This window comes from Cytophaga sp. FL35, from assembly GCF_014349235.1.
In the GTDB taxonomy this organism is placed as follows: domain Bacteria; phylum Bacteroidota; class Bacteroidia; order Flavobacteriales; family Flavobacteriaceae; genus Euzebyella.
This window is the reverse complement of the sequence record NZ_JACSOH010000020.1, coordinates 1-82,415: the sequence shown is the minus strand read 5'-3', so window position 1 is coordinate 82,415 and position 82,415 is coordinate 1. Positions and strand designations below refer to the sequence as shown.

General features: G+C 39.4%; 53 protein-coding genes. 10 read left to right on the top strand and 43 right to left on the bottom strand.

Going from position 1 to position 82,415, the window contains the following annotated elements; all coding sequences use genetic code 11:
* The coding region (locus BIZ36_RS15325) for a YqcI/YcgG family protein (protein ID WP_187458766.1) at positions 1-274 on the top strand (274 nt) is incomplete at its 5' end.
* Complete coding sequence (locus BIZ36_RS15320) at positions 264-857, top strand: DUF1989 domain-containing protein (RefSeq protein ID WP_187458765.1); 594 nt, start codon at positions 264-266, stop codon at positions 855-857. The genes BIZ36_RS15325 and BIZ36_RS15320, both read left to right, overlap by 11 nt.
* A 118-nt stretch (positions 858-975) precedes the next feature.
* On the opposite strand, the gene BIZ36_RS15315 is transcribed toward BIZ36_RS15320, so the two are convergent.
* The 3 genes from BIZ36_RS15315 to BIZ36_RS15305 form a co-directional block, all read right to left on the bottom strand.
* On the bottom strand, positions 976-1,494 hold the full coding sequence (locus BIZ36_RS15315; RefSeq protein WP_187458764.1) for a hypothetical protein: 519 nt from the start codon (positions 1,492-1,494) through the stop codon (positions 976-978).
* Between the two features lie 128 nt (positions 1,495-1,622).
* A complete protein-coding gene (locus BIZ36_RS15310) occupies positions 1,623-2,108 on the bottom strand; it encodes a YciE/YciF ferroxidase family protein (RefSeq protein WP_187458763.1) in 486 nt (161 codons plus the stop codon).
* Positions 2,109-2,193: 85 nt separating this feature from the next.
* Entirely contained in the window at positions 2,194-2,637 is a 444-nt protein-coding gene (locus BIZ36_RS15305; protein WP_187458762.1) for a hypothetical protein, read from the bottom strand.
* 251 nt (positions 2,638-2,888) lie between these two features.
* Between BIZ36_RS15305 and BIZ36_RS15300 the strand changes: the two genes are divergently transcribed.
* Positions 2,889-3,413, top strand: a complete 525-nt coding sequence (locus BIZ36_RS15300) for a DUF421 domain-containing protein (protein WP_187458761.1) — start codon at positions 2,889-2,891, stop codon at positions 3,411-3,413.
* 132 nt (positions 3,414-3,545) lie between these two features.
* Here BIZ36_RS15300 and BIZ36_RS21175 read toward each other — a convergent pair whose 3' ends face one another.
* Together BIZ36_RS21175 and BIZ36_RS15295 are read right to left on the bottom strand one after the other, a co-directional pair.
* Positions 3,546-3,680: a hypothetical protein gene (locus tag BIZ36_RS21175; protein ID WP_286174839.1), complete on the bottom strand. Its 135-nt coding sequence runs from the start codon at positions 3,678-3,680 to the stop codon at positions 3,546-3,548.
* A gap of 20 nt (positions 3,681-3,700) precedes the next feature.
* Complete coding sequence (locus tag BIZ36_RS15295) at positions 3,701-4,111, bottom strand: hypothetical protein (RefSeq protein WP_187458760.1); 411 nt, start codon at positions 4,109-4,111, stop codon at positions 3,701-3,703.
* Positions 4,112-4,270: 159 nt separating this feature from the next.
* Between BIZ36_RS15295 and BIZ36_RS15290 the strand changes: the two genes are divergently transcribed.
* The gene (locus tag BIZ36_RS15290) at positions 4,271-4,705 is read left to right on the top strand and encodes a BLUF domain-containing protein (RefSeq protein WP_187458759.1); all 435 of its coding nucleotides are present in this window, start codon (positions 4,271-4,273) and stop codon (positions 4,703-4,705) included.
* Positions 4,706-4,768: 63 nt separating this feature from the next.
* On the opposite strand, the gene BIZ36_RS15285 is transcribed toward BIZ36_RS15290, so the two are convergent.
* Both BIZ36_RS15285 and BIZ36_RS15280 read right to left on the bottom strand, forming a co-directional pair.
* Positions 4,769-6,931, bottom strand: a complete 2,163-nt coding sequence (locus BIZ36_RS15285) for a catalase (RefSeq protein WP_286174836.1) — start codon at positions 6,929-6,931, stop codon at positions 4,769-4,771.
* Between the two features lie 445 nt (positions 6,932-7,376).
* Positions 7,377-8,825 carry a BLUF domain-containing protein gene (locus tag BIZ36_RS15280; RefSeq protein WP_187458758.1) on the bottom strand — a complete coding sequence of 483 codons (1,449 nt, stop codon included), beginning with the start codon at positions 8,823-8,825 and terminating at the stop codon, positions 7,377-7,379.
* A 276-nt stretch (positions 8,826-9,101) separates the two neighbouring features.
* On the opposite strand from BIZ36_RS15280, the gene BIZ36_RS15275 reads away from it, so the two are divergent.
* The gene (locus BIZ36_RS15275; RefSeq protein WP_187458757.1) at positions 9,102-10,151 is read left to right on the top strand and encodes a helix-turn-helix domain-containing protein; all 1,050 of its coding nucleotides are present in this window, start codon (positions 9,102-9,104) and stop codon (positions 10,149-10,151) included.
* Positions 10,152-10,608: 457 nt separating this feature from the next.
* Here BIZ36_RS15275 and BIZ36_RS15270 read toward each other — a convergent pair whose 3' ends face one another.
* The gene (locus BIZ36_RS15270) at positions 10,609-13,134 is read right to left on the bottom strand and encodes a PAS domain-containing protein (protein ID WP_187458756.1); all 2,526 of its coding nucleotides are present in this window, start codon (positions 13,132-13,134) and stop codon (positions 10,609-10,611) included.
* Between the two features lie 677 nt (positions 13,135-13,811).
* Between BIZ36_RS15270 and BIZ36_RS15265 the strand changes: the two genes are divergently transcribed.
* Positions 13,812-17,327 carry a VCBS repeat-containing protein gene (locus BIZ36_RS15265; protein WP_187458755.1) on the top strand — a complete coding sequence of 1,172 codons (3,516 nt, stop codon included), beginning with the start codon at positions 13,812-13,814 and terminating at the stop codon, positions 17,325-17,327.
* A gap of 73 nt (positions 17,328-17,400) precedes the next feature.
* Entirely contained in the window at positions 17,401-18,726 is a 1,326-nt protein-coding gene (locus BIZ36_RS15260; protein ID WP_187458754.1) for a vanadium-dependent haloperoxidase, read from the top strand.
* A gap of 217 nt (positions 18,727-18,943) precedes the next feature.
* Here BIZ36_RS15260 and BIZ36_RS15255 read toward each other — a convergent pair whose 3' ends face one another.
* The 15 genes from BIZ36_RS15255 to BIZ36_RS15185 all read right to left on the bottom strand — a co-directional run bounded on the left by BIZ36_RS15255 (position 18,944) and on the right by BIZ36_RS15185 (position 42,749).
* Complete coding sequence (locus BIZ36_RS15255; RefSeq protein ID WP_286174833.1) at positions 18,944-21,631, bottom strand: PQQ-dependent sugar dehydrogenase; 2,688 nt, start codon at positions 21,629-21,631, stop codon at positions 18,944-18,946.
* Between the two features lie 336 nt (positions 21,632-21,967).
* Positions 21,968-22,723 (bottom strand): ThuA domain-containing protein, encoded by a 756-nt coding sequence (locus BIZ36_RS15250; protein WP_187458753.1) that lies wholly within the window; start codon positions 22,721-22,723, stop codon positions 21,968-21,970.
* A 39-nt stretch (positions 22,724-22,762) separates the two neighbouring features.
* On the bottom strand, positions 22,763-25,474 hold the full coding sequence (locus BIZ36_RS15245) for a PVC-type heme-binding CxxCH protein (RefSeq protein WP_187458752.1): 2,712 nt from the start codon (positions 25,472-25,474) through the stop codon (positions 22,763-22,765).
* A gap of 49 nt (positions 25,475-25,523) precedes the next feature.
* Positions 25,524-25,931, bottom strand: coding sequence for a cupin domain-containing protein (locus tag BIZ36_RS15240; RefSeq protein ID WP_121847683.1), 408 nt, complete (start codon positions 25,929-25,931; stop codon positions 25,524-25,526).
* 10 nt (positions 25,932-25,941) lie between these two features.
* Entirely contained in the window at positions 25,942-26,802 is an 861-nt protein-coding gene (locus BIZ36_RS15235) for a phosphoenolpyruvate hydrolase family protein (RefSeq protein ID WP_187458751.1), read from the bottom strand.
* A gap of 54 nt (positions 26,803-26,856) precedes the next feature.
* Positions 26,857-28,077 carry a Tm-1-like ATP-binding domain-containing protein gene (locus BIZ36_RS15230; protein WP_286174832.1) on the bottom strand — a complete coding sequence of 407 codons (1,221 nt, stop codon included), beginning with the start codon at positions 28,075-28,077 and terminating at the stop codon, positions 26,857-26,859.
* Between the two features lie 11 nt (positions 28,078-28,088).
* A complete protein-coding gene (locus tag BIZ36_RS15225) occupies positions 28,089-29,072 on the bottom strand; it encodes a glycoside hydrolase family 43 protein (protein WP_187458749.1) in 984 nt (327 codons plus the stop codon).
* An 11-nt stretch (positions 29,073-29,083) separates the two neighbouring features.
* Positions 29,084-30,256, bottom strand: a complete 1,173-nt coding sequence (locus tag BIZ36_RS15220) for an aldose epimerase family protein (protein ID WP_187458748.1) — start codon at positions 30,254-30,256, stop codon at positions 29,084-29,086.
* 12 nt (positions 30,257-30,268) lie between these two features.
* Positions 30,269-31,975 carry an arylsulfatase gene (locus tag BIZ36_RS15215; protein WP_502709169.1) on the bottom strand — a complete coding sequence of 569 codons (1,707 nt, stop codon included), beginning with the start codon at positions 31,973-31,975 and terminating at the stop codon, positions 30,269-30,271.
* 28 nt (positions 31,976-32,003) lie between these two features.
* Positions 32,004-33,161 (bottom strand): glycoside hydrolase family 43 protein, encoded by a 1,158-nt coding sequence (locus BIZ36_RS15210; protein WP_286174831.1) that lies wholly within the window; start codon positions 33,159-33,161, stop codon positions 32,004-32,006.
* A gap of 198 nt (positions 33,162-33,359) precedes the next feature.
* Positions 33,360-34,049, bottom strand: coding sequence for a DUF3823 domain-containing protein (locus BIZ36_RS15205; protein ID WP_187458747.1), 690 nt, complete (start codon positions 34,047-34,049; stop codon positions 33,360-33,362).
* Positions 34,050-34,068: 19 nt separating this feature from the next.
* Positions 34,069-35,958, bottom strand: coding sequence for a RagB/SusD family nutrient uptake outer membrane protein (locus tag BIZ36_RS15200; RefSeq protein WP_187458746.1), 1,890 nt, complete (start codon positions 35,956-35,958; stop codon positions 34,069-34,071).
* Positions 35,959-35,971: 13 nt separating this feature from the next.
* Positions 35,972-39,118, bottom strand: a complete 3,147-nt coding sequence (locus tag BIZ36_RS15195; protein WP_187458745.1) for a SusC/RagA family TonB-linked outer membrane protein — start codon at positions 39,116-39,118, stop codon at positions 35,972-35,974.
* Between the two features lie 648 nt (positions 39,119-39,766).
* Positions 39,767-40,873 (bottom strand): glycoside hydrolase family 43 protein, encoded by a 1,107-nt coding sequence (locus BIZ36_RS15190; RefSeq protein ID WP_187458744.1) that lies wholly within the window; start codon positions 40,871-40,873, stop codon positions 39,767-39,769.
* Between the two features lie 43 nt (positions 40,874-40,916).
* A complete protein-coding gene (locus tag BIZ36_RS15185; protein WP_187458743.1) occupies positions 40,917-42,749 on the bottom strand; it encodes a glycoside hydrolase family 2 protein in 1,833 nt (610 codons plus the stop codon).
* 218 nt (positions 42,750-42,967) lie between these two features.
* Here BIZ36_RS15185 and BIZ36_RS15180 point away from each other — a divergent pair, with 218 nt between their 5' ends.
* Positions 42,968-46,918: a hybrid sensor histidine kinase/response regulator gene (locus tag BIZ36_RS15180; RefSeq protein WP_222937418.1), complete on the top strand. Its 3,951-nt coding sequence runs from the start codon at positions 42,968-42,970 to the stop codon at positions 46,916-46,918.
* 472 nt (positions 46,919-47,390) lie between these two features.
* Here the strand turns inward: BIZ36_RS15180 and BIZ36_RS15175 are convergent, their stop codons facing one another.
* The 20 genes from BIZ36_RS15175 to BIZ36_RS15080 form a co-directional block, all read right to left on the bottom strand.
* Complete coding sequence (locus tag BIZ36_RS15175) at positions 47,391-49,052, bottom strand: beta-N-acetylhexosaminidase (protein WP_187458742.1); 1,662 nt, start codon at positions 49,050-49,052, stop codon at positions 47,391-47,393.
* A gap of 79 nt (positions 49,053-49,131) precedes the next feature.
* Positions 49,132-50,304, bottom strand: a complete 1,173-nt coding sequence (locus BIZ36_RS15170) for an alpha-hydroxy acid oxidase (protein WP_187458741.1) — start codon at positions 50,302-50,304, stop codon at positions 49,132-49,134.
* A 130-nt stretch (positions 50,305-50,434) separates the two neighbouring features.
* Positions 50,435-52,033 (bottom strand): MFS transporter, encoded by a 1,599-nt coding sequence (locus BIZ36_RS15165; protein WP_187458740.1) that lies wholly within the window; start codon positions 52,031-52,033, stop codon positions 50,435-50,437.
* A gap of 23 nt (positions 52,034-52,056) precedes the next feature.
* Entirely contained in the window at positions 52,057-52,914 is an 858-nt protein-coding gene (locus tag BIZ36_RS15160) for a phosphoenolpyruvate hydrolase family protein (RefSeq protein ID WP_187458739.1), read from the bottom strand.
* A 10-nt stretch (positions 52,915-52,924) separates the two neighbouring features.
* Positions 52,925-54,148, bottom strand: a complete 1,224-nt coding sequence (locus BIZ36_RS15155; protein WP_187458738.1) for a Tm-1-like ATP-binding domain-containing protein — start codon at positions 54,146-54,148, stop codon at positions 52,925-52,927.
* Positions 54,149-54,159: 11 nt separating this feature from the next.
* A complete protein-coding gene (locus tag BIZ36_RS15150; protein WP_187458737.1) occupies positions 54,160-54,456 on the bottom strand; it encodes a Dabb family protein in 297 nt (98 codons plus the stop codon).
* A gap of 37 nt (positions 54,457-54,493) precedes the next feature.
* On the bottom strand, positions 54,494-55,750 hold the full coding sequence (locus BIZ36_RS15145; RefSeq protein WP_187458736.1) for an FG-GAP repeat domain-containing protein: 1,257 nt from the start codon (positions 55,748-55,750) through the stop codon (positions 54,494-54,496).
* 9 nt (positions 55,751-55,759) lie between these two features.
* Complete coding sequence (locus tag BIZ36_RS15140; protein ID WP_187458735.1) at positions 55,760-58,945, bottom strand: PVC-type heme-binding CxxCH protein; 3,186 nt, start codon at positions 58,943-58,945, stop codon at positions 55,760-55,762.
* A 24-nt stretch (positions 58,946-58,969) separates the two neighbouring features.
* Positions 58,970-59,671 carry a 3-keto-disaccharide hydrolase gene (locus BIZ36_RS15135; protein ID WP_286174828.1) on the bottom strand — a complete coding sequence of 234 codons (702 nt, stop codon included), beginning with the start codon at positions 59,669-59,671 and terminating at the stop codon, positions 58,970-58,972.
* A 293-nt stretch (positions 59,672-59,964) separates the two neighbouring features.
* Positions 59,965-61,761 (bottom strand): RagB/SusD family nutrient uptake outer membrane protein, encoded by a 1,797-nt coding sequence (locus BIZ36_RS15130; protein WP_187458734.1) that lies wholly within the window; start codon positions 61,759-61,761, stop codon positions 59,965-59,967.
* A 10-nt stretch (positions 61,762-61,771) separates the two neighbouring features.
* Entirely contained in the window at positions 61,772-65,065 is a 3,294-nt protein-coding gene (locus BIZ36_RS15125) for a SusC/RagA family TonB-linked outer membrane protein (RefSeq protein WP_187458733.1), read from the bottom strand.
* Positions 65,066-65,568: 503 nt separating this feature from the next.
* A complete protein-coding gene (locus tag BIZ36_RS15120) occupies positions 65,569-67,002 on the bottom strand; it encodes a helix-turn-helix domain-containing protein (RefSeq protein WP_187458732.1) in 1,434 nt (477 codons plus the stop codon).
* Between the two features lie 341 nt (positions 67,003-67,343).
* Positions 67,344-68,417, bottom strand: a complete 1,074-nt coding sequence (locus tag BIZ36_RS15115; RefSeq protein ID WP_187458731.1) for an SMP-30/gluconolactonase/LRE family protein — start codon at positions 68,415-68,417, stop codon at positions 67,344-67,346.
* A 118-nt stretch (positions 68,418-68,535) separates the two neighbouring features.
* The gene (locus BIZ36_RS15110; RefSeq protein ID WP_286174840.1) at positions 68,536-69,501 is read right to left on the bottom strand and encodes an alpha/beta hydrolase; all 966 of its coding nucleotides are present in this window, start codon (positions 69,499-69,501) and stop codon (positions 68,536-68,538) included.
* A gap of 57 nt (positions 69,502-69,558) precedes the next feature.
* Positions 69,559-69,915 carry a nuclear transport factor 2 family protein gene (locus tag BIZ36_RS15105; RefSeq protein ID WP_187458729.1) on the bottom strand — a complete coding sequence of 119 codons (357 nt, stop codon included), beginning with the start codon at positions 69,913-69,915 and terminating at the stop codon, positions 69,559-69,561.
* A complete protein-coding gene (locus BIZ36_RS15100) occupies positions 69,915-70,850 on the bottom strand; it encodes a nuclear transport factor 2 family protein (RefSeq protein WP_187458728.1) in 936 nt (311 codons plus the stop codon). Before BIZ36_RS15100 ends, BIZ36_RS15105 begins: the two co-directional genes overlap by 1 nt.
* 77 nt (positions 70,851-70,927) lie before the next feature.
* Positions 70,928-71,848, bottom strand: a complete 921-nt coding sequence (locus tag BIZ36_RS15095) for a helix-turn-helix domain-containing protein (RefSeq protein ID WP_187458727.1) — start codon at positions 71,846-71,848, stop codon at positions 70,928-70,930.
* A gap of 213 nt (positions 71,849-72,061) precedes the next feature.
* Positions 72,062-73,921, bottom strand: a complete 1,860-nt coding sequence (locus BIZ36_RS15090) for a SusD/RagB family nutrient-binding outer membrane lipoprotein (protein WP_187458726.1) — start codon at positions 73,919-73,921, stop codon at positions 72,062-72,064.
* An 18-nt stretch (positions 73,922-73,939) separates the two neighbouring features.
* Complete coding sequence (locus BIZ36_RS15085) at positions 73,940-77,680, bottom strand: SusC/RagA family TonB-linked outer membrane protein (protein WP_187458725.1); 3,741 nt, start codon at positions 77,678-77,680, stop codon at positions 73,940-73,942.
* Positions 77,681-77,766: 86 nt separating this feature from the next.
* Positions 77,767-78,957 carry a FecR family protein gene (locus BIZ36_RS15080; RefSeq protein ID WP_187458724.1) on the bottom strand — a complete coding sequence of 397 codons (1,191 nt, stop codon included), beginning with the start codon at positions 78,955-78,957 and terminating at the stop codon, positions 77,767-77,769.
* Between the two features lie 107 nt (positions 78,958-79,064).
* Here BIZ36_RS15080 and BIZ36_RS15075 point away from each other — a divergent pair, with 107 nt between their 5' ends.
* Together BIZ36_RS15075 and BIZ36_RS15070 are read left to right on the top strand one after the other, a co-directional pair.
* Entirely contained in the window at positions 79,065-79,673 is a 609-nt protein-coding gene (locus tag BIZ36_RS15075; protein ID WP_222937417.1) for an RNA polymerase sigma factor, read from the top strand.
* Between the two features lie 284 nt (positions 79,674-79,957).
* A complete protein-coding gene (locus BIZ36_RS15070) occupies positions 79,958-81,895 on the top strand; it encodes a peptide-N-glycosidase F-related protein (RefSeq protein WP_187458723.1) in 1,938 nt (645 codons plus the stop codon).
* The last annotated feature ends 520 nt before the right edge of the window (positions 81,896-82,415 follow it).

Here is an 82,415-nt window from a genome sequence, read left to right as displayed (position 1 = left end):
CAAGAGCAGTCGTAGGGCTAGAAGATTCAAATATCCCGTTATTGCATTTAACCTGCAAGCGCAGTTTGATGAGCTTAGGAAAAAAGGTCGGTACGAGATTATGAAAAAGGCTACCAGGGACCGAGAAATAAATTTCGATGGGTCTATTAACCCTATGCTGGCAGATTTTGGCCAAGGTTCTCAAGCCGCCCAATATTCGGGAAGAAAGGTTGAATCCGATTGGAAATGTCCATTTTTGGCTAAACAGGTGAAAAAATATGCATATGAACATTAAAACCATACCCCCTAAAAGCGGGGCCTCCTTCAAAATCAATAATGGAGAGTATCTAAAGGTAATCTGTCCCGATGGTGAGCAAGTGTCCGACATGGTAGCCTTTAATGCCGATAATATTTCGGAGTATATGTTCAACGGAAAAACATTCGACTATGAGGAAAGTATTTTTTTGACCAAGGGCAATTCTTTGTACAGTAATGAAAGTAATAAAATGTTCGAGATTATCGAGGACACCTGTGGCACGCACGATTATTTACTTGCCCCCTGCTGTAGTCGTACCATGGAACATTTTTATCAAGATTTCAGTGATGGCCCCTCTTGCAGAAAAAACTTACATGTGAATCTTAAGCGATACGATATTTCCAACAATCATATACCCGTGGCGTTCAACATTTTTATGAACGTACCCGTCTCAAAAAATGGAGCTATCAGCGTAGAGCCCCCGTTGGCAAAACCGGGAGATTATATAATCTTGCAGGCGCATATGGATTGCATAGTTGCGCTTACCGCATGTTCGGCGGCCTCTTCCAACAACGGCTCTTTTAAACCGATTCAATTTCAAATAATGTCCAATTTGAAATAACTTAATAAAAAACATAGACCTGATTCCGATTTTGGAATCAGGTCTTTAAATCATTAAGTTTTATAGGCTACCATTTAAAATTAGAAGAGTCCTTTAAAAACGCTTCAATTATTGTACACTAATGTTCTAAATGAAATTCGAGATAAGGATAATTTACCTCTAGGTTTTTATACGAATTGTTTAACCGCACTATAATCTTCCTTCCCCATAATCTTAGGTTGACGGCATTGCCTCTTTCCGCATCAAAAGAATCTACTTTTTGTCCTCCAACCTTTTCTTCCAAATCATATAACTTCTCCAGCATAGTTTTTGCGGTATCGCCCTGACTTGAAGAATCTGACATTTCTTCATATTTGAAAAAGGCAAAATACTTACTGCAGTTATAGTCCTTACAAGAATTATGTGCAAATTCATAGAGTGCATAGTATAGTTCGTAAGGTGTTCTCCAAATTTCCATTTTATCAAAAATTCCTATGGAATAGGAACAAGTTTGCCTTTGACTATCACAAAAGGCTATAAAATTTTCTTTTAAATTTTCTGGAACGTTCAAGGAATCCGTATGGTTCTTAAGTTTCCCAAAAGGTATATGGGACCTCTCCAGCCCGTATAGCTCCAAAGGATTATTATCTTGTGTCATATTTCTTCTTTTTTATAAAATTCAGGATTTTAGGTCATTGGAAGTGACTGAAAAAACCAAACTTTTAGTGCAAATTGCAATAAAAAAAAGGGCACCCAAAGGTGCCCCAAAACTCAGTGGAAATGGTTTTACGATAGTGCGGCCTTGTTTAACCTTGTTTCTGCCAATTTATCCAATTTATTGTCGGCCGCATATTCTTCATCAAGCGTTTCTTGAAGTTTTTTGGCCACATCTTTATGACCTAACTCTTTGGCATATCTAACCGCCGTTCCATAACCTGAAATTTCATAATGTTCAACTCTTTGTGCCTCTGCAATGAGTCCGGCATCCATTACGTTTTCATCCTGTACTTCCTCCATAAAATGCTCTGCTTCCTTGATCAATCCTTCCATGGCCTTACACTTTTCGCCACTTGGAGAAACATTGAACTCCTTGCAAATTTCCTCTATCCTCTTCTTCTGCACCTTTGTTTCCTCCAAGTGATCCTCAAAGGCCTTCTTCAATTTACCATCCGTAGCTTTCTTTGCCATTTTAGGTAAAGCATCCAACAGTTGACTTTCCGCGCTGAACAAATCTTTTAATTGATGTATAAATAATTGCTCCAAATTTTTCATAACAGTGTATTTAAGGGTTAAATTCTTAGTTGAAATTATTCTTATTTCCCACCATTTATTAATTCAAAAAATAGATTAATTATTCTTAATGAAAGAATTTGAAAACTGCAAAGCAGACAAGGGTAAAAAGGATATGTGCAAAGACCAATTGTACAAAAAAAGGTTTCAGTGAAGTTTTTTCCGGCTTACCGTACACATTAAAGAGTAACATCCACCCAATGATACCCAATCCGCCGGCTAAAATTCCCCATGCGATAGCTTTTAATAGATTATTCATTAATGATGCAGTTAGAAACGCAAAATACAGACCAATGGCCATTCCTAAACCAATCGCAATATGAACCAACCAACCATTGATATGATTTATGTTTTTCCTTCTTTTAATTGATTCCTTAGCATTATCGAACAGTAGGTTTAAAAGGTGAGCTTCGTTAAATACGTAATCTGTGTACCATGATAATATATGGCTAAAAATAGTCATGACCATAGTGGCCGAACCAGTGGCCAGAAGAACAATCAATAAATCCATTTGTAAAAGGTTAAGTCATCGAAAAATTAAAAATCTATGACCATTCTCATTAACCTGATTGCGATTATAGTTCGCTCTATTTAAATTTTGCCTACCATCTTTTAGTGTTCACACGTTAATTGCATTATTTTATTGAGCGATAGGGAGTGTCCTAAAATCAAAACATAAGTATTTTAACTAAATAAGATACTTAAACCTGATAGACTTAAGTTGAATCTATAAGTAGTTGATGGTTTTCTAAAAAATAACAAATGACTGAATTATTACAACTCAACATCCCTACCACTTATCGAATTATCCTAAGTGCTGTGGGAATTTATATAATGGTAATCCTGTTTACGAGAATAGCAGGGAAAAGGAGTTTCTCTAAAATGTCAAGTTTTGATTTTGCGATGACCGTGGCCATAGGTTCCGTAATAGCCTCTACCATTCTTTCCCCCTCGGTAAACTTAATTGACGGAATTGTTGGGATGGCAAGTATCTATTGTCTGCAGATTACAATAGCTATTGGCCGAAGGTTGAACTTCATAAAAAGAATCGTGGATAATTCTCCCCTCCTTTTAATGGATGGGAAGAAAATTCTACATGAAAACCTGAAAAAGGCCCGTGTGACGGAAAGCGACCTACGTTCCAAATTAAGAGAGGCCAACGTGGCTTCTACCGAAGAAGTACTTGCGGTTGTTTTCGAAAGTACAGGCGACATAAGCGTACTTCATAAAACTAAGGAAGATACCTATTTAGATGATTGGCTATTGGAAGGTGTCAACAGGTCATAAATTTATTCTTACACTTAAGAAAACAAACTTAACAATGCTTTTAATTTAGGGCACGTACAATTCCTAAGCGGAATTTACCTAGACCTTCGTGGCCATTATATAACTACCTAAAGGGCAATTCCATCAAATAGTTTATTTGCCCAAAATCTCCTCCAATGACCAGACTTTTCCTATTCTTGCCGTACTAACAGGAAGGATATTTTCTTCAGGCTTATCACTTTCCTGCGAAGTAATACTTGGAATGACGTTTTTTAATACATTTTTCATAACGATGATTTATTTGTTTATTAAAGATGTTCCGTTGACTCCCCAACATCATTTCTTAGTGTAGTGAGCTGATTTGTTAGGATGGTAGATACCGCAAAAGGTAAGTCTGCATGTGTTAATGCCATGGCGCACTGATCTGCCGTAAGCCGATCATACTCTACCCCCTTCTTTATAAGATCCCCATTAACTTCTATAACTTCCGGCTTATGATATTCCAGGTCATCTCCTATAGTGGCGTTTATTCCGGCGAATTCTAAACTTGTCTTTAGTTCCATTGAAAATATTTCCCGTGCCCTATATTTTTGATAGGTCAATTCAGCATCCGTTTCATCCGAAAGTTGGTCATGTATCAACTTATATATTTCGATAGACTTATCATTGTATTTTAAAATCAGCCCCAAGTGAAGGGCCAAGTTATCTTGTGATTCCATACCCCAATAATTAATAAAAGCCTAAATTAAGCCCGGTCTGTTAACAGGTGTATCCCAAAAGAAATGAGTTGTAATCCTTTCAGAAAAAAAATGCACAAATTATGCCTCTCAAAATTTAAAAAAAGATTTAATTTTACAAGAATATAAATAGCTCCAAGGATGTACACCCTCACATACGAATCACAGGCAAATCCTGATTTGAAAAATTCGGATATTGAAGAAATTCTTAAAACCGCCAGGGCATTTAATTCCGATAATGGCATTACCGGATGTCTTATTTACTATTTGGGCAAATTCATACAAATTTTGGAAGGGCCCGAAGAAAAGGTGAAAGCGCTTTACTCAAACATTGAAAAAGATAAAAGGCACAAGAAAGTAAACCTTTTTAGTGAGGATACGATTACCGAGAGGAATTTCCCGGATTGGGGGATGGCCTATTACCCTATTGATGAAGACCACATGGGCATTCCGGAATTTGAACAGTTCAAAAGGAACCTTATGCTCTTGGCAGATTTAAGCAAGCCCACGAATGTGACCGCCGTTCTATTCTGGAAACGCATGAAATTTTTATTGGCTATACCGCCTAAAAAATGATATAAATTAAAAAAGCCCCGATGAGCTAATGCATCGGAGCTTTTGTTTAAAGAAGTTTTGGTTTTATACGGGAATTTTTTGGGCAACTTTCCTTCGTTCCCAATTTCTATGATTTGAAATTGCCTTTATAAAACTCTTCGGTTCCGCATTGATAAAGAGGGCTTTATCATCCTTATAATCCTTTATCGCCGACGCATCTAGTAATTCTTCGCCCTCGCCATCAACGGCTATAGCTTTGCAATGCGAAAAGGCCTCATTTAAAAATTTGATGAATTTTGATTGTTCTTTTAATTTACCAATCGATTTTTCCCCTCCGGGAACATAAATAGCATCGAACAATACACTTTCTGTCGTACTTATAGCTGCATCTACCTTATGCTCCATTCCTTCATCACAAGTAACCTTGCCTCCATGCGGTGCAACCAACTTAATTACCGCCTGCTCTTTCTCCAAAGCCTTTTGCATGGCTTCAAAGGACTTCATATGGAATCCATCAGCAACCAATACAGCTATTTGCCGTGTAGCAATGGTATCGAACTTGGTGTTCGATTGGCTCAGAACGGGAGATTTTTCCAGATATATTTTCTTTTCTCCCGGCTGATGATCTTCCACTACTGCGTCTGCTCCTATGGATCGATTCAAAGGCCTTTCAATGTCTTTGGGAACTTTCATTCCTAGATTATCCGCCACTTTATCCGCCAAATCTGTATCAATTTGAGCGATAATGTAAAGCATACGACTTTTAATTTCCTCATGATTGCACTTGCCCAATTCAAAGGAATATGCAGCAATAACATGCTCTTTTTCCCAATCTGCAAGGCTTCTGTAAAATAGTGCCGGCTGCGAAAAATGGTCATTAAAACTTTCACTTCTTCCTCTTATTTTCTTGGCATCAATTCGTTCTTGATAGGACTCAAAACCTCCTTCGGCAACTTTGCTCAAATAAGGGCATCCTCCACTGAGGGCATTTGGGAAGTAGGCTGTTTGACCCTTTGGTATATCCATTTGCATGTGACCGTCACGTTGGTTGACATGCACATCCGTAACAGGTCTATTAATAGGAATCTGGTGAAAATTAGGACTTCCCAAGCGAGAAAGCTGGGTATCCCTATATGAAAAGAGCCTTCCCTGCAGTAGCGGGTCATTGGTAAAATCAATTCCTGGGACGATATTTCCGGGTAAAAAGGCCACTTGTTCTGTTTCCGCAAAGAAGTTCTCAGGATTTTTGTTAAGAACCATGCGCCCAATTATCTCTACAGGCACCATTTCTTCTGGGATCAGTTTAGTAGGGTCCAATAAATCAAAGTCGAATTTATGTTCGTCCTTTTCTGCAACCACCTGTATACCTAATTCCCACTCAGGATAGTTACCGGATTCTATGGCATCCCAGAGGTCCCTTCTATGGAAATCACTGTCCGCACCGCTTATTTTTACCGCCTCGTCCCAAGTAACGGAATGCACGCCCAATTTGGGCTTCCAGTGAAATTTTACGAAATGCGCTTCGCCTTTAGCATTAATCAACCGGAAGGTGTGAATACCAAACCCTTCCATCATTCTATAACTTCTGGGAATACCTCGGTCACTCATGACCCAAATATGATTGTGAAGGGTTTCCGTGGCACGAGAAACAAAATCGTAAAAAGTATCATGTGCAGATGCCGCTTGAGGGATTTCGTTATTGGGTTCAGGTTTTACGGAATGAATTAAATCTGGGAATTTCATGGCATCCTGTATGAAGAAAATGGGCATATTGTTTCCCACTAGGTCCCAAGTTCCCTCCTTGGTATAGAATTTTACCGCAAAACCCCGTACGTCACGGGCCAAATCAGTTGAGCCCTTAGACCCTGCTACCGTGGAAAACCGAACAAAAACCGGTGTTCTTCTGGAAGTATCAGTAAAAATTCCCGCTTTTGAATATTTTTCAATACTTTTTGTCAATTCAAAATAGCCATGTGCCGCACTACCGCGGGCATGCACTATCCTTTCTGGAATTCGTTCATGATCAAAGCTGTGGATTTTTTCGCGCAGGAGAAAATCTTCTAACAACGTAGCCCCTCTTACACCTGCCTTTAGGGAGTTATTGGTATCATTTACTTTTAGACCTTGTCTTGTGGTCAACGGCTTATCGGTATAATCTACAGCGTAGTTTTCCAACTGCTTAATTTTATCCGAACTAGCATTTTTAGATTTATTCTTTTCAGACATAATGTACTTTTCTAGGTTCATTGAATTAGGTTCTGAATAAAGCGTTGTTTATTCACAATGAAATTAGAATGGTACGGGCGGTTGAATTAGCTTGAAAAGATTGGTATTTAACTTGAATGCTCCCTATTTTCAATTATCTGCCAGTACTTGAAAATGTAATTAAAAATAGGTTTGTTTTACACCATTATGCTCTTGAAATTTGAAGCAGATTTGTTAATTGTTTCTGCAAATTAAAATTCTAACCCGTATGGTTGTAGTAATTTTATTTTTCCTAAAGTGAAAAAACGATTGGTACTATGAACCCTTTGAAAAAGACCTTACATGAAAAAAATACTAGATCAACTATTAAACAAAGCGACACCGAAGTTCAATGGTGAACTAAGGACGCAATATTGGTTTATTTCCCTTTTATTGTTTCTACTAGGGTTTCTAATCTTGGGATATTATCTCAATACCTACTTATAATTTAGGATGCATTCATCAAATGGATCCTATTCCTCACGTGTTGCCAGAATTGCAAATCTTTTATGGTTGAAGGCGATGTATTGCTTAAGATGGTCTGCATATCAAGACCTAAGTCCCCTACGGATTGATCGTCCGTAAATTTCTTTCTATCACTGATTAATATTAAACCTATATTATCGAAGATTCTTCTTTTTCTAGGTCCTTTCCAGAGTAATTCTACCTCTTCGTGCCTTTCATCAGCGGTAATTTTTTCAAATAATTCCAAGACCCGTGCCTTTGGACCTTCTAGCAATTGAAAAAAATCGTCCTCATAATGAACGAGACAACCGGTTATTGAATTTATTTTATTGACCCGATCTGCCTCCTTGACCAAATCTGAAACTTCAGCGTCGGATAAATAGAGTTTGGCTTTTGATTTGTAAGACAACTCAAAGACCCATTCCGCACTTTCCAAGGATTCACGGTACTCTTGTGGTGCCAAACCATATTTCTCATAGAATATTTTAGAAAAATAACTGTGACTGTTGATTCCAATTTCATCACAGATATTCGCAATTTTAATATTTGAAGTCTCTAAAAGCTCTTTCCCTTTTTCGAGCCTCATGTTTTTAATACATTCTGCCACACTTTGATTGAATAAAAAATTAAAGGCCTCCTGTAGCTTCTTTTCATAAATACCGCTCTTGAATGCCAATTCTTTAACGGTGTGTGGTTTGTGTATATTACTGGAGATATAGGAGCACAACTTGATTACCCTTTCTAATTCAACATCCCTAATACCTGTTTTTTCTTCCGTAGAAAAAGAATTGTCATGATCATCCAACTGGGCGGCCAAGGTACCATAGGTAGCAGATTCCGTTATCAATTTTCCAGCAAGATCAGTACGCTTATTTTCTATCAGTATTTTAGCATGTCTGCCTATGGGATTTTTTAAGCCCCCAATGAACCTGTATGAGTCGCCATGCTCCATTTTTAGAACTATATCCCTCATTACAGTCCTAATATTACCCTTTAATTTTAGTTTGTTGGAATTGATGTCTTCCCTTAAAAGAACGATCACGGATATTTTTAAACGTACACTAGCGGGTAGTTTTAAAAGATGTTCTTCATGCTCCGCAGTCAAGCTAATGAGATTTCTACCTTCGGATATCGTTTTCAAATTATCCTCTCCATTATAACTGTGCTCGTAACTACCTTCCAGGCAATATATCAGGTATAGTGGGGAGTATTCGTTTTTGGTAAGGGACAAAACCAGCTCATTTGCTAATTCTAGATTATAGGTTCTTACCAAAAGGCCAGGAAAAAGTTCATATAAATTTATATAGCCTTTTCCGTTCTCATTATTTAGAATTAAGGAAGATGCCCCAACCCCTTCTTTAAATGTAGCGCCCAATTCTACGGACAATCTCCTTAAGTGATCCGTAGGGCTCTCTTCATTTACTCTTAACATTTAAATCAAATTAATGATGTAAAATAAACACAAATGTCAAAATTGGAATAACAAAAATCGCTTAAATCTTAACAAATATGCCATAACTGACGGTGCGATTCTAGCCCAAAATGGTGTTTGTATCATTATTTTGCTTTAATTTTCGCAAATCCAACTTCCGTTTGATAGGTTTATACATCCAAGCCATTAAAATCTGGATATTTATTACAACTTTTCTATAAAACGGAAATTTATATTTGTTAAAAGACTTTAAGATCAGACTACCAACTAAATAACATGAAAAGTATAAGCGTGCAATCATTACCTTTAAAACAGGTAATACAAAACCTCTCTAAACAACTGGGAACGCCCTATATAGAACGATGTGAAGAATATATATTAAAATTGCCCCAAGAATTTGGCAAAGGAGAAATTAGAGGCATTAATTTTAATGGTGGACTGGGAATACTTCTTTATGATTGTTTATTCTATGAAGATTTGGAGGTTAAATTTGTTGTAAATGAAATACACCCTTTAAAGTTTCTCTATTGCCTTGAAGGCAAACTATTCCATAGGTTTGAAAACGAAAATACACAACACGAGATTGAACAGTACCAAGAAGCTATAGTAGCGAGTGAAAGAAACAATGGACATGTTTTACGTTTTAAAAAGAATATTAAAACTAAAATCTATAGTTTGGAAATTGCCCGGCAATCGTTTTTAAGAAAAATAGATTGTGATTTAAAAAACATGGGGAGTAATCTTAATAATCTCTTTAATGACGTAAAGGCGATAAATGCATTCTATCATGATGGCTTTTACAGCCTTCAACTAGCAAGTATCTTCAACGAAATGGAAAATTTCAAGGAAGAAAATTTTATTAGGAAGTTGTTTCTCGAAGGAAAAGCATATGAGGTATTGACCAAACAAATACAGCTATACCTAGATGACCAAAAAGGAAAAACCAATACTATTTTGCTTAGACGATCAGAGGTAAAACAGATTGAAATGACCGCCAAACATATAGAACAAAATTTATCAAATTTAAGGTCCATTCAAGAAATAGCGACAGAAGTAGGGCTAAATGTCAACAAACTGCAAGAAGGGTTTAGGTATCTTTTTGGTACAACGGTGAAAGAGTTCATTAAGGAAAAACGGTATTCAAAAATCCAAGAACTTTTGGTAAATACGGACTTGCAAATTTCTGAAATTTCTGATTTGGTAGGTATTTCAAGTAAAAGCTACATCTCTAAAATTTTTAAGGAACGAACAGGAATGACTCCTCAAGAATTTAGAGCAGACTACAGAGATTCCATTTCCCGTAAATTAAAGACTATAAGAAATTAGTTTCCAATGACGAAGAAACAATTTGTCAGTTAAAACCAATGGATAGAAATGTGCCGTTAATAGTTTATATACAACGCAAAACATAGCACACCGGTAAGAAGTGCTAGAATCAATAAGTTGTACGATTTTCTTTTTTGAACAATTTTCTTGAATTTAGACATGATAAATGAGTTTTTTTAAATTCATCTGCGTCTAATCTATTATAGTAAAGTAAAAGATGGTTGTTTAATTGTGAATTCTTTTAACTCTATTTAAATCCCATTTGCTGAAAGATGCCATATAATTTGCTTAAGAAGCAACTGAGGTTTCATTAAAGATTAATTGAGAAAAAACTCCAAGAAAAAGTAACCATTTGAGTAAAATAAAATGGATTATCTATTATTTACTTGTTCAACTTTATACCGAAACCCTTGGGAAGCTTATTATTTAACTCATTGATTTTCTTAAATACCATCTTCTACAAAGTGCCTAAAGGCAGATATAAGGTAAATACCGATCCATGTCCTTCTACAGAGGTAGCGTTTATAATACCATGGTGAGCGTGAACAATCTTCTTTACAATTGCTAATCCTATTCCCGTGCCACCGTATTTTGTTCTATCATGGGTTCTTTGAAAAACCTCGAAAATCTTTGTCTCCATTCCTTTTGGAAAGCCAATACCATTATCCTCAATTTTGATTTTTACGTACCGAGTGCCATTTTTAAGTCCCCCCAAACTATTGGCCTCACCCAACAAATCCTCTGAAGTAATGCTTATGAAGGGAGCTTGACCTTCCTTGGAAAACTTAAGTGAATTTCCTATTAAATTGTCAAAGACTTGTCTTAATTGAAATGGTATCCCCACAATACTGGGTAGTTTTTCTTTTTGAATAGATGCTCCTACATTTTCAATATACTCGGAACGGTCTTCCAAAATAGTATTGATCATACTATCCAAATCTACATTTTCAAGTTTGTAGTCCTCATTATCGGCTTTAGAGAAAGCTAAGAGATCATTGATCAAATTACGCATCCTCTTTGCAGATTCTGTAATTTTATGAAAATATGTCCTTCCTTTTGATGATAGATTATTACCATCATGGTCTAAAATCCTAGAGGTGAACATCTGTATTTTTCGTAAAGGTTCCTGCAAATCATGACTGGATACATAAGCGAATGATTCTAGCTCATCATTGGCTTTTTCTAGTTGTTCAATTGAATTTTTTAAATCTATATTGGCCTTATTGAGCAGACTGGTTCGTTGCTCCACTTGTTTTTCCAATTCCTTGGAAAAGTTGATCAGTTTTTCCTTAGCTAGAAATTCATTGGTCACATCTGTTACGGTTATCATTACCCCAAAGACCGTTCCATCCATTTCTCGTAACGGTAGGTACACATAATTAACGTAGAAGACATTTTCAACACCATTTTTTACGACCACTGCCCTGGAATCATAATCTTTAATGGTCTCACCCGTACTTATTACCTCTTTTAAAATATTGATATATTTTTGACCCTCCAACTCAGGAAAGACCTCAACTAACTTTTTGCCCGCAACTTCTTCCCACGATTTGGCCCAAAAATGCTTCAGCATTTTATGGTTAGCCATTTCAATTACCAAGTCTTGACCCCTGAATATCGCTTTTGCCACCGGAGACTGTAAGACAAGGTTCTTGAATTGATTTTCCTTTTCGTTCAATATTCTTTGTGAGACCACGTAATCGGTAATCTCATTGGCAATCAGCATGACCTCAAAATCCTTCTTGGAGCTCATTTTGGTAGGATGCAGAATAAAATTAAAATAGGCATGAACGATACTTCCCTGTCTTTTAAGAGGTAAATAGAATTCCTTTCCCACCACCGCTTTTCCATTTTTGAAAACATCATCAAACAGCGGTTTTATTCGTTCCTTCAAGTCTGGAAAAACCTCGTAAATTTTTCTTCCTATTAACTCCTCGGAAGGTTTATCTACGATATTTAAAAAAGTGGGATTCGCCATTTCAACCAGAACTGCATCCCCCTTGAACATAGCGATTCCTACCGGTGCATTGCGAACAATATTCTCAAATCTTTCCTTTTCAAATTTTATCTGGAGGTTGGCCGTTCTAAGTTGTTCGGCAGATTTCTCTTGTTCGGTCACATCTTGTAGGGTTCCGTTAAAACGATAGGCTTCCCCTTCACTATCAAACCAAGCACGACCTAACGCCCTTACAATTTTTATTTCATTGTTTTTTTTGTTTTTAATCCTATAGATAATATCATATTTTCCATTGTTATTGCCATCCAAGGCATTCTGAATACCTTTCTCTACGCGTTTACGGTCCGTTGGGAGTATTGCATTTAAAGCAACGGTAAGGTCTATTTCGCTATCTATTGAAATGCCAAACCAATTCTTAAGTCTTTGATTGCCATGAAATTTACCGGTCTTTGGATTATAATCCCAAGTTCCTAATTCGGCAGCATCCACCGCAAACTTTAACAGATCTTCACTTTCCTCTAACCTTTGTAAGCTCAAAACCGCTTGGGTAGTCTCTGTACAGGTGACCAAGACACCGGAAATCTGTTCATCATCTCCCATTAGCGCACTGTAGCTAAATGTCCAATAGACATTTTCCAACCGGCCGTTTCTATGGATTGGTATAAGCTGATTCTCTCTCCAGATAGGCTTTCCGGAGGACATGACCTGCATCAACATAGGTTTTATAGTTTCCCAAATTTCGGGATAGGCCAATTCAGCCCTTTTACCCAAAATTCTGGGATGTTTACCATCTATTCCAAGACTAGGTTTATAGGCGTCATTGTAAAAGCAAAACAAGTCATCTCCCCAGAATATTAATGAAGGGAAAGCCGTTTTGAGCATATTATTCAATGAAACCTTGAAGGCCATTGGCCAAATTTCCGGTATCCCTAATGGATGTTCATTCCAATCCTTATCACAAATGAGCCCACTCATTTCACCTCCATCCCTTAAAAATGATGGGGTCATTCCATCTTTGTTATGCATTCATGAATTGCTTTAGAAAATAATCGAAAGTTTGTTAAACTATGTACCTGTTATTATAGAATCCTACTTAATAAAATTCTAAGATATATTTTAATTCTTTAGGAGAATAGTCCAAAAAAAATTACCATCAATAATCAGGAAAAATAATTTGATATTCTCCGTTGTAACCTACATGTAATCCCATGTACATCGTAAAATGTTATGATTAAGCGACTATTGAAAAATCCATTTAATTTTTTCTACTTAAAACGAGTAGTAGGCAATACAGTTTTATTAAATCTATCTAAAGGATTGTTGAAATCAATAGAATAAGAAATTGAATTCTTAAACCCAACAATGCTATAATCTTTAAAATTCTTTATTATTTCTCCCATTTATGTTTTTCTATAGTACTAAGAGAGAGTAAATCACCTTGCACCTAAAATCTCTTAAACTGCACCAATAAGATTAATACAAGTAGTTAGTAATTCCATAAAAACTTCATAGCTACAAGAATCAAAAAACATCATTCCTACCGGTGACACTACCATTTTGATTCAAATTGTTGAGGAATAGAATCAATTTGTAAAGTTCTTATTGATGCCAAAAGCTATTTTTATTTGTCTCAATTTAACAACCAATTTTTGCCAATTCAGGATTTTTATATCTGCCTGTTATTGACAAGAAAACTCAGACTAATGAAAACTAACTATCAACTCAGACTACTAATGGTCTTGATGTTGGGGCCCTCTTTTATTTGGAGCCAAGACAGCAACACACTTTTCAAACTGCATCCGGCAAATCGTACCGGAATTGAATTCAATAATTTATTGACAGAAAGCGATACCCTCAATATTCTCAACCAGGCCAATATTTATAATGGAGGGGGAATCGGTATGGGCGATTTTAATAATGACGGACTTATTGATGCCTATTTTGCCGGCAACATGGTCTCAAACAAACTCTACCTCAACCAAGGGAATTTTAATTTCAAAGATGTTACTAAAGAGGCACTCGTTGATGGGCAAGGGCATTGGAGTACGGGAATTTCAGTAGTCGATATTAATGCCGATGGCTGGCTAGACATCTATGTCGCGGCTTCATTTAGAAATGACCCCGAACGCAGAACCAACCTCTTGTACATCAATCAAGGAACCAACAAAAAGGGAATTCCCATTTTTGAAGAGTCGGCCAAATCTTATGGATTGGCCGATGATGGATATAGTACACAAGGCTATTTTTTTGACTACGATCAAGATGGTGATCTGGATATGTATCTCGTCACCAATGAAATTTATGATCCTCGCACCCCCATTCGCTATCGGGCGAAATTGACCGACGGTTCTGCAAAAAATACAGATCGCCTTTACCGAAACAACGGAGACCATACGTTTACCAATGTCTCGGAAAATGCCGGAATCACTATAGAAGGATGGGGACATGCCGCTAACATCAGTGATTTTAACGGAGACGGGTGGCCCGATATTTATGTCGCTAACGATTTTGTATCGAACGACCTACTTTATATCAATAATCAAGATGGCACTTTTACCAATCAGTTAGACAACTATTTCAAGCACACGGCATGGAACGCCATGGGTACGGACGTAGTCGATTTCAACAATGACGGTTTTCCCGATGTTATTTCGTTGGAGATGCTTCCTGAGAACAATCTTCGTAAAAAACGAATGCTGAGCGGTAATGAGTATTACAATTACATCAACAACCAACAGTACAGCTACAACCACCAATATGTTCGTAATGTGCTTCAGTTGAGCAGTGGGCCTACCCCTAACGGCCACCCTGTATTTACCGATCAAGCATTTATGTCAAGTATTTACCAAACCGATTGGAGCTGGTGCCCGCTTGCTGCGGATTTTGATAATGACGGTTATAAAGACCTCATCATTACCAATGGTTTGCCTAAAGATGTTACTGATCTTGATTACATAGCATATGAAAGTGGGCAAACAGCAGGGGCACAGAGTTACACTCTTGAAATGACCGACCGCTTACCCGTAGTTAAATTGGCTAATTACTCCTTTAAAAATATTGATGGTTCCAGATTTGAAAATACTTCTAAAAAATGGGGGCTAGACCAAAAGTCATTTTCTAACGGCGGGGTCTATGCCGACCTTGACAATGATGGTGATCTTGACGTTTTAGTAAACAATATAAATGACACCGCATTAGTCTATGAAAATACCCTGAACGTTTCAGACGGGCATGTATCGGTATCCATTAAAGGCCCAGCCAACAATCCTGATGGTTATGGGGCATCCATAAAGGTATACTCCAACGGTAAAATGCAATATTTTGAGCATTACCCCATCAGAGGTTACCTTTCCACCAATGATTCCAGAATTCATCTAGGTATCGGCGGTGCGACCCAGGTTGATTCTTTGCGGATACGTTGGCCCGATGGAAAATCGCAAGTTTTAAGTAACCTCGTTGAAAACCAGATTTCAGTTAATTATTCGAATGCGACATCCACTAAAGAAAGTAAGCCTTCTTTTAACAACTCCATTTTCTCCGACGCTTCTTCCCAACATCAATTGGTTTACACCCCAAAAGAAACAGACTTTTCAGACTTCAATATTCAGCCAACCATTCCGCATAAATTAAGTCAATATGGGCCGGGCATTGCCGTGGGCGATATTGATGGTAATGGTCATGAAGACCTATATATTGGTGGCTCTTCCGATAACCCAGGAGTGTTCTTTATGCAAAATAGTAACGGTACATTTTTAAAAGATGTCAATCGTTTCTCGCAAAAAGAAGACATTCTTTATGAAGATATGGGCGTACTTTTTTTCGACGCTGACAACGACAACGACCTAGACCTTTACCTAGTTAGTGGCAGCTATGAAATACCTGCAAGGCACGAAATCAGCAATGACCGCTTTTTTCTTAATGATGGTAAAGGTTACTTTACACGGGCCAACAACCTTCCTAAAGATTTCACCAATGGGTCTTGTGTAAAAGCCGCAGATTTTGATGGGGATGGCGACCTTGACCTTTTTGTAGGTGGTAGAGTAGTTTCAGCAGCCTATCCGCAGGCACCGGAAAGCTTTTTATTCCGTAACGACAACGGTCAATTTATTGATGTTACCGAGACTTATAGCCCTAAATTGAAACGCATCGGAATGGTTACGGATGCTCTTTGGAGCGATTTTGATATGGATGGAAAACCAGACCTTATCTTGGCCGGTGAGTGGATGCCCATTACCTTTTTCAAAAACACAGGAGACTCGCTGGTCGAAATAAAAACGGACATCGAAGACCGCAAAGGCTGGTGGAACAGCTTAGTGGCCGGCGATTTTGATAATGACGGTGACATGGATTATGTAGCCGGAAACTTAGGGCTCAACACAAATTACGAAGCTACCCAAAAAGAACCGATGACCATCATTGCCAAAGACATGGATAAAAATGGATCTTTTGATGGAACCGTTTTTTGCTATATGATGGGCAACGATGGAATACGCAAACCTTATCCGATACCATCACGTGACGATTTGGTAGGCCAGGTAGTCAGCATGAGAAAAAAATTTCCTACCTATACCTCATACGGTATGGCCGACATGGATCAACTTTGGACGGAAGCCCAAAAAGAAGGAGCCATCATTTTAGAGGCCAACGAAATGAGAACCTCCTTTATTGAAAACAAGGGCAATGGTCAATTCGCCATGTCTCCCTTGCCCAATGAAGCACAAGCGGCCCCAATTTATGGTATGATGGCCGAAGATATCAATGAAGATGGTTATTTAGATATACTTGTGGTCGGCAACGATTACGGAATGGATCCCTACAGCGGTCGCCACGATGCCTTTAATGGGCTTTGCTTATTGGGTTCTAAAAATTCAGGATTTCAACCCATGCAGTTACAAAACTCCGGATTTTATGTAAAGGGTGATGCCAAAGGGTTGGCCAGGGTACACATAGCCGACCAGAAAGACCTTTATATTGCCACCCAAAACCAAGATGAACTTATTGTACTGCAAAAAAATTCAAATAAAACCAAGAAGTGGGTACATATTCAACCCGGCGATTTTTCTGCCGATATTTGGTTTAAAGATGGCCGTCGCAGAAGGGTAGAATTTCAGTATGGCTCTAGCTACCTTTCGCAGTCTTCAAGAACGCTTCCTTTAGAAGAAGGTGCTATCAAAATTACCATCACCAATTTTAAAGGAGAAAAAAGAGGGGCTCTATAGTCGGAATTCCTACTAACCCAATTTTAAAGAACTAGTTTCACCGCTTAGGCGGTATTAAACCAAAACCCCACAAATGAAAAGATTAAGTTTATTGGCAATTTTAATGATGCTGACCGTTTCTTCTAAACCTCCGGTCAATTACAAGAAACTTTCTGCCAGTGAAGAAGCCGATTATTTGCATCGGGCCGTTAAGCAGGTTACTGATGTAATGGTGTACGATATATATTCGCCCCCCGTGACCAGCAGAACGTATGCTTATGTTTCAGTAGCTGCCTACGAAACCCTTATTCAGGGTAATAAAAAATATGTATCAATGGCCGGCCAGCTTCATGGTCTTGAAGCCTTCCCTTCTTTGGATAAGGATAAAAAATATGACCTGACCTTAGCAGCCGTTCACGCCGTTCTTACCACAGGTAAGGCCTTTGTTATTTCCGAAGAACGTATAGATACTTTTGAAAAGGAATTGTTAGCTGAAATCAAAGAAAATGGTATTCCGAAGAAAATATTCGACAATTCAATTGCCTACGGAGACATGGTTGCAAAACACGTTCTTCAATGGTCCGCAAAAGATAAATATTCCCAGATTAGGTCAATGCCCGATTATAGTGTCAAAAGTGGCGAAGGCTACTGGAAACCTACGCCTCCAGCTTACATGAAGGCCATTGAACCCAACTGGAACAAACTTAGAACCTTTATGATCGACTCTGCAGAGCAATTTAAGCCTGTAGCTCCCCCAGCCTTTTCACGCGACAGTACCAGTTTGTTTTACAAAGATGTCATTGATGTTTATGAGCAAGTGAAAAACAATACGCCCGAAGAGAATGAGATTGCTAATTTTTGGGACTGTAACCCTTTCAAAATGAACGTGAGAGGGCATGTTATGTTCGCTACCAAAAAGATATCGCCTAACGGACATTGGATGAACATCACCTCTTTGGTCTGCAAAAAAGCCAAAGCCTCTGCCATAGAATCAGCGGAAGCCTATGCTTCATTGGCGGTCACCCTAGCCGATTGCTTCATCAGTTGTTGGGATGAAAAATACCGCAGTTCGGTCATCAGGCCAGAAACTTATATCAATCAATATATCGACCCGAACTGGTTACCGGTTCTCCAAACCCCTCCATTTCCTGAATATACTAGCGGTCACAGTGTAGTGTCTTCTGGAGCGGCTATTATTTTGACCAAACTTTTCGGGGAGAATTTTGAATTTGCAGATTCTACAGAAGAAGAGTTCGGCCTGCCTACTCGCCATTTTAAATCGTTTAGGGATGCCGCTAACGAGGCGGCCATCAGCCGTTTTTATGGCGGAATCCATTACATGCCAGCTATCGCCAACGGTCAAGATGAAGGTTTTGCGATTGGCGAGTATTACGCTACTAAACTTAAGACGAGAAGATAAGTTCAATTGCCGTTAAAACCAATCGCTTGATCAAACCTACCGGATAAGTTGATAACTGCATCGAATTGGATATGGAGTGAGCAAGACAGTATTAAACGTTGGGAAAGAACAGGGTGCTTTGTGGATAAAAATGGATTAAGGATTTTCGGTCATATTTGTCATAATAAAAATGGTGGGGCATGCCCCACCATTTTTATCTCTATTGACACTGCCCTTTCTATTTTTGTTTTTCTAGAAATGATATTAAAGAAGCCAATTCTTCATAACTTAAGGCATTGGCGAGTCCGGTGGGCATCATGGAATTTTCCAATTCCTTTCGACTTGTAATCTCCGTCTTTTTTAACTGGGTGGCAATACCCGCTATATTGGTCAAGGTAAGGTCATCAGCGGATTCTTGGGTTACAAAACCTATGTACATTTTTCCTTCTTTGGTCTTAACCTGCACGGTAGCAAAACCTTGGGAGATAGAAGCATTGGGCTTTAATATGGACTCCGTAATCTGTTCCCGGTTCATAATCGAACCTATTTGCCCCATAAACGGCCCCTTCATTACCTCACTGGTTTTTAGGCTGTGACAAGTGTTGCACGCTTGTGAACGAAACAGTTCCGATCCCTTTTCCGGGTCTCCGGGAATTTGCTTCATTGCGATCATAACATCTTCAATGGAAGCTTCCCCCACTTGGCCCTTCTTATTTTTTATTTTTTCCAAATCGGCTACCGGTTGTGGCTCCTCCGCCTGTACGGAAGTATCCACCACCCCAAAATCCTCTATATCCAAACGGTATTTTGTATTTAAAAGTGCGTAAAGCTCCTTATCGTCCGCTTGTGTCGCCATCCATTCTTCCTTTAAAAAATCTTGGATTCTTTCGGTTTCTGCCCATGGTTGGGTTTTGTAGTACGGACCTCTGGTATCCGGTCTGGTACCCCACCACCAAGAAGTATCATAGGGGGCCTCCTTATAGTAAATCCTGGCCAAGGAATGCAACAATTTTTCCTTCTTACCAGCATCGGAACTACGTTTATAAGCCTCCATCAGGGCCGTAACCACCTTGGGCTGGTGCATATACCTCATGGCCCATAAGGCTAGTTCTTCATTAGGACTGCCAAGAGCTTTGATACATTCATCCACCGCTTTCAACTGCACCAAGGCCTTTACCGCCAAATGTGGTAGAATCATTTCTGAATTTGGAGTAGCATGAGGCCCCTCCGCACCAAATTTGGGCGCTTTAAAGGAACTGGGTACATTAACTGCCAGCAAGTGCTCCGCTGCTTCCTTTTTCCCCAATCTTCCCAAACCTATTACGGCGGCCGCTTTTACACGATCGCTTCCTTCTTTTAAACCTTTTACAAAGGGCGCTACCGAAACTTGCTCCGCATAGGGCTTTCTGTCGGCCAAGGCGCGTAGGGCAAACTCCTGAACGGATGCATCATTGGTAAGTTTCTCCAATGCCGGGATCGCTTCGCCCCCCTTCAACTGGGCATATGTAAAAATGGCTGCCACCCTTGTTTCCAAACTCTGGCCCTGATCCTTGGCCATATCCAACAAATCGCTAGCTCCATCACCTCTTTTAAGGAGTTCCAACTGTGCACTTTGACGAACTTTGGCGCTTCCGGACTCTAAAAGATCCACTACACTGCCGGTCCAATAATACTTACTGATATCCGGAAAGGGTTCCGATTTTAACCCTTCGGGTACCAAGCGAACAATAAAACCTTTGTCCGGACTCCCGGAATAACCTGCCCCGTCCCAAGCGGAGAGGTACATTTTCCCCGAAGCATCGATATCCACATCCGTAATTTGGGGCAGCTTTAAAAACTTTTCTTCCTGTTGCGTAAAACTGGCACCGTCTTTCGTTACCCTATGTACAAACAGGTGGTTCCTACCCCAGTCCCCCATTAAAGGGACCTTGTTATAAGCGGTAGGCCATCGATCATCATCCAAATAAAGGGCGCCAACGCCGGATCCTCCACCAACATCCACAAGGGCCGGTAAAATTTCTTCGGTAAAATTTTTAAAGAGAACGGGATAGCCATATTCACCACTTTGTATCTGATGGATAAACCTTATGTTCCACCCACCACCATCATTAGTATTCCCCCGGGTATAGATATTCATAAAAGGATCGATGGCCACATCGTAAATGTTACGAAGACCATGGGTGTACATTTCCATTTCCGTGCCATCTGGGCGTACTCTTAGCACGCCGCCACCCAAGCTGGTAAGCTGTCTGCCATCCGTTCCCGTAGCGTTGTAAAAACCAAAATCGCCAACAGCTATATAGATCCAACCATCAATACCCATTTGAATGCCATTGGTTGCGTGGTCCGTACCTCTTTCTCTTAAATATTTTGGATTACTAAGATTCTTGATTAGCACTTTGGCAGGCCCATCAGCAATACCATCATTATCCGTATCATTAAATACGATCAAATCCATATTCTCGGCCTTACCGGTGGTTTCCGAAAAACGGGTGTGGAGCACAAAAACCTGTTCGCCTACGGGCAAGACACCCCTAGGGTTATCTACCTGGGCAAATTCCGTAACGGCATCCATGATCCCATCATTGTTACAATCTACCAGCCTTTTAATATAGCCCTTGCCTTTTTCCTTTCCCAAAGAACCCATCATATCCACTCCCACAAAGACCTCTCCGGTAGCCGATACGGCCATACTGGCCGGGCTTGGGGTAATATCCGGACCCGCAAAGGCCCTTATTTCCAATCCTTCCGGAACATTCAAGGAAGTTAACAAAGAGTCGGTTGGGTAAATGGGAACCTCGCTGCTGGCAGTACAATCTTCCTTTGGATCTTGACAGCCAACAACGGCCAAAGATGCCATTAAAATTGCATATCTATTTCGATTTTGAAAATATGTTTTGGCAACAAATTGTAGTTTCTTGAGCATTAAGATTGGTTGTTTTGGTAATGGAATATATTGGATTCGATATCTTTTTAATAATCGTTCCAATGAAAATATTCCTAGCTGGCGTTAAAAAAATAATTTCGTGAAGGTATCAAAAATACTATTTTACGCGGAAGTATTTAATAATTCGCCATTAAACATATACCCATAACTGAAAACCAAAGCAATAAAGTCTATACTAACTTATTTTCATCACCTATTAATCCATTATGAGGAACAAACCAGCCATAAAATTATCCTTATCGAGAAGGATTAAACAATCAAGCTTGTTCACATCCATCATAAAACTATTGCTTAGAAAGGTTATAAGGTTTAATCTTATTTAACCCAATCAAGGCTATTCCTTAATAAAGTTTGATACGCCTGTAAATCGTGGGCTCTTTCATCATGCCCCAACGTATTGCCCACAATTTTCGCCTTTGGATGTTTCACTACCCAAACCACAGGAAATTCTTCACCCGACTCTAAACCTCTACCAATGGCCAAGACCTCGACATCAGTTCCGGCAGGATCTTTTTCCCAACGATAAAGTTCATCTACAATTCTAAAAGTAGCTGGAACGTCTTTCATAATAGGATGTTCCGGTTTGGTAACGATCACCTCAAACTCTTGCAGTTCTTCGTGTGAGCGTGATCCACCACCTACCAACTCTTTATTGTATTTGGGCCAATCTTCCCAATTGTACCATGTGCTCGGGTGGTAAATAAGCATATCAAGCTTACCATTTTCTACATTGGAAAAAATGGATTCCTTAACCTCCGCACTTAACGGTTTATTGTTGGTCAACATAAGCACGTCAACAACTGGAACCAAAGAAGCTATTTCTTCCATTTCTTCTGAATAGACCACCGTATTGCTACCATTGTCACTCAAGATTTTTCCATCAGCTTTTCCGAAGAACTTTAAAAAATCATGGGATCCGCCTCCTCCGGTAATAGCAATTTTACTGGCCTTCTTATTATTGGCTATGTAATGCCCCTTTGCAGCATCAGTAGCATATTCTTTTGGCAGTTCTTGCGTCTTACAACCGACGGCCATCGTCAATGTAGCAAGACCTAATAGTATGTTTCTCATTTTCTGTTTTATTTCTGTTTATATATCGCTCTCACATGGTTATGCCCCTGTAACCTGAACCTCTTTTTCGCCATTGGGTGTTACAATAATGACCCCTTGCATAAACCTCCAGTGCCCAGGAAATGTACACACAAAAGGATATCGGCCCGGCTTGTTCGGCAAGTTGATGATTATGGAATCACTTTCATTCGGGGCAAGCATAGTGGTCGCACCCAAGACATAACGTGAATTAGGAACGTAACCCATTTTTTCCGCTTCCGGCGTAGCCACAAACTCGTCTACTAGAGGTCCAAAAGCATCAATGCTTTCAGGTCTTACAACCACCAAGTTATGCGGCATCTGATCCATGTTCTTCAATTTGATTTCTATGGTTTGACCGGCCTTGGCAAATAGTTCGGTTTGGTCAAAAGCCATCTCTTGAGGAACCGTTTTAAGATCAAAGACCACATCGGCCTTGGTCTCACCTACTTTACCGATACCCATATCGATGTATTGATCACCTCCCGTATTTATACAGTGCAGCGCTATTACATTCTTGCCTTTCTTGAACAATTTGCTTTTGGCCTCATCAAGTTTGATGAACTTATAGGCCTGACCACTGGCGCCCGATTCAGCCATTAACTTCTCCCCATTGATGAAAACTTCGTAGTCATCGTCATGGGCAATCTTCAAGACCGGCTCTTCAATTGCTTCATTCAATTGAAACTCTTTTCTTAACCAGATGTCATTTGAATCCCAAAGTGATTTAGCTTTTTCAATGGCCTTACCCCCAAAGAAGGCATCTCCCTTTTTCCAGCTAGAGGTATCGAACTGCTCCGATGCCCAATCACCTCCAGGATCAGAAGTGGTATACAACCATTTTGAAGCACGGTCTTCTGCAGAAGGAACTATCATTTCTACCACGGCAGGATCAACAGCTTCATAATTCAGTTCTCTAAAGTATACCTTGGTAGCTGCATTCAACCACTTATCAGAACTATTGGAAGCATCACCTGCCAACTTTTCCATGGCAGCATAAAGTCCTGATGATTCAGGAAGTTCAGATGCCCTAACTATCGCCGCCAACCTTACTTGGGCATTCGAATCGGTCAATAATTTGGACCCGGCAAGTAATTCACTACCTGCGGTATCGTTTGGCAACAAGGCCATAGCTGCTCTCTTCACCGCAAAGCTTCCGTTTTCAAGTGCCTTTTTTAAAAGATCTTGCGTTTTGGCATCTTCCCCATCAAAAGCTCCCAAACCATCCAAGGTCCACAAGGCATGCAGAACAGGAGCATTGATTTCATCATTCTGCCCTAAACCTTCTTCGGCCATTGCAATTAATTCACCTACGAGCTCTTTTTTACCTTCTTCAACAATCAAGCGTTGCGCAGTAATTCGCCAGAAAAGATTATCACTTTTTAAAGCGGCCAGAAGAGCTTCGTTATCACCTGCATCTAAAGATGTAATGGAATCATCTGTCTTATCATCGTATTTTACAATGTAGATACGACCATGACCATAATCTCTTAATTTATTGATGTGGGCATTACCCTCACCCTTGTCGGCATTCCATATTTGATTGTCCATTCCCCTTTTATCGGGGTTGTGCTGAATAACCGGATTGTACCAATCTGCAACCCAAAGGTTACCATCGGGTCCGGTTTCAGCAAATACAGGGGCTGTCCAAGCATCGGTACTGGCAAAGATATTTCCGCCATCGACCTCTTTATAACCCGCCCCATCTTTTACAATTTTAGCAATGTGAACCAAATGTCCGGTAGGCTCTGCTACATACATTTGATTTCTATATTCTTTTGGATAGTTGCCTGCCGTATAAAAGTTAGCCCCGGAAGCCGCGGTAAACCCTCCACGAACATCGACCTGTTGCAGGGGTATATCTGTAACGGGAGAAATTTCGTAGTGACCTTGAATAAAATCGGCATTTAAAGCCCAAGAGGGAAGTTTCTCCAAATATTCATAGTGCTTTAAAGGAATGCCCACATAACATGCATGGTTATTATTGGCCGTAGAACCGAAAATTTCGAAATTCTCGTTATAGCCCATTCCCCAAGTATTATTATCAAACTGACCCACTGGTTCTAGAAAAGAACCATCTTGACCAAAGCGATAAACACCTCTTTCAAACTTGACATTCTTATCACCGAAGGTATTTTCAAATCCTGAATATCCAACAGCACCCCATAATTTATTATCAAGACCATATCTTAAACTTGACGGGCCTGCATGCGTATCGAACGTACCGAAACCACCAAAAAGCACGGTGCGCTTGTCCATTTTATCATCCCCATCTGTATCTTCTAAAAAGACCATTTCAGGAGCTTGGGAAACAATAGCTCCCCCCTTAACCAAAACGATTCCGGTGGTCAAACTTTGTTCGGTAGCAAAGTCGATAAACTTATCCGCCTTGCCGTCACCATCGGTATCCTCACATATGGTAATGCGGTCACCGCCCACATCATTCGCCAAGTCGTGGGGATAATCTTTTGACTGCACTACCCATAGCCTTCCTTTCTCATCCCAAGTAAAGGCTATTGGGTTGATAATATTCGGTTCGGCCGCAAAAAGATGTGCGCTAAAGCCTTCCGGTAACTGAATGTGCTTTTGTGAATCTTCAGGACTCAGTGGATCTTGTACCTTAGGGTTTTCCCCCGTGTAGGTAAGAGGCGGTGGCGGTTCTTTCGTTTCCGTACAGGAATAGAGCCCCATACCCAAAATGGCCAAAAAAAGGCCAGATTTAAATTTTATCATTCTTCTATATTCTTGATTAGTAAGTAGGCCATTCAGGTAGGCCCTTGGTCTATTTTTTTCGGTAACTGGCGTAGGGTTCTTGTTGGCTCACATCAAGTGTACCAGCTTCCCAGCCCTCTGGTGGCGATAATACGGCCAAAAACTCAAGATCACCCTTACCTGCATTAAAAGTGCCATGCACCACATCTTTATCTATATAGATAGAATCACCCACCTCTAGATATTGCATTTCATCTTCGATCCATTGTTCGGCCCTACCCTTAAGTATGTACAGTATTTCGTGCATATTGGGGTGCCTGTGAAAATCGTGGCCCATGCCCTCGGGCACTACCACCTTGACCATATAAGACTGTGCGCCTGCCATGGTTTCAGGGTGGTAATGCCAATAATGGAGCCTGCCAACGGTTTCCTCGAACATTAAATCTTCTTCCTTAACAAATTTCCATTGATCGGACATGTTCTATTTTCTAAAGGGTTAACGATTTGAACTCTTTTGTCAAATTGGTCAATGAAGCTTCAACCCCCATTCTTTCCAAAGAAGAAGCGCCCACAAAACCGTGTAAACCGTCAACGTGATCTAAGGCATATCTAACATCAGAAGGAGTGTTAATTGGGCCACCGTGTGCTAAAAAGAAGGTATCGTGATTAGCTTTTTTAACAGCATCTACTATTTCTTGGGTACGTTCAAGAGCAGCATCCATAGAAACGGTTGCATCGGTTACACCAATCGAACCACCGACAGTAGTACCTACGTGGGCAATAATGGCATCTGCACCTGCGTCGGCCATTTGAACCGCTTCTTCAGGTTTGGCCACATAGACCACAGAGAACATATCCATTCTAGTAGCCAAGTCGACCATGGCCACCTCCTTTTTAAAACTCATTCCTGTTTCTTCCAGAACGTTTCTAAAATGGCCATCGATAATTGAATGCGTAGGAAAGTTATTGACTCCGGAAAAGCCCATGTCTTTCACTTGACCAAGAAAATGCCACATTCTTCTTCTTGGATCACTACCGTGAACCCCACAGATAACCGGCACTTCTTCGACTACCGGTAATACCTCGAACTCACCGATTTCCATAGCTACGGCATTGGCGTCGCCGTAGGCCATCATACCTGCGGTAGAACCATGCCCGCTCATTCTAAATCGACCAGAATTGTAAATAATGATAAGGTCGGCGCCACCTTTTTCAATGAATTTGGCACTGATACCAGTTCCCGCTCCTGCACCGATAATAGCTTTGTTTTGATCTAAAACCTTTTTTAAACGGTCTCTTACTTCTTGTTTGGTATAAGGGTTACCTATTCCCGTCCATTTGTTAGGCATACTTCAATATTTAATTTTGGTTATACTTATATTTTGTTTGAATTACTTTCAATTTTATTTATCCAATAACAGCAACAACTCTTCGGTTATCACTTCGGCAAATTCCGGAGTGTTTACGTTTACATCTACCTCAACTACTTTTATCTTCGGGTCTAGATGCTCGCATATAGACTTAAAAAGTTGCTTATCGGCCTCCGCGTCATAAAACACCTCGCCTTTAGCCCCTATTTTAGATAATCCGTTCAAGGGAAGAACAACGGTAACGGCGTTCTTTGAACTGTTCAACCTTTCAGCAATTTGCCTGCCCAGTATATCGTTCTCTTCTTTATTCGTTCTCATAAGGGTTACATCGGGGGCCCATGAGAACAAATGCCTGTCTTGGTATTTTTCAGGAACCGTACTTTTCGCGGCAAAATTCACCATATCAATACACCCAGGAACCACCACTTGTGGAAGGCCCATTTTTGAGGCAGATTTTAATCTATGGGGACCAGCGCTACAGATTCCCCCGCACAGCTCATCAGCCAATTCAGTGGTCGTAAGGTCAAGTACGGCGTCAAAAACACCTTCCTCCATTAAAGACTCCATCGTTTTGCCTCCAGTACCTACGGCATGAAAAGCCAGAACATCGTATCCTTTCGACTTTAAGATTTCAGAAGCCCTATTCGCACATACCGTTGTGTTACCAAATACACTAAGGGCTATACTGCCTTTGGTATCGCTATCTTTCAAAGGCGCCATATTGGCCATTCCTAAAATGGCACCTGCGGCTTGATTGATCAACACCCTACTTATGCGATTAAGACCCGCTACATCAACAATTGAAGGCATCAGAACAATATCTTTATCCTCAATCTTTTCCGATAAATCTTTAGTGGCCAAGGTACTCAAACACAGTTTTGGCACACCGAATGGTAGGGTTTTCATAGCTTCTATAGCAACAAAAGTACCGCCACCACCGCCCATTCCGATAACTCCATTTATCTCATTCTTTTGGAAAAGATTTCCCAGAATTTGTCCTGCACCTTTACCCATGACAATAAGCGCTTCTCCTCTATCGTTCGCCTCCCTCAATGCTGCGATGTTCAATTCTGCAGCCTCAGCAACCTTATCAGCCTCAAAATTTACAGGAAACTGGTCGGTACTACCTAAAACACCCGTATTAATGGAAACTACCTCAGCACCTCCTTTTGTCAAACAACTATGTAGGTAGGCGAAATCTTCTGCTTTGGTATCAAAACAGCCCACCATCGCCACCTTAGTTTTTTCACTCATATTCTTATTAATCATTTTTTGCCCTCAAGTTGCAAAAACCTAAATGTATCTTTATCAATGCTTATTTCTTCGTACCCCTCGTCACCGTCGCTAAATACTAATTTGACAATTGCAGTGCGTCTCGGCTGTACTTTTGAATCATCAAAATGGGTATGAAAGACATAATACAAAGAACCGTCTTCATGCTCTAGAACATCGCCGTGGCCCGTTCCATTGATTCCTAAAATCTCTTTGGTAATGAAAGGTCCGTTTTTAGATTTGGTCCAAGGGCCTAAAGGATGATCGCTAGTGGCATAACCAACGGCATAATCAGGGTTACGAAAATCATTCGCCGAATAAATCATGTAATAAATTCCTTTTCTCTTCAAAATAGTAGGCCCTTCGGTTACAGGCCATTCGCTATCCCACGTATTTTCCCAAGGCAATTCGCCAGAAATACATTCTTTTAAGGTCTCAGGTTTAATGGCCTCTAACGAGTCTTCAAGTTCAGCCACAAAAATTCGATTACCCTCTGTCAACCTTACATGGTAAAGGTATTTTTTACCGTCATCATCAAAATAAATAAAGGGATCTATTTGCCTTACGGGAGCCTGCAAGTCTTTCTTTTCTTTATTTTTAAAAGGACCGGAAGGATGGCTCGAAGTAGCTAATGCGATGTGCTCATCGGCAGTATAGGCCATATAATATTTAGAGTCGTACTTAAATATTTGTGGAGCCCAAAAGCCCTTTATACCAAATGCATCTCCCTTTCTCATGGCCAACCCTTTTGACGGGCCAGAGGGACCTTGCCAGTCAACTAAATCTTTGGAAGCGTAGACCAAGAAACCTTTATCCTTTCCCATTTTTGGATCTCCGGTGGTTCCATATAAATAATATGTACCATCTTCCTGAAAAATAGTCGGATCGGCCAACAAAGGATTTGCCGAGGAATCTTGACCATAACCGCTAAGAAGAATGCCAATAAAAATGGATAGAAAAGAAATGCTATATCTCATTGGTAGGTACTTTATTTTGTGGAAAAACGGTATTCAGTCATCGTATGATACTCTTCTCCCGGGTTTAATATAATGGTCGGAAAATTCTTTTGGTTGGGCGAATCTGGGTAATGCTGGGTTTCAAGACAGAAAGCGGATCGATGTTCATCGCGTGCGCCCGACTTTAACTTATTCTCTGCATTCATGAAATTACCACTATAGAATTGCACGCCGGGTTCGGTCGTGAAGACTTCCATAACCACACCTGATTTATCACCTACTACCGTGGCGGCCTGCTTTAAAGAATTGTTCGTTTCATCGCTAAGAACGAAATTATGATCGTAGCCACCTCCATATTTAATTTGAGTATCTTCCGCTTCAATTCGCTCCCCTATTCTATGAGGTTCTGTAAAATCAAAAGGAGTGTTTTTTACCGCTTTTAACTCTCCCGTAGGAATCAAGGTTTCATCGACCGGAGTAAACTTATCGGCATACAATATCATTTCATGGTCTAAAATGTTACCACTGCCCTCTCCATTTAAATTGAAATAAGCGTGATTGGTAAGGTTAACAATGGTCGGCTTGTCGGTTACCGCATCGTATTCAATTCTTAGGGTGTTCGGTTTTATCAAGTGGTAAGTTACCTTCGCATCTAGAGCCCCAGGAAATCCTTCTTCCATATCTTGCGACAAATAATTCAATACCAACGTAGTATCATTACTAGACTCTACTTTCCAAACTTTATCTTGAAAACCGTTCGGACCCCCATGCAAGGCATTTTCACCATTATTGGTCTCTACCGAATAGTTCTTGCCATCTATGCTGAATTTACCTCCTGCGATTCGATTGCCCACTCTTCCTATCAAAGCTCCGAAATAAGATTCCGGACCATCGATATATTCTTTGACACTGCCACGCCCAATAACCACATCTACCCATTCGCCTTTGGTATCTGGCGTAAACAGGCCCACTATTCTTCCACCATAATTGGTGATGGCTACTTCAATATCATCATTTTTAAGCCAATAGAGTTTTACTTGGTCACCATCGACAATCGTGTCAAAAGCCCCGGTATCAAGATTTCCGGCTCTGGTCTCCATAACCTCAGTGCCCTTTTCTTGTCCCGGTTGATCCTGCTTCTTTTCTTGTTTGCATGAAAAAACTACCGTTAGCAAAATGCCTAAAGCAAATAATTTCAGTTTCATAATTATCCTTTTTTAATTTGGAGCAGGGTAAACTTGGTATTTGTTAGCCAGTTCTTCCCATTCTTTCGCTAATTCTTTTACTTCTTTATGATGGGTAGCGGCCAAATTGACCTGTTCCGTTTTATCGTTCGATAGGTTATAGAGTTCCCAAGGCTGTCCAGCATCTAACCTTACCAATTTTAAATCTCCTTTACGTAGTGCTTGAGAACCGAAATGTTCCCAAAAAAAAGTTTCTTGTGTGGGTCGACTGGAACTGCCTTTTAATAAAGGAATCAAACTGCTACCAGGAGTTGGGGTTATTGACCTTCCATCAAATTCTGTAGGATAAGTACCGCCAGAGACTTCTACACAGGTTGCCATAATATCACTCACATGGGCCGGCACTGTTCTAACCTCCCCATTCTTCCTTAATTCTTTTGGCCACGACGCTATAAACGGAGTATTGATACCACCTTCGAGAACTTTGGCCTTCCAAAACCGAAAGGGGGTATTTACGGTATGGGCCCACTGCGGACCGATACCTGAAAGAACCGTTTGAGGCCCGGGAAGCACTTCTTTATTAACAGGAAATTGAACCTGTTCGCCATTTCGTGTACTTCCTGCCCTGTCGAAACCAGGGCCATAGTTAGAGGGTCTTTCTGAACTCGCCCCATTATCGGAGAGAAAGAGCACCAATGTATTCTCTAGTTGGCCTGTTTCTTCGAGTTTTTTTATCAATTCGCCAATGGTTCTATCCATCACATCGACCATGGCAGCATGTACGGCCATAGCGCGTACATCCCATTCTTTATCGGAATTGTTTTCCCAATTTAATTCGGGAAACATAAATTCTGGCAATTGGGCATCTTCAGGTATCAATTCCTTTTCTACCAAATTCTTATAACGCTCTTCCCTAATAGCTTGCCAGCCCTTCTCGTATTTATCAACATACTTTTGAATTATACTGTCAGGGGCTTGAAGGGGCCAATGGGGGGCACAATGGGCCACGTACAAGAAAAATGGATTTTCTTTTTTAGAAAACTCGTTTACATAGGCAACAGCCGAATCTCCGATAGCTTGCGTATGATAATAATCTTCGGGCACTTTTTCTACCTGCTGGTTGCCGTTGACCAAACTAAATGGATCAAAATAATCGACCACACCCCAGATATTGCCATAGAATTTATCGAATCCTCTTGCGGTTGGGTATGATTTTAAATCGGAAAATGGGCCGTAATTTTCTTGATGAGCCAACCATTTGAGTTGTTTGTCACCCCCTAGATCATTCGTTTCAGAAACATGCCATTTACCTACCATACCCGTTTGATACCCTTCTCTTTTGAGTACCTCGGCAATGGTAACCGTATTTTCGTTCAATGTACCTTGATAACCCGGCAGACCTGCATCCATCGTCATTCTACCCAGACCCGCTTGGTGCGGATATAGCCCCGTGAGCAAAGAAGCCCTGGTAGGGCAACAGCGGGAAGTATTATAAAATGAAGTAGACCTTATACCTGTCGCAGCCAGACGGTCTAGGTTCGGTGTATTTATTTCTCCTCCATAACAACCTAAATCTGAAAAACCGAGATCATCGGCCATTATGATTATAATATTTGGTCTATCGTCTTTCTTAGGATGAACTTTGTATGTTTGCGACTTAGCATCACTACCAACCGAGAAAAAGGTAATGATCAAAAGGCTTGATAAAACTATCGATATGTAGGTTGCAATTTTTAACACTAGTTTTTTGCCTTTCGGATTGTATTTTTTAATTCTGCAATGGTTTTGGAATCGGTTCCGTGGTTGGGCCATCGACCACCAAAGTGCCGTCTTCTTCAATATTCATCTGGTCAATAAAAACAACTCTATTTTCTCCTGTTGCCTGTGTACGACCATGGTAAACAGTGTACATTTTTTTTCCACCATCTAGAAATAAGACCATGTTATGACCGGTTCCGGTAACATTGCCGCCCTTATCTATATTCTTCTGTAAAACAGGGTTGTTATCTGCCTTTTGATAAGGACCTAATGGCGAATTAGATGTGGCATAACCCACCGCATAATTTGGGCCTGCGTAGTGGTTTGCCGAATACATCATGTAATAAGTGCCTTTATTTTTAAAAGTAAAAGAACCTTCTGTCCATCTTCTATTTACTTCTTTCGAAGTAACCGAACGACTTTCCCATTCGGCATTACGGTCGTTCATTTCAAGCGGTGGCCTAAGTAGTAATTGGGGTTCACCGATAACACTTTTAAAATCAGCTGCCAATTCTACCCCATAGACCCAACTTTCTTCAATTTCGTCATACAGACCTTCTTTTTTGGCCCATTCAGAAATCTCACTCTCTACGGGATGTTTGTAGCAAACCCTCGAATAATAAAGGTAAAATTTACCGTCGTCATCTTTAAAGACATTCGCGTCTATAATAGGATACCCGGGATCAAATAAAGGTTGGTCGGTCAAATCTGTAAAAGGACCTTTAGGACTATCGGAAACAGCCACCCCAATCTTGAAATTTTCAAGTTCATTGTTGGGATTATCCTTATCATCGGCGCTGAAAAACAAGAAATAGTGATTTTCAAATTTGTACACTTCGGGCGCCCAAAAGTTTTTTTGAGTCCAAGATGCTTCGGTATTTCCTTCATAAATACGACCCTCGAACTTCCAGTTCACCAAATCATTCGATGAATAGGTAGCAAAGCCATTTTCAACTTGGCCCGTTCCATACATATAAAAAGTGCCATCGCCATTATCCAACACAAATGGATCCCCAAATTCAACATCTATCGGGTTAGAAAACGTTTCAACGGCTACTTCTTTATCTTGTTTCTTTTCAACCTTCTCCTTACACGAATAGAATAAGACGGTTGACATACAAATGCCCCAAAAGAAAGTTCTATATGTGGAAGCTCTAAAATCTATCATTATATTTTTGCCTTTAAGTTAGGCATTCATTGTTTATAGCCTAGTCTTTTATTGAAATACCGGGCTCCGTACCACGGAAGCCCGGTAAAACCTCAAGATAAGTAACTACTAACAACTCAACATTAGCCAATCATTAAGATACTCTTCCCTTTATTCATTTGCACCATCTCTCGCTTCATCACAGGGAAAAGCAATGTATTACAAGTTTAACTTTTCAACAGGTGTATAAATCATATCTTCAATACCCTCTACCTTTACCCCGATACGGGCAAAGATGTAGTCTTGATCCGGTTTTTTGGCATCCTCGGGTATATCTACCGACATTGAAAGGTTGTTCAAATCACTTAAATCGGCATCGACCTGGGCAATGCTTCCTTCACCCCCACTGTTGGTATCGACAAACTGGGTTCTGTTGATTACCAAGGTAACACGTTCAACGGCCCTGCCATTTGTACCAGTAATTATTTGATCAACACCGCAAGTGCCGCTTACCGTTCCGGAAGATTGCGAAAACTGAGCCCCACGGATCATATAATAAGGAGTAACATTGAGGTCCATAGTTTTGTTTCCGCTTAGATTAAAATACAGAGTATCGGAGGAAGCTCTAAATGGACCTTCACCCGGTAGAAAAATCAATTTATAGTCTCCGGAAAAAAGTCTGCTGCTAAAGCTCCCGTCTTGAGCTATAGCTACGTCAATAGGCGCTGGGCTACCATAGCCAGATTGCCATAATTCAAACCTTACCTGGTTTCTCGCAACTGGTATCGCTTGACCCTCATATACAATATTTCCGGTAAAGTCGGCATCAGGCTCATTGAAGTTATCCAATTCACATGAGGCAGAAACCGCTAGTACAAGTAAGGCCAGTATATAGAATTTTACTTTCATGTTCTTTAGTTTTCTAGTTTTATTGATTAGGATTTCTGACCAGCTTTGGATTATTGTTAATCAATCCCTGACCGATTTCAGAGTAATAGTTTCCTAAACGGAACCTATCGGATCCAGTAATTCGGGAAAGTCTATTGATTCTGTACAACCATTTGCCATCATTAGCGTCACCTGGATTATAGTACTTGTAAGGCCAGATGTTGTACGGTTGTGTTTCTCTTTTGGTGGCAACACCGATGTTCTCGGTAACCTCTTCGGGGGAAATCGGGTTACCATCCAAAATGACATGAGCAAGTCTCCATCTTTTCAAATCAAAGAAATGAAGACCCTCAAAAGCTAATTCAACATATCTCTCATGTACTATTTTATCGAAGGTAACATCAGCAGCGGTCAATGGCACAGTAAGACCTGCCCTTTCGCGAACATCGTTCAAATAATCGGCAGCCAATTCTGGTTGGTTAAGCTCAAAAGCAGCTTCAGCAGCGTTCAATAACACCTCTGCATAACGATACCTGATGAACCAAACATCACTTTGAGTACCCCTTCTACCTGATCCAGTTGCCGGGTCTTGGTATTTTCTAATGTAAAAACCTGTCTGGGCCGTGAACTCGAGTCCATCGATTGGCCCATCGAAACCTACCACCTGCACTTGTCCGGTCATTCCAGGAAGTTCTTTTTGTTGACCTCTTGAATCACCGCTAACAACAGAACCATCTGCCAAAACTACACCGGCCCATATATCAACATCGGTAGACTTGAACTTGCTTCCTGGAAGGATAACCGTTCCTGCCAGGCGGGCATCCCTACCTTGAAAGATATCTCCGATATTATCAAAATATACCGGAGCATCGCCGACTTCATTTTCAAGTGGTGCGTAAGTACCATCCAACAATTCAAATGATTGAACAAACTGTAGACTTGGATTGATACGCCCACCTTCTTCTTCTTCGGCTCCGAATCTTGGTTGGTTCACAATGGTATAACCATGGGTTTTACCTCCACCTACAAGATAATCTTCAACAAAAATAGCTTCTGGGTTGTTCGCCTTATCGTAAAAGATGCTGGAGAAGTTTTCAGAAAGATCAGGCTTCTTGGTATAAAGACCGTAGCCACCTGCTTCGCCATTGATGATTGCTTCGGAAGCTTCCAAGGCTTTTGTGTAATATTCGTTGGCTCTTGAGGCCGGTATACCCACCTCACCGCCAGGCAATGAAACTTGTGGTGTTGTAGCACCGTACTTGGCAATCGAAGCGGCATATAGTGCAGCTCTGGCCTGCATGGCCAGAACGGCACCTTTGGTAGCCCTTGATTTGGTATTGGCGTCGTTTGGCAATATATCTTTCAATGCTTCAGCTTCACTGATCACAAAATCATAAATAGCGGCCTCTGTTTCACGTGGATGCTGCAAATAAGAAGCATCACCGCTGAAATCGTACGTTTCCGATTCAAGAATAAGCGGAACCCCACCCATTCTTTTTACCATTTCAAAATAATAGGAAGCCCTCAAGAATCTAGCCTCTGCCAAGAATCTGGTCTTATCTTCCTCGGTCAGTTCGGTAGCCTCGGAGCAACGTTCAAGAAACAAATTGATTTCCCTTATATACGCATAGTCCCAAGTGCCCCAAGCTCCGTAGCCCCAACCATCGTTCTGAAATTCAGGATATCTACCCGCTTCAGACCAATAGGCGACATTAAAACCGGCTAGAGACGCCCAGTCTTCAACCGTACCAAAATCATAATACCTATTATACAGGTCTGCCAATACCGAAAGGGTCGTTTTTGGATCAGAGAATATCTGTTCTTGTGTTAAAATCGAGGTAGACGGCCGATCTAAAAACTCTTCGTCATTCTTAGAGCAACTCCATATTGCTACACTCGCAATTAGTAGTAAATAAATATGCTTTTTCATTTTTCGATCAATTTTAGATAGAAAGGTTAACCCCTACGTTAACAAATTTGTTCTGCGGATACTGCAATCCGTTCTCTTCATTTACCTCTGGGTCTATTCCGAATTTCTTAAGATTGTCAAACGAGAAGAGATTGTACCCGTTTACATAAAATCTAGCCTTTTGAAAACCGACTTTATCCAACCAAGGTTTTGGTAAAGAATAGCCCAGTTCTAAAGTACGTGCACGCAAATAAGTTACATTATGCATCCAATAGGTAGAAACCCTATAATTGCTATGATAACCTGCATTGTATCTAAGTGCTGGATACTTTCCTGGAACCCAAGTACTGTTGGGGTTTGCAGGATCCTGCCTTGACCAACTATCCAAGAATATCTTATTAAGTGCCCCTTGGTTTTGGAAAGCCCAACGGGTTTCCCAGTTCTGAATCCAAGAATAGCCAGAACCTCCAGAAAAATCTGCTGTCATATCGACACCTTTATAAGAAAGTCTAATGTTCAAGCCGAAGTTGATATTCGGTTGTTTACCGAACGAATACCCAATAGGCTTCTCGTCATAACCATTAATACGGCCGTCACCATTGATATCTTCATAAATCAAATCACCTGGAAGAAGCGTGCGGTTACCTTGGCCATCAATATCTACGGTGTAGTTATTGATTTCCTCTTGTGTTTGAAACTCTCCAATTACATTATAACCCCAACGCATATCATTATACCTGCCTTCACTTGAAGCTCGGTATTCTTGCCATGAATTAGAAAATCTTGGTTTATAGGATTCGATAAATTTTCCTCTTGAATAGGATCCGTTGGCGGAAACCGAAACATTGAAATCACCAAAACTATCATTGTAGGTCAATGCGCCTTCGAAACCAGCCTGCGAATCACTATTTACGTTCTCGTCAGGAAGGGTGTAACCCAATTCACTTGGTATAAGTATATCATACTTAAAACCTCTAAGACCGGTACGTAAACGGTAGAACCAATCATAAGAACCTGTTACCTTGCCATCAAATAGAGCGAAATCAATACCGATATCGGTTATCTTACTTTTGAACCAAGTAAGGTTATCTACAATCTGACCTTTATCTCTGGCACTTACTACAGGTTCTCCGTTTAAAATGGCAGTACCAACGTTGTAGTTATAACCTGGCAAATAATCATAAGCACCGATTCCGATATCATCATCACCTAAAATACCGTAAGAAGCCCTTAACTTAAATTCTGTCAACCAAGCATCTTCTCCAGCGATAGTCTCATACCAATCTTCTTCGGTCATCCTCCAACCGATGGAACCAGAAGGGAAGAAACCGGTTCTTTTTGATGGGGCAAACTTCCAAGACTTATCTTGACGACCGGAAATCTCCAAGAAATATTTCTGCTTGTAGTTATAATTGAACTTACCTATATAACCGATTCGGGCTAATTCACCATCGAAATCATTGAATTCGACCAAGTTGGCAAAGTACATTAACGGAAGAATATTGTTTTCAGGAACTGAACGCATCCATTGGTTTTGATCGCGCTCCTCTTGTCTTTCTACTAAGAAAAGGCCTTCTACATTGTGCTCTTGCTCACGACCAAAAGCCTTTTTATACTGAGCCTGCCCTTGATAGACATTTTTAACAATTTTGCGATTTCTTCTTTCACGCCATGGGTTGGTACTACCACCCGTCACGTTGTAAGCGTCATTTTCAGCATCATAGGTATATGCTTCATAGGTATATTCGTGACCGTTCAATACTTGATCTTGAATATAGTACGAGTACATACCTCTCACCGATAGACCTTCTAACACCCCGCCAAATTGGTATTCACCGTTAAAGTTCGATTGCATAGTTCTTAAGATGTTGGTTGAATAACCTCCAATTTCTTTATTGTGCAGCGCCCAGTTGGTTTCGTTATGCCCTATATCATTCAGATAATCAGGGTTATCGTTAGCATAAGGACGCTCAAATGGGCGGTTACGCAAAATGGCGAACCTTGGCAACCAATAATCATCGGCCCCTGGAATACCGGGGTTATCGGTAGTTTCTATACGACCGCTGATTTGCATGCCAACCTTTAAACGATCGGTAATATTTGCGTCGAGGTTGTTTTGAATATTTGTTCTTTCAAAATTAAATTCAGGACCCAAGACCGCCTCCTGTTTAAGATGGGTTCCAGATATGTAGTAGTTGATTTTTTCAGAACCCCCTGTTGTACTTACGTTTACACTGTACAATGGTGCATTTTTCTTAATGATAAAATCCTTCCAATTGAACGACTGATAGCCTGGTTCTGTACCAACTCTATAGCGCTCCAATTCTTCGGGAGTAATTTGTGTCTCACCAAACTCGTTCAAATCCGCTTCGGCCTTTTTGCTCATATAGGTATAAGAGTCGTTCACAACATCAGGGAAACGCGACCAATTCTGACCACCGTAATAGGCATTGACATTCACAACGTTTTTAGAGTTCTTCTTACCTCTTTTGGTTGTTACAACCACAACCCCGTTGGCGGCCCTTACCCCGTAAATAGCAGCAGCAGCATCTTTCAATACCGAAATGCTTTCGATATCGCCTGGAGAAATATTATTAAATTGCCCTACGTCAGATTGAATACCATCTATAATGTAAAGAGGGTTACCCATATTACGTATTTGAACGGTTGCAGTAGCACCAGGTCTACCATCGGGCATTTTAAACGTTACACCAGAAATTTTACCGGCCAGACCAGAGCTTACCGATGCACCTGCGTGCACATTCTCTAAATCTTCACTGGTAACAGTAGATATTGCAGCCGTAATAGACTTTTTGTCTTGGGTAGAGTAACCCGTTACTACCACTTCGTCAAGGGCGGCAACATCTTCGTTCATTTGAACATCGACCGTTGCCTGACCATTAACAGGCACTTCCAATCTTTGAAAACCGATATAGCTGAAAATCAAAGTTGCATCAGCCGGGGCATTGACAGTATAATTACCATCAAAATCAGTGGTCACCCCTGTAGTTGTATTTTTAATAATAATCGAAACCCCTGGTAACGGAGCGCCATCACTGGCAGCTGTAACCGTACCCGTCACCGAAGGTGCATCTTGTCCGTATCCTTGGTACATAACTGCACACACCAGAAAAACAGACACAAGAATCTTCTCGATAATGTTAGTCTTTGGTTTTTTCATTGTTTCTCATTTTTGAATGATTGCTTAGAGATTAGTTTGCTAGTTGAGTAAATTGATAGATTCTTAAATTGAGAAAGGTGTTTGTGTCATAATTTCATTTTAAGTTGTTTTAGTTGAGTATTTATTTGAGATAGAGCTTTAAAATTGACAAATTGCCAATGACCAAATAAAATGAATTCAGAATCCTATTACTCTGTGGATTGTATCATTCTATCATACAAATCGTTCAAATTTTAAGAGAAGGTTAAGAGAAGAGTCTTTATTGATACAAATTGTTGCGGTTTGAGACAGATTGTATACCAATCAATTAACAAAGATTTAAATAATTGATTTTCAAATGGTTTAATAACCATATGGAACAAGTCAAATCGTATCAATAAAAGTGAAATCAGAACAATCTGTGCTGAAGTTGCCATTTCAGGTTGGTTTAAAACGTCTCGCGAGATGACTAAAGAAGTCTCCTATCCTGAAAGGATGACAAGAATCAAATCCATCCAAGTAATTACCTGACTTGAAGTATTGTTTAAATTGAGAAAGTTCAAAGAAGGAGATGTTAGAACTGGTACATAAAAAATGCCACCCCAATCCAAGGGTGGCATCGTGCTTAAACTCTAAACAATCCAAATTTGACTCTTACTATTTTCTTATTTATAATCCTGAAGGTTTGACCAATTTCTCAGAGGTTTCAATAGGCTCGCCAAGAATAGGCATATTATCTGAAGACCAAGAAATTTTCTGGGCCCTAGGAGACCTTTTGTTCCCGCAACCATCGACAGGAGTGTCATTTGCATGGTACAATATCCAGTCTTCGGTACCATCCGGGCTTTTGAAAAAGGAGTTATGTCCAGTTCCGAACACAGATTTCTCTTTCGCCTGTTGAAAAATAGGGTCTTCCGATTTAGACCATGATGATTTTTCCATAGGATCATCATTCTTATTCATCGTCAAAAGGCCAAGTGCATAATAGGGAGTCCAGCATCCGCTTGCGGAATAAACAATATGTACCTTATCTCCATGAGCTAACATTTGAGGTCCTTCATTAACGTAAACAGGGGCATCCGGTTTCCAAACCCCTGGGTAATGCCAATTTCTTTCCCACTCATGTTCTGGAGTACTTATCAATACACGATCAGAACTTATCGTATAGGGGTTAGACATTTTAGCTATATAAATATTCTGCATCTCCTCACCTCCATCGACCTTGGGATTTTCCCACCCAGACCAAATAAAGTAGAGTTGGTTTTGGTGCTCAAAAATACTTCCATCAATGGCCCAATTATCATTTTTGTCCGTCTTAAGTTTAGACTTTACTTTAAACTCACCTTTGAACGGGTCAGGAGAGCTATTATCTATAACGAACATGCGGTGATTTCGATTATCGCCATCATCTGCCGCCACATAAATGTACCAGTGCCCATTAATATTATGAATTTCAGGGGCCCAGATATTTCTTGAATGATCGCCGGTTTCAGGTGCGCGCCAAATTACCTTCGACTCTGCATTTCTTAAATCAGTAATATCTGCGGTTCGCATCAAAGTAATAGCGTTAGCACCAGATTTTATATAATAAAAATTTCCTTCGTGATAGATGGTCCAAGGATCCGCACCACTATCTAATAGCGGGTTTGTGAAATAGCTGAGTGATTGTTCATCTTCTTGAACAAGATCAGTATTTGAATTTTCAGCAGTTTCCTTTTCGGTTTCCTTACAAGAGAAAAACAATAACAGCAACACTAAGGGCAAAACCTCTCTCATAAGATTCTAGTTGTAAAAAATGATTGTTACGTTTAACAAAGGATTAATTTAAGGTATCGATGATTTCTTGATTAATTTTCTTGACTTCTTTGATGTTCATTTTGTCTACCTTTCTATCATAGGTCATAAAACCATTAACTTCACCTTCTACATCGGTCGTTTGTGTATATACCGCTCCTGAGAAACCTGCTTTGACCAAGTTCTTGAGCTCTTTCGCATACTTGATGTATTCATCGGTAGTTTCTTTTGAGTTCTTGAACTTTATGTATCCCCAATTATTATCCGGTTTCCATAAATGGCCTTTTAAGGGCAAGCCGATTCCTCCATACTCACCTAAGACATTTACCCTTTGCGCATCATACAAGTACATCGCCGGCCCAGGATAATTATGTAAGTCGACAATATCACCTGTACGATAAAAATTACCCCCACTGGCTGAGTTGACAAGTCTACTTTGGTCGTAAGCCTTTGTCCATTCTGTTATCTCTTCTGTTTTGAACTGACCCCAAGCCTCATTAAAAGGAACCCAAACCACGATACTAGGTTGGGAATAGAGATAATCCATAACACCCTTCCATTCCTTACGATAGATTTCTTCAGATTCTGCAGATCTTTTTAATTCTGTACCGGTGAAATAGTTGTGATTTTGCCACTGCGGACTTTTATCTCCGCTGGGCATATCTTGCCAAACCAATATACCGAGTCTATCGCAATGGGTATACCACCTAGCAGGCTCTACCTTAACGTGCTTTCTAATCATATTAAAGCCCAGTTCTTTGGTCTTGACAATGTCATATTTCAGGGCTTCATCGGTAGGTGCCGTATACAAACCATCAGGCCACCAACCTTGATCCAAGGGGCCAAATTGAAAGTAATCTTTATTGTTCAGCTGCATGCGCACAATACCGTAGTCATCTTTTTTCATGGATATTTTTCGCATTCCGAAATAGCTTTTGACCTCGTCTACCTGATTATTTTGGCTATGCAATCTCACCTGTATATCATAGAGAAAGGGAGATTCCGGCGACCACAGTTTAGCATTTGGAATACTTAAAACAGTTTCTTGATCCACATTTGCCTTTGCGGTCGCAATTTCAGTTTCACCATCAAAAGCTAAAATCTCAACTATATCGCCGTAAGAGGTACCTTCTGTTTCAACCTTTATGCTTACCGTATTATTATCAATGTCAGGAACTGTCTTTAAACTAACAATAATCTTTACATTCACAGGTTCTATCCACACGGTTTGCCAAATACCTGTTACGGGAGTATACCAGATACCTTCTGGCTTTTTCACCTGTTTGCCGCGAGGTTGAGGACCTTCGTCAGTCGGATCCCAAACTTTCACGGTCAAAACCTGCTCTGAACTTTGTATGAATGGAGTTATATCAAACGAAAAAGGAGTATAACCGCCCGTATGCGAACCTACTTTTACGTCATTAATCCAGATATCAGCTTTCCAATCGACCGCCCCAAAGTGTAACAGGATATTCTGTCCGCTCCACCCATCCGGAATATTGAATTTTGTTCGGTACCAAAGCTCATTTGATGACCCTACTTCTTTCATCACGCCTGACAAGCTAGATTCGGCCGCAAAGGGAACTAAAATTTTTCCATCAAAACTTTCAGGAAGTGGAGCACCCTTTTTCAAGATACTATAATCCCACAAACCGTTTAAGTTTTTCCATTCTGAACGCTCCATTATCGGTCTGGGATATTCAGGAAGAACATTTTCTGCATCTAAACTTTCGGCCCATTTGGTTTTAATTTTATCGCCGGCCGGCTTCCATTGCGCATTGGTCGTTAGAAAAGCCAAAGTAAAAATGGCAAGAATAAGTTTTTTCACATTTTGAAAGGCAAGAATAGAGTGTCTCATGGCGGTTATCAAATGAATTATTTTACAACAATTCTCTAAAGAAACCAATTTGAAAGAAAAGATGCAATACACGCCCGTTTCTTTATTTCGTACAAATTGTTCAAAATCACCGATGTTGATACCTATAATTAAATTTGAACTGTTTCGTATGGTGTATGAAACATTTTGTTGTGAATTTTTCATTAACTTTTAACGATATTCGGCCGATTTTGATGAGAATGAAGACCTTATTACCCCTACTTTTACTTCACGCCTCAATACTTTGCGGGCAAGAATTTTATTTCGAGCACTATAAAGTTGAAGATGGCCTTTCTCACAATACGGTTCTCAGCTCTATTCAAGATGAAAAAGGATTTTTGTGGTTCGGTACTAAAAGTGGCCTAAATCGTTTTGACGGATATAATTTTAGGCTATTTCAAAAAAATGAAGACGACCCAAAAAGCTTACGAAGCAACTATGTAGAAAGTCTTTTTGAATTAAACGGTACTATTTGGGTAGGTACCGATAACGGGCTTCTTTCCTATAACGAAAAACTGGAAAATTTTGATTTTGTAGAAGGTACCGAGAACAACCAGATCATTGATATGAGTGGCGACTCAGATGGTAATCTCTGGTACATCGCAGAAAGTAGTCTTATTAAATATGACCCCAACAAAAAGGAGAGTACTAAGTTCGAGGCAAGCGAAAATTTCTACGCCTCCGATGTTATCAACACCAAAGATGGGTTATGGGCCTGTTCAACAAATACCTTATATAAATACGATAAGATTACCAACAAATTTACCAGACATGCCCTAGATGTCGAAGCAAGCCCCAGTAGCCCTTTTGGCATTAACGAACTTTTCTCGCTTGATGACCGAACCATTTTGTTGGGCACTCAAAATCATGGCGTGCTTGCATTTGATATTATTTCGGAAAGACTACAGGAAATCGGCTTTCTTACTTCTGGCAAGCAATATGTTCGCGACTTTGCCCTGCGTAGCAATGACGAACTTTGGGTAGCTACTGAATCCGGATTGCATATTTTCAACCTGATAACCAAGAAATACAGTAATCTTAAGAAGAATTACGACGACCCTTATGCCCTTTCCGATAATGCCGTCTATAGTTTGACCGTAGATAAAGAGGGAGGTGTTTGGGCCGGAACCTATTTTGGGGGCATCAACTACCAATCAAAACAATATTCGCCATTCAAAAAATACTTTCCAAAGTCAGCCCAGAACTCACTTAACGGAAACGCCATTCGTGAAATCACTGCCGATAAATATGGAAACCTTTGGATTGGCACAGAAGATGGCGGGCTCAATAAATACAACCCAAAAAAAGATAGTTTCACAAATTTTACATCTATTGAAAAACAGAAAGATGGTATTCTAGCGCATTACAACGTTCACGGTCTGCTTCCTATTGACAATAAACTTTGGATCGGTATGTTCGACAATGGTATTGATATTATGGACATCAATACGAATAAGATTATCAAGCACTACGGCACCGATATGGCTCATGGATTGCGGAGTAATTTTGTATTCGCAATCAACCAGACACGGTTAGGCGAAATCTTCTTTCTATCGACCTTTGGGGTACAGACCTTTAACCCGACCACAGACAAATTTGAATTATTTGAAGGGTTTCCTGACAATTTACACTACACCAGTTTTTTAGAAGACAAATCAGGCATTTTATGGGCAGGCACCACGTTCGATGGCCTTTATTCATATAATCCAGCAACCGGAGAAAAAGAAGCTTATAGATATAATAGTTCTACACAGAACAGTATCTCGAACAACCACATCAACTCAATATTTCAAGATAGTCGAAACAACATTTGGGTGAATACCGAAAATGGACTTAACCTCTTTCTTGAAGAAACCAAAGCGTTTAAACGCTACGGACTCAAAGATGGTTTTCCCACTAATGTGTTTTATGCCACATTAGAAGATGACAGTGGCAATCTTTGGATGAGTACCTCTAACGGGTTGGTCGAATTCAATGCCATAACCGGCAATAAAAAGATATATTCAAAGGCGGATGGGCTACAGAGTGATCAATTTAATTATATGGCCGCCCATAAAGCCGATGATGGCACCATGTATTTCGGAAGTGTCAACGGCATGGTCAGTTTTAACCCTAAAAATTTCAAAAAGAACAATTACAGTGCACCAACTTATATCACCGCCTTACAGATAGACAACCAAGACGTTTTTGTAAACCAAGAAGATTCACCAATTGAAGAATCGATTACATCGCTAAAAAAACTAACGCTAAAACCGTCGCAATCTTCATTCAGTCTCGAATTCGCCGCTTTAAGTTTCAATGCACCAGAGAATACAGAATATTGGTACAAGATGGATGGGCTTAACAATGACTGGGTGCATCTACAGAAAGACCATAAGGTCTATTTTACCGAGTTGGCACCGGGCAATTATAATTTCTTCGTAAAATCAATGAACAGTAGTGGTGTATGGGGAATGGAAACATCCGGTCTTCAAATAAAAGTGTTACCTCCCTTTTACAAAAGCAATCTAGCCTACTTACTTTATACCTTGCTGACACTATTGCTAATTTTTCTAAGCTTTAGAACCTATCACCAGCGCATCAAGTTCAAGAACGACCGAAAAATACGGCAATTGAATAGCAGAAAAGAGAAAGAAATTTATGAGGCCAAAATTGAGTTCTTCACTAATATCTCACATGAGATCAGAACACCATTGACACTCATCAAAAGTCCTCTAGAAAAAGCTCTTAGAAGGTCTCATGAGATACCTGGGGTAAAAGAGAATCTCGCGATAGTCAAAAGAAACACCAATCGCCTTCTTGATTTGGTCAATCAGCTGTTGGATTTTAGAAAAACGGAAATCGAAAGGGTCGATTTAACTTTCGTGAGAACTAATATTACCAAACTCATACAGTCAACCTATGAGAGGTTCAGCGAGGCCATTCGCGATAAGGAAGTCGATTTCCGATTGAATTCGGAAGATGAGGATATTTACGCCTCGGTCGATAGCGAAGCTCTCAAGAAGATTTTAAGCAACCTTTATGGCAATGCCATTAAATATGCCGATTCAAAAGTATTGGTTGATTTAAAGAGGAATGAATCGACGATTGAACTGACCATTAAAAATGATGGAGATTTAATTCCCGGTCATTTAAAGGAAAAGATTTTCGAGCCATTTTATCGGGTTTCGGGTTCAGAAAACCAAACCGGAACCGGTATCGGTCTGGCCTTGGCACAATCGCTTACCGAAATGCACGGCGGTAGCTTGAGCCTAGACACCTCCGATGGTTCTTTGAACAGCTTTGTGCTAAAACTGCCCATCAACCAAGAGAAAGAGTTCATGCTTAGGCCTAAGGCTGTTGAACAAGAAGATGTAGAAGAACCTATCGCAGACCAACCGGCAACACAAAGCAATGAAAATACGGTATTATTAGTCGAAGACAGTATTGAACTTCTCGATTTTGTGGCAAAAGAACTTCGGGAAGACTATTACGTTTTAAAGGCTACGGATGGTGAAAAAGCATTAAAACTTCTTCATGAAGAAAACATTCAGCTAATTATTAGCGATGTGATGATGCCTGGCATGAATGGATTTACCTTATGTAAAAAAATAAAGACCAATCTTGAAACAAGCCATATTCCGGTCATTCTTCTTACCTCTAAAAGTGCCATGTCTGCCAAAATGGAAGGACTTGAATCCGGTGCGGACGCCTATATAGAAAAGCCATTTTCAGTCAAGCACTTAAAAGTACATATAGCCAATCTTATAGAGAACAGAAGGCACGTAATGGAGCATTACGCAAGTTCGCCTTTAGCTCATATTAGAAGCATTGCCAGCACTAAGACCGATGATACCTTTATCAAGAAACTAGATGAAGTGATCATTCAGAATATGGCCGATCCTGACTTAAATGTTGAAACTTTGGCGGAAATCATGCATATGAGCCGCTCTACACTCTATCGAAAAATAAAAGATATATCAAACCTAAGCCCCAACGAACTCATAAATATTGCTCGCTTAAAAAAGTCGGCAGAACTATTAAAAACAGGCAATTATAGGGTATTTGAGGTAGCTGAGATAGTAGGTTATAATTCTGCAACGAGCTTCGGGCGTAATTTCCAGAAACAGTTTGAGATGAGTCCGACAGAGTATATGAATTCGGTGGACTAAATTAGAGGGACTCAAACAATCTCTAGTTTTATCCATGACCAAACAAAAGATATTCGAAAAATTAAGTTATAAAATTAAGTTGTAGAATAGAATTTAACTACTACTCTATCTCTCAAGCCATTTTTACTTTAAAAATTAAAACTAAAAGAGCCACTAATTTCTCAATGGCTCTTGTTCGTCGGGATGACTGGACTATCAGACACCCCATATGTCGTTACAAATCAATAAGTTACTTTAATTTTTTCAAAACAGGTAACCGAATAGGTAACTTTTGAACACTCCGATTTGTCCTTTTTACAAATTTAATAAAATTTGACATTAGATGGTGTAGCCTTTGGGCATTGGCTACTACTTCTAGGATGCGCAACCTACAATATGTCAATGGCATCGTTTATGAAAAGTTGTTCTTTAAGTTTTGTAAAAAAAATGCTATATATCAGATGATGTCTTCCGAATGGGTATAGTTATCACCTTAATTAGTATTTAGGTACTCAACGGGTGGTCTAAAAAAAACACCATTTTCACTAAGCAATAGCATTTGCTTTTCCAGTTTACTTAGGAACGAATTCCATGAGCGATTTTTATCTGCAGACCAAGCAGCTTCAGAGAATGCCAATGCCCTGGGGTAGGTCATATAGAATGCTCTTTCTAAATTTGGTACGTATTCGCCCCAAACATACGCTTCAACTCCTTTGATAAAGCCACTTTCTTCATCAGTCAAACCCCTAACAGGATCAAAATGATACGTGTCTTTTAGAGTAAGTAGAGGCATCCAATCTGCGTTTGGCAAATCTCCTTTCCATTGTGGATAATCAAAATAAGCACTTCTTCCATGCGAGTTAATCATTTTTAATCCCCTTGTTTGAATTTCCCTGAGCATTTTATCTGGATGTTCATTTCGCCATAATATTAAAGAACTATTAGCAGGATAGTGCCTTACATTACTTTCGTACCAAAAAATTGGTTCTTTTTTATATTTTATCAATATATCATTTATCCGACCAAAGAAATAGGCCATTAGTCCTTCTTCGTCTCCCAAACGATTATTGTGTATCATTGCTTGGCAATGCGGACTTCTTTTCCATTGATCCAAGGGTGCTTCATCTCCTCCCAAATGCAAAATATTATATGGAAATATTTTCACTACTTCTGCTAAAACGTCTTCATAAAATTGATAAACTTCTTCCTTACCTGCGCATAGCAGCTCTTTAGAAACACCGGGGGTGGTACTCAATTCAAACTTTTTTGGAAAACATGCCAGTTCTGGATATGCCGCCAAAATGGAAATTCCGTGACCAGGCATATCTATTTCGGGAATAATTTCAATATGTCTTTCCTTTGCATACGCCACTAACTCTTTAAGCGCCTTCTGGGTATAAAAACCTCCATGAGGTTTACCGTCTCCCATTGTTTCCTTCCGTACCGACCCTATTTCTGTTAGTTTTGGGTATTTCTTAATTTCTATACGCCATCCATGATCGTCCGTTAAATGTAGGTGAAGCCGGTTAAATTTATACATTGCCATAACATCTACATACCTTTTCATATCTTCAATAGGTAAAAAATACCTTGCCGGATCCAGCATTAAAGCACGAAAACTAAAGCGGGGGGTGTCTTTTATGATTACAAATGGTAAGCTTCCAGAATTTTCACCCTCTATGCTTAAAGGAAACAATTGTCTTAAAGTTTGAATTCCATAAAAAAGTCCTTTTTTATGGGAAGCCTCAAACCTGATTCCAGTTTGGCTTATTTCTAAAAGGTATCCTTCAGAATTTTTAATAGAATCATTAAACTTAATAGCTACACCTTCCTTTGCAGGATTTTTTGATGGTAATAACTCAATCCCCGTTTTTAGTTTCAAAAGTTGCTGCAGATTCACAATCTCATTACTATTGAAAAATTCTTTAGCCACGATAAAACCGTGAGTCTCATTTAAAGTAAAATAACCTTTAGCAGACCTTACTTCAAATGGTTCTGGAACCACGTTGTTTGCCAACACTTGAGTTTGCGCCCCTGATTTATGACATACCAATGATGCCAAAAACAGTAAAGAACCCAGAATTTGAATATTAGGAATTTGGGGCCAAAGGGTCTTAGAAATAAATGAAATAAGTTGGAATACAACTCTTCTCATAGGTATCGAAATTTTAATAATTTTTTAATTCACTTTTAATCACGTAGGATAAGATTTATGGTTATAATTTTTTTAGTGCTTATTGCATTGGCTGCGTATCTGCCAAGAATTCCGGTAGTGCACTTATCTTTTCACAACCTACCTGTTCCATAATCTGTTTGAGTTCTGTTTTAAGGAGAGAAATAGTATGATCGCCCCCCTTTTTTCCTAAAGCACCAACACCGTACATAAAAGAACGGCCCATAAAAGTAAACTTGGCACCTCTGGCCAACGTTCTGGCCACATCTGGCCCAGAACGTAGACCGCTGTCCATCATAACCTCAGTTTTATGCCCATAGTTTTGCACAATGCGAGCCAATGAGCGGATGGTAGATTCTCCCGCATCTAACTGTCTACCACCATGATTGGAAACTATGATTCCGTCAAGACCTAACTGCACTGCCTTTTCCGCATCTGCTTCACTTGCTACCCCTTTTAGCACCAGCTTGCCTTTCCACTTGTCTCGTATAGGCTTTATCCTTTCTTCATTCAATCTTCCTGTAAAGGTTTTGTCCATAAATTGGGCCAATTGGTTTAAATCAAGATTCTTTGGCATGTATGGCCGTAAGGTTTCAAAATTGGGCTGCCCATACTTAAGCGTATTCCAAGCCCACTCTGGTCTACTTAATACCTGTAAGATGTTCTGTAAAGATATTTTTGGGGGCATGGCCAAACCATTGCGTATATCCCGTGGTCTATAGCCAAATGTGGGCACATCACAAAGTATTACCAATACCGGGTATCCAGAAATGTCCAGTCTATGTAATATATCGTTCCTTAAGCGTTCTTCTGCCGGATGGTATAATTGAAACCAGGCCGTACCTTCTGAAACTTTGGCTATACGTTCTATACTACTTGTAGTAACCGTACTTAGAACAAATGGAATGTTGTGGGCTTTGGCCGCCCGAGCCAAAATCTCTGGAGAATTGGGCCACATTAAACCTTGAAGACCTACAGGAGAAATCCCAAATGGGGCATCATAAGTATGACCAAAAAGATTTGTCCTTAAATTTATCTTTCCATGCTCCCCTAGATAATCAGGTATAAGCTCAACCTTTCTTATGTCATCCGTGTTTTTTCGAAGGTTCACATCTTCATTACACCCTCCATCCAAATACTCGAATGCAAACTTGGGCATTTTCCTTTTTGCCCTATTCCTTAAATCATCCATAGAGGGATACCTGGAATCTACTTTCCACTTTTTTATAGACATAAGTTTCTCGTTAAATTTTTTAATAGAATTATTGACCACTGTGAATTTAGAAAAGGGGACTTGATGCCTGCCAAGCCCCCAATCCTCAAACTAACTAACAACTTATTTTTAAGGCATTCTTGCTTTTGTCCTATTCTAAAAGAATTGGTCTATACCCTCCCTTGGAACGGAAGTACACTAAGAGAATGAGATAGCAGATGAGCATGATAATTGGAAAGACAATCACCTTTATTAAAGCTCTTTGGGTTCCCTTGTTCTTTAATTGCCTCACCAAATTTCTGACTTCTTCGGGGTTATTCGTTTTATCAATTATCCCGGTAAGCTGCTCTGCATGGAGCGTTTGGTAATCAATGATTGAATAAATAGTTTTTTCTTTCAAGGGTAACTGTACTCCTTCCGTATCTACCAGCTGGCTGGGCATTACCTCTGCTAATTCCTGTGAGGCCCGCAACTGCTCTATTTGGGAGTTGGATTGAAAAGCACCGATAATAGGGGCGCCCAGCATACCTACCGTTAGCATACCTATACCACTCACAGCATTTAACGTAAGGGCACCGCCCTTGGGCGTTTGTTCCGCAACAACCCCCAAAGTAGTAGGCCAAAAAAATGTTTTTCCCAGTCCGTATAACGTTGCCGCTAAAAATATATACCACCCTGTTGAAACGGACAGAAAATAAAGTCCGAAAATAGCGAACACGCAGCTAACGATAAGTAAATTCAAAGGACTTACCCTATCCAGTACCGATCCTGCAAAAAGCCTTAAAACCAGCATAATTGCCGAAGTGTAGATGAGTACCCAACCAGCATCAAAACCCTTGGACCTAGCGATATCGTCCATGATGGATTGTATCCATGAATCCGTTCCCAATTCCGTGGTAGACAATGGCATAATTATAAAGCAAAGAAAAAGCAAAATTGGCCTTCCCAATGTTTTAACATACCAACCAAAAGCCAACACCATAAATACCCCTATACCTATAAAACTATATTTTAGTACGTAGTCATCCGCTGCCGGTTCAAAGAAATCGTTCAACTGAAGTACTACCAGGAATGCTACCAGCGAAGCTCCTCCCACCCCGAACTCCTGTAACATTTCCTTATAACTTACACCGGCTGCAACCCTTTCATTAGTAGGAAATTCCTGCCTGATCAAAAGCACATAATACATGATAGCGGGAACCATGGTAATAGCTATTTTGATCCACCAAGCAACGTTACCCATTGCAATTAAGATAATACCTGCCAAAACAAGACCCCCGGGCCATGCGGCATGTAGGATATTAAGCCATTTGGATTTGTTACGCGAAAACATCGTGGCAACTACCGGGTTAATAAATGCCTCTACAGTGCCATTGCCCAATGCAAATATTAAACTTCCCCAGTACAATAAGGCGTAAGCAGAATCTGTATCTCCCACTTGTAGGTACTGATAAGCAAAATATCCTAAAATACCCCACGACAAATGACCTATAAAAGCAACTACCATGGCAACTTTATAACCTATTTTATCAATCAAAAGACTAAAAAAAATGATTGCTACAAAAAACGGCCAAATTCCGATGCCCATTAATTTTCCCGCTTCCGCTGGATTTAGGTCAAAGGCCTCGCTCCATGTGTCCACCAGAAAAACCCTTGTAATAAACCCAAATGCGGTTGTAAGTAGGGCAATAAAACACCCTACAAAGAGCAGGTTATTGTTTTGTGTTGCCTCCTTGTTTTTACCGTTCATTTCTTAAGTTTTCGATTGTTACTTTAAAGAGTAAGCGCTTTGAATTTCTTGGTGAGCTTTGTCAAGGAAGATTCCACGGCCATACGTTCCAATGAAGAAGCACCAACAAAACCATGAACATCCGTTTTTTCAAGGATGACCTTCACATCATCTGGAGTATTTATGGGGCCGCCATGTGCCAAAAAGATAATATTCTTATTTACACTTTTCCCTGCTTCTATAATTTCTTGGGTTCTTTTAATGGCAAAATCCATGTTTACCGTGGCTCCCACCACCCCAATGGACCCGCCTACGGTAGTACCCACATGCGCTATAATGGCATCTGCCCCTACTTCTGCCATTTGCTTGGCCTCTTCTGCAGTTGCCACATAAACACAGCTAAACAGGTCCATTTTAGAGGCCAACCTTACCATTTCAACTTCCTTGCTAAAGCTCATTCCGGTTTCCTCTAGAATTTCCCTAAAATTTCCGTCTATGATAGAATGCGTAGGAAAGTTATTTACACCGGAAAAACCCATAGCCTTTACTTGTTGTAGAAAATGCCACATTCTCCTTCTTGGGTCCGATCCATGTACCCCGCAGAAAACAGGAATTTCCTCCACTACTGGCAAAACCTCAAACTCTCCAATTTCCATAGCTACGGCATTGGCATCACCGTAAGCCATTAAACCAGCGGTTGATCCGTGGCCGGACATCCTAAAACGTCCGGAATTATATACTATTAGGAAATCCGCACCGCCTTTTTCTATGAATTTGGCACTTATTCCCGTACCGGCACCTGCTCCAATTATAGCCTTCTTTGCTGCTAGGGTTTTCTTTAATCGTTCTCTAATTTCTTCTCTGGTATAGGGATTACCCTTTCCTGTCCATTGATTTGGCATATTGTTCTATTTAATTTTTTAGTGATTCCAATACACTATTTACCAACGCTTCGGCAAAAGCCGCATCATTGATGTGCGCATCGATTTTCTTTAGTTTTATTTTTTCTGATAAGTGTGCTTCTAAACTTTCGAACAACGCCTTATCCGCAATTCTATCCTCAAAAATTTCTCCTGTATTATCTATTTGTGAAATTCCCTTTAAGGGTATCAGTACTTGGGCCGGCGCCGATGAGCCATTTACCTTTTCCGCTAACATTTTCCCTAGGACAACGCCTTCCTCTTTGTTGGTTCTCATCAAGGTTACATCCGGGGACCAGCTATATAACTTTCTATCCTTATAGTTGGCAGGAACGGTATCCATTTGCGAAAAATTTACCATGTCCAAGCATCCGGGCGCCACGATTTGTGGTATACCCATTTCCGATGCGGCCGTTAGTCGATCAGAACCGGCACTTAATACTCCTCCCAATAATTCATCTGCTAATTCCGTAGTGGTAACATCCAATACTGCCGTGAATACTCCTTCCCTGATCAACGCCTCCATTGTGGCCCCTCCTACGCCAGTTGCATGAAAAACCAATACTTCATAGCCTTTGGCCTTTAAAAGTTCCGTACATTTATTTACACAGGCCGTTGTATTACCGAACATGCTAATGGCTATTCTTTTTTCACCATTTTTTAAGGATAGATTACCCTCATTGGCCATGGCGGCAATAGCTGCGGCAGCTTGGTCCATTTGCAATTTGCTTACACTGTTAAGACCGGCAACATCTACCGAAGATACCATTAAGGTTACGTCCTTTACCCCTATTTGGCGGGAAAGATCTTTAGCGGCAAGCGTTGATATGCAAAATTTAGGCATGCCCATGGGTACTGCTTGCATGGCTTCTAAAGCAATATAAGTGCCACCGCCACCTCCCATGCCAATAACTCCTTTAATCTGTTCTTGGGCTACCAGATTCGTTATAATCCGTGCCGCGCCCTTTCCCATCATCTCGACCGCCTTTCCCCTATCGTTATTTGCTTTGATTGTCTCCAAATCCGTATTAGCGGCTTGGGCCACTTTTGCATTCTCAAAGTCCACAGGAAATCTTACATCACTTTCCATAACGCCCGTATCAATGGTCATTACCGTTTCACCTTTGAATCGTAATCGATTATATAAATAGGTGAAATCCTCTCCTTTGGTATCGAAGCAACCAAGCATGAGAATTGCTTTTTCGTTATTCTTCATGAGTTGCACCCTTACACGTTAAAATCGAAAACCACCACGCGTTCCAATTTTGGAACAACAAAGGCCTTTACCTCTTCATGAATAGGGTGTGGCAAATATGCTTCCCTAGATTCGGGACTATCAAATGTCATAATAAATCCATGGGTAAAACCGTCGTTCATTCCCTCCGTACTATCGTATTGGCCATGCTCCATTTTTAAGAGCCCTGGAATTTTTCCTACCATATCTTTCATTACAGCAAAACAATTGTCTACCTGGGCTTGTGTAATTTCTTCCTTGAACTGAAACATTCCATAATGTCTGGTCATGATCGTAATTCTATTTTTTTATTAATTTATTTGTTGGTTATTTTTGAATAAAGGCGAACACCCCTTTTTTATTGGCCGTTACCAAGTCTATCTTGCCATCTTTATTAAGGTCTGCGGTAGTAATTTGCCTTCCTACCCCAGAATCATCATCTATTTTATATGGCACAAGTTCCGTAGTACCGTTTTTGTTTCTCCGGGTACGAAACCAGTACAGCGCTGCTGGCTCTTCTGCTCCGGGATCGCGCCCGTTATGTGCATAATAACACTTACCGGTAACAATATCCGGTATACCATCCCCATCAATATCCGCCTTGGACATGGCGTGCAATTGACTAAAGGACACCCCGTAAGTATTATCCATAGGGTCATGGGTCATTATTTTATGTTCCTTGAAACCTATTTCTTGCCCAATTTTAATCTGTTCAAACCAAGAAAGTCCGTACCCATGGCTGTCCATTGCCGTAATGACATCGGTATCCCCGTCCCCATCAATATCATAGGCAAACATTTGGGCACCTCCTGTTCCGTGGGAAAATGCAACAGGATGGTATTCCCACGGAGTGGTCCTGTCCCAATTTACGGGCTGTTGCCACCAGCCCGTTTTCTCCAGAACGTCTGTTAATCCGTCTCCATTGATATCCCCAGCTCCCAATCCGTGGGAAAAAACGGGAAACCTATTTTCATCCTTTTCGGAAATAGAAAGTAGTTCCCATTCTCTATTTCCCTGGGCAATGGGCACGCCCAAGACCAATTTTCCCTGACTAAAGGCCAGCAACTCCTTGTTTTCATCACCGATTATATTTACCATTTGTGGCGATTCATGGCACACATGGCGTATGGCCCCTATATGGACAACGTCAGGTATAGAATCTGATAGGGAAAAAGGAATTTTCCCAGGATCCCGTACCCATTTGCTATCCGTTCCCGGTATTCCAATTTGGAGAATATCCATCCAATCATTTTCATCTATCCGTAGCGGAAAAGTGAAAAAATTGTCGGCATACCCTTCCAAGCCCGGTCCGGTTATAGGAGAATATCCAACCGGACCGTAGGCAGCAACATTCTTAAAAGAAGGTCCCTTCCAATACAGGTTTCCTGCAACGATGTCCATATGCCCGTCCTTATTTATATCCCCAACGGAAGCTCCCTCGGATATATACTTATCCAACAGTTTTATCTTGGTGAAGGCAACCGATTTAGGCTTTTTCACATAGGTTTGCCCCATGATATAAATGCTCGTCACTATTGACAGAACCAATGCTAATGCCATTCTATATCTAAGGCCAGTGTTCATCTAAATTATTTATTTCAAGGTCTTTATAAATGCTAACAGGTCTGCCACCTGCTCATCATTATAATTATCTATTAAACCTTTTGGCATAAAGGAACGCCCTCCCAAGAAACCTTGTGTGGCTATTTCATTGGCTTGAATAAATTGATTGCTACCTCCCATAAAACCAATTGTAGTACCACGATCATCCTGTTTCACCAAGAATCCTTCAACGCTGTTACCGTCCTTTTTTGTTACCCTAAATACTGCGTAACTACTTTCTACCGCCGCATTGGGGTCTAGGATAGCCGTTAACAATGCCTCGTTCTCCCTAAGGGCGGAACCATCCAATGCAGGGGCATAATCATAGCCTTTGTCCCCAACCCTATGGCACATAAGACATACTTGAAAGAGTTGTTCTCCCTTCTTTGGATCCCCACCGCCTTTTTCGGCTATGGCCATCATCCGTTCCAATTTGGCCGTAAAGGCCAGTTTTTCCTCTTCGATCCGTTTTTTTACGGCTTCGAACAAGTCTTTGCCAACAGGATCTTCCGGGTTGGATTGAAATACTTTTTCCGCACTGGAAATATTGAACTCTTTAGAGGATAACTCTTCTTTGGACAGTAAGTTCTTTAAGACGGTGCTGCCCTCCTTAGCTTGGGAAAGAATGGAAATGACCTTTTCCTTTTGGGTAGCGTCCAATTTCGGCAACCAAGCAATCAAGGTTTTCTCGGTTTTATTTATGTCTCCCTTTGCCATATTCTGAAGTGCCACCGCCCTTAAATCCATGTCCAAAGTTTCCATTTGGGCCATTTTTTGCAAAGCTGACAAGTTTTTCTTGGGCTCCCGCGTTAAGGCTATTAGTGCAAATCTCATGGTCTCCACAGTGGAATTTTCGTCTACAAAAGGAAAAACCAGATTTCTTAGGGAAGATATGTTCAGTTTTCCAACGGCATCCAAGCCCAACAGCTGCTTATCCTTGTCCCCACTTTGAAGTAAACTTTTTACAGGGCCTACCAAGGCGGAAGTTAGCTTATCGGACTGTACCTGTGATAAGTTTTTAAGCGTAAGGGAAACATGCTCCCCTGCCTTGTTAAGATCTTTAAGTTGAGGAAGAACGGCGTTCCTAACATTGGCGTTGTCCAACATTCCGGCCATGATAATAAAAGTAGGCTCATCAAAGTTTTTATTGTCCGCTTCCTTCCAAAGTTTTACAAAAACGGCCTCCCGTTCTTTTTCAGGAAGTGCCTGACTTGCCCATATTAAGTTGGATGTTTCAAAATTTTCCGCCTCACTGGAAGCAATGAACTTGGATAGTTCCCTTGGATAGTTTTCCAAGGCTTTTCTGGCCAAGTAACGCTCAAAGTTTCGTTCATAAGCCCCACCCATTTGGTTTCCTTCCAAAGGAGGATCACAGGCGTCTACCAATATGGAAATGGTTTGTTGATCGGCCTTGCCTACGGCATCTAACGTACGTAAAACTTGCGAACGTATCATAGGATTTGCATCCTTGGCCGGTTGTTGAAGCATTTTTGCCAAAACCTCCACTCCTAAATCAAAAGACTGTAAAGACCTTATGGCCTCCCTTTTTACATCATCCGAAGCATCGTTCAACAATTGATCCATAACCCCTTGATTATAGTGGCCAATTCCCTCCAAAGACCAGAGCGCCAAAATTCTGGTAATATCATCTTGCCCTTTGTCCGTTACAAGAGCGATGAGCTCATTGGCCAAACCATTGGTTTCATAAGCCGGCCTGTCTGTAATTTGATGCCATGCCGCCCGCTTGGCCCAAAGGATCGGATCTTTTAAATGGCTGACCAAATCCTTGGTAGGCACTTCATAAAAATTGGTGATTTTACCTGGTTTTTGTGATTTATGACGTACCCTAAAAATCCTACCATGGGATTTATCCCTATCTGGATGGGTGGTAGGCAACTCATTATGCGATACGATTTTATTGTACCAATCCACAATATAAAGGCAGCCATCCGGGCCAAACTCCATGTTTACCGGTCTAAACCAATCGTCTTTGGATTTTAGGAAATCGGGCAGGTGTTCCGCAGTAACACTACCGTCCTTTTCGCGAACTATACGCACCGCATTAATAGCACTGGTAATTGGATTGGCAAGGAAGGCCACATCTTTCCATTCTTCCGGGAATCCGGCACTTCCATCATCGGAAAAAGCGAGACCTGAAATTCCGGTACCCCCTACCCTAAATTTATGCAACTCAGGCATAAATGGCTGGTAAGGACGTAACCTTTCGTTTCCAATACCCGGATAACCGGTTCCCACTTCCATGGGAACTATGGAATACCCAAGGTCATTGGCCTCGGTTCCGTACCATTGTCCATTCCCCCTCTGTTTGAAGCCCCATATATTTTGAAGTCCGGCGGTAATTACCTCCATTTTCTTAGCATTCAAGGAAAAACGTCCTATTTTACTATAATCCATTCGCATGGACGCATCGCTGGTATAAGAAGTTACCTTACCCTTATTAAGTGCTCCATGGCTAAAATGAACCCAATCCCCTGGTCCGCGAACCAAGGTATGTGTCATGGTATGTGTGTCCGTATAACCAAAGCCTGTTAATAATGGGGTACGCTTGTCCGCTTTTCCATCATTGTCCGAATCCTCCAAAAAGAAAAGTTCCGAACCTTGGGCTACGTAGGCGCCATTTTTATAGGGTAAAATACTCTGAGGAATTGCCAAACCATCGGCCCACACATTGGATTTGGGACGATTGCCATTATAGATATCGGAAAGTACCAAAATCTTATCCTCACCCTTAGTTTTTCCCTTATACAGATCCAAGGCTCTTTTAAAATTAGGGTCCTTTTCTTGCGCTTCGGGATTGTTCATAAGGTTTAACAAATCGTGCCATGCAATATCCGAGACCGGATCCATAGGGTACATTTCAGCGGTTTGTGTCCACAACCTACCAGCATCGTCAAAAGCTATGTGTATGGGGTTGACTACGCCATCTTCTTCACTGGCTACCAATTCTACCACAAATCCTTCTGGCACATCAAAACCCGCCAATTCTTCTTCTGCTGATAATACCTTGGTACGGGCAGAATGCGTTTTTCTGTTATAATCAATCTCTTCTTCTTTTTGAACATCGACAGTATTTGCCGATTCTGTTTTGTTCTTACAACCTACCAACAAAATTGCCAGTAAGCACACTCCAAGATAAAACGGTCGTGTAATCCTCATTGTAGTCTGGTTTTAAAAAATAATCTAAAGTGCAGTAAGGGTTAGTTCTTTAAATTCTACCATGGCATTGCCGCCACTATGCACCTGAATCCCTATAACCCCTTTATTAGGTATTGCTGCATCCTTTTCTACATAATCTGCGGTTTTTACACCATTAATGTAAAGCTCGTGCCGATTCCCTTTACATCTAACGATATAGCTGTTCCATCCATCTTCTTTTAAAAGATGTTTTAAGATACTTAAGTCACCGTCAACCAACTTTCCCCTTCTATGCTCATCATATATATCTCCCCAATAGCCCTTACCTATATCTGCTTGGTAACCTATAATATGACCATCTTTAATAGTGGATCGATATTGCACCCCACTATTGATCAAACCAGTACTATGATCTCCCGTAATTCTAAAGAGAAATCTTAATTCAAAATCTTGATATTCCTTAAGGGTATGCAAATAGGTGTTTTCAGGTATTTTGGTATGACCATCACCACCTACCAAAGTACTGTCCATTACTGCCCAAAATTTTGCATTCCTTGCATTGAGCACTTTCCAGCCTTTCATAGAAACCCCATCAAAAAGAACTTCGGTTTTTTGCCCTTTAACCGTAGTACAGGAAAGGAGCAGTATAAGTACCATAGATACTGATACTCCTTGAAATATTGGATCTATGATTGAAAATAATCCCCGCTTATGGAGACTTTGTTGCAATTGAGAATAGTAGTTCATTTATTTATGTTATATGTGAATCTTGAATTATAATCATAGTTTGGCATTAAGTTTTGAACTTTTGCTTGCAAACTTTTAAAAGTAAATTTTGTGCTTGATTAAGTTTTTGAATTTGGCCTCGAATTTGTCCCAAGACTGGATTGGGACGTCCTATATCCTAACATACAACAACTTATATAATCGTTAATGGCGGAGCATTTAGGTATGCCTTACAAGTTTGTTTTTAATTTAAAAAGAAGGGCTCCTTTAGAAAAAGCCCTTAATTTAAAAGGTAGATACATTTGTTTCAAGGATTACCTGCCATCTAACCAACCTGGATTTTGTTCCAATTGAGGGTTTAACGTTAACTGCAATAATGGTAATGGAAATAAATAGTGCTTATCTTCAAAACTTCTATTAACCGATGCATCAATTATTCCAAATCCGTCGGTATCATAAGCCGTAAAACCCTTTAAAGAGTTATCTATTACCCTGATTGAACCAGAAACTGGATCAAAAACCTCAAAGGGTTCTTCAAAAGGCGTTCCTTGAAATTTAGTTGATTTAAAATCTTGGGACATTTCAATTTCGGCAATTTTCCAACGTCTTAAATCATCAAATCTAAAACCTTCAAGATAGAGTTCTATACTTCTTTCCCTTCTTATTTCTGCTTTCATATCTAGACCATTTGTTGATACAAAAGCATTGGTCAGGTCAGGCATACCCACTCTGTTTCTTAAAAGATTTATAGATTTGGACAAATCCGTATCCGTTATAGACCCATCTCTTTCCAATAAAGCTTCCGCGTAAATGAGCAATACTTCCGCAAAACGAATTACAGGGTAATCTATTCCAACCCCTTGGGCTACCTCTGGAATAAACTTATGAATTAGATAACCTGTTGAACTCGTCCAGAATCCATCATTAAAAGCTCCTGTATTAAGTAGGCTAGGAGCATCATACTTGCGATCGTAAGGCTCATGATACCAAAATTGACTAAATGGCTCTACGAAAACGCTCTTCATTCTTGGGTCTCTATCCAAATACTCATAATTAGTTGGAACACCTGTTGCTGGATCTATATCAAAACCATATCCTTGAAATACGGAATTAGGATGTGTAATTGGCAACCCTGTATTATCCAAGAACATATCCGCCATTTTTTTTGAGGGTGATAAATTACCACTATTCACTGAAATGTAACCTGAATTACGATCCGTCGTATTGAATTTATTGGCCAATATAATTTCATTCTGACTTTCTTTTCCCAAACCTGCCGGATTTGAAGGCTTGTCGGTCTCCAATATGAAGAAATACCTATAGCTGTCATCCCCCAACACATCCCTGCGGTCAAATAGACTATGTTTACCACTTTCCATAACCTGCAACGAAGCATCAATAGCTTGAGAGAAATAACTATTGCTATCGCCAGGCGTACCGTGATATTTGCTCCAAGTACCTTCAAATAATGCCACCCTTGCCTTAAGTGCCAATGCCGCATTTTTACTCACTCTGCCAATATCTACACTTTCTACAAGAGAACCTATGGGAGAAGCAATAGCGGCATCCAAATCATTAAGGATAAATGCAACGACTTCCTGTCTTGAGTTTCTTGGGCCGTATATGATGTCTTCATCATTTAAGTCCAACACTTTATCTACAATAGGCACCCCTCCATAATCCTTTAGAAGCCTAAAATAAGCCAAGGCCCTAAAAAACCTGGCCTCACCCTCATAGACCATTACTTGATTTTTTAGTTCTTGATCCTCTAGTTCTTGAACTCGATTAATTAAATAAGTGGTAAAACGTATAGTAGCATAGTTACCTCCCCAATCGGCGCCGAAGCCATTACCTTGGGCTTCTATGTAATCACTATTACTAACGGGATGCCCTCCTGCGTTTCCAATATCCGCATAATTATCCCTATTAGATCGGCCAAACCCTGGAAGACTCCCATAGAATTGGTTCGTAAAAATTTTAAAATCGTTTTCTTGGGTAAAGAACACGTCTTCGCTTATCTGGTTGATTGGGTTTAGATTTAAATCCTTCTCACAGCTAATCCCCAAGAATATTGTTACAATAATAGCTAACAGTTTATATCTTCTATTCATGACCATTCAATTAAAAATTTAAATTAAGTCCTAATGAAACCGTAATGGGGTAAGGAGTTAAGTTTGCATTATAAGGACTTTCTGGATTATAACTCTTTGGCATATTGTTTACCAAGAAACCTACATCACTTGCGTTAACGTATAACTGTATTTTATTCATATTCAGTTTATCCATAACAACCTTCGGAAACGTATAGCCCAGTTGAACGTTCTTCAATAATAGATAGGCATTATTCCTCTTCATATAAGAAGCATCAGAAAAGACATAGTTATTACCCTGCACAGCATTATTAAAGCTCCCATTCACCACAGAAGGTCTTGGGTAATGCCCATTGGTTCTTGTTGGCGTCCAGTAATTATCAATATAATGTTCATAAGGCTGAACCCACGGAAAACTATAATTTACCGGCGTTTGATCGAAAACAGTCCACTTTCCAACCCCGATTAAAAGGGCACTAAAATTGAAATTCTTATAATTAAGCCCTAAATTGAAGTTATACTCATAATGTTTTTCCGTATCTCCAAGATTGATTAAATCGCCGGAATCTTCGGTAGGATTGCCATCTTCATCCTCCTTATATTCCCGTCCTTCCAAGATACCATCGCCATCTAAATCTGCATATTTGGCATCCCCAGGTCTTAATAAGGTAGTAATGCCTCCGGTAATGTTCTCATAATATTCGGTCAAGTCAGCCTCATCTTCTACCAAACCTTCAAATTGATAGCCGTAAACACTGCCCAATGGATTGCCTTCTACAAAGGCATTGTAGCCATACCCCACCACTGGACTATCTGCCAATGTTATAACTTCGGTATTTGCATCACTAATATTGAAGCGAGCATTGTAACTAAAATCCTTCCCTAGCCTATCATTCCATCCAACTGAAGCAATCCAACCAGTTGCCTTAAAGTTAGCACCATTTATCTGCGGTGCGGGAGCACCTAGTATGCTCGGGTATTCTTTAGTGAAAAAGGCATTTTTGGTTTCTGTAATAAAGTAGTTTCCCTCTAAGCTTAAACGATTATTGAACAAAGTAGCATCCAAACCAAAGTTGGTCTTGTCCGCTGCCTCCCAAGTTGCGTCTAAGTTTGGGAACCTACCCAAGGTGGCAACCTGTGCTGGCGCAACCGCGCCCGGAGCACCTAATAACACCCCCGTACCTAATGATAGGGTTGACGCAAAACTATATACCCCAATACTACCTTGATTCCCCAACTGCCCCCAAGACGCCCTTAATTTTAAACTATTGAGTGCGGAAAAATCGAGGTTTTTGATAAAGTTCTCATTGGAAACATTCCATGCTCCACCTAAACTGAAAAAGCTATCATACTTAAAACCCTGAGCAAATCTCGATGAACCATCTCTTCTAAAGGTACCTTCTACAGTGTACCTATCTTTAAATGAATAACTCAAATTTCCGAATAAAGATTTCAAGGAAATTTCTGATTGAACATCGTTATTGAATTGTTCTTCAGAATCCCCTAGCACCAAAGACGGCAATTGATCATAAACAAGATTTCGTCTCCAGGCGTTAGTTGTGTCATAAATAAACTCTTCATGAGAAACTCCTAACAAAGCCCTTACTGTGTGATTATTACCAATAGAAGTTTTATAAGATGCCGTTAAGTTTCCTATAAAAGTTTGATCAAACACATTACTTACAGACACATTGGTTTGCGGCTGCTGAGCGTTTAATACTCCTGGAGCTTCATCTAAATAATAGGTCCTAAAAGACTTTAAAATAGATCTAGATTTAAGTCCCGTGAAGGTCTTGGTAAATCTTCCTGTAATATCAAGCCCTGATATTGGGGTATAGGTTGCATATAATTGTGGATTCAACCTATATGTTACAGCTTCCCGATTGCCACCATCTTTAAATAACCCTATAGGGTTCGGTGCCGCATTCCAACTCATATATCGCCCCTCTGGGGTGTAAGGGTGATCAAAGGAAGCCCTTCCAGCAAGAACGTTCTGAGCTGCCTCATAATTAGTTGGTTCCTTTAAATTATTGGTGGTAATACCGATATTGGCACCAAACTTAAATTTTTCGTTATGCGTATAATCAACTTTTAACCTTCCAAAATATGTTTGGTTTTCATTAGTTCCAAAACGCAACATTGAACCCTGATCTACTGTTCTTAACGAAGCATAATAATTTAATTTATCAGAAGACCCAGATACATTAAGATCATATGTATACGTCATGGCGTTGTTATAGATAATGTCATACCAATTGGAATTACCCCCTAATAACATATATGGTGTATCTGGAAAAGCTCCTACTACTTCGTGAGCGAAATTGCCGTCTTTAATAGCACTCTCCGAAGTTAACTTATTATCCTCCATATATTGAAACACTTGGGGAAATCTCCATAGGGGCGTTGAATTGGAAAGTTCCCATCCTTCTTTTAAATAGTTCATATATTCTATGGTCGTGCTTTTTTCCGGATGAATATTGGGTATAGCAATAGAGGTGTTAATGGATGCTTCGATAGAAGGTTTACCTCCCCTTTTTGTAGTTATGACTATAACTCCTTCCGATGCCCTAGAACCATAAATAGCAGCCTCTGCGTCCCGCAGGATACTAATGGACTCCACATCATTGGGGTTTATGGAATTAATACTTGCCTGAACACCGTCTATAATAACCAGAACTCCTGGGGTATTTCTGGTTGCCAACGCTCCTATACGAATATTTCTGTTGTCTGTATTTTGCCCAATTCTACCGGGATTGGGCAATGCTACGGATACGCCTGCAGCCAAACCCGGCAACAAGGTTGACAAATTATTGGTTGGCCTGTTCTGCAATACTTCCTTATCTATAACCGCAACCGAACCTGTTAGATTAGCTTTTTCCTTGTTCTGGTAACCAACCACCACAACTTCATCTAGGCCCTCCGCATCTTCTTGCAATACAATATTAAGCGTGGAACTTTCCGTGATAGGTACCTCCGTACTCTTAAAACCAATATAGGATACCACCAATACCGCATCTGGGTTGGACACATTTAAACTAAAATTTCCATCAAAGTCCGTTTGTGTTCCGTTACTCGTCCCTTTCTCTACTATATTGGCACCGGCTAAGGGTAGACCACTTGAATCTACTACCGTGCCTGTAATTGCCTGCTGTAAGGTGTTTTTTACTACAATGGCCGTAACATTTGTAGCCCGGACATCCGGTATTGCGGAATAGGCATTTGAAGAAAGCAAGCCAATACTAAAAATACCCAAGCCATAGCGGAGGGCGGATATTTTAGACAACAACTTTGGGCACCGCTGCCCATACTTGTTCTGTTTACACATAATTTAATAGTTTAAGTTTAGTTAAAACATCATTTAGCTACTGGCCAGTAGGGTTATTTGTTTGGTCTCTCATTTTAAATTTTCTTTTTTAGAAAAAATCAGTTGAGAGGCTATCCATCAAATCCGTTAAAAAGAAGTGACTAATTCGTCAGGGATTTTAACATCGATTTGATTTTTCTAAAGTAGTTCCGGGAAAGAGCTCTCACTAATTTTTAAATGGCCAACATGTCCCATTAAAGATTTTGGGACGTCCCACCCCCTACAAACATTAGGGTTTAACGTTATGTTCACATTTGTGCGAAGAAGTATGTTTTAACCTTTAAACAGAAAAAAAGCAAAAAAGGATATCAATTAAATATGATTTTAATCGTCCAGAGCGGTCTTTTTTGAGAGTTTAAAAAGAAAAACACCATATAAATGACAAATCTGGGCGCTACGAACTGATAATAGCACAAAGCTTTAGAATAGAAATTTGAGAGTTTTAGAATAAGAAAGGAGAAGAATTATCCAAGGCCATTCTTATATTGGGAGGGTGTTAAACTGGTTACCGACTTAAAAACCCGATAAAAGGAAGATTTAGAATTAAAACCACTTTTTTCTGCCAAATACATCATAGTATAAGCTTCATTTTTTGGATCTTTCAGTAATTTTTTAAATTCTTCTACCCTTAAAAAATTTAGATAATTGGTAAGTGTAGTTTCTTCTACCTTTTCGAACAATTCATTTATTTCGGTTTCTTTAGTTGAAGTCACCCGAACAACCTCTTTCATCTCGGGATTGGATTCTTTAAATATTTCCGAATTTTTAAGGGCTTGTTTTAAGTTATCCAATTTTTGCAATTCCGCTTGACTGGCTTTCTCTCTCTTCTTTAACGGAAAAATTATTCCTTTTGATAAAATATACGATACCACTAAAATAAAAACCACAAAGGCCAAGTACCTCCAAATAGTAAAGCCTACTGGTTTATTAAAGAAAATTATATCATCTACCATGATGTGTCCCCAGCCACCGGAATAGTTGTCTACTATTTCAATTACCGCATTTTCACCTTTAAAGGAAGATACATCCCATTCGTGTAGGCGCATTTGACCATCATTTTGACCAGTTTGGGAATAGACAATAGAATCGTTCACCAGCAAATTCATACAGGTAAGACCTGCATGTCCTCCTCCACCGATAATAAAACGAATACCATCATAATTTATAGTAAAAGGTTCCGAAGTTAGTTTACCGACCTTTGTATCATGGGTCTCACCAAATGAAAATGCGAAAAACTTACCGTAAAAGCCATTGGGTGTAATAGGATAGTAGACGTTGGTTCTATTTCTAGGAATTTCAAAGGCTTCTCCTTCTACCTTCCAACTATTATAGGTTCCGTTTTCAAAATCCTCGAATATTTGCTTTGTTGGGTGTTTGTAATCACTAAAGGTAATATCATCTACCAATATATGGGGTATAGAGGCTCCTTGGTACTCTAACTCCATGGCGTCCACTACCTCTATCACTGCCCCTTGCCCCTCCAAATCCCCAACGTCCCATACATTTTTTCTGAGCGTTCTGTCATTTGCCCCCGTGGCCACCCTTACCACTTTATTATTAATGATCAAGTTAACGCATTGCCGCGTAGTATGGTTACCTCCACCTATCCAAAAGTGAATGTATTTTCTATTAATCGTAAAAGGATTGGAGACCAGTTTTCCTTGACCCTTACTCAAACCTTCGCCTTCCTTATTGGAATAAGCAAAAAATTTTCCTTTGATGTTCTTAATTTCTTTGGATATGGAATCTTTACTAACAGGTCTTCCAAAGGCAACCCCTTGTTTGTTCCAGTTTTTATAGGTACCGCTTTCAAAATTATCAAAAATGATATCTGGACGTTCCTTTTTAGAACATGATAAGAGAAGTAGTATCAATAGCAAGCTCGAACGGCCTAACATTCGCTAAAATCTATAGTAGTTTAACTTCAAAATGGATCAGGAGCCAGAAAAATTGAGTTGGTTTTTCCTATTCCTTACACTAAACACAAAACAGTCTGTTCTTTGTTTGCCGTTTCTATTTGAACTATAAGAATCCGACAAGACCCAACGAAAATTTGAAGTGAAATATAAAGATTTCTAATCTTTAATTAGTTGTTTTTCGAAAAAAACAATGCTAGAGTACCTGCAAAAACCAGTGACTTAAGTAGTTTTAATTTTTTTCTCTTTTTTTTAATGTGAAAAATTGAAAAAGTAATTTTAAGCACAATTTTTGAAACCCATAGAGTGTCATAGAGTTAGCCTTATTCCGAAGCTGGCAGTTGAATTTTATTTAGTGTAAAGGTCATTTTGGAAATATCTCCGTCAACTTCATTGATTCGAGAATTTGTGAAGTACAGGTAATTATCGTGTATACTAAAAGTGTCTGCCCATTTCACATTCTCTCCTTCTACAAGGGTTTTAATCTTTCCTTTTTGGGTTCTGTACTGTATTTTATCGTTCTCTAAATCTGCAAAATATAAATTTCCATAAGCATCTAATATCATTCCATCTGGTGCTGCTGTCTCCGCCTCCAACGATATTAGATTTTCTATTTCATTTTCAGTTTTTTCAAATAGATTTTCTGTAGGTATGGAATAGAGTTTGTAACCCGTAAGGGCATGGTAATATAATTTGCCGTTATCTTGATCAAGAGCAATACCATCTGAATGTACCGTGTTGTTCCATCTTTTCCCTTTAAAATTTAGATAAGACATTTCCGCTGTGGTAGAAAAATGATCATTTAATATCCTTCTAGTCAAACCCTCTTTTAAATCAATTATAACTAGACCGGCGTGGGCAGAATCTATACAATAAATCTTGTTATTCTTACTGTCAACCCTCAAATCGTTTATATATGAGTTAGAATGGTAACTCTCCTTATCTAAGATTAGCGTTTTACTCAAGGCGTGAGTATCCAAGTCAAAGACAAATATTCTTGGTGCATCTAAGACCCCTTCAAATAGTGGGTTTCTAGTGTCTAGGATATAAAGAAAATTTTCATGGGCAACAACAGATTGTACAGCAATAAACTTATCATCTACCAGCTTATCACCAATTTCCCAATTATTCCACGATTGGTTAGGAAAGCTTTTATATTCATTATTTTTTATTTCAACAACAGCGTTTCGGACCCCATTTCGCCAGCGAGGAAAATTAACGAAAATTCTTCCAGAATTTGCCACGGTTACTCCTGTAACTTGCTGCCCTTTAAAACTAGCAATTTGAATTACTTTCTCTTTTTTGTCATCGTCCATTGGTTCAGAATTACTTTTTGCCTTGTCCTTGCATGAGAAAAATATCAAAATACCGAAGCATAAAATAACCAGATGTTTCATAATAGATAGATTAAAAGTAGCTTTAGTAGAAATGTTCTTCAATTCATTACAATACCATTCTAAATAAGTTGCTATTGGCAATAATGCCAATAGCAACTTTTAGCCTTGTATATCAAAATTACATTTTGGCCTTGAACCATGCACTAGCATTATTGATGGACGTTGATACTTCATCTTCTTGATCATAGAAATAAAACTGATGAAAAGGAGATTCCAATTTTGTTTCTAACCAAATTAATTCTTTATCCTTTGCCGCTACTTCATTATAAAATTTCTTGGTATAGTCCGGTAAAACTGCACCATCTGAATGAATCATTAGAGTAGGTTGGTTTAAGTTTTTTGCAGCAGTCATTGGATTTGCACTTAACCAATCTTCCCAACCGGCAACTGCAAATTTATCGTTGCTCCATTGGGAAATAGCCCCTCTATCTGTATTTAAATAATAGTCAAATGGCCCATACATTGCGGCATTTTCATCTGTTTGGGAGATGGTGGGTATGTATGCTACTTCACCTGTTTGGGCGTATTTTTGTTTCGCCTCCTTAGCCGCAGTTATTTTTGTATTTACGCCTTCTTCACCACCATAAAAAAGTTTTATGGCCTCTGAGTCATGTAACCAAGAGGCAGCGGTAACTACGCTTTTTATCCTACTATCTTCTGCAGCCGCCGTTAGCGTATACATGGCACCTGCACATACACCAAAAGCTCCAATTTTAGTACTATCTACCTCCTCTAAACTCCTTAAAAAGGTTACGGCATTCTTGACATCTATTTTTTTTAACTCCGGACTTTCATAAAATCTAGGTTCTCCTTCACTTTCTCCAAAATTCCTAAAATCAAAGGCCAAAGATATAAACCCATTTTCTGCCAATCTTTTGGCATATAGGCCCGCCATTTGCTCTTTAACTGTTGTCCAACTTCCAGATACCACAATGGCTGGATATTTTTCAGTTTCACTATAATTTGACGGATAATATAAATTTCCTTTTAAATCTAATCCTTCACTTCTAAATGTTACAGTTTTCATATTTTGTTTAATTTGTTTTTTATCATTATTCCTATATTCAACTTTGCAACTTAACATGAGTAAAGTGGCAAAAGCACTAATTATTTTCACTTTCATTTGAACTTTAATTTTAGGTTATAAATTGGACCAATCTATATAGATATAATATTCATTGATCAAGCCATTTTGTACTTTAAAGATATCACAGAAGGGCACCTTTAATCGCGACCCATCTAAACGAGTATAGACGACAATTCCCATGTGTACTAAGGTGTTACAAAACTCAAAAACATCTGTGATTTGATGTGATATAGAACTTACTTGTGGAAAGAATGAATTGAACACCTCACCTATCTGCTTTTTTCCCTTCACCACAGGGGTATTACCGGCTTGGAAAAGACAATCTTCCGTTAAAAAGGACAAAACCCTTTCCGTATCCTTTGAATCCAAAGCATCGGTCAATGAATCAAGATGTTTGTACTCCCTTTTCATTAGCCTTTTATTTTTTCTAAAAGTCCAAATCCTTTGGCCGCCACAATAGGGTTGAATAACTCTACATATTCAATTATTTCACCAGTTTTATTGAACTTGAACGTAGAATAATACTCGTTGGAATAAATACCCGCCCCATTTTTAAGTTGAATATCTCCTCTGTATTTCACATATACCATGGATTGATTGTCCATGCTATACATTTCTTCTATATGAAATGACATACCCTCAAAACTTGGAAATACAGGCGACCAGTATGCTTTAATTCCAGACCTACCTTGTGCACCTTTTGGAAATATATTGGAATGATATGGATTGATATGAATACCATCCTCTGCAAACAATTCTGCGAGATTATCTACATTCTCTTCTTCCAAATACCTAAAAAATTGTTCAACGGAAATTTTATGATCAAGTTTTCCAGAGGCCTGGGATTTATCATTGCTCCCAGAAATTACATAGTGCGGTAATAGCGTATTACCATCCTCGTATTTAAAATTGAAAACCATATTATTGATTTTCCAACCCTGACTTTCCTTTAGTAGTTCAAAATCATAGGTCCCTACAACAGTCCAAATATTTCCGTGTTCATGTTCTAAATAGTGGGTTGCAGTACCATATACAGATACAGAGGCACTCTTCTTTTCTACATGGGATACTATATTACCTATTTGATGATGTGTACTTTCAAATTTTGGTAAGATAGATTTCCAAGAAGTCACTATCTCATGGGGGTTCAATTCCTTTTTAGACTCTCCCGTAAATGAGGAATAATCTAAAATTACTGAAGGTGCAAAACTATTTTCTACCGCGTTCCAATCTTTACGATCAGTCGCGACGAACATCTCAATTACCACGTCTGAAGGTTCTTTCATATTCTGAGCATTTAAAAAGCCAATTGCAATTGCAAATAGCGGTGTTAGTATTGTTTTCATATCATTTTTTTAACAATACAAATCTCAGGATTAGAGCTGTCTAAAGGTTTAGACAATCAATTGAAGAAGTACAAAAATCAAAGAATGGCCTCTTTTCTGTAAGAGTTTGGTGTTTTAGATGTGTTTTTCTTGAAAAAGACACTAAAATGGTTGGGAGAATCAAAATGAAGTGAGTACGCAATTTCTTTAATACTCAATGACGAATGTATTAACCTAGACTTGGCCAAATTTAATACATGATTCTGTATATGCTGCTTTGCCGTATGCCCAGTAATTTGTTTCACTATGGAATTTAAGTGGTTTGGGTGTATCAATAGTTGATTTGCATAATAAGAGGTTGAATGTAGATTGGAAGAATCGGTTAGGGAATAATTTGGATAGAAACGTGTTTCAATAAGAGTCTGAAACCTTGCTAAAATTTTTACATCTGTCTTTCTGATTTCTTTAGCTACCTCATTTAGAGAAACCTTTTTGTTAAAATATCGTTTCACAAAATTGAGCAACAACAATAAATAGGACTCTATAAGTATAAACTTGTCATCATTATTACCATTATATTCTTCAAAAATAGAATCATATATAGAAATTATAGGCGATACCTCTTGTAAGGTGATTTCAAACGGTATGGTTTTCTCTATTTTTAGAAATGAAAATTGCTTAAATATATCTTGAAGATATTTGGAATTGGCAACGAAATCTTGCGAAAACATAATATAATATCCATCCCAATCTGGTACAATATCCCATGAAATTAGTTGAAAGGGGGAATTAAAAAAAATAGTAGAACCGTCTGGAAAGTCTATATGATGACCTGTAATTGCCCTTCCCCCACCTTCTACTTTCAGGGCAATGGCGTAAAACTCATGCCTAAAAGCTTCCATGGTCTCTACAATAGTTGGCATATTATTATTAAAACTCCTAATATCAAAATGCGGATGTTTGGGAGGTTCAATATTAATTGCCTTGCAGTACTCTTCTATTTTCTTAAAGTGTTTCAAATACGATTAATCAGGGTATAACTAAAAATAAAAAATTCAAAGCATATTTTTTTGGTCGTCAATAACTATCATAACTTTCTTATATGTAATTAGCGGAAATAACAAAAGTAAAAAAAGGCCATTTTCAAATTCGAAAATGGCCTTTTTCACTAACAAACTAACTGTAAACATACGCCCAACCTTAATAATGACGTATGCCAACTCAAATAATTACTACTCTTTAGGTCCTGCCCCGTAGTCTGGATTTTCTTCATCAAACCAGAGTCTTTCGGTATTCAAGATGACAGGATCATTGGTTCCCGTACTAAATCCTTGCTCCTCAACGGCTTGAATTTGGTTAGGAAAGTTCTTATTGTCCTCCGTAGGAGTACCGGCAACGAAGCGTCTTGGTACTGTAAGCTCCCTACCAGAAGAAGTGAATATTTCCCTTGGTAAGTGTATACTATTGATTTTAGGAATACCCGAACGCCTAACTGTTGTCCAAACATCATTGGGTGTGCCCGCATGATTAATGTATTGTTGAATATAAACCTTCTCTAGGCCATCTATACTTAAATCATAGGCCGGTTGAGCCAACAAAGCCTCAATTTCCCCTGCCTTCAATTTAGTCGATGCCATAGCTGCCATGGTCTCATCCGTATACACTGGGTCTTCCTCATAATAGGGCAAACCACTATTTTTCGCAAGACGATCAAGTCTTTCTACCGAGAGTCTAACACCTTGATTGAAATAGTCCTGAGCTGTACCCGGTATATTGGCTCCCAATAACTTAAACTCTGCCAAATAGAGATTGGTTTCCGCCGAGGATCCTAAAATAACCTCTAAAGGAGGAAAATTATCAATAATCTCCATTACTCTACCACCTGGTTTTGTGGGATACGTAAAATTGAAACCAGTCCTTGTAATCCGTTCAGTATAGCTTGATGTAGCCGTATATTGTTTTTGAACATCACCAGCAGAAAGCCTATATAGTTCTCCTTGGTTAAAATAAACAGTATTGTCGGTATCAAATGTCTCGTCAGGTGATAAGGGTGCGCCTGCATATCTTACCCAAGGTTCTCCTGGACCCGACCAACCGGCAAAATTACCTTCACCGTCTACAGTAACGTATTGCTCTACATATGGGGGCAACTCCTTATCTGCATCCAAAAACGCCTGAACCACCTCGGCATTAAAATGATTTTTGGTATAAATCACTCGTAAACGAGGATCTTGATTGGCTAGCATGAAGTCCACTATATTCTTTCCTGCTATACCTGGCTGTTGGCCATTACCGGTTCCCCTATAGTTAATATCTCTTCTGTAGATAAAATCATCATCTAAGGTATTCATATATCCTACAGATGAACTAGCCACCTCCTCAGCAATTGATAATGCTTTTGCTCTATCCTTGTTGATCAGCCTAGCAGCAATCTTTAACTTAAGTAGATTACAGAATTTAGCCCACTTCTGATAATCACCATTGTAGATAATATCCTGGCTACCAATGTTAAATTGATTAGGAGCGGACAGTTCTACTATGGCAGCATCCAGTTCTGATAGCCATGTATTGAACAGGGTTTCCTGATTATCATATTTTGGGGTAATCAATGGAGGGGACGTATAAGGTGCCAAAGCTCCCTCTGTATAAACCATAGATCCTTCCGTATCGGTAATGGTGATGGCCGGGTGAATTACAATAGGAAATGTCATGGCACTCATAGCCCTATACTCCTCACCTTCCCCTTCAGGAAGAGCTTCAATTCTAGCTCTAATATCACGGGCGTTGGCGTATAGACTGGGGTAAATACTTTGACCTCCAGCGGGGCCCATTTCAACAAAAGCTTCGGAATTCCCTCCTGTAACGGAAGCTGTGGTTAATTGACTCCAAGGGAAGATATAATCGAAATTGCTGTAGAACCAAACAGTGTAATCGTTGGAATACATATCCTGAATGGCTTGGGCAGTTGAAAAACGTAGGTCTGCGACAGCTACCGCTTCGGGATTGCTGTTCAAGTCAGCAAAGTCCTCCTCATCACAACCAATAGCGAGTACTAATACTGCACTAAATAGTATCTTATATATATGTTTCATTTTTATCAATTTTTATGATTAAAAGTCTACTGAAATCGTCATGGTGTAACTTGACACATATGGACTAAAAGAGCGCTCCCTAAACGATTCACTACTTGAAGTTCCCCTAAAGCTTTCAGGGTTAATGTCATTGGGCATGGTGTTGTGCAGATAACCTAGATTCCTTGCATTGATTCCAATGTAGAAATTACGAGCACCCAATTTATCGGTAAATGCCCTAGGGAACTGATAACCAAATGAAATATTTCGTACAGCAATGTATTCCAATTCCGTAAACCAGTCATCATTAACAACCCCCTGGCCCCATGAATTTCTAAAGTAGTTATAAAAACTAGCGTGGGTAGGCTCCACGTGGCCTTGGTCAACCGCTTCTTGATAGGTCAAACCACCAACGTTTACAATTGAACCGTCTGGAGCCGTTACCTCCTGTCCATCTGCAAAAACCCCATCTGGAATAATACCATCATTATAGGTGTCACCTTGGGTATCTCCGTATTGGGAGGTCCAAGAAATACCACCATATTCTGCATCCCTTCCTCTCAAGGATTTTTCCAAGTATCCATAAGCCGTTCCGTACCTACTGGAATAAGAGGCGATATGCCCTCCAAATCTAGCATCTAACAATACAGAAAGACTCAAACCTTTATAACGAAATTCATTGTTAAAAGAACCTTCAAAGTCTGGCTGAATTTTACCAATTTCCTCTGCTTCGTAGCTTCTTTCATAATAGGCTCCTCGTCTAGAATCACTCCATACGAGTACTTTTTTACCATTGTTTGGATTATCAACCGGATTGCCTGCCTCATCCGTAGCTTGGTAAAGTTTAGGGCTGCTATCTGAGTAAAGTACTCCGTACTCCCCATCCTCAAAACCTACTGAACCTATACGGAAGTTACCATAGGTAATACTACCTCCAAGGTTTTTGAATTCTCCAACATCCTCGTGCAATTCTTTGATTTTGGTAGTATTTCTCCAATAATTGAAAGTGGTATTCCAGGAGAAATCCTCTGTTTGAACCGGGGTTCCGTTAAGGGAAATCTCAACGCCATAGTTACTTAGAGTACCAATGTTAGTAAAAAGGTTATTATAACCTGAAACATTTGGAATTGGAATCTCACCAATTTGGTTCTCGATTGTCTCATTATAATAAGCGGCATCGATTCCCAGGCGGTTATTAAAGAAACGAAGGTCTGCACCTACTTCATAAGAATTCTTTTTCTCTGGTTCTACCCCCCTGTCCACTAAGGTGGTATTAATAGAATTCAAATAAATAAAACTATCCTCTAACTGGTAAGTACCTAAACCATAGGTTCTATTTAAAGTATAAGGACTAGTATCACTACCCACTTGCGCCCAAGATGCACGCAATTTACCAAAGGTAAAAATGTTGTTGGAATTAAACGTTTCGCTAAATACCCATGAGGTAGAAACGGAAGGATAGAAATAGGAGTAATTACCCTCGCCATTTGTATAAACCAAAGACGAAGACCAGTCATTTCTACCGGTTATGTCCAAGAACAATTGATCCTTATATCCAAAATTGGACAAAAAGTATAGGGAATTGATTTGCTTTGTAGAGTTAATGCCTCCTTCGGATAATTTAACCCTTTTGGAGTTTTCCAAGAAAAATTTACCTGGTACAATTAAACCTCCATCGGTACGAACTCTGGTATAGGAAGCCTCCCTATTCCAAATTTCACCTCCTACGATGAATTGAGAAGTAAGGTTTTCAGAAATCTTTGGGGTAAAGTTGAAGGTTAACTTACCCATTTTTGTGATATCTTCATTATGCCTTACTTCATAGTAACCTCCCTCGTTTGCGTAGCCACTACCAAGTTCTTTGTTTTCAAACCTAGTATTGTATTGGTTCAGGTTACCTTCGGCGGCAACTGTAAACCAATCCGTTACATTGGCAGTTAACCTAACTACAGGACGGATTACTTTTTCCTCATTGATTTGATCATTATTATAGTAACCAAACCACAAACCTCTATTAGGAACATTGATAAAAGAATCTCCATAATTAGCGCTAGGAACCCCCCCGTGGTCTGCTTGCCAGTATTGGTTTTGGGTATATTTGTCCGTATCATACAATCTTTCAAAAGTACCATCAAAGAAACCTTGCGATATATCATTTCTTGGGTTCTTAGAACTAGAAGTAACATAGGAAATAGATGCATTTGCATTTAACCAAGGAGCCAATTGATAAGAACCGGAAAACATCAAAGAGTTTCTCCTAAAACTATTATCCGGCATAATACCGGTTCTATAGTTATAGGAATCGGAAAGATAGAAATTACCCTTTTCGTTACCACCGCTCAAAGCTACCGATGTATTGGAATTATAACCGGTATCATACACATCTGCCATATTGTTTTCATTGGCTGTATATGGAATTAGGTTTCCGTCATAGTCCTCAATCATTCTTCCATCAAACCTAGGGCCGTAGCTTAAACCGCCGCCGCCATGGTTTACCAAGGTTGGATTGCCAGCCTCATTATAGTAAAACTGAGAATTATCAAACCTATAGAATTCCCCATTTTCATTGGTATCACCATAACTTACATAACCTGCCAAGGTACCAGGACCAAATTCATTCTGCAAAGCAGGTTGCTTAAACACACGGTCAACACCCATAGATTGCTTTATGGAAACGCCAATACCTCTAGCATTGGAACCATCTTTGGTCTCAATAAGTACTACCCCATTTATACCCCTTGACCCATAAAGAGCCGTAGCTGCCGCACCTTTAAGTACAGATACGCTTTTATAATCATCAGGGTTCAGGTTTTTTAAGATATTACCATAATCATTGGCACTACCGGACCAATCTGCACTTGAATTAGAAACGCTGTTGTCTAGAAATACCCCATCGATAACAAAAACTGGTTGGTTGTTATTGGAGTTTAAGGTAGACACCCCTCTTATCTGGATTTTACTGTTTCCGAACAATCCACCATCTGATCCACCTATACTTACACCAGCAGCTTTACCTTGTAGCGCCTGAACCGGGTTAACTGTGTTGGTTTCTGCAAGTTCTTCACCCTTTACCTCGGTCATGGCATAACCTAAGGCTTTTTGCTCACGCTTAATTCCAAGTGCGGTAACCACTACCTCACCCAGTTGTTCAGTATCTTCCTCTAAGGTCACATTTACGTTGGAATTACCATTTACAGCTCTTTCAATGGTCTTGAAGCCCAAGGCAGAAAATACCAACGTTGCGTTGTCTGCAACTTGAATTTCATAATTACCATCAAAGTCCGTAGAAGTACCATTACTGGTACCCTTCTCTACAACATTCACCCCAGGCAATGGAACACCTTGATCATCTGAAACAATACCGGAAATTGAAGATTGGTACGTGCTGTTGTTTTTAACGGTGTTAGCCTTAACACCTCTTTTTACTATTATGGTATTGTTATCGGTAAATTCATAAGTTAGTCCTACTGGGGAAAGTCCCAATTCCAGTAAATCTTTTACCAGAACAGAACCCTTACGTAGTTGAACTTTTGGAGCATTGACCACTAAGTCATCGCTATAGACAAATCTATAGCCTGCCTGCTCTCTTAATAGTTCGAATAGTTCTGATAGTTCAATTTTTTTGTTGGTAGTTATTAGAATTTTAGTATTCTGAAAAAAAGATTCCTTGGGGGAAAAGCTAAAGGATGTCGAAGTGGACAAAATAAGTAGAGCACTTAGTAACCCTAGGAAACTTTTGTTTCTAAATCTTAGAAACAAGTTAGTTGAGTTATTTTCCATACAAAAAAGTTTGGATTAGTAAATAGTTTTAAATTAGTCTTTGGTTGCTTTTGGGAAACATGGTTTTGCACTTTGTACTGCTTCCCTTAATCGATAATTACTGTTTTGTCTTTAATCTTATAGTTTATTTCATTTGTTTTTTGGATGTTAATTAATATTTGACTTATTGTATTTCCTCGATCTAGGACACCAGTGAAGGTTTTTGTTCTTTTTTGGGAATCTTGAAAGGTGTATTCCACATCATACCATCTAGACAGGACCATCATTATATCTTCCATGGACTTCTGCCTGAAACTAAAATAGCCCTCCTTCCAAGCTATTTCATCGAATACTTTTGAAACTTTTTTGATTGAAAAAGACCCGGGAGATTCTTGGTCTACAATGGCCTGCTCCATTGGTTTCAAAGTTTTTTTAGCATTTCCTGAGGCTATCGTAATCTTACCTTCTACTAAAGTGGTAGTTATATTCTTCTCATCTTGGTAGGCTTTAATATTAAACTGTGTTCCTAAAACATCTATTTCTTGGGATTTACTCTGCACCAAAAAATGTGATGCTATGTTACCCTCGCTATTGCCTTTACTTTTTGTGACTTCAAAATAGGCTTCCCCGTATAACAATTCCACCTTCCTAGGTCTACCATTCAAGAACTTGACAGGATATTTTAACTTTGAATCTGAATTGAGCCACACTTTTGTACCGTCTGAAAGTTGTACAAAAAATTGCCCCCCTTTAGGAATGGTTAAAAAGTTATAAATCTCCTTTTCCTCATCAATATTAGAATTCTGCTTGTACACCAAACGCTCACCCTCTTGATTTGCTTGCTTTAATTGAACCTCCCTTTCCTTCTCTAAAACAATCTCATCACCATTTTCAAGAGTAAGAATCGCTTTGTCATGACCAGGCATAACGTCATCTACAGGGACCGTAACTGTTTTCTTTTCTTTTTCACTTTTATAAAATTTCCCTGAGTTGAAAACATAGGTGAACACACCTCCCAATAGTACAAGGAGTAAAGCAGCATATTTTAAAAAGACCAATCTTCTTATTTTTCGCTTCCTCCTTTCTTCTGACTTAATTTTATCGAGAACTTTACTCTTCTCATTATCAGTATCGAAATCAAGCATGCAGTGATCAATTAAATAGTTGGTCCGTATGAATTCTTCGAACAACAAAACATTAGATTCTTCCTTTAACCACTCCGTCAATTCAATCAATTCCTTTTCTGAGGCCGATTTAGAAAAATACTTTACTATGATATCTTGTATTCTTTCGTTCAAACTTTTTAGTTTATACCTGTAAGACACATCAGAATTGCAACACCCCTATGCCTTTTTAATATTTTTTTTACATTGCATAACATTTCTTTAAGATTAATTACACCGTATTGAGCAAATATCATAATGATTTTCAGGTAAAGCAGGCCTTAAGAGAAGGTGATCACAAAGCCTTGGAATATCTAATGGACAGCTATCACCACAGGCTTTGCGTCTATGTCTATAGCCTTACACATGACCAAGACAGTGCCAAGGATATAGTGCAGAATGTTTTTATTAAGCTTTGGGAGCAAAAAGACCGACTTATGCACGTTGAATCCCTTAGAAGTTTTCTCTATAAATCTGTCTATAATGGTTTTCTTAACCATTTGAGAAGCGAAAGAAGAATGCTGACTATCGAAGAAAAACATATGGAACGCCTCTATCAAATAATAGAGGAAGATGAGGAATTAGTTGAAAAGCAAATTGTTCTCATAAGAACGGAAATTCAGAATCTACCTCCTAAATGCAGAGAAACTTTTATGCTAAGTAAGGGAGAAGGTTTAACCAATATTGAGATAGCAAACTTTATGAATGTATCCTTAAAAACGGTTGAAAACCAAATGAGCAAAGCTTTTAAAATTTTAAGGAAAAAACTTCAGCACAAAATTGAACCTGTACTTTTCTTACTGTTCGGAATTACGGATAATCAATCTCTTTTAAAAGTTCGCCAAGTGTAAAGTAGGGGATATTTATTGTCTTCTCCCTATCCTAAAGAGGTATATACTTCTGGAAATACTATTCATTTTTTAATAATTGTATGTCCTTAAACATTCCTAATATATCTTAAAGTTCTGGATGTACATAAATCAGATTTAACAAAATCTTAGGTTAGCTGCTAAAAGTATGTAACTATTTTCGGCGCTTTCAAATCCAGAAAAGCAAATTATATCTTGGCCATCAGACCTGATCTTTTTATGGTTTCAAGATATTTTCAATGATCAAAACCAAACCATTTTACCGAATGAAACTTAAACACCACTTCTTATTAGCAGTAATCACCACCCTGCTTTTTAACTGCCAATCCACTAAAAGAGAAAGGGTTACAAAAAATATAATAAGCCACGAAAATGTTACCATTATTTGCGATCCGAGTCAAGGAAATAACCTCTTTTCTTCATGGGGAGTCTTTCCAAAACAACAAGAATCCATTAGAAGAATTTTTATGGAAGTTACTTTAGGTCATCCAGATTCCATAGATATTGCGCATTGGGACTATATGGATCCTATACGAATTAATCGGGTTGGAGGACTAAAAGGAGATACCTTAAACTTGGAAATAGGCAAAATGCTGACACCCTACGGTAGTAACTTCAAGAAGGATTGGGACTGGCGCTGGCAAATTGATGTAACGGATTTTTCAAGTATACTTAGAGACAGCGTAGAAATCACCTATAACCATACGGGATACGAAGGAGCCAATGTAGGCTGGAAACTTAAAATTGACTTTAAATTTGAAATGGGTGATCCTGTTGCTCAACCCTTAGGCTTTCACAAATTATATGATGATGGCTTTAGTTATGGCAATCCAGAAAAACCTATTACAAAATCTCTCTCCCCTAAAGAAATCAAAATGAAGGAAGATGCAGATTTCGCACGAATTCGTGTCCTACATACCGGCCATGGAATGGACAAGCCCAAAGGTTGTAGCGAATTCTGTAGTAGATGGCGAGAGATTTTAGTAGATGGTAAGACCATTGACCATAGGGATATGTGGAAAGAATGTGGAGATAACAATCTCTACCCGCAAGGAGGCACTTGGATTTTTGATAGAGCATATTGGTGTCCCGGAGACTTACAGTCTCCAGATATAATTGATTTTCCAATTACCAAACCTACCCACACCCTCGATTTTGAAATGGAACCGTATGTAGCGGAAGAAAATATACAGGCTTACGAAAGTATAAGCGCCATGGTTTTTGAATATAACAAACCTACAAAATCAAATGATGTTTCGTTGGAGCAAATATTAGTGCCCAACGACGCTCCTGAATTAAATCGGTTAAACCCTTCCGTAATAGAGCCTAAAATTATCCTTAAAAATTTGGGTTCGGAAAATTTGAAGGAGGTCCAAATAAAATATGGAACTGAAGGATTCGAAGAAAAGACATTCCTTTGGAAAGGAAATCTTGCTTTTTATGAGGAAGCTTACATCACTTTACCAGGCATCATTGATTTTAAGTTCGGTGAAAACACATTCAATGTTGCTTTGGAGGACCCCAATGGAAAGTCGGATGAATGGATTAGTGACAATATGAAATCCACCAACTTCAATTCACCTAAAGAAATACCTAAAAATGTGGTTGTTACCTATCAAACCAATAATAACCCAGAGGAAAATACAGTTCGCATTATAAATGCCGACAACAAAATCTTTTATGAGAAACACCCCTCTAACACCAAAAAAGATACTGTATATAAAGACACTATAAAGTTAGATATTGGACCATATAGAATGTCATTGGAAGACACGGAACATAATGGTTTGGAATTTTGGTTCATGCCCAAACAAGGTTTCGGATACCTTCAGATTTCAGACCTTGAGGGTCGTGTACTACATAGATTCGAAAGTGATTGTGGTGTAGGTGAGCAATTAGATTTTATAGTAAAAGATAATCCTACCATTGATAACAACGTAGAGCAGAGCCTAGTAAAATTATACCCTAGAAGAATTCGTGAGACCACACAACTACTGGTTCAACTGGTAGCAGAATCCAATGGTGAAATACACATTCTTAAAGATGGTGACATTCAAGAAAAAATACCTTTTTCTAATATCAAAGAGAAGACGTTTGAAATAGATTTAAGCTCATACGAAGATGGTAGATACGTAATTGAACTGTTTGTCAATGGAGACTCCAAATTAAAACAGAGAATTTCCAAACAAAACAGTAGAAATTAGTCTACTAAATCGATTTAACTGTTTTTTTCGAAACAATTGTCCTATTAACAATGTCGTGGTATTCCACGACATTTTTATTTCAACTTGCATTGTTATTTCCTTTGGAATTTTCAAGTAAAGAAATCTTAAGGGTCAGTTCTTCAAGACCTTTGACGTTACGAAACGTATTTGCATCGCGAAATTTTATAATTAAGCGTATACTGAAAAATCCATTTAATTTTTACTTCTAACAAGTAGAAATTAGACAATGCAGATTTAAAACAACTAAAGAAATATTAAAATAAATAGAATACGAAATTAAATTCTTAAACCCAACAATGCTAATCTTTAAAATTCATTAGTATTTCTCTCATTTATGTTTTTCTATATTACTAAGAGAGAGTAAATCCTTTAACAGTTAAAAACTTTAAAGATTTCTTGACAAAGGCAATTCTAAATAGCAAAGCTGGCGTACACATGGTCCAAATAAGCTTTCAATTCCTTACTTTCAAGTGTCCTGGAGGTGGTTTTCTTTGATTTG

What these genes read in the sequence shown, in the direction of transcription:
- BIZ36_RS15105 (WP_187458729.1), bottom strand. Translation starts at nt 69,915, where the DNA reads ATGAAAAGGGAGTACAAACATCTTGATTCATTGACCGATGCTTTGGAT.
- BIZ36_RS15240 (WP_121847683.1), bottom strand. Translation starts at nt 25,931, where the DNA reads ATGTCCGATCAATGGAAATTTGTTAAGGAAGAAGATTTAATGTTCGAG.
- BIZ36_RS15300 (WP_187458761.1), top strand. Translation starts at nt 2,889, where the DNA reads ATGACTGAATTATTACAACTCAACATCCCTACCACTTATCGAATTATC.
- BIZ36_RS15305 (WP_187458762.1), bottom strand. Translation starts at nt 2,637, where the DNA reads ATGGATTTATTGATTGTTCTTCTGGCCACTGGTTCGGCCACTATGGTC.
- BIZ36_RS15145 (WP_187458736.1), bottom strand. Translation starts at nt 55,750, where the DNA reads ATGAACACTGGCCTTAGATATAGAATGGCATTAGCATTGGTTCTGTCA.
- BIZ36_RS15070 (WP_187458723.1), top strand. Translation starts at nt 79,958, where the DNA reads ATGAAACTTAAACACCACTTCTTATTAGCAGTAATCACCACCCTGCTT.
- BIZ36_RS15190 (WP_187458744.1), bottom strand. Translation starts at nt 40,873, where the DNA reads ATGAGAGAGGTTTTGCCCTTAGTGTTGCTGTTATTGTTTTTCTCTTGT.
- BIZ36_RS15315 (WP_187458764.1), bottom strand. Translation starts at nt 1,494, where the DNA reads ATGACACAAGATAATAATCCTTTGGAGCTATACGGGCTGGAGAGGTCC.
- BIZ36_RS15275 (WP_187458757.1), top strand. Translation starts at nt 9,102, where the DNA reads ATGAAAAGTATAAGCGTGCAATCATTACCTTTAAAACAGGTAATACAA.
- BIZ36_RS15140 (WP_187458735.1), bottom strand. Translation starts at nt 58,945, where the DNA reads ATGAGGATTACACGACCGTTTTATCTTGGAGTGTGCTTACTGGCAATT.
- BIZ36_RS15195 (WP_187458745.1), bottom strand. Translation starts at nt 39,118, where the DNA reads ATGAAAAAACCAAAGACTAACATTATCGAGAAGATTCTTGTGTCTGTT.
- BIZ36_RS15280 (WP_187458758.1), bottom strand. Translation starts at nt 8,825, where the DNA reads ATGTTAAGAGTAAATGAAGAGAGCCCTACGGATCACTTAAGGAGATTG.
- BIZ36_RS15115 (WP_187458731.1), bottom strand. Translation starts at nt 68,417, where the DNA reads ATGAAACATCTGGTTATTTTATGCTTCGGTATTTTGATATTTTTCTCA.
- BIZ36_RS15165 (WP_187458740.1), bottom strand. Translation starts at nt 52,033, where the DNA reads ATGAACGGTAAAAACAAGGAGGCAACACAAAACAATAACCTGCTCTTT.
- BIZ36_RS15310 (WP_187458763.1), bottom strand. Translation starts at nt 2,108, where the DNA reads ATGAAAAATTTGGAGCAATTATTTATACATCAATTAAAAGATTTGTTC.
- BIZ36_RS15285 (WP_286174836.1), bottom strand. Translation starts at nt 6,931, where the DNA reads ATGAACCTAGAAAAGTACATTATGTCTGAAAAGAATAAATCTAAAAAT.
- BIZ36_RS15135 (WP_286174828.1), bottom strand. Translation starts at nt 59,671, where the DNA reads ATGAACTACTATTCTCAATTGCAACAAAGTCTCCATAAGCGGGGATTA.
- BIZ36_RS15220 (WP_187458748.1), bottom strand. Translation starts at nt 30,256, where the DNA reads ATGAAACTGAAATTATTTGCTTTAGGCATTTTGCTAACGGTAGTTTTT.
- BIZ36_RS15235 (WP_187458751.1), bottom strand. Translation starts at nt 26,802, where the DNA reads ATGCCTAACAAATGGACGGGAATAGGTAACCCTTATACCAAACAAGAA.
- BIZ36_RS15210 (WP_286174831.1), bottom strand. Translation starts at nt 33,161, where the DNA reads ATGATAGATTTTAGAGCTTCCACATATAGAACTTTCTTTTGGGGCATT.
- BIZ36_RS15160 (WP_187458739.1), bottom strand. Translation starts at nt 52,914, where the DNA reads ATGCCAAATCAATGGACAGGAAAGGGTAATCCCTATACCAGAGAAGAA.
- BIZ36_RS15290 (WP_187458759.1), top strand. Translation starts at nt 4,271, where the DNA reads ATGTACACCCTCACATACGAATCACAGGCAAATCCTGATTTGAAAAAT.
- BIZ36_RS15205 (WP_187458747.1), bottom strand. Translation starts at nt 34,049, where the DNA reads ATGAAAGTAAAATTCTATATACTGGCCTTACTTGTACTAGCGGTTTCT.
- BIZ36_RS15155 (WP_187458738.1), bottom strand. Translation starts at nt 54,148, where the DNA reads ATGAAGAATAACGAAAAAGCAATTCTCATGCTTGGTTGCTTCGATACC.
- BIZ36_RS15085 (WP_187458725.1), bottom strand. Translation starts at nt 77,680, where the DNA reads ATGGAAAATAACTCAACTAACTTGTTTCTAAGATTTAGAAACAAAAGT.
- BIZ36_RS15125 (WP_187458733.1), bottom strand. Translation starts at nt 65,065, where the DNA reads ATGTGTAAACAGAACAAGTATGGGCAGCGGTGCCCAAAGTTGTTGTCT.
- BIZ36_RS15270 (WP_187458756.1), bottom strand. Translation starts at nt 13,134, where the DNA reads ATGCATAACAAAGATGGAATGACCCCATCATTTTTAAGGGATGGAGGT.
- BIZ36_RS15320 (WP_187458765.1), top strand. Translation starts at nt 264, where the DNA reads ATGAACATTAAAACCATACCCCCTAAAAGCGGGGCCTCCTTCAAAATC.
- BIZ36_RS15175 (WP_187458742.1), bottom strand. Translation starts at nt 49,052, where the DNA reads ATGAGAAGAGTTGTATTCCAACTTATTTCATTTATTTCTAAGACCCTT.
- BIZ36_RS15200 (WP_187458746.1), bottom strand. Translation starts at nt 35,958, where the DNA reads ATGAAAAAGCATATTTATTTACTACTAATTGCGAGTGTAGCAATATGG.
- BIZ36_RS15185 (WP_187458743.1), bottom strand. Translation starts at nt 42,749, where the DNA reads ATGAGACACTCTATTCTTGCCTTTCAAAATGTGAAAAAACTTATTCTT.
- BIZ36_RS15225 (WP_187458749.1), bottom strand. Translation starts at nt 29,072, where the DNA reads ATGAGATATAGCATTTCTTTTCTATCCATTTTTATTGGCATTCTTCTT.
- BIZ36_RS15260 (WP_187458754.1), top strand. Translation starts at nt 17,401, where the DNA reads ATGAAAAGATTAAGTTTATTGGCAATTTTAATGATGCTGACCGTTTCT.
- BIZ36_RS15180 (WP_222937418.1), top strand. Translation starts at nt 42,968, where the DNA reads ATGAAGACCTTATTACCCCTACTTTTACTTCACGCCTCAATACTTTGC.
- BIZ36_RS15250 (WP_187458753.1), bottom strand. Translation starts at nt 22,723, where the DNA reads ATGAGAAACATACTATTAGGTCTTGCTACATTGACGATGGCCGTCGGT.
- BIZ36_RS15100 (WP_187458728.1), bottom strand. Translation starts at nt 70,850, where the DNA reads ATGAAAACAATACTAACACCGCTATTTGCAATTGCAATTGGCTTTTTA.
- BIZ36_RS15130 (WP_187458734.1), bottom strand. Translation starts at nt 61,761, where the DNA reads ATGAATAGAAGATATAAACTGTTAGCTATTATTGTAACAATATTCTTG.
- BIZ36_RS15120 (WP_187458732.1), bottom strand. Translation starts at nt 67,002, where the DNA reads ATGTTAGGCCGTTCGAGCTTGCTATTGATACTACTTCTCTTATCATGT.
- BIZ36_RS15150 (WP_187458737.1), bottom strand. Translation starts at nt 54,456, where the DNA reads ATGACCAGACATTATGGAATGTTTCAGTTCAAGGAAGAAATTACACAA.
- BIZ36_RS21175 (WP_286174839.1), bottom strand. Translation starts at nt 3,680, where the DNA reads ATGAAAAATGTATTAAAAAACGTCATTCCAAGTATTACTTCGCAGGAA.
- BIZ36_RS15230 (WP_286174832.1), bottom strand. Translation starts at nt 28,077, where the DNA reads ATGAGTGAAAAAACTAAGGTGGCGATGGTGGGCTGTTTTGATACCAAA.
- BIZ36_RS15110 (WP_286174840.1), bottom strand. Translation starts at nt 69,501, where the DNA reads ATGTTAAGTTGCAAAGTTGAATATAGGAATAATGATAAAAAACAAATT.
- BIZ36_RS15170 (WP_187458741.1), bottom strand. Translation starts at nt 50,304, where the DNA reads ATGTCTATAAAAAAGTGGAAAGTAGATTCCAGGTATCCCTCTATGGAT.
- BIZ36_RS15295 (WP_187458760.1), bottom strand. Translation starts at nt 4,111, where the DNA reads ATGGAATCACAAGATAACTTGGCCCTTCACTTGGGGCTGATTTTAAAA.
- BIZ36_RS15265 (WP_187458755.1), top strand. Translation starts at nt 13,812, where the DNA reads ATGAAAACTAACTATCAACTCAGACTACTAATGGTCTTGATGTTGGGG.
- BIZ36_RS15245 (WP_187458752.1), bottom strand. Translation starts at nt 25,474, where the DNA reads ATGATAAAATTTAAATCTGGCCTTTTTTTGGCCATTTTGGGTATGGGG.
- BIZ36_RS15255 (WP_286174833.1), bottom strand. Translation starts at nt 21,631, where the DNA reads ATGCTCAAGAAACTACAATTTGTTGCCAAAACATATTTTCAAAATCGA.
- BIZ36_RS15090 (WP_187458726.1), bottom strand. Translation starts at nt 73,921, where the DNA reads ATGAAACATATATATAAGATACTATTTAGTGCAGTATTAGTACTCGCT.